Origin of the sequence: Klebsiella sp. WOUb02, assembly GCF_050058015.1 — a bacterium.
GTDB lineage: Bacteria > Pseudomonadota > Gammaproteobacteria > Enterobacterales > Enterobacteriaceae > Klebsiella.
Genome location: NZ_CP170110.1, coordinates 3,513,055 through 3,628,397 on the forward strand (window position 1 = coordinate 3,513,055; position 115,343 = coordinate 3,628,397).

Below are 115,343 nucleotides of genomic sequence, written 5' to 3' on the forward strand. Positions count from 1 at the left end.
GCAAACCACAGCGCCAGCGCGCAGGCGACGGTCAGCAGGACGTAGATAAGCCACAGCGTTTTTGCCGTTTCGGCAATTCGCGGGCGCATCTTGTTATCCTTCAGCGGCCCGGGCATCTCCGCCCGGTACAGCTGCATCCCACCGACGCCGAGTATCGGCAGTATTGCGACCGCCAGGACGATGATCCCCATACCGCCAAACCACTGCAGCATCTGACGATAGAAGAGAATGGCGTGAGGCAGCGAGTCGAGGCCGACCAAGGTGGTCGCGCCCGTGGTGGTGAGGCCAGAGAAGGATTCAAAAAACGCATCGGTGACCGTCAGGTTTGGCTGCTCGGCGAAGACAAACGGTAGCGCACCGACGCTGCCCAGCACGGTCCAGAAGAGGACAACGATCAGAAAGCCCTCGCGGGATTTCAGCTCCCCCTTTTCCCGGCGGTTCGGCCACCATAATAGAGAGCCAATAGCTAAAGCGACGAAAAAGGTCTGGGTAAACGCCCGCCCGGCACCATCACGGTATATCAGGGCCACTAATCCCGGAAGGATCATAGTCCCCGAAAATAAAATGACCAGCAGTCCAACGATTCGGGTAATCGCGCGAAAATGCATCTCTGGCGCTTCCTTTGATATGCAAAAAATCAGGTGGGGATTATTCGTCAATCTTCAGTAATTGCAACGAGCCACGGCTAAAATCAGCCAGTTTTGCTGAAAATGACGCCACTTCAGCTTGAGGAAGCGCAACACGCAGCTGGACGAACGCCTGATATTCGCTTTCGACAATGTGCCCTGCGAACTGGGTCAACAGCGCTTCAACACCGGCTAATTGCCCGTATTCACACTGCAAAGTATATGCGGTCAGCGGCGTCTTGCGCTGCGTTGTTAGTTGGGCAAGCGCCTGGTGTACGCCACCGCCGTAGGCCTTCACCAGGCCACCGGTGCCCAGCAGAATACCGCCGTAGTAGCGCACTACGACGGCGGTTATCTCACCGATGCCGCTGCCCATAAGCTGCGCCAGCATCGGTTTACCCGCCGTTCCCGCCGGTTCGCCATCGTCGGAGAAACCCAGCAGCTGTGAATCATTCGGCGGCCCGGCCACCCACGCCACGCAGTGGTGGCGAGCGTCCGGGTGATCCGCTCTCACTGATTCAACAAACGCCTTTGCCGCCATTACGCCATCGGTATGCGCCAGTAGCGTAATAAAACGGCTCTTCTTAATCTCTTCAACAAAGCTCACCGGCGCGGCCGGGATCAACCAGCTGTCCATCAGGCCAGTTTCAGGTCACGCGTCATATTTTCGACACTGTTCTCATGGATAACGACGTTATCTTCGATACGAATGCCGCCAAACGGCTTCAGCGCTTCAATTTTCTGCCAGTTGAAGTGCTTGCTGAACTGCCCTTCACGCCACGGAGCCAGCAGAGATTCAATAAAGTAGATACCCGGCTCGATGGTCAGCACCATACGCGGCTGGATCACGCGCGTGCAGCGCAGGTACGGATATTTAGCTGGCGCCGGCAGATGGGTACCGGAATCATCCTGCATAAAGCCGGCAACATCATGCACCTGCAGGCCCAGCGGGTGGCCGATGCCGTGAGGCATAAACGGCCCGGTAAGGTCGTTTTCGACCATCTCCTCTTCGCTCATGTTGGTGACGATCTGATGTTTGCGCAGCAGCTTAGCAATGCGCTCATGGAACTGGACGTGATAGTCCACGTAGCTGGTTCCGACTTGTAGCGTGCTTATCAGCGCCAGCTGCTCGTCATTAACATCCTTAATCAACTGGGCAAAGTCGTTATCGCCGTGCGCGGCCCAGGTACGCGTGAGATCCGCCGCATAGCCGTTATATTCCGCCCCGGCATCGAGCAGGAAGCTGCGCGCTTCTGCCGGCGCGCGGTGATCCAGTTTGGTGTAGTGCAGCACCGAGGCGTGCTCATTGATGGCAACGATGTTGCTGTACGGTACATCGGTATCGCGGTGGCCGGTCGCGGTTAGATAGGCTTGGTTGATATCGAACTCGCTCATCCCGGAAAGGAAGGACTCATACGCCGCCCGATGGCCGTTGACCGCTGATTTCTGCGCTTCGCGCATGCAGGCCAGCTCGTAATCCGTTTTATAGGAGCGGTAGAAGTGCAGATAGTCGATAACCCCTTGCGGGTTGATTTTATCCGCGGCGATCTCTAACCCCAGCGCACGCTCGGGGACCGGTCCGATATAGCCAATGTTGCCGCGTGCCGCCGGGAGCTGGCTGCCGATACCGTCCGCCTTCGGCAGAGCGATCACCTCCACCTCTTCGGTCCAGAAGGAAGTCGGCAGCGGCTCAACGTTATGCCAGTAATCAACCGGCAGGTAGAACCACAGCTTTGGCTTATTGACGCCATCCACCAGCAGCCAGCAGTTAGGAACCTGCGTGACGGGCACCCACGCTTTAAACTGCGGATTGACCTTGAACGGGTACGGATGATCGTCAAGGAAGACGTTAACCAGCTCGCCGGAGTGGATCAGTAAGGCATCGAGCTTAAAACGAGATAAAACATCACGGGTACGTTCTTGTAGGGTAGCAATATGGTTTTTATAGAGCGCAGCTAGTGATTCCATCTTTTTATCCTTTGATTTTATTAGATCGTGACTCTCCGCATCTTAGCACATCGGCTTCCGGCAGGGCGATTTCCAGCGGATGTGATCCGACCAGCATTTATTTAAAGACTTGTTTGCAATTCTTTAACATAAATCCCACACTCCGTCTCATCTGGTACGACCAGATCATATTGCTGGATTCAGGAGACTGACATGCTCTACAAAGGCGACAACCTGTACCTCGACTGGCTGGAAGATGGCATTGCCGAACTGGTGTTCGATGCCCCCGGCTCGGTTAACAAGCTCGATACCGCAACCGTAGCCAGCCTCGGCGATGCGCTGGACGTGCTCGAAAAGCAAAAAGATCTTAAAGGGCTGCTGCTGCGCTCTGACAAAGCGGCCTTTATCGTCGGTGCCGACATAACCGAATTTCTCTCCCTGTTCCTGGTCCCGCAGGAGCAGCTAAGTCAATGGCTGCATTTCGCTAATAGCGTTTTCAACCGCCTCGAAGATCTACCGGTCCCCACCGTTGCAGCCATCAACGGCTACGCGCTGGGCGGCGGCTGCGAGTGCGTACTGGCAACGGATTATCGTCTGGCCACGCCGGACCTGCGCATCGGTCTGCCGGAAACTAAGCTGGGCATTATGCCGGGCTTCGGCGGTTCAGTCCGTATGCCGCGCCTGCTCGGCGCCGATAGCGCGCTGGAAATTATCGCCGCCGGCAAAGACGTCGGCGCGGATCAGGCGCTGAAAATCGGCCTCGTCGACGGCATCGTCAAGCCGGAGAAGCTGCGCAACGGCGCCCTCAGCATCTTACGCCAGGCCATTAGCGGCGATCTCGACTGGCAGGCGAAGCGTCAGCCGAAGCTGGAGCCGCTGAAGCTCAGCAAAATCGAAGCGGCCATGAGCTTCACCATTGCGAAAGGCATGGTCGCTCAGACCGCCGGGAAACACTATCCAGCGCCGATGACCGCCGTCAAAACCATTGAAGCCGCCGCGCGACTCGGCCGCGATGAGGCCCTGAAGCTGGAAAACCAAAGCTTCGTCCCGCTGGCGCACACCAAAGAAGCCCGCGCGCTGGTCGGCATCTTCCTCAACGATCAGTACGTCAAAGGCAAAGCGAAGAAGCTGACCAAAAACGTTGAAACGCCGAAACAGGCCGCCGTGCTGGGCGCCGGAATTATGGGCGGCGGCATCGCCTATCAGTCTGCCTGGAAAGGCGTGCCGGTCATTATGAAGGATATTAACGACAAATCGCTGACGCTCGGCATGAACGAAGCCGCCAAGCTGCTAAACAAGCAGCTGGAGCGCGGCAAAATTGACGGCCTGAAGCTGGCAGGCGTCATCGGCACCATTCACCCGACGCTGGACTACTCCGGCTTTGAGCGCGTGGACGTGGTCGTTGAAGCCGTTGTCGAAAACCCGAAAGTGAAGAAAGCGGTGTTGGCGGAGACCGAAGGTAAAGTGCGCCCGGACACGGTGCTGGCCTCCAATACCTCGACGATCCCGATCGGTGAACTGGCAAGCGTGCTGCAGCGTCCGGAAAACTTCTGCGGCATGCACTTCTTTAACCCGGTACACCGCATGCCGCTGGTGGAAGTGATTCGCGGCGAAAAAACCTCGGACGAGACGATTGCCAAAGTGGTGGCCTGGGCCAGCAAGATGGGCAAAACGCCGATCGTGGTTAACGACTGCCCCGGCTTCTTCGTTAACCGCGTGCTGTTCCCCTACTTCGCCGGCTTCAGCCAGCTGCTGCGCGACGGCGCGGACTTCCGCAAGGTCGATAAGGTCATGGAGAAGCTGTTCGGCTGGCCGATGGGCCCGGCGTACCTGCTCGACGTGGTCGGCATCGATACCGCCCACCACGCCCAGGCGGTGATGGCCGCCGGTTTCCCGCAGCGCATGCAGAAAGATTATCGCGATGCGATTGACGCCCTGTTCGACGCCAGCCGCTTCGGCCAGAAAAACGGCCTTGGCTTCTGGCGCTATACCCAGGACAGCAAAGGCAAACCGAAGAAAGAAGAGGACGCGGCCGTTGACGGCCTGCTGGCAGACGTAAGCCAGCCGAAGCGCGACTTCAGCGCTGAAGAAATTATCGCCCGCATGATGATCCCGATGGTCAACGAGGTGGTGCGTTGCCTGGAAGAAGACATTATCGCCAGCCCGGCGGAAGCGGATATGGCGCTGGTTTATGGCCTCGGCTTCCCTCCGTTCCACGGCGGCGCCTTCCGCTGGTTGGACACCCTGGGTAGCGCAAAATATCTCGATATGGCGCAGCAGTATCAGCACCTCGGCCCGCTGTATGAGGTGCCGGAAGGTCTGCGCAACAAAGCGCGCCATAACGAACCCTATTACCCCCCGGTTGAACCTGCCCGCCCGGTAGGCAAGCTGAAAACGGCTTAAGGAGTCACAATGGAACAGGTTGTCATTGTCGATGCAATTCGTACCCCGATGGGCCGTTCAAAAGGCGGCGCGTTTCGCCACGTGCGCGCGGAAGACCTCTCCGCGCACCTGATGCGTAGCCTGCTATCGCGTAATCCGGCGCTCGACGCGACCACGATCGACGATATCTACTGGGGCTGCGTACAGCAAACGCTGGAGCAGGGTTTTAACATCGCCCGTAACGCCGCGCTGCTGGCGGAGATCCCGCACTCGGTGCCCGCGACGACGGTTAACCGCCTGTGCGGTTCATCGATGCAGGCGCTGCACGATGCGGCACGCATGATCATGACCGGCGACGCCAGCGTCTGCCTGATTGGCGGCGTGGAGCATATGGGCCACGTCCCGATGAGCCACGGCATCGATTTCCACCCGGGTCTTAGCCGTAACGTCGCTAAAGCCGCCGGCATGATGGGCCTGACGGCAGAAATGCTGGCGCGTCTTCACGGCATCAGCCGCGAAATGCAGGACCAGTTTGCCGCACGCTCCCACGCTCGGGCATGGGCAGCCACGCAATCCGGCGCCTTTAAAAATGAGATTGTCGCCACGGGCGGTCACGATGCCGACGGGGTACTGAAATCATTTAACTATGATGAAGTTATTCGCCCGGAAACCACCGTGGAAGCGCTGGCCGCGCTGCGGCCCGCCTTTGACCCGGTCACCGGCACCGTCACGGCGGGGACCTCTTCCGCCCTCTCCGACGGCGCTGCCGCCATGCTGCTAATGAGCGAGAGCCGCGCCCGAGAGCTGGGGCTGAAACCCCGCGCCCGCGTACGCTCAATGGCCGTTGTCGGCTGCGATCCGTCCATCATGGGCTACGGCCCGGTTCCGGCATCAAAGCTGGCGCTGAAAAAGGCCGGACTAAGCGCCAGCGATATCGATGTTTTTGAAATGAACGAAGCGTTTGCCGCGCAGATCCTGCCGTGCATAAAAGATCTGGGCCTGATGGAGCAGATCGACGAAAAGATCAACCTTAACGGCGGGGCGATCGCCCTGGGCCACCCGCTGGGCTGCTCCGGCGCGCGTATCAGCACCACGTTAATTAATCAGATGGAACGCAAAGACGCGCAGTTTGGGCTGGCCACCATGTGCATCGGTTTAGGTCAGGGGATCGCGACGGTATTTGAGCGGATTTAATTGAAGGGGGTTCTCAACGCCACTGGCCACAGAACAGCCGAAGGCTGCCTTCGGTGAGGGACACGGATGTCCCTTATTCATCCCGATGAGCTGACGCAAGTGAGTAATGCGGGTGAATGAGCGCCGCCAACGCAGTGATGGAGACAATGGCGAAGAGAGAAGGTTTAGTTGCCGTTCTTCCCGCCTGTCAGGGGCGGGTTTTTTATTTCTGCAATCTACCATCAGCCGCCCCTTCCCGAAAGAACGGGGCGCCGATAATCAGATAAACGCGAAGGCATCGCCAAACAGGCGATCTTCACGCGCATGACGCTCGTTGCAGAACAGGTCGCGGGCAATTTTGGCCATCTCGAAGCGACCGGCGATGTAGATATCATGCTCCGCCAGGGTGCCGTAATCCTGCAGCACCGCGGTCAGCACGGTCCCGGAACGTCCGCGCCAGTCTTCTTCCGGCTGTTCAACAACCGGCTCGATGCGCAGGCCAGGATGCTCAATGCTCAGCGCTTCCAGCTCAGACAGATCGTAGAGGTGCTTCGCCTCGCGGCCGCCCCAGTAGATGGCGATATCGCGATTCGGATTGCGGGCCAGGGCCGTTAACAGAATGGAACGCACGTAGGAAAAACCGGTTCCCCCGGCAATGAGGATGAGGGGACGATCCTCATCTTCACGCAGCCAGGCTTCGCCATGCGGGATATCAACCTCAATCTCACGCTCTTTCAGGATGCGATCCATTACCGCCATCGCATACAGATTTAGTTCAGAAGCGCCGATATGCAGTTCAATAAACTCCTGCTCTGCGGGGGTAGAGGCCATAGAAAACGGACGCTTGTCGCGCTCGTCCATTACCACCATCAGATACTGGCCGGCGCGGAAAGAGAAAGCCGCTTCAGGCACTAATCGAACGCGATACACGGTATCGGTAATCGCCTCCACCGAGGTCACTTTACAGCTTAAGGTTGTCATGCGTCCCCTCTGTCGGGTCAATAGAGCAAAACAGCGGCGTTAGCCCCGCTTACTGTTATTTAAAGATAGCCAGCTCGTCCCAGATGGCGTCGACGCGCGCCGTCACCTCAGGATCTTTTTTAATTGGGCGGCCCCATTCTCGCTGGGTTTCGCCTGGCCATTTGTTGGTGGCATCCAGCCCCATTTTTGAGCCCAGGCCGGAAACCGGCGAGGCAAAATCCAGATAATCAATTGGCGTATTTTCTACCAGTACCGTATCACGAGCCGGGTCCATCCGGGTAGTAATCGCCCAGATCACATCGTTCCAGTCGCGCGCGTTAACGTCATCATCGCAGACAATAACGAACTTGGTGTACATAAACTGGCGCAGGAACGACCATACGCCCATCATCACGCGCTTAGCATGTCCGGCGTACTGTTTCTTCATGGTGACCACCGCCAGGCGGTAAGAGCACCCTTCCGGCGGCAGATAGAAATCGACAATTTCCGGGAACTGCTTTTGCAGAATCGGCACGAAGACTTCGTTTAGCGCTACGCCTAACACGGCAGGCTCATCGGGCGGCCTTCCGGTGTAGGTCGAATGGTAAATGGCATCTTCGCGCCGGGTGATATGGGTCACCGTAAATACCGGGAAGCTATCCACTTCGTTGTAATAGCCGGTGTGGTCGCCGTACGGTCCTTCCGGCGCCATTTCCCCCGGCTCAATATACCCTTCCAGCACGATTTCAGCGCTGGCGGGCACTTCCAGATCGTTAGAAATACACTTCACGACTTCCGTTTTCGTTCCGCGCAGCAGGCCGGCAAAAGCGTACTCTGAAAGGGTATCGGGAACCGGCGTCACTGCCGCAAGAATTGTCGCCGGGTCGGCGCCGAGCGCCACGGAGACCGGGAAACGCTCTCCCGGATGCGCCGCGCACCACTCCTGGAAATCCAGCGCGCCGCCGCGATGGGATAGCCAGCGCATAATCAGCTTATTTTTGCCAATCAGCTGCTGGCGATAGATGCCCAGGTTCTGCCGCTCCTTATGCGGGCCGCGGGTTACCGTCAGCCCCCAGGTAATCAGCGGCGCGGCATCATCCGGCCAGCAGGTCATGATCGGGATCTGCGTCAGGTCAACGCTCTCGCCTTCGATAATTTTCTGCTGACAAGGAGCGCCGCGCAGGCGCTTAGTCGGCATATTCAGTACCTGCTTAAACTGCGGCAGCTTATCGAAGAGATCGCGGAAGCCTTTTGGCGGCTCGGGCTCTTTGAGGAAAGCTAACAGCTTGCCCACTTCCCGCAGCGCGCTAACGTCTTCCTGCCCCATGCCCATCGCCACGCGCTTAGGCGTGCCAAACAGATTACACAGCACCGGCATGGTGTAACCTTTAGGATTCTCAAATAACAGAGCCGGGCCGCCGGCACGTAAAGTGCGATCGGCAATTTCGGTGATTTCCAGATGAGGATCGACCGGCAGGGATATCCTTTTCAGCTCCCCCTGCTGCTCCAGTAATGTCAGAAAGTCGCGTAGATCGTGGTATTTCATGGAGTTGTTATTGACCTCTATACAGGCGGCTGATTATACGGTGTTCGCCGGCGCCATGCTGTACTTTTGTTAAATTAGCGTGAAAGAATATAGAATTTTAGTTTTCACTTATAATGGCTTTCGCGATCGCTCCAGGCTTTTGTTATGCTTGCTACTAATCGAGTGGAAAGAGTTATTATGCAAGCCTGGTATTTACTGTATTGCAAGCGTGGGCAGCTTCAGCGCGCCCAGGAACATCTCGAACGGCAGGCGGTCAATTGCCTGATGCCGACGATCGCACTGGAAAAAATTGTCCGCGGTAAACGCACTACGGTCAGCGAACCCCTGTTCCCTAACTATCTGTTTATCGAATTCGATCCGGAAGTTATCCATACCACGACCATTAGCGCTACGCGCGGCGTGAACAGCTTCGTGCGTTTCGGCGCCCAGCCGGCTACCGTACCGTCGGCGGTTATTCATCAGCTCTCGATCTATAAACCGGAAGGCATTACGGACCCGGAAACGCCGCACGGGGGCGATAGCGTGCTGATCACCGACGGCGCGTTCGAAGGCCTGCAGGCGATCTTCAGCGAGCCGGATGGCGAAACCCGCTCGATACTGCTGCTGAACCTGCTTAACAAGCAGGTGCTGCAAAGCGTCAAAAATACCGACTTCCATAAAATCTGACGGCACGGTTAAAAGCGAACGCCAAACAGCGTTCTGGCGTTCGCGTCCGTAACCTCTTCCAGCCACTGAGCCTCCTCGCCGCGCCAGCCGGCAACGCGCGTCAGAATATGCGGCAGATGCATGGGCTCATTGCGCCGGGAATGGGGTTTAGGGCTCAGGTCCCGCGGCAGTAAATAGGGCGCATCGGTCTCAATCAGCAGGCGATCGGCCGGGATCTCCGTCAGCAGATTGCGCAGCTCAAGGCCGCGACGCTCATCGCATACCCAGCCGGTGATCCCGATATACAAATCTCTCTTCAGACACTCGCGCACCTCATCACGACTGCCGGTGAAGCAGTGCAGCACCGCGCCGGGCAGCTTATCCAGCCACGGCGCGAGCAGCGTCAGAAAGCGCTCGTGGGCGTCGCGGCAGTGCAAAAAGACCGGCAGCGAAAGCTCGGCCGCCAGCGCCAGCTGCGCGCTAAACGCCGCTTCCTGCTCCGCCGGCGTCGAAAAGTTGCGGTTGAAATCGAGGCCGCATTCGCCAATTGCTACCACTTCCGGCCTGCGCGCCAGCTCGCCGATCGCCGCCGCGACCGACTCCGTCCAGCTGCTGCCATCATGCGGGTGTACCCCAGCGGTTGACCAGCAGCGGGAATAGCGCCGCGCCATCTGCTGCGCCTGTTCGCTTTCATGGAGATTGGTGCCGGTCAGCAGCATACCGGTCACTCCGGCGGCCTGAGCGCGGGTAACGACCTCATCGCGATCGCGAGAAAACTGCGAGCTGGTCAGATTTACGCCAATATCAAACATCGCCACTCCCATATGACAACCGCCCTGACGGGCGGTTAGTTACTCTTCTTTGCTGCCCGCCTCTTCGGCGGCGGCATCTTCATCACGCGTCAGGCGTTTTCCGGTGTAGAAGCGGGCGAAGAAGACGCCAACTTCAAACAGGCAGTACATCGGAATCGCCAGCAGCGTTTGCGAGAATACGTCCGGCGGCGTCAGCAGCATACCCACAACGAAGGCGCCGACCAGCACATAGGGCCGCTTCTTACGTAGATCGTCCGGCGTGGTAACGCCCATCCAGCACAGCAGCACGATGGCCACCGGCACTTCAAACGAGACGCCGAAGGCGATAAATAACGCCATAACGAAGTCGAGATAGCTGCGGATATCGGTGGAGACCTGCACGCCTTCCGGCGCCGCGTGCGTCAGGAAGCCAAACGCCAGCGGGAATACCACAAAGTAGGCGAAGGCCATACCGGTATAGAACAGCAGCGTGCTGGAGACCAGCAGCGGCATCACCAGCCGGCGTTCATGCTTATACAGCGCCGGCGCCACAAACGCCCAGACCTGATAAAGAATGACCGGCACCGACAATATGATCGAGACCATAAACGTCAGCTTGATCGGCGTAAAGAAAGGTGAGGCTACGTCCGTGGCGATCATCGTCGCGCCAACCGGCATCTGCCGGATAAGCGGGGCCGAGACCAGCTGATAGATGTCGTTGGCAAAGTAAACCAACGCCAGAAAAATCACCAGAATCGCGAGAATGCTGTTGATCAGACGCTTACGCAGGCTCAATCAGATGCGAAATTAGCGGTTGAGTATCGTCTACGCCCATTTTTACGGTTTATCACTCGATGCGGGGGAGGAATCGGTCGCTTTTACGGCGGCGTTTTCTTTGGCTTCAGGAAGCTCGGTCGACAGCGGAAGCGGCTCATCGACAGCGCCGGCTGGTGCATGAACCGGCGCGCTGGCCTGGTGCTCGGCCGTCGCCGGCGTGATGTCCTGGCGCTGTTCTTCGCTGCCTTTCACCACCGGGTTATGGATAGTGTTCGCTTCGTCACTGGCTTTCTCAGGATCGTGAGCGGAATAGGATCGCTTCATGGATTCGGCCGCTTCACGCAGCTCGTCCATAGAGGCCTTCAGCTCAGGCGTCAGGTTGTCCAGGCTCGCCTTTTCGACCTTCTTCAGGCTTTCCTGAAACTCCTGCAGTTTTAGTTCCTGAGTAATTTCATTTTGTACGGTGGCCGCCAGCGAGCGCAGCGTACGGATCCAGCTCGCCACCGTTTTTACCGCTACGGGCAGCCGCTGCGGCCCTAGCACGATGAGGCCAATCACAAACACCAACAGTAGTTCACTAAAACCGATATCGAACACGAATTATACCTGCTCTTTGTCGTGGCGTTTTGTCTCGTCTTTTTTCGCATCATCCTGCTTATCAGCGATGGATTTCGCCGCAAAATCCGCGTCCGGAGCCCCGTTGTCAGGCTTTTCATCATCATTCATGGCCTTTTTAAAGCCCTTGATTGATGCGCCTAAATCCGACCCCAGCGAGCTCAGCTTTTTTGTCCCAAAAAGCAGAACGACGATGACGACAACAATTAATAACTGCCAGATACTGATACCACCCATACACAATCCCCTATGACAGATGATGAATTAATGGGACGCATTATACACGTCATCCCGCGGGCCGCCTCTTCGTCAGGCCGCTCGCATGACTTCGCGTAAAAACGAATGCGCCGTGATGAAGGCGATACCGCCTAGCGCGTTTTGCGCCAGCCAATCAGCCAGGTCACAACGCCACCGGCCATTAGCCAGCCGGGCATCAGGCCCCACTCCGGCCGGTGGATGAGTAACAGAGTACCGCTCAGTAACAAAACGGCGCCTATACCAAACAGATAACGGGACTGCCCCTGACGCGCGTGCCGCACCTGGATGTCGCGGACAATCGTATCAACGCTGTTCTGCAGCTGCTTGCTCTGCTGCAGGCTTTGGTACACCAGCTCCGGTATCTCCGGCATTCTTTCGATCCAGAACGGCGCTTTTTCCTTGAACGCGCGTACCAGCGCCGGAATGCCGACCTGATCTTTAATCCATGACTCAAGGAAAGGCTTCGCCGTTTTCCACAAGTCTAACTGAGGATAGAGCTGGCGGCCTACCCCTTCTACGTAAAGTAATGTCTTCTGTAACAATACCAGCTGCGGCTGAACTTCCATATTGAAGCGCCGGGCGGTGTTGAACAGGTTCAACAGCACATGGCCAAAGGAGATTTCAGCCAGCGGTTTTTCGAAAATGGGTTCGCAGACGGTGCGGATGGCAAATTCGAACTCTTCAACGTTTGTATCCGCAGGCACCCAGCCGGAGTCAACGTGCAGCTCGGCAACTTTACGATAATCGCGGTTGAAGAAGGCAATAAAGTTTTCCGCCAGATAGCGCTTATCCTCTTTATTCAGCGAGCCCACGATACCGCAATCAATGCCGATATATTTTGGATTCTCCGGATGTTCGTAGCTGACAAAAATATTCCCCGGGTGCATGTCGGCGTGGAAGAAGCTGTCGCGGAATACCTGGGTGAAAAAGACCTGCACGCCCCGCTCAGCGAGCAGCTTCATATTGGTGCCCTGAGCTTCCAGCGCCTCGACATCGGAAACCGGGATGCCGTAAATCCGCTCCATCACCATCATGCCTTCGCTGCAGTAGTCGGAGTACACCTCCGGCACGTAGAGCATCGGGCTATCTTCAAAATTCCGCCGCAGCTGGATAGCGTTTGCCGATTCGCGCAGCAGGTTGAGCTCGTCGAGCAGCGTTTTTTCATATTCGCACACCACTTCCTGCGGACGCAGGCGGCGGCCGTCGGGCAGCAGGCGGGGCACCCAGCGCGCCAGGCGATAGATAAGCTTCATATCCGCTTTGATAACCGGCACGATGTCCGGGCGGATAACCTTAATAACGATCTCTTTGCCGTTTTCTTTCAGGCGCGCGGTATGTACCTGGGCAATCGAGGCGGAAGCCAGCGGCTCAATCGAGAAATCATCAAACCAGGCCTCAACCGGAAGGCCGCCCATCGCCTGCTCGATCTGTTTTTTAGCCAGCTGGCCATCAAACGGCGCCACGCGATCCTGCAGGAGCGCGAGCTGATCGGCAATTTGCGGAGGGAAGAGATCGCGACGGGTTGACAGCATCTGACCAAATTTGATCCAGACGGGTCCCAGCTCCTGCAGCGCAAGGCGTAAGCGTGCGCCGAGAGGTTGGTCTTTATGACGATTTGGCATCCAGAACAGCGTGCGCCGCCAGATACGCAGCGGCAGCGTGATACGCATTTTGGGGATCAGCTCATCAAGCCCGTAGCTCAAAAAGGTGCGGATAATAAGATACAGGCGCCGTAATTCTCCTGGCGTCATTTGCCCTCCAGCATGTCCAGCCGTTTTTCAAGCGCAGCCAGGGCGCGTTCCGCGGCGGCGGTCTCTTCCCCAAACCAGGCCATTTCCAGCGGGCCCGGCGCCAGACGCCACTCTTCGGTGAGCGTCTCAGCGATATACCGCTGCTGGCGCTGCGCGCCGTGCAGCAGGAAGCGGGCGCCGGTGCGGAATACTTTGCTGACGCCCTCGGCGACGATATCGCCGGTATACGGCGCCAGCAGCTCTGCGGGATCGAACTCCGCCAGATCGCACAGCGTCACCATATTCTGCACCACCTGCAGATCGCCCTGCACCTGCAGGTCGCCGCTGCGGATAAGCGCGGTAAGCTGCTGACGATTGCGCAGCTGCGGCAGGACGCTCAGGCGGGTGATGACGGTACAATCCGCGGCGCCTTCCCACGCGCCGAGTACATCGACCTGACGGTCGCTAAAGGCCAGAACCACCGGCGTCGCCAACTCCTGCAGCTCCACGCGCAGCACTTTCCCTGACAAACGCTGACGCGCCGGTTTTAAGGCTTTATCACGCCAGAGAAAGGTATTCAGGACCGTCTCAATACCCGCGGTGACCAGTGGTTTGAAAGGCATAGCGTCCCCCTGTCAGAACTTATAACCGCGGTGTAACGCCACGATACCTGCCGTCAGGTTGTAGTAGTCGACGCTTTCAAAGCCCGCATCCTGCATCATGCCCTTCAGGGTGTCCTGATCGGGGTGCATGCGAATAGATTCCGCCAGGTAGCGATAGCTTTCGCCGTCGTTGGCCACCAGTTCACCCACGCGCGGCAGGATATGGAAGGAGTAGGCGTCGTACGCTTTGCTAAGCGGCTCAATAATCGGTTTTGAAAATTCCAGCACCAGCAGGCGTCCGCCCGGCTTCAGCACTCGGTACATAGAGCGCAGCGCTTTTTCTTTATCGGTGACGTTACGCAGGCCGAATGAAATGGTGATGCAGTCAAAGGTGTTATCGGCAAACGGCAGCGCTTCCGCATTGGCCTGAACGTATTCAACGTTACCGATAATGCCGATGTTGCGCAGCTTTTCGCGGCCTATTTTCAGCATGGAATCGTTAATATCTGCCAGCATGACGCGGCCAGTCTCGCCGACCAGGCGGGAGAATTTTGCCGTCAGGTCGCCGGTGCCGCCGGCCAGATCCAGCACGGTTTGCCCACGACGCACGCCGCTGCAATCGATGGTGAAACGCTTCCACAAACGATGAATACCGAACGACATCAAATCATTCATCACATCATATTTTGCGGCCACAGAATGGAATACATGCGCCACCATGTCCGCCTTCTGCTCTTTGGCAACCGTCTGAAAGCCAAAGTGCGTCGTTTCTTGTGAATCCTCAACCATCTCAATGCCTGCTTGCTTATCAAGAAAATGTTCGTCGAGTGTAACAGATTTAGCGCATTTCCCATACGGTTCAACGCGGCTGAGAACCCTCACCCGACAGCGATGCAGCGAAAGACTCTGACGAAAAATCGTTATTTTCCGTTGAGTTATCATCCTCATCCAGCCGGTATTCATCGTCCCGGGCTGTTGCCTGTTCGACTAAGTCAGGATTAATCCCGCGCTTAACCTCCACCCCGAGGCCGCGAAAGGCTTCAGCCTGCACCAGCAGGTTACCGCGGCCGGAGGCCAGCTTTTTCATCGCCTGGCGGTAATTATCCTGCGCTTTATCGAGGCTCTGGCCTATTGCGGACATATCATCGACGAACAGCCGCATTTTGTCGTACAGGCGGCCCGCGCGTTCGGCAATCTTCTGCGCATTGCGGCTTTGGTGCTCATAGCGCCAGAGATTGGCGATAGTGCGTAACGCCACCAGCAGCGTGGTGGGGCTGACCAGCATAATATTGTGCTGCAGCGCTTCGCTGATAAGCTCGGGCTGGCGATCTATCGCCAGCAGAAATGCGGGTTCGACGGGGATAAACATCAGGACGTAGTCGAGCGATCGCAGCCCCGGCAGCTGTTGATAATCTTTCCTGCCAAGCAGGCGGATATGGCTGCGCACCGACGCAATATGCTCCTGCAGCGCCGCCTCGCGGGCGTAATCATCTTCGGCGTTAAAGTAGCGCTCATAGGCCACCAGCGTCATTTTGGCATCAATGACCACGTCTTTTCCCTGCGGCAAACGGACGATCACGTCCGGCTGCATTCGCGAGCGGTTTTCCGTTTCAATGCTGACCTGGGTCTGGTATTCGTGGCCTTCCCGCAGCCCGGAAGCCTCCAGCACGCGGGTTAGAACCACTTCCCCCCAGTTACCCTGGGTTTTGTTATCGCCCTTAAGGGCGCGGGTCAGGTTCAGGGCCTCCTGGGCCATCCGGGTATTGAGCTGCTGCAGGTTGCGAATTTCATGGGCGAGGGTGTGACGCTCTCGCGCCTCCTGGCCGAAGCTCTCCTGTACCTGGCGACGAAAGCCGTCCAGCTGTTCACGCAGCGGCGTCAGCAGGCCGTGCAGGCTTTGTCGGTTCTGCTCGTCAACCCGCCGGTTGCTGTGTTCGAAGATACGGTTAGCCAGATTTTCAAACTGCTCGCTGAGGCGCTGCTCGCTGTTCACCATCTGGCGAATTTTCTCTTCCGCATGTAGCCGGGTGGAGTCAAGGCGGGTGGTGACTTCACGGAGATCGGCCTCCAGCGAACTATTGATATCGCGCAGGCTGCGCAGCTCATTATTCAGCAGTTCGCACTCGTCGCGCCAGTGGGCCGCCTGCACCAGCTGCTGGCGGGCCGAGCTCAGCTCTATATCCAGCTCGCGCCGCTCTTCGATAAGGTCGGCACGCGTCCGATCGGCAGCGGCCTTCGTCGCCAGCCAGCCGACGATCAGCCCTGCGACCAGCGCCACGATGGCACTTATAATCATTGAGATATCCACAACGCCCCCTGCTACTGCAGCCGCTTACGGCACAAAAATAGAATTGTGCTGTACAAACGTCCAGTTTAAAAGGAATTTCCTGCGAGGCGCAGCGCAAAAAAGAGAGGCCGGGCGAGCCGGCCTTTGCAACAAGGGGAGGAACTACAGCAGGCGGCGGGCCGCTTCAACGACAATTTTCACCGCATGGCTTTCGGTTTGCTTCATGGTTTCAGCGTTAGGTATTTCCTGCTGGGTGCGGTTCACGATCACCCCGGCAACCATCCCGGCGCGCAGGCCCTGGCTGGAGCACATGGTCAGCAGCGTGGCGGATTCCATCTCGTAGTTCATGACGCCCATCGCCTGCCACTCTGCCATCGAGCCTTTAAAACGGCTCACCACGCGACCGGAAACGGTGTCATAGCGCTCCTGGCCCGGATAGAAGGTATCGGAAGAGGCGGTTACGCCGATATGGGTCGTCGCGCCGATTGATTTAGCCGCTTCCACCAGCGCGGTGGTGCAGGCGAAATCAGCGACGGCCGGATACTCCATTGGCGCAAAGTGCAGGCTCGCGCCGTCGAGGCGTACGGATGCGGTAGTCACCAGAACGTCGCCAACGTTGATATTCGGCTGGATGGCGCCGGTGGTGCCAATACGCAGGAAGGTATTGATTCCCAGCTGAGCCAGCTCTTCTACGGCAATCGACGTCGACGGGCCGCCGATACCGGTAGAGCATACGATCACCGGCTTGCCGTCAAGTTCGGCGCGCCAGGAGGTAAATTCGCGGTGCGATGCCAGCTTGACCGGCTTATCCATCAGCGCGGCGATCTTTTCCACACGCTCCGGATCGCCAGGGACGATAGCCAGCGTAGCCCCTTGTAAATCGTTTTTGGTGAGGCCGAGATGAAAAACATCAGACTTAGACATAAAAAACTCCTCTGTGGGTCGAATTATCAGCAGAAGCAAAACGGTACTTTACAGAAGCCACCCGCTTAATTTTGTGACACCAATCACCATGAATGAAAATCATTGCAACGATATTCCACTAAATAGTGAGTTACGTCACATTAACAAGTTATATTCACTGCGCCTGAACAAAAGATAGCCTGTTTCAGGCACTGTGATTTGTTAACGACTGGTCTTAAGAGTCTATAGTTATCGATGCGCTAATAAATTAAGGGTACGGAGAATACCATGACTACAACCAAGCAACCCGGCTTTGCACCTGCAGCCACCCCGCACGCATCTACCGCCGTTCATACGTCGGAAGAGAGCATTACCGCCGGAGAAACCTCGATCCCTTCCCAGGGAGAGAATATGCCGGCGTACCATGCCCGGCCGAAAAATAGCGATGGGCCGCTGCCGGTGGTTATCGTGGTACAGGAAATTTTCGGCGTCCATGAGCATATTCGCGACGTTTGCCGTCGTCTGGCGCTGGAAGGCTATCTGGCTATCGCCCCGGAGCTGTACTTTCGCCAGGGCGATCCGAACGAGTACACCGATATCCCGACGCTATTTCAGGAGCTGGTCAGCAAAGTCCCGGACTCGCAGGTGCTGGCAGACCTTGACCACGTAGCCAGGCTGGGCGGCGCGTCATGGGGGCGATGCCCATCGTCTGCTGGTCACCGGCTTCTGCTGGGGTGGCCGTATTACCTGGCTCTACGCCGCGCATAACCCGCAGCTGAAGGCCGCCGTCGCCTGGTACGGCAAGCTGGTCGGGCAGAAAACGCTGAACTCCGCGAAGCATCCGGTGGACGTCGCCGTCGATCTTAACGCGCCGGTGCTGGGACTTTACGGCGCGAAGGATGACAGCATCCCGCAGGATACGGTAGAAACCATGCGCCAGGCGCTGCGCGCCGCCAACGCGACGGCGGAGATCGTGGTCTATCCGCAGGCCGGCCACGCGTTTAATGCCGACTATCGCGCCAGCTACCATGAGGAGTCGGCGCAGGACGGCTGGCAGCGCATGCTGGCGTGGTTTGCCCAGTACGGCGGGAGCAAGAAGGCTTAAGCTTACGCTTTCGGTGCATAAAAAAGAGGAGGCCTTAGCCTCCTCTTTTATTGCCTTATTAGCGCAGCGGCGCTTTATGCGGATTCGCGCAGGTTCTGCGCAGCTTTCACCATGTTAGCCAGCGCGGCGCGGGTTTCCGGCCAGCCGCGAGTTTTCAGGCCGCAGTCCGGGTTAACCCACAGACGCTCCGCCGGGATACGCTGAGCGGCTTTCTCCAGCAGGGCTTCAATCCACTCCACGCTCGGGACGTTAGGCGAGTGGATGTCATATACGCCCGGCCCGATTTCGTTCGGGTATTCGAACTCCTCGAACGACTCCAGCAGACTCCATGTCGGAACGCGAGGTCTCGATGGTAATCACGTCCGCGTCCAGCGCCGCGATAGAATCCATGATGTCGTTGAACTCGCAGTAGCACATATGGGTATGGATCTGGGTATTATCCTGCGCCACGGCGGCGTTGATGCGGAAAGCTTCCACGCCCCACTGGAGGTATGCATCCCAGTCGCTACGCTTGAGGGGCAGACCTTCGCGCAGCGCCGGTTCATCAATCTGAATGATGCCGATACCGGCCGCTTCCAGATCCGCCACTTCGTCACGCAGCGCCAGCGCAATCTGCTTAGCGACGGTTTCGCGGCTGACGTCTTCCCGCGGGAAGGACCAGCACAGAATCGTCACCGGGCCGGTCAGCATGCCTTTCACCGGTTTGTCGGTGAGAGACTGCGCGTACTTCGCCCACTCAACGGTGATGGCCTCCGGGCGGCTGACGTCGCCGATAACCACCGGCGGCTTCACGCAGCGTGAACCGTAGCTCTGCACCCAGCCGTTTTGCGTAAAGATAAAGCCGTCGAGATGCTCGCCGAAATACTCCACCATGTCGTTACGCTCGGCTTCACCGTGTACCAGCACGTCGAGGCCTAAACGCTCCTGCTCAACGATCGCCTGCTTAATATGTTCCGCAATGCCGGTACGGTAGCTGCTGGCATCGAGATTGCCCTTCTTGAAGTCCAGGCGCAGGCCGCGAATCTCGGTGGTTTGCGGGAAAGAACCGATAGTCGTGGTCGGCCACGCCGGCAGATTAAAGCGGGCGCGCTGTGCCCGGGCACGCTCCGCGTACGGACTGTGGCGCTGGCTGTCCCGGGCGGTAATGGCCGCCAGACGTTTTTCCACCGCGGCGTTGTGTACGCGGGTCGAGTGGCGACGGGCCTGAATCGGCGCGCTCCACTCCTCAATGGCGGTGGTATCGCCGCTGTTCAGCGCATCGCGCAGCAGAGCCAGCTCGGCGCATTTTTGCAGGGCGAAGGCAAACCAGCTTTTCACTTCCGCATCCAGGCGGGTTTCCACGCTCAGATCGATCGGGCTGTGCAGCAGGGAGCAGGAGGAGGCCACCCACAGCGGACGTTTGCCGACGATCGCTTTAATTTGCGCATATTTCTCGGTGAGATCCGCACGCCAGACGTTACGCCCGTTGACCAGACCCGCGGAGAGCAGCCAGTCTGACGGCAGGCGCGCGTGCACCCCGGCAACATCGTCTTTACCGTGAACCAGGTCAACGTGCAGACCCTGCACCGGCAGCGCGGTGATGGTATCGAGGTTGGCGCTAACCCCTTCAAAATAGGTGGTCAGCAGCAGCTTAACCTCGCCCTGTAGCGCGTCGTATGCTGGCTTGAAGGCGTCCAGCCACGCCTGCGGCAGCTCCAGCACCAGCGCCGGTTCATCAATTTGCACCCACTCAACGCCGCGTTTTGCCAGCTCCGCCAGCACCTGTCGATAGACCGGCAGAATGTCGTTCAGCAGCTCCAGGCGATCGAACTGCTCGCCCTTCACTTTACCCAACCACAGATAAGTGACCGGGCCAAGCAGCACGGGCTTCACCTTATGGCCCAGCGCCAGGGCTTCGTCCACTTCGTCCAGCAGCTGGGTCCAGGTCAGCTTGAACGCCTGACCTTTGACAAACTCCGGCACCATGTAGTGATAGTTGGTGTTAAACCATTTGGTCATTTCCGCCGCTGCCGCCGGTTCGCCGGTCGGCGCGCGGCCGCGGCCAATGCGGAACAGCGTATCGATATCGACGGAGCCGTCTTTGTTCTGATGACGAGCCGGCACGTTACCCAGAAGCAGGCTGGTGGTCAGAACATGGTCGTACCAGGCAAAATCGCCCACCGGCAGCAGATCGATACCCGCCTGCTTTTGCTGCTCCCAATGGCGGGCGCGCAGCTCGCGCCCCACCGCCAGCAGCTCTTCACGGGTGGTATTACCCGCCCAATAGCTCTCTTGCGCTTTTTTCAGCTCGCGGCGTAGGCCAACGCGGGGAAAACCGAGGGTGTGATTAATAATTGTCATTTTTTGAGCCTCATGATGTGCAAATCCTAAGGATTTTAAATTCAGAGAAGGCGGCAAACTTGCTCATCCCCGGGAGCTTACTGAAGTAAGTGACTGGGGTGAGGAAGTGCGGCCAACGCACCATAAATTCGAAAGATAAAGGATTTAGACGTCCAGATGTTTACACATCCATAATTGGCGGTTACTGTATATTCCTCAAGCGCAAATTATTCATGCCGAAGTGAAGGACTTTCATGATCGAAATTAAACACCTGAAAACGCTGCTGGCGTTGCGGAATAGCGGTTCGCTGGCGGGCGCGGCAGCGGCCCTGCACCAGACCCAATCCGCCCTGTCCCACCAGTTCAGCGATCTGGAACAGCGCCTTGGCTTCCGTCTGTTTGTGCGTAAAAGTCAGCCCTTGCGCTTCACCGCCCAAGGGGAGATTTTGCTGCAGTTAGCAAACCAGGTGCTGCCGCAAATCACCCGCGCCCTGCAGGACTGTAACGAGCCGCAGCAAACCCGGCTGCGTATCGCCATTGAGTGCCATAGCTGCATCCAGTGGCTGACGCCGGCGCTGGAGAGCTTCCGCGCCAGCTGGCCGCACGTTGAGGTTGATTTCCAGTCCGGGGTAACCTTTGACCCGCAGCCCGCGCTGCAGCAGGGCGAGCTGGACCTGGTGATGACTTCCGATATTCTGCCGCGCAGCGGGCTGCACTATTCACCGATGTTTGATTTTGAAGTGCGTCTGGTGCTGGCGCCGGATCATCCGCTGGCCTTGAAAACGCGGATTGCGCCGGAGGATCTGGCCGCGGAGCTGCTGCTGATTTACCCGGTGCAACGCAGCCGCCTGGATATCTGGCGCCACTTCCTGCAGCCGGCGGGCATCAGCCCGCAGTCTGAAGAGCGTCGATAATACGCTGCTGTTAATTCAGATGGTTGCCGCGCGCATGGGCATCGCGGCGCTGCCGCACTGGGTAGTGGAGAATTTTGAACGCCAGGGTCTGGTGGTGACCAAAACCCTGGGAGAGGGCCTGTGGAGCCGGCTGTACGCCGCCGTGCGCGACGGCGAGCAGCGTCAGCCGATTACCGAAGCGTTTATTCGCTCAGCGCGGAACCACGCCTGCGATCATCTGCCGTTCGTCCGGAGTGCGGAGCGACCCAGCGGCGATGGACCCACAGCGAGGCCAGGATCACCAGAGCCCCGATAATAAAGCTCGGCCAGTGGGGCTGCTCCTGCCAGATGGCAAGATTAACCAGCAGCCCGGCTGGAACATGGACGTTATTCATGATGCCCAGCGTTCCGGCATCCACCTGCGTCGCCCCGTAGTTCCACATAAAGTAGCCCAACCCTGACGCCGCCACGCCGAGCCATACCAGGATGCCCCACTGGAGGGTGGTCGTCGGCAGCCGCTGCGGGTTGCCCAGCATCAGCCAGGCCGCAGCCGCCACCAGCAGCGCTCCCATATAGAACCACGCGAAAGCGTTGTGCTGGGGCATCGGCCGCAGCTCCATCAGGCGTTTGTAGCCCACCATGCCGATGGCAAAGCAGATATTCGCCAGCTGCACCAGCAGCAGCCCGGTCCAGAAGTGATCGCTCACCTTGTCGTAGCGGATAATGGCCGCCCCCAGCACCGCCAGTCCGGCGCTAAGCAGATAGCCCCAGCGCAGCTTGCGCCCGCTGATCAGGTCATAAATCAGGGTGATATAGAGCGGCGTAAATACCGTGAACAGCAGAAATTCGGAGACCGTCAGGTAGAGGTAGGCGCGGAACGACAGCAGATACATAATGCCAAGCTGCATGGCTCCTACCAGCATATACAGCACGATAGTCCGCGGCGACTGCCCGCGGGTGCGCAAAAACGGCAGGAACACCAGCGCCGCCAGCCCAACGCGCATCAGAGCCGAAAAGTAGCTGTCAACGCTGCCCGCCAGGTATTCGCCGATCAGGCTAAAGGAGAAGGCCCACAGGATGGTGGTAATAATTAGTAGCGCCACAATGAATGTCTCTCAGGAGGAAGAGCACTCATTGTAGCGAAGAGTCAGGTTGACAACTGGATAATAAATCGCCAGTCGTCAATCTTTATCAGGAGAGATAGAGCCTGCGCAGATAGTGCGGCACCGCGTCGTCGGCGTTGCTGCCAATCACCTCCAGCTCGGGGTGAAGATCTTTCAGGCGCTGGTGCGCGTTCAGCATAATGCAGCCTTTGCCCGCCATCGACAGCATCTCCGCATCGTTCATGCCGTCACCAAAGGCGATACAATCCTTCAGGCTATAGCCCAGCATTTTGGCCACCGCTTCGAGGGCATGACCTTTCGATACGCCGCCCGCCATCACTTCCAGACAGGTTAGCGTTGAGAAGCTGACGTTCACGCGATCGCCCCAGCGGGCGTTGATCGCCTGCTCCAGCGGCAGCAGATGCTGGTGATCGTCACAGGTGAAAAACACCTTGCTGATCCCCTGAGAATCAAGCTCGCCGGCCTCGTAGAGCTTGTAGTTAAACACCGCCTCTTTGAAGAAGCGCATCTCTTCCGGGCGGTGGCGGTTCATGTACCATTCGTCGTCGCGATAGACGTTGGTGACGACCCGCGGATCGCTGCGCATCATCTCAAACAGATCGGCGGCAATATCGCGATCGAGGTTATGGGCAAATATCTGATTCCCCTCGCTATCGTGCACGCGAGCGCCGTTGGAGGTGATCATGTAGGACTTAATGCCGAGATTATCGCGAATCTGCCCGACGTCGATGTAATGACGGCCGGTAGCAAACACAAAATTGATGCCGCGCGCGGTCAGCAGCTGCAGCGTCTCTTTCGCGTAGGGGGTTAAGTAGTGATCGGGGGAAAGCAACGTGCCATCTAAGTCAGACGCAACAACCTGGTACATAAAAATGTTAACCTCTAAGCAGGACGACGAGCGTTTTCGTCGGATTAAGAGCCTATCCCATCAGGCTCTAATTGTGTCGAGTGAAAAAATCGACAATGGCATTGAGCGCGACTGAGCGCATGGCGTCCTTTTCAAAAAGGATCTCATGGTATGCCCCTTCTATGACAAGCGGCTTATTACCTTCGCAGGGGTGGCCCGCCGCAGCGCGCAGCTCGCAGTAGCGCTCGTGCATACGGTTGTCGACCACGCGTTCTTCTTCAGCCTGCAGCAGCAGCGTGGGGGTAATATCTTTTTCTACGCCAGCCAGCGCCTCTTCGCCCGCAAGGATCCCCTCGCGCACCCAGTGATACGTTGGCCCGCCGACCCTCAGCTGGGGTTCGTCCGCATAAAAACGCAGGTTGCGCCGGTAGCGCTGACGGCTATGCGTCAGGACGTTAACCGAGAAGGGCAGCGCCCGCCAGCGGCCGGTGCCAATGGCGTACTCTTCACGAATGCGCTGATAGCCCTCAGCCCAGTCGAGAATATGGCGCACCATCCAGTCCGGAAGACGCATAACGATCCCGAACATCGGCGCGCACAGCGCGATGGCGTCACAGTGCTGGCGGTGGCGTTGCAAAAATAACGTCGCGATTGCGCCGCCCATTGAGTGAGCCAGTATAAAGCGTTTGCGCCAGTGGCCTGGGGCAACTTCCTGCTGCCAAAGCGCGGCGAGATCGTCAACATAATCGCTGAAGTTGACGACGTGCCCACGGTGGCTGTCGGTTAATATGCGCCCCGATCGCCCCTGTCCGCGGTGATCGATAATCATCACGTCAAAGCCGCTGTGGAACAGATCGTAGGCCAGCTCGGCATACTTCACGTAGCTTTCGATACGCCCCGGGCAGATGACCACCACCCGGTCGTGTTTTTTGGCGCAGAAGCGCACGAAGCGGACCGGGATGCTGTCCACGCCGGTAAATTCCGCTTCTTCCCGCTGTTGCCAGAAATCGGTCAGCGGCCCCATAGTAAAAGCCGCAAACTCGTTTTCTCGTGTGTCCCAGTCCTTTTGCTGCCCAAACATCGGGTTTACACCCCTGTTAACCGCCAGAAATCGTTTTTTTATCGTGTATCACACAAGGCTTACACAATAGCGTATTGTGGCATAAAAACAGACAATCAGGGAGTTTCTCATGACGTTCGAGTGGTGGTTCGCCTATCTGCTGACATCGATTATTCTCAGCCTGTCGCCGGGCTCAGGGGCGATTAATACCATGACCACCTCAATCAACCACGGCTACCGCGGAGCGACGGCCTCGATTGCCGGTCTGCAGACTGGCCTGGCGATTCACATCGTGCTGGTGGGGATTGGCCTGGGAACGCTGTTTTCCCGTTCGGTGCTGGCCTTTGAAGTGCTGAAATGGGCGGGCGCGGCCTATCTTATCTGGCTGGGCATTCAGCAGTGGCGGGCCGCGGGGGCCATCAACCTGACGACCCTGGCCAGGGCGCAGACCCAGGGGAAATTATACCAGCGGGCGGTTTTCGTTAATCTGACCAACCCGAAGAGCATCGTGTTCCTGGCCGCCCTGTTCCCGCAGTTTATCGTGCCGCATCAGCCCCAGGTAATGCAGTATCTGGTACTGGGCGTCACCACCATTGTGGTCGATATCATCGTGATGATTGGCTACGCCACGCTGGCGCAGCGCATTGCGGTATGGATTAAGGGGCCGAAGCAGATGACGGCGTTGAATAAGGTCTTTGGATCGCTGTTTATGCTGGTTGGCGCCCTGCTGGCTTCAGCGCGCCACGCCTGAGGTGAATAACCCGGCCAGGCGTCGCCTGCCGGGTCGTTCGGGTTTAACGTGAAATAATCAGGTGAATGCCGAATCCGGTGAACAGCGCGCCGGCGACGCCGTCAATCCACTTCGCCATGCGCTGGTAGCCGCGGCGCATGGCCGGCAGGGCAAACAGGCTGGCAACCACCGCAAACCACGCCAGCGTTTCGAGAACGATCAGCAGGAAAATACCCCAGCGCTCGCCTGCGCCGACGTTATCGCCAACGAACAGCGAGAAAACCGAGCCGAAGTAGATAATCGCCTTCGGGTTAGCCAGGTTGGTGAGCAGCCCTTTGAGGAAGCTGCGGCCGCTGCGGGCCAGCTCAACCTGCGGCTCCGCGGCGGGCGCCTCGCTTTTCTTCAGCGCGCCGCGCAGCATCTGATAGCCCATCCAGCAGAGATAGAGCCCGCCGCCGACCATAATGATGGTGTGCAGCCAGGCCATTTTTTCAATGATCAGGTGCAGGCCGAGCAGCGCCACCCCCGCCCAGACCATCACCCCGCAGGTAATCCCGAGTACGCCCATCATCGCCTCTTTGCGCGAGCGGCTGACGGCGGTTTGCGAAACGAAGAAAAAGTCCGGGCCCGGACTCATCAGCGCGATGATATGTACCAGCGCGACGGTAAGGAAAAGCATCAGCATAGTTAACCCACTGGAATTAAGTGATCAAGATCCGCCAGGGTGACAAATGAGGACATTCCCGGGCGCGGAAAACAGCCGGCGACGAGGGTAAGTGAGCGCAGTCAACGCACAGCAGCTTGAAGGATGAAGAGGGTATCCTGACACCTTTTCGCCCGCCTGACTACTCCTCTTCGCCATCAATATGCGCGCGGATCAGCGCCATAAACTCTTTGCCGAAGCGCTCCAGTTTTCGCGTACCGACGCCGTTGACGCTGAGCATCTCGCCGGCGGTGAGCGGCGATTGCTCGGCCATCTCGATCAGCGTCGCATCGTTAAAGACCACGTAGGGCGGGATATTCTCTTCGTCGGCAATGGCTTTACGTAGCTTGCGCAGCTTGGCAAACAGCTTGCGATCGTAATTGCCGCCGAATGATTTTTGCATCGCTTTCGGCTTCAGCGCCACGATGCGCGGCACGGCCAGCTGCAGCGGGACCTCGCCGCGCAGTACCGGGCGAGCGGCTTCGGTGAGCTGCAGCGCCGAATGCTGGGCGATATTCTGCGTCACCAGACCGAGGTGAATCAGTTGGCGAATCACGCTCACCCAGTGCTCGTGGCTCTGATCGCGACCAATACCGTAAACCGGCAGCTTATCGTGGGCCATATCGCGAATACGCTGGTTATTGGCGCCGCGCAGAACCTCCACCACGTAGCCCATCCCGAACCGCTGGTTGACGCGATAAATCGTCGACAGCGCCTTACGCGCATCCATTAAGGCGTCGTACTGCTTCGGCGGGTCGAGGCAGATATCGCAGTTGCCGCACGGCTCCTGGCGCCCTTCGCCAAAATAGTTCAGCAGCACCAGGCGGCGGCAGGTCTGCGCCTCGGCAAAAGCGCCCATGGCGTTCAGCTTATGGCGCTCAATGTCCTGCAGCGGCCCGGCGGGCTTCTCCTCAAGGCAGCGGCGCAGCCACGCCATATCGGCCGGATCGTAAAACAGCATCGCCTCCGCGGGCAGGCCATCGCGCCCGGCGCGGCCGGTTTCCTGATAGTAGGACTCAATGTTGCGGGGAATATCAAAGTGCACCACAAAGCGGACGTTCGGCTTATTGATGCCCATCCCGAAGGCCACCGTCGCCACCACGATTTGTAAATCGTCGCGCTGGAACTTCTCCTGCACCTCGGCGCGAACCTCATGCTCCAGCCCGGCGTGGTAAGCCGCCGCACTGACGCCGCGGCTTTGCAGACGAGCGGCGGTATCTTCGACTTTCGATCGGCTGTTACAGTAAATAATGCCTGACTTGCCCCGCTGGTCCTGCACATAGCGCATCAGCTGATCCAGAGGCTTAAACTTTTCCATCAGCATATAGCGGATGTTGGGGCGATCGAAGCTGCTGACCTGAATCAGCGGGTCGTTCAGACCCAGCAGGCGCACGATATCGCGACGGGTGGTGTCATCGGCGGTGGCGGTCAGCGCCATAAACGGGATTTGCGGCATCCGCTGACGCAGCCTGCCCCAGCGCGGCGTATTCCGGACGGAAATCATGCCCCCACTGGGAAATACAGTGCGCCTCGTCCACCGCCAGCATCGATAAATTCCAGTGGCTGAGATGCTCAAGGAAATTATCCAGCATCAGGCGTTCAGGGGCGATATAGAGCAGGCGAATCTGTCCGCTGCGGCAGCCGGCCATTACCTCCTGCTGCTGCTCGCGGCTCTGGGTTGAGTTCAGGCAGGCCGCCGATACGCCGTTCGCCAACAGCTGATCGACCTGATCTTTCATCAGCGAGATCAGCGGTGACACCACCACCGTCAGGCCATTCAGCACCAGCGCCGGTACCTGATAGCACAGCGATTTGCCGCCGCCGGTTGGCATCACCACCAGGCAATCGCGCCTTTCCAGCGCGGTGTCGATAATGGTTTCCTGACCCGGGCGGAACTGCTGGTAGCCGAAGGTTTCCTGTAAAACCTGCTTTGCCAGCAATGTGTGATTCAATACTTCCGCCTGTGCCACGTTGACCCCGTCTGCCTGAAAAGAAAAACAGGCGCTATTTTCAGCGCCCGTGAGCCAGAGTGCAACGATTAAAACAGATCGTTGAGCGTCACGCCGACGCCGACGCGCGTCTGGTTAAAGTTATAGTCGATAAGCGACTCGCCGTAGCCGCTGTAGACCTGGGTATAAAAACGCACGTGGCGGGTAATCGGATAGCTGACGCCAACCTCTGCGCCGCCGTAGCCGGTATTCCAGTTATATTGCCCCTGCGCGCTGAGTATCGCATCGCCTAGCTGATAGCCAACTTTCAGCCGGTAGTAGCCCATATATTTGGTGATGTCCGGATTATCATTGGTGCTGCCGATCACGTACCAGGGCTTCACCTCCACCAGCCAGCTGCCGTTCTGCGCCATCAGGCGGGTATAGAGGCGATTCCAGCTGCGGGAGGTGGGATCGGAACGGCCGTTGGAGTCGTGGTTATAGCCTACCTCAATATCGCGCAGCGTCCAGCCGGCAAGCCGATAATCCGTCGCAAAACCGAGGAACAGCTGCGGTTCATAGTTCGTTTCGCGAAACGGCGCCGACTCCTTGCTGTTTGACAGCTGCCACCAGGATTTCTGCGTATAGGAGGCGCCGAGCAGCGAATTATCGCCGAGGATCCCTCGCCACAGCGGGAAGGCCAGGCTGAGCTGGAATTTCACCTCATCCTTGCGGGCATTTTCGGCCCAGTCGTAGCTGGAGATCGCTTCCTTGTTGATATCGCTGCTCCACGTATAGAGCAGGTAGTTGCTCTCATAGGGATAGAGCAGGAAAGGGTTATCATGATCCTGCAGCAGGTTAGCGATAATGCTGCCGCGCACCGCCGGCGTATCGTGAACCTGATGTGCAACCGGCGCGTCCTGCGCCCAAACGCCGGCCGGAAGCGCAGCCAGCGCCAGCAGCCAGGCCAAAGAGATACGCATTACTGTTCTCCTGAAAGAGTGATTTTTAATTCTATTTTACCCGGACCTCATTTTACCTGTTTATAAAATCCCTGCGCGGTTATCCGTTCCGAAAGTGGAAATCAATATCTTAGAAGCATAAAATCAACATCTCATTAACGAACGGATACGCCTGCTATGTCTGAACTCACTTCCGAAGCCGCCCTAAAGCTGGTGGGAGAAATTTTTGTCAACCATATGCCGTTTAACCGCGCCTTAGGCCTGAAGCTCGAGTGTTACGAAAAAGAGTTCGCCCAGTTGAGCTTTAAAAACCAGCCGATGATGGTCGGCAACTGGGCGCAAAGCATTCTGCACGGCGGGGTGATCGCCTCGGCGCTGGACGTTGCCGCCGGCCTGGTGTGCGTGGGTAGTACGCTGACCCGCCACGGCACCATCAACGAGGAAGAGCTGCGCCAGCGCCTGTCGCGGATGGGCACCATCGATCTGCGCGTCGACTATCTGCGGCCGGGCCGCGGGGAGCACTTCACCGCCACCAGCAGCCTGCTGCGCGCCGGCAATAAAGTGGCGGTCGCCCGCGTAGAATTACATAACGAAGATCAGGTTTATATTGCCAGCGCCACGGCGACCTATATGGTGGGTTGAGCGGCATAAATCGAGTAACATCGCTGTTTTGGCGTAACGGATTTTACCGATGGATGCAAAACAAACGCGGGCTGGCGTTATTCTGGCGCTTGCCGCCTATTTTATCTGGGGTATTGCCCCCGCATATTTCAAGCTTATCTACTACGTTCCCGCTGATGAAATTTTGACCCACCGCGTGATCTGGTCCTTCTTCTTTATGCTGGCGCTCATCAGCTTTAGCCGCCAGTGGCCGCAGGTTAAAAAGCTGCTGCAGACGCCGAAAAAGGTGTTCCTGCTGGCGCTATCGGCGGTGCTGATTGGCGGCAACTGGCTGCTCTTCATCTGGTCGGTGAATAACCACCATATGCTGGAGGCCAGCCTGGGCTACTTTATTAACCCGCTGGTCAATATTGTGCTGGGGATGATTTTCCTCGGCGAGCGCTTTCGCCGCCTGCAGTGGCTGGCGGTGCTGCTGGCCCTCTGCGGAGTGCTGGTGCAGCTATGGACCTTTGGCTCGCTGCCGATCATTGGCCTCGGGCTGGCGTTTAGCTTTGCCTTCTACGGGCTGGTGCGCAAGAAGATTGCCGTCGATGCCCAAACCGGGATGCTGTTTGAAACCCTGTGGCTCTTGCCGGTCGCCGCCCTTTACCTGTTCGGGATTGCCGACAGCCCCACCAGCCATATGGGACAAAACCCGTGGTCGCTGAACCTGCTGCTGATTGCTGCCGGCGTCGTTACCACCATCCCGCTGCTGTGCTTTACCGGGGCGGCCACCCGCCTGCGCCTCTCGACGCTGGGCTTTTTCCAGTATATTGGCCCGACGCTGATGTTCCTGCTGGCGGTGCTGTTTTACGGGGAAGTGCCGGGGACGGATAAGATGGTGACCTTCGCCTTTATCTGGGTGGCGCTGGCGGTGTTTATCGCCGACGCCCTGCACACCCAGCGTCGACTCCGTCGCGCATAGCGTTCACGTCTGCCTCCCATCCGCGGAAGCAGGCGCGTTATCGTTTACTGCTCGGTGAGCTCCAGCTCGGCAATCAGAGGAAGATGTTCGCTGGCGGATGACCAGGCAAAGGCCGGTGAGTTATGCGGCACCTCGATTTTCTTCACATTCCATTTTTGCCCTTTGAAGGTAAAAATATGGTCAATATCTATTGCCGGGTTAACCGCAGGCCAGGTGCGGTAATCCGTCCCCTGCTTCGCCACGGGGTTAAAGAAATACCCCACCTCTTTTAACGGCTGCTCATCGTGCGTGGAGTTAAAATCACCCGCGAGGATTTTGATCGATGAGGCAATATCTTTAAAGTCCGACGGGGCATCGCCGATGCTCACATCCAGCAGATGGCGAACCTGCGCCACGCGCATCGTCGGATCCTTCTGCCAGTCGAGATGGGTCACCATCACCAGCACCGGGCTGTCAAAGCCGGGAACGGCGATTTGCGCCAGCAGCGCAATTCGCTGCTCGGCATCCCCCGACGGCAGCTTAATCACCTGCGTGTGCTCAATTTTATATCTGGACAGAATACCGAGACCATACTCACCGCCGTCGAAATCCAGCGCTTTGCCGAAGGCATAGTGATAGTGGTTGGCGTCCGCAATGGTTTTTAGCTGATCGATTTTCTGGCTTCTGGCGGTTTTATTATCGACTTCCGGAACCGCAATAATATCGGCGCCAATGTTCTTAATCGCTAAATTGAGCGCAGTAAAATCCGCCACGTTATCGGAAGCTTCATTCTTGCCGATGTTATAGGTCGCAATCTTCAGGCTGAGGATAATTCTCGGCATAGACTTTATCCGCAACGCCGCCTTTTTGGACCGCAAGAATCTCATTACCAGCAAGTTTTTCAACAGCTTGTGCATTTACAGAGAGGCAGGCAAGGGCCAGGAAGGTTAGTGTAAAGATACTTTTCATTATGAAATTTCACCTTTTTTTAGCGGGAATATTGCGATGGTAACAATTACCCCTCAGCTGTTATGTGATATATGGCCCACACTTTTGATGCGAAGAGAATTAAGTCAGCCACGATAGGCAACATCTATTTCCGCTAGCCAGCGCGGCTGGCCGGCAATAAGGCGAAAAAAAACCGGCCACCTGATAGGACGGCCGGTTTTGATATAATTATTTGTTTTAAAGCCAGTTTTTACGCTTAAAGTAGAGATATGGCGCCAGGCCGGCGAGCATCATAAAGACGATCGCTCCCGGATAGCCAAAGCTCCAGTGCAGCTCAGGCATAAACTCAAAGTTCATCCCGTAGCTGGAAGCCACCAGGGTCGGCGGCAGGAAGACCACCGAGACCACCGAGAAGATCTTGATGATGCGGTTCTGCTCGATGTTGATAAAGCCCATCGCCGCCTGCATCAGGAAGTTCACCTTCTGGAAGAGGGATTCGTTATGCGGCAGCAGGGATTCGATATCCCGCAGGATCTCCCGCGCCTGCTCCAGCTGGCCCGCCGGCAGGCGCGCCTTACGCACGAGGAAGTTCAGCGCCCGCTGGGTATCCATCAGGCACAGGCGCACCTTCCAGCCGATATCCTCCTGTTCCGCCAGGGTAGAGAGCGCGTCATCGTACTCGTCGCCCTGGCGGCCTTCCATAATCACCCGGCTCAGCTTTTCCAGGTCGCTGTAGATATTTTCAATTTCGTCCGCCAGCTGTTCGATTTTAGTTTCAAACAGATCGAGCAGCAGCTCATAGGCATTACCATCAACCATTGCCTGACTGCGCGCGCGCATGCGGTAGAGGCGAAACGCAGGCAGCTCACGCTCACGCAGGGTAAACAGGCGCCCCTCGCGGATGGTAAACGCCACCGTGGAGTTGCCGGCGTGATCCTCTGCATCTTCAAAGAAGAAAAATGAGTGAATGTGTAAACCGTCTTCATCTTCGAAGAAACGCGCCGACGCTTCGATATCTTCCAGCTCTGGACGGGTTGCCAGGTTCTGGCCCAGTTCCGTCTGCACGCGGCTACGTTCTTCATCGTCAGGCTCGACCAGATCGACCCACACCGAGCTGGCAAGGTGCTTGATCTCGTCGGCTTCGAGGCGCGTCAGACGATTATTTTCCAGTTGAAATGCGCTCAGCATGACCGGGACTCCCAATGCAAAAAAATTATCGGACAGTTCGGTGGGCACACAGAAACAAAAGGGGTTTCAGACCATTAAGCCTGACTCAGAGCGACGGGTACGACGGGTCGCTGACAACCGCTAAGGCTATCAGCATAAGAGGATAGCCTTAGGAGTTGTTCCTGACGGACAGGAAGTTGAGCCAGCATCTACTGGGTGTGTCCAAGGCGAATGTCCTCTTAGCGTAATCGTGCGCGCATGTTACGCCAGCGCAAAAACGGCGTCAACACGCAACGGAACGCTAAAGAGCAAATCCTGCCCTTTAGCATATAAGGCTAGCAGATTATTACAAAAAAACGATACTTTTCTTACTGTTACACGGTTTCCAGCCGCGCATAGGCCGCCACCAGCCATTTGATGCCCTGCCCCTGGAAAGCCACCTGCAGGCGGCTATGCTCGCCGCTGCCTTCCAGATTGACGATGGTGCCTTCGCCGAACTTCGGATGGCGCACGCGCTGGCCCAATTTGTAGCCGGTATCGTTTTCCGCCATCGGCGTACCCATCCGCTGATGGCTAACCGGACGGCTCACCGTTGCGCGCAGACGCACCTCTTCCACGCACGCCTCAGGCAGCTCGCCGATAAAGCGCGACGGGCGATGATAAACCTCTTTGCCGTACAGTCGACGGGTTTCGGCGTAGGTCATCGTGAGCTTCTGCATCGCACGGGTCACGCCAACGTAGGCGAGGCGGCGCTCCTCCTCCAGGCGTCCGCCCTCGTCGAGCGCCATCTGGCTCGGGAACATCCCCTCCTCCACGCCGACGATAAACACCTGTGGGAATTCCAGGCCTTTCGCCGAGTGTAGGGTCATCAGCTGGACCGCATCCTGCCAGGTATCCGCCTGCCCTTCGCCCGCCTCCAGCGCGGCATGAGAAAGGAACGCCTGTAGCGGCATTAAGTCCTCATCTTCATCGTTGTAGCTGAACTGGCGCGTTGCCGTAACCAGCTCTTCTAAGTTCTCGATACGCGTCTGGCCTTTTTCGCCCTTCTCCTGCTCGTACATAATGCGCAGGCCGGAATCTTTAATCACCCGATCGGTCTGGACATGCAGCGGCATATCCGCCGTCTCCTGCGCCAGAGCGTCAATCAGCTCCATAAAGCGCTGCAGGGCGCTGGCGGCGCGGCCGGCGAGGACTTTATCTTTCAGCAGCTCACGGCACGCCTGCCATAGCGTCAGCTGGCGATCGCGCGACGTTTGACGCACCACGTCCAGGGTACGATCGCCGATGCCGCGGGTCGGCGTATTGACCACGCGCTCAAACGCCGCGTCATCGTTGCGATTGGCAATCAGGCGCAGGTAAGAGAGCGCGTCTTTAATTTCCTGACGTTCGAAGAAGCGCATGCCGCCGTAAATACGGTACGGCATGCTGGCCTGCAGCAGCGCCTCTTCCATCACGCGCGACTGGGCGTTGCTGCGGTAGAGGATGGCGCACTGCTCCAGCGCCCCGCCGTTTTCCTGCCAGGTTTTGATTCGGTTAACCACGAAACGCGCTTCGTCGAGATCGTTAAAAGCGCAGTACAGAGAGATCGGCTCGCCGTCGGCGCCGTCGGTCCACAGCTTCTTACCCAGACGCCCGCTGTTATTTTCAATCAGGGCGTTGGCGGCGCTTAGGATATTGTTGGTTGAGCGGTAGTTCTGCTCCAGGCGAATGGTCTGCGCCCCGGGGAAATCGCTCAGGAAACGCTGGATATTCTCAACCTGCGCGCCGCGCCAGCCGTAGATCGACTGGTCATCATCGCCGACGATCATCACCTTGCCGCTATCGCCCGCCAGCAGGCGGACCCAGGCATATTGAATATTGTTGGTATCCTGGAATTCATCGACGAGGATATTGGTAAAGCGTTCGCGGTAGTGCTGAAGAATATGCGGTTTGTTGAGCCACAGCTCGTGCGCGCGCAGCAGCAGTTCGGCAAAATCCACCAGCCCAGCGCGATCGCAGGCTTCCTGGTAGGCCTGATAGACCTTCTGCCAGGTCTGCTCCACCGGATTACCGTAGCTCTGGATATGATGCGGGCGCAGCCCCTCATCTTTTTGGCTGTTGATGTACCACATCGCCTGACGCGGCGGCCACTGCTTCTCGTCGAGGTTCATCGCTTTGATCAGACGTTTCAGCAGGCGCAGCTGATCTTCGCTATCGAGGATCTGGAAATCCTGCGGCAGCCCGGCATCAAGATGGTGGGCGCGCAGCAAACGATGCGCCAGGCCGTGGAAGGTGCCTACCCACATGCCGCCCTGGGTGGTGCCCATCAGCTGGCCGATACGATGGCGCATTTCCGCCGCCGCTTTATTGGTAAAGGTCACCGCCATAATGGAGAACGGCGAACAGTTCTCTACGCTTATCAGCCAGGCAATGCGATGCACCAGTACGCGGGTCTTACCGCTGCCCGCTCCAGCCAGAACCAGCATATTGGTGCGCGAGGCCGCGACGGCTTCACGCTGTTTATCATTAAGGCTGTCGAGCAGGTAAGAAACGTCCATTGGCACCGCCGGAAATAAGCCGCCCGGCAGCGCTTCGCCGACCGGGCATACTGTTAATATATACAGAAGTAATGGTGATTATATCAGCGAGGTCAGAGATGCCAACCGCGAAATTTCAATGTGCGGCAGCAGGCGGCTGTCGGCGGCGCGCATCAGATCGGCGCCCTGCGGCTTGATCCAGCAGGCCTGCATGCCGCAGCGGATCGCGCCCGCCACATCGGTGGTCAGGTCGTCGCCGACGTGCAGTATCTGACCCAGCGGCAGCTCAAGCCGTTTCGCCGCCAGATGATACATATCGGCAAAAGGTTTCGATCGCCCGTCCGGCCCGGCGCGCAGGACAAAACGGAAATAGCCGCTCAGGCCGAACAGCTCCGGCTGCGCATTGCCGTTGGTCACCGCCACCAGCGGCCACTTTTTCGCCAGCGCCGCCAGGGTATCGTGGGTTTCCTGCGGCACATCGATCGCGCTGCGCCAGCGGGCGAAGTTTTCCATCGCCGCATCGGCGCCGAAGGCGGCCTGCTCGGCGGTCAGCCCGGCGTTCATCATCCCCAGCGCCAGGGCGCGGCGGCGCCACTCGGTCACGTCGTGGTAAATTTCAGGCTCGGTCTCCAGCAGCGTCTGGCGCAGCTGCTGCAGCTCGCTGGCGTCGAACTGGCTTAATGACGGATGGTAGCTGCGCACGAAGGCCAGCGACTCGTGCAGCGTCCGGTCAATCACCGGGCGGTTGTCGTAAAGGGTATCGTCCAGGTCAAACGTCAGGGCTGCAATCTGGCCCAGAGGTCGGTAAAAGCGCATTATTTCCCCCGTTTGGCGCGCGGATGCGCCGCATCATACACCGAGGCAAGGTGTTGAAAATCAAGATGGGTATAGATTTGAGTGGTAGAGAGATTGGCATGGCCCAGCAGCTCCTGCACGCCGCGCAGATCGCCGCTCGATTCCAGCATATGCGTGGCGAAGGAGTGGCGCAGCTTGTGCGGATGAACGTGGCTGTTCAGCCCCTGCTTAATTCCCCATTCGGCAAAACGCTTTTGCACATTACGCGCGGAGATGCGTTTGCCGAGCTTCGATAAAAACAGCGCGTCGTCATCGGTGCCGAACAGGCCGCGTAAATCGAGCCAGTGCTCAATCCACGCCACCGCGCTGCGGCCAATCGGCAGGCGGCGCTCTTTGCTGCCTTTCCCCATCACCCACACCTCTCCCGACTCCAGGTCGAGGTGCTTAATATCGAGATTCACCAGCTCAGACAGACGCAGACCCGCGCCGTACATCACTTCCAGCATCGCCCGGTCGCGTACCGCCAGCGGATCGTTGAGATCGATATCCAGCAGCCGGTTGACGTCATCAACGTCGATATTTTTCGGTAAATGGCGCGGTATTTTAGGCGCCGAAATCCCCTTTGCCGGGTTCGCGGTCAGCTCGCCCTGCACCACCAGCCAGTCAAAAAAGCTGCGCAACGCGGAGAGGCGCAGCGCCAGGCTTGCCGGCCCCAATCCCTGTTTGCGGCTCCGCACCGCCAGGCCGCGCACCTGGGCCGCATCGCACTGCTGCCAGCTTTTTAAGCCGGCGCTTTCAGCCAGCGCAACCAGCGCATCGAGGCTGACGGCGGTAGTTCAGCAGCGTAATCGGGCTAAGCTGCCGCTCCACGCCAAGGTAGCGCAGGAAACGGGCAACGGCGGCAAACAGGGGAGAGTCGGTCATGCGCGTTCAACCCAGCGCTCCAGCAGGCCCGGCAGCATCAGGGCGATCTCTTGCAGCAGACTGCGTGCCCTGCCCCTGCTGATAGTGCTGCGCATCGCGGCTGCTGAACAGCATCACGCCGGGCGCATCATCGCCGCCCAGCAGCGACATCGCCACCGAGCCGATGGCTTTCGCTTCCGGCAGCACCACCAGCAGCTCCGGCCCGTTCAGCGGACCGAGGTAGTGACGCTCTTGCCTGAGACGCTGAATGCGCACGGGCTCAAAGGCCTGTCGGGTCAGCGCCAGGTGGGTGAACTTTGAGGGCGCGCCGAGCCGCCAGCTATCGGGGAACAGGCGCACCGTCGCCCCGGCCAGGCCCAGCTCGCGGGCCCAGCGATGAAAGCGATTGAGCATCTCATCGAGGCTGTCTGCCGCCGCCAGCCGCGTCTGCAGATGAAAGAGCCGCTGGAACAGGCTTTCGTTGGCCGTCGCCTGCTCCATCAGCAGCGTCATGTTCTCTTCCAGCACGTTGATATGATTACGCGCGCGGGCCATGTGCCACTCGACCAGCGAAACGGTACCGCGAACCGGGTGAGGAACCTGCATGTGCTCCACGAGAGCGGCATTACGAATAAAGAATTCAGGATGTTGCAACAGATAGTCCACCACCGCGCGGTCATCCAGCGCGCCGATCGTATCCTGCTGTTCTTCCCCGAGTTGTTTCATAGATGAATAAATCCGTCGTAGACGTGTGCCGCCGGGCCAGTCATAAACAACGGTTGACCCGGGCCTTTCCAGGCGATATCGAGCCGCCCGCCTGGTAATTCCACGCGCACTTCCTCGGCCAGCAGCCCCTGTTGGATACCGACCGCGACCGCCGCGCAGGCGCCGCTGCCGCAGGCCTGAGTCTCGCCCGCGCCGCGTTCATAGACGCGCAGACGAATGCGATGACGCTCGACTATCTGCATAAAACCGATGTTCGCGCGTTCCGGGAAGCGTTCGTGGCTCTCCATCACCGGGCCAAGCGTTTCCACCGCCGCGGTTTCCACATCATCGACCTGGATGACGCAGTGCGGGTTCCCCATTGAGACCACGCCGCACAATACTGTCTGTTCCGCGGCGCGCATAATATAGGTCTTTTCCGCTTTGTTCGCGCGGAACGGGACCTGGGAGGGCTCGAAGTTCGGCTCGCCCATATTCACGCGCACCAGATCGTCTTCCGTTACGCTTAATACCATACGCCCGTTCGCCGTGCTGACGCGGATATCACGTTTATTGGTCAGGCCTTTCAGACGAACGAACCGCGCAAAGCAGCGCGCGCCGTTGCCGCACTGCGACACTTCGCTGCCGTCGGCGTTAAAGATGCGGTAATGAAAATCCAGATCCGGATCGTAGGGCGGCTCGACAACCAGCAGCTGATCGAAGCCCACGCCAAGATGCCTGTCCGCCAGCCGGCGAATCAGCTCCGGAGAGAAAAAAACATTCTGTGTTACCGCGTCAACGACCATAAAGTCGTTACCCAGGCCATGCATTTTAGAAAACTGCATCATCTGTACTCTAACTAATTTGCGTTTCAGGAAGACGGCAGGCCGTGCGTCCCGGGGAGTATCGTCAGTAGTCTACCTGGGTCGGGCCACCGCTATCGCCGCGATCGTTACGATCCGGCGTCGCGCTCTGGATACCGCTATCGACCGGTTTGGTCGGCGGCGGCGCCGTTTTATCCGCCGGTGGGAAATAGAGCGGCCCCTTCAGACCACAGCCGGTGAGGCTGAAGATCGCCAGCAGAACGGCAAGCGTAGGAAAAGCGTTTTTCATTGATAGTTGCCCGTGAGTCATTCTTTCTGCTTTCTATCATCGCAGGAGAAGACGTAAAAGCAAGCGTTTAGCATCCGACTGCGCGCGCTTTTGTTTCGCGCTATACTGCCGCCATCTTCAAAAAAGCAGGGTAGAACCATGAATGACAGTGAATTCCATCGCCTGGCCGACAGCCTGTGGATGACTATCGAAGAGCGCCTGGACGAGTGGGACGGCGAGAGCGATATCGATTGTGAAATTAACGGCGGCGTGCTGACCATTAGCTTTGAAAACGGCAGCAAAATCATCATTAACCGTCAGGAACCGCTGCATCAGGTCTGGCTGGCGACCAAACAGGGCGGCTACCATTTTGACCTCAGAGGCGACGAGTGGATTTGCGATCGCAGCGGCGAAACCTTCTGGGATCTGCTGGAACAGGCGGCAACGCAGCAGGCGGGCGAAGCGGTGAGCTTCCGTTAATAACGGGCTAGCTAACCGCGCTCATCGACAGCCCCGGTACGCCTCGCGCAGCCGGGGAATACTCCGCAATATCAGAACGCGATATCAGGAGTAGTGCTGCTGGAGCATTGGCGGCACCGCGGTATCCTGGTTCATCGGGGCCGTCACGGCGCCGATAGCCTGGCTACGGAAGGGAATGACCTGATACCGGCCGTCAACGGCAACGATCTGGTAGAACTGCGGCAGGTTGAAGTTGATGAAGCTGGAACCGTAGGTGAACCGATCGTGCGATGACGAGTAGAAGCGGCTAACGTCGCGCACCAGCTCCTCTTTACTGCCCTCACAGTGATGGTAAACCTCGGCGCGGTTGCTCTCATCGAGAATATAGATATTAAACCCGCTGTCGTTATCCGCATCTTCAAAGAAGAACTGAATAATCCCTTCGCTGGCAAAACCATCCACCACCTGCGGCAGCTTAACGTGGTTAGTTTCCACCTGGACCGACAGGCCGTGCAGCTTGTTGTGCGAGATAGCGCCATAGAATTCGATGGCGTTTTCCAGCTTCTGCACCGAAACGTTAAGGCGCTCGAAGAACAGGCCCCACGTCTGTCCGGCGACGCGCAGCGCCTTGAAGCGGCCGGTATCCTGACGGGTGCTGGACAGGCGCAGCTCAATGCATTCGGAGACCATCTGCTGCACACGGGTGCGGATGAGCCCGCGCAGATGCTGGCTATAGCAGAACACTTCAACGCTATCCGGCGGCGCGGCGTCCTGGTGCATTTTACCTAAAATGGTTTTCAGCGCTTCGATCGTCGCCTGCTCGCCGTTGAAGTGCAGGGTTCGCACTTCATTCCACGAGTTGCGATACAGCAGATCCACGCTGCCTATCAGGCACTTCTGCTCTTCGCCAAAGCTAAATACATCCAGCTTGCGGAAGTCAAAATGCACCACCTGATTGCGGAACGCTGCGGTCGGATCGTATTCAAGGTTTACGATAATCGCCAGATGGCGGATTTCGCAGGGGCTATATAGCGCTTTCGGCGTAGGCGAAGGCAGACGCAAAGGGAAGTGGTGGGCAACATCGGCCACCATCTCCTGCAGCTTCGCCAGGTCGACAACGCCGTTACCCTTAATAAACAGCCGGGTGCGCGACGTCAGCAGGCCGTTAAACCACGCCCACGCCACCAGCTTGTTGAGATAGCGGTTATATTCCAGCGGCTGATGGCTAACGATCGATTCCATATCCGGCGCGCGGTTATAGACGTACCAGCCGGTGCGGTTAGCGCGGCCCGGCGGGACGTGGATAAAGGTCAGATTCGGTTCGGAGAGATCCGGCGATATCTGCGGGTTAACCAGGGTCACTTTCCCCGGCAGCGCTTCGAACGCCGCGTACAGTTTGCGGGTCAGGACGCCAATATCCTGCGGGCTGGCGGAAACGCTCAGGTTGTTGCGACGCGCGAAGCGAATCAGATTGCGGTAGCTCTGCATCATCGCATCAAGCAGTTCGTTGTGCGCTTTGCGTACTTCGTCGATCTTCCAGTTGGCCCGGTTGTCCAGCATCGCCAGACGCTTTTCATCCCAGCCCCACTCTTTCACCAGATGGCTTACCACCTCGCGACGCCAGCCCACGCAGGCGCGCTCGCGGCTCAGCTTCTCGCAAACCTTCAGGTAGAAACAGCGGCGTACCAGGTCGAGGCGCGTCTCGTCCTCGATGGCCTGCAGGTAGATCGTGACGCGTTCCAGCATCATGCAGTAGGGATCGAGACCGAAGGAGACGATCTCGCCGTCGTGCAGGCGCTGTTTAATATCTTTCGCCAGCAGGCGGTTATTTGGGTATTCCCAGGAATAGGCTTCCAGCAGCAGCGTTTTCAGCACCGCTTTGTAGGGCGAATCAATGCTTTTATACAGCTGCCACAGGCTGGCGCCGAAGTACTCTTCCGCCGACAGCGAGCTCAGGCCGCCGAGATCCAGCCATTCGTTCGGCGTCAGCACGCCCTGGGCGTAGAGGCTCATGACGTAGTCGTCATAGTGCTCTTCTTCGTCGCACGGCACCATATTCCACAGAATACGCTTGCCGGCAAGGCGCACGGCGGTGCGATAGAATTCATCCAGCAGCAGGATATGCTGCGTTGAGCCGCAGTCTTCACCGCCGAGGCTGCCGCTTTCGTTATGGCGGAAGCGGTTTTCATCGATCAGGAAGAAGCTGACCTCCACGCCCAGCGACGCCGCCCAGCTCTCCAGCAGGCTGCATTTACGCTGCAGCAGCTGACGCTCATCGGTATCGAGCCAGGCCTGGTGGCAAACCCATATATCAAGGTCGGAAGAACAGCTTTGGCCGACGGATGAGGTGCTGCCCATCGAGTAGACGCCGGTAATCGGCAGCTCGCCTTTCGGCGGCTCCTGCGTCAGCATGCCGCGGTGCAGCTCAAGCTCGTCAAGGTAGTGGCGTTGGGTTTCATCAGGCGTGTAAAGGCAAATGCCTCGGGGAACGTTACCGTCAAGGTAACCCGGCATCAACGGGTGATGATAATGTAGTAATGTCGGCAGTAGACTGTAAACCTGCTGGAAAGCGGGTCCCATAGCAGCAAGCGCGCGATCTACGCGCAGTTGGTTGATGGCATCCAGTCTCTGTTTCAGTGTCTCAATATAGAGGTACAAGACATATCGCCTGATGTTCAAAAACCCGACGTACCATAGCCAGTACCGGGTTTCAGTATTTCAACAAAAACCGTCACCATTCGTCGTCGGTGTGGTTGTGATGAACTGCTGACGGACAAATGGTTTAAAACGTGATCAATCTAACACCTTGCTGATTGACCGTAAAGAAAGATGCGCTACATACAAGTGTAGCACCGTTTACCGCGTGTAAATTCCTCTCTACGGTTCGGCAACCGATATGCGCATAAAAGGCCAATAAAGAGATGGCCGAGGTCCTGCCCCACAAAACTGACATCCATAAGACAACAATGTTAGGATGGTTTGTGGTCGACAATGACGGTAACAAGCATGTTAGACAAAGTTTTGAAAATTGCCACACGGCAAAGCCCACTTGCGCTATGGCAGGCGCATTATGTGAAAGAGCGCCTTGAGTCCTGCCATCCGCAGCTCAAGGTCGAACTGGTGCCGATGGTTACACGCGGCGACGTGCTCCTTGATACGCCCCTCGCGAAAGTGGGCGGCAAGGGCCTGTTTGTCAAAGAGTTAGAGCTTGCCATTATGGAAGGGCGCGCTGATATCGCCGTCCATTCTATGAAGGATGTTCCCGTCGAATTTCCCGAGGGATTGGGACTGGTAACAATTTGTGAACGAGAAGATCCGCGCGACGCTTTTGTCTCAAATCACTATGCCTCTATTGACGCGCTGCCTCATGGCAGCATTGTTGGCACGTCAAGTTTACGCCGCCAGTGTCAGCTGGCCGCCCGGCGCCCAGACCTGCAGATTCGCTCCCTGCGCGGTAACGTCGGTACCCGCCTGGGCAAACTTGATAGCGGTGAGTATGACGCGATTATTCTCGCCGCCGCGGGGCTGATACGCCTCGGACTGGAAGCGCGAATTCGCCAACCGTTAAGCCCTGAACAATCACTCCCCGCCGTCGGCCAGGGCGCAGTCGGCATTGAGTGCCGCCTTGACGACCAGTGGACGCAGGCGCTGCTGGCTCCGCTGAACCATACGCCAACGGCGATACGGGTCTGCGCCGAGCGGGCGATGAACACCCGCCTTGAGGGCGGCTGTCAGGTTCCTATCGGCAGCTACGCCGAGCTTATTGGCGACGAGCTGTGGCTACGCGCGCTGGTCGGTGCGCCGGACGGTTCGCTGGTGGTTCAGGGCGAACGCCGCGGACGACCGGAAGACGCCGAGCGTCTTGGCATCGCTCTGGCGGAAGAGCTGCTGGATAACGGCGCCCGGGAGATCCTGACCGCCGTTTATGCCGGAGAAGTGCCACGATGAGTATCCTGGTCACCCGTCCGCTGCCGCAAGGCGAAGAGCTGGTCAGCCGCCTGCGCGGGCTGAGACGCGTGGCCTGGAGCTTTCCACTGATTGAATTTACGCCCGGCCGCGAGCTGCACGCCCTCGGCGACCGGCTGGCCGCCCTCTCCGCGGGCGATTTATTGTTCGCACTCTCGCAGCACGCCGTGGAGTTTGCCCATGCTCGCCTGCAGCAGCAGGGCCTGCGCTGGCCGCCGGTTCCCGGCTATTTTGCCATCGGCCGCACCACCGCGCTGGCGCTGCATAAGGTCAGCGGCCAGGACATTCGCTACCCATTAGATCGGGAAATCAGCGAAGTCTTGCTACAATTACCTGAATTACAAAACATTGCTGGTAAGAAGGCCCTCCTGCTTCGCGGCAACGGCGGCCGGGAACTACTCGGCGAAACGCTCCGCGAGCGCGGCGCGGATGTCACTTTTTGCGAGTGCTATCAACGCTGTGCAAAGCATTATGATGGTGCAGAAGAAGCAATGCGCTGGCAGTCTCGCGGCGTCTCCACGCTGGTGATCACCAGCGGTGAGATGTTGCAACAGCTTTGGACGCTGATCCCGCAATGGTATCGAGAACGGTGGCTCCTCCGCTGTCGCATTTTAGTTGTCAGCGAGCGCCTGGCCCAGCAGGCACGGGAATTGGGCTGGCAGGATATCCAGGTTGCCGAAAGCGCCGACAACGATACGCTGCTACGCGCATTACAATAACTCTCAACATTGGAAGCCATAATGACGGAACAACAAAATCAATCCGCCGTGGTTGAAGAGACCAGGGAGGCCGTGGAAAAGACGCCACAGCCAGAGAAAACCGGGAAGGAAAACGGCGGGAATAAAACCAGTCTCGTTTTGAGCGCAGTCGCTATCGCGATTGCCCTCGCCGCCGGCGTGGGCCTGTACAGCGTGCACAAGCAGCAGCTATCCCGGCAGAACGCGGCCAGCTCAGCGTTAGCCGAGCAGATTGCGGCTCTGCAAAAATCGCAGGAAGGCCAAAAAACCGAACTCGAAGGCATCATCAGGCAGCAGGCTGGGCAGCTGACCGCGGCCAAAAGTCAGCAGGAGGCGCTGGCGAAGCAGCTGGAAGAAGTGCAGCAGAAAGTAGCCGTTATCTCCGGCAGCGACGCCAAAACCTGGCTGCTGGCGCAGGCGGATTTTCTGGTGAAAGTTGCCGGACGCAAGCTGTGGAGCGATCAGGACGTCACGACCGCCGCCGCGCTGCTAAAAAGCGCCGACGCCAGCCTCGCCGACATGAATGACCCCAGCCTGATTGGCGCCCGCCGCGCCATCACCGACGATATCGCCTCGCTCTCGGCGGTAAGCCAGGTCGACTACGACGGCATCATTCTCAAAGTGAATCAGCTCGCTAATCAGATAGACAACCTGCGTCTGGCGGATAATAACGACGACGACTCGCCGATGGATTCCGACAGCGAAGAGCTATCCAGCTCCATCGGCGAGTGGCGTATTAACCTGCAAAAAAGCTGGCAGAGCTTTATGGACAGCTTTATCACCATCCGCCGCCGCGACGAAACGGCGGTGCCGCTGCTGGCGCCGAACCAGGACGTCTACCTGCGCGAGAATATTCGCTCCCGTCTGCTGGTCGCCGCGCAGGCGGTGCCGCGCCACCAGGAAGAGACCTACAAGCAGGCGCTGGATAACGTGTCGACCTGGGTTCGCGCCTATTACGACACCGACGATGCCTCGACCAGGGCATTCCTTGAGGATGTCGATAAGCTGAGCCAGCAGAGCATTACCATGAACGTGCCGGATAATCTGCAGAGCCAGGCGATCCTCGAGAAGCTGATGCAGACGCGAGTACGCAACCTGATGGCCCAGCCCGCCGTCGCGCAGAGTGCGACCCCGGCACCAGCCCCAACGCCAGCCGTGCCGGCACCTGCGCCACAAGGAGAGTAACGCATGTTGAAAATTCTTTTACTCTTCGCGCTGCTGATCGCCGGGATCGTTATCGGTCCCATCATTTCCGGGCATCAGGGCTACGTGCTGATCCAAACCGATAACTACAACATTGAAACCAGCGTCACCGGCCTGGCGATCGTACTGATCCTCACGATGGTGGTGCTGTTTGCCATTGAATGGCTGCTGCGGCGTATTTTTCGCACCAGCGCGCATACCCGCGGCTGGTTCGTAGGGCGTAAACGCCGCCGCGCGCGCAAGCAAACCGAGCAGGCGCTGCTAAAACTGGCGGAGGGCGACTACCAGCAGGTTGAAAAGCTGATGGCCAAAAATGCCGATCACGCCGAGCAGCCGGTGGTTAACTATCTGCTGGCGGCGGAAGCGGCCCAGCAGCGCGGCGATGAAGCCCGCGCCAATCAGCATCTTGAGCGCGCGACGGAGCTGGCCGGAGACGATCTGATCCCGGTAGAGATTGCCCGCGTGCGCCTGCAGCTGGCGCGGAACGAAAATCATGCGGCTCGCCACGGTATTGATAAACTCCTGGAAATCACCCCTCGCCATCCTGAAGTTCTGCGCCTGGCGGAACAGGCCTACACCCGCACCGGCGCCTGGCACTCGCTGCTGGACATCATCCCGTCCATGGCAAAAGCCAACGTCGGCGATGAAGAGCATCGCGCCGCGCTGGAGCAGCAGGCGTGGATCGGCTTAATGGATAAGACGCTGGCCGATCGGGGCAGCGAAGGCCTGCGCGAATGGTGGAAAAACCAAAGCCGTAAAACGCGTGGCCAGGTCGCGCTGCAGGTGGCGATGGCGAATCTGCTCATCGAGAGCGATGACCACGATACCGCGCAGCAAATCATTATCGACGGCCTGAAAAAGCAGTATGACGACCGTCTGGTGATGCTTATCCCGCGCCTGAAGACCAATAATCCGGAACAGCTGGAAAAAGCGCTGCGCCAGCAGATCAAAGCCGTCGGCGATCGTCCGCTGCTGTGGAGTACGCTGGGGCAATCGCTGATGCGCCACGGCGAATGGCAGGAAGCCAGCATCGCGTTCCGCGCCGCGCTGAAGCAGCGCCCGGATGCGTTTGACTACGCCTGGCTGGCCGATACGCTCGACCGCCTGCACCAGCCGGAAGAGGCCGCCGCTCTGCGTCGCGATGGCCTGCTGCTAACCCTGCAGAACAATACGCCGCAGTAGCCGTCCCTGCCGCTGTCGCCTCATTGGGGGCGGCAGCGCGCTTCTCCTCGCGTCGCCTTCTTCGTTTATCCCCTGCGCTTTTCTTACCAGCCCCTGAAAGAAAAAAACGCCCGCACTGATAATCAGGGCGGGCGTTAAAACAGGTCTGTTTGACAACAAATTGGGTGCTTCACTCAACGTCGTGTCCATGGTGTTTGATGAGACCAAATATAGAATGGCGACATCTGTCAGTGGACGATAAGCACCGTAAACGGCTCTGCATCATTCCTGAGTTTATGAGGCGCTAAGGCGAACATAAGAGATGGAATGAGCATCTACCCGCTTATTATCGCACAGGTTCGGTGGAGATGACATCACCCCCGGCGGCGAATTGGGAGTTTTCTGGACGAAAATTTCGCCAGAGAGAGGGATGTTTTATTTTTTATAATCAGGGAGATACAAGAGTTTTTCGCGATAGCAGAAAACAAAAAACCCCGCCGAAGCGGGGTTCAAAATTGGTCGGCGAGAGAGGATTCGAACCTCCGACCCACTGGTCCCAAACCAGTTGCGCTACCAAGCTGCGCTACTCGCCGATATACTGCTTTTTGAATTTTTAGTTCAATTCTTTAAAGTCGTGGTGCGAGGGGGGGACTCGAACCCCCACATCCTAAGGACACTAACACCTGAAGCTAGCGCGTCTACCAATTCCGCCACCTTCGCAATTCACAACTCTATCAAATAATGGGGTGGCTAATGGGATTCGAACCCACGACAACTGGAATCACAATCCAGGGCTCTACCAACTGAGCTATAGCCACCACTACAAACCTTTTCACGCGGCACTGTCTAAAACAGTCCACCGCAGCTCAAGCACCGGGTTAAATGGTGCGCCCGACAGGATTCGAACCTGAGACCTCTGCCTCCGGAGGGCAGCGCTCTATCCAGGCTGAGCTACGGGCGCTTAGCGCCGTTGCGGGGTCGGATATTACGGACTTCCCCCCCCGCTGTCTAGTGCCTTTTTAAATAAAATTTCCGTTTGCTCACACTTTATGCGCTTTGCTGCTTATTCAGCCGCTTTATCGACATTTCCATGCCGCCCAAGGCCAAAAGCCTTATAAATAAAGGTCACCAGGGCCAGAAAAACAATGCCGACAAACAGCGACATCCGGGTATCGTCGTTAAAACCCATGCCGATCAGCACGCAAACCAGAAATGCCATCGTAAAATAGTTCGCCCACGGGAAGAACAGCGAGCGGAACGGGTGGCTGGCCAGGGCCTGCCGATGGGTGCGACGAAAACGCAGCTGGCTAATGAGGATCACAAACCACGGCACCATCCCCGGCAGCACGCTGGCGCTGTAGACGTAGACGAATACCCGCTGCGGGTTCGGAATAATATAGTTCAGGCAGGAGCCGACCAGCAGGATCAGGATCGACAGCGCGACGCCAGCCGCCGGTACGCCGTTGCGGGAGACCTTGCCGACTGCCGCCGGCAGCTGACGGTTTTTGGCCAGCGCGTAGAGCATGCGGCCGCAGCTGTACATTCCGCTATTGCAGCCGGAAAGCGCCGCCGTCAGCACCACAAAGTTGATAATACCCGCCGCCGCCGTGATGCCGATCTTAGCAAAGGTCAGCACGAACGGGCTGCCGCCGGAGCCAATCTGATTCCACGGGAAAATAGTCACAATCACGAAAATGGCGCCCACGTAGAAAATCAGGATGCGCCACAGAACTTTGCCGACCGCGCTGCGCAGGGTGACCTGCGGGTTCTTCGCCTCTCCGGCGGTAATACCGATAAGCTCAACGCCCTGGTAGGAGGCAACGACAATACAGAGCGCGGTCAGGAAGCCCTTCCAGCCGCCGGCAAAGAAGCCGCCGTGTTCGGTCAGGTTGCCAAAGCCGATGGAGTGGCCGTCGTTACCAAAGCCAAAGAAAATAACCCCCAGTCCGACCACGATCATCACGATGATGGTCGTAACCTTAATCATCGCAAACCAGAACTCGATCTCACCGTACAGGCGCACCGCCGCCAGGTTCGCCAGCGCCACCAGCCCAACGGCAATCAGAGCCGGTATCCACTGCGCCATATCGGGGAACCAGAACTGAACGTAAACCCCGATGGCCGTAATCTCCGATATCCCGACCGCCATCCACATAAACCAGTAGGACCAGGCGGTCAGATAGCCGAAGAACGGGCTCATATAGCGGTGGGCGTAAACGGCGAACGAGCCGGTTACCGGTTCGAGGAACAGCATCTCCCCCATCGAACGCATGATGAAGAAGACAAATAAGCCCGCAATAATATATGCCAGCAGAACGGACGGGCCGGCCCACTTCAGCGTACTCGCCGATCCCATAAATAAACCGACGCCAATCGTACCGCCAAGAGCGATTAGCTCGATGTGCCTGGCCTCCAGCCCGCGCTGAAGTTCCGTTTTTTTCTCAGTCATATAGCCTCTTGTGTTTGCCCTGCTCCGGATTTTACTGGTTCCCGTCGAACGGCCTCGCTATTGACGGCACGCACCCGTCCCTCCGTCATGATTATCGATGTCGGAAAGTTAGCTGATGAGCCGTCCTGATACCCTTCTGAAGGTCCCGCGCATATACCGGTTATTTTTATAAATATGTGAAAGGAAATAGCCCTGCCTGCGCGCCGGCAAAGCGTGCCGGCGCGCATTAAGCATGCGAATGGTTAATGAATTTTGCCGAAATGGCAAATAAAGTATCAGCCAAGTGAATGTATTACACAGAATATGGGTGAAAACTCGCCAGTTTGCAGTGGAATATTAGAGCTGGCCGGTATAATACCAACGTAAATATCGTAGCAGTCTGATCTGTCTTTTAATTCGGCTGGGCTGTGATATCAAACGATAGAACCACTCCAGCCCCATGTCCTGCCAGAATCTGGGCGCCCGATGAACGTGGCCGGTAAATACGTCGTAGGTGCCGCCCACGCCCATGTAGAGCGTCTGGGGATAGACCTGCCGGCAGTCGCGCATCAGGATCTCCTGGCGCGGTGAGCCCATCGCCACGGTGACAATCCTGGCCCCGCTGTCGCGAACGCGCGCAAACAGCGCCTGACGCTGGTCGGCGGAGAAATAGCCGTCCTGGCTACCGACAATGTTAACGTTCCAGCGCTGGCGCAGCTGCGCGCAGGTCTGGGTCAGCACCTCCGGCTTGCCGCCGATCAGAAAGACCGGCGTGCCCTCGGCTCCGGCGCGCTCCATCAGGGCTTCCCATAGATCGGCCCCCGCCACGCGCGATACCTGCGCCTGAGGATATTTTTTACGTAATGAACGCACCACGCTAATGCCGTCGGCATATTTAAATTCAGCCGCTTCAATCAGCGCCCGAACCTCGGGATCGTCCTCGACTGCCAACATCTTTTCGGCGTTGATTGCCACCAGCGTACCCTGACGAATTGCGCCGTCAGCGTAGAGAAAATCCAGCGCATGCTGCATATCGCGCCACCCGATGAGCTGTAAACCTCTCAGCGGATACAACGGCGCGGAAGTACTCTCAGACATGTTAATCCTTATCAGACCTGAGGTTGCGAAAGCGGTTTGGTCCGCTTATGAATCAGTCCTACGCTATCCAGGAACCAGTACAGCAGCTTCGCCGCCAGCAGGCAGAGACCAAAGATCGCGAGGAAAAACACCACGCGGGAGCCAAAAGAATCCAGCCCTTCGCGCGCCAGCACGATCATATTGAAGATCGCGCCAAAACAAAAACTATGCAGAATCGCCGCCTTGTAGCGGTTACTCTCCCGGTTGCCCAGCTCATACAGCCAGTCAAACCACTTGATGATCAGCCCAACCGCGACCGCCCCCAGCGGAATAAACCACACCCCGCCCATCACCACCAGCGAACCAATCAGCGTCGGCGAGATGGCCAGCCCGGAGTGGTTATTCAGCACTTCCCAGGTGAAGTAGTTGGCGGTATTCAGGACCATCGAAGGCCGGCCGTGCCACATCCAGCTGGGGATAAAGACGTAGAAATCCCTGATCATCGGCGCCAGGCCCTGGAACGCTATCTTATCGTAGTTCTGCAGCAGCAGCGCCAGGTTCTCCCACGGCGAGAAGGTATCGCGGGTCAGGTACAAGAAAGTATAAAACGCCTCATCGCCGCTGACGTTCATCCCGTAGCGTTTCAGCGCCAGCCAGAACATCCCGACAATACCCAGCACGCCGGCCGCGGCCAGCATCCACAGGCTTATCCAGCCGCGAATAATGCCGATAAACAGGAAGATGGCGAAGGCAATAATGATATTCGCCCGCGTGCCGCCGACGATGGCGTAGGTCAGCAGACCGAAGGCGGTGGTGCTGATAAGGAAGAAAATCCATGCCTTATAGTCCTGGCGCAGGAAGTAGACCACCAGCATCGCCGGGATAAAGAAATAGAAAAAGCGCTTCAGCGCCACGCCGGAGACTTCGCTGGAGAAAATCTGGCTATAGGAGTTGAGCCTGAACAGCAGGAAACCGTTGTGGGCAAAGAAAATGCCGACGCACAGCAGCGCAACGCCCAGCAGAATAATCCATGCCAGATGGGTCTCGACGCGGTTCATGGTGAACAGCGGGCGGCGCTGGCGATCGTGCGCGGACGAACGCAGCCGCGTTTTGTAGGTGACGTAATACACCGCGTAAAAGCACACCGAAACCAGCAGGGTTTCCAGCAGCACTTCCGGCGGCGCCACGCTGACATCAAAGCGGAAGACCAGAATGCTGGTCAGCGGGAAGCCGAAGAAGAAGGTCAGCAGAAACAGCAGCGAAAAGAAAACGTTGAAGTTAAAACGCACCCGGCGAAACTCGAAATACGTGGCGGTGGCAATAAACAGCGACGACAGCAGCCAGACCACCAGCAGCCCGCAAAATTGCATTAATGTCATACGCTCTCCCCCGCAGCAACCCGCAATGCCCGCCGCCAGCCCGTCAGGTAATTAGGCCGGAAGAAGGCGATCTGGTTTTTATCCACACTGGCCAGCTGACGCTGGGCTTCACGCACGATGGCAACATCCAGCGTATCGCCGGTAAAGAGTACCGGAATATTCTGCTCCGACATATCCTGCCAGAACGGATTATCCCGATTCAGGACGCAGGGAATACCCGCCTGAATCAGCAGGCACAGCGTGCCGATCCCCTGCTGGCGGGCAAAAAGGAAATAGCCCAGATCGCAGCGGCGCAGCAGCGCCAGATAATCGTTAAATTCCAGCCTGTCGCTGAGCACCTGTAAACGCCCGGGGCTAAACAGCGCCGCGCCCGCCGCGCGCACCTCGTTAATATATTCGGCATTGTTGGCCGGATAGCCCATCGGGACAATCACATTTACCGTATCGCCAAACGTCTGATGAATAGCGCGCAGCGCCGCAATATGCTCATTGCTGCGATCGCCTGAGTTGCCCACCAGAATAGTCAGCGTTTCGGCACGCGGAGCGCTATCCGCCAGCGCGTTCAGCGCCGGATCCATCCGGGTCGGGAAGTAGAGCAGTTCGCCCGCCACCTTAGGGTGACGACGGGCAAACCAGCTCAGATCGCCGCGGGTGGCAAAAACGCGCCCCACGCGCCCCTGCGCCAGCCGGCGCAGCGGATAGAAAAGCCGGAACTTCAGGCTGGACGAATTCTCATACAGATCGGCGCCCCAGATATGCCAGTTGAACTGGGAAGGGCGAATTCCTCCGCCGAGCAGCGCCAGCCACAGGCCGGTATTGAACTGCCCGTGGAAGAAAAAGCGCTGGCGCCGATCCGCTTTCGCCGCGGAAATAACCGCCTGCGCCAGCGGTTTCTTCCCGGGATAACAGGTGATGGATAGCGCCGGATACGCCTCGCGGACGCCCGCTGCATCGCCGACGACCATAAACGTGCGCGCCCGCTCGTCGTCGGCCAGCTGGTCATTAAAGAACCGCAGAACGGTCTGGTTATGGTGCGGAATATCCGATCCCAGTACGTGTATCAGTGCTGTCATGCCCGTTTACGCCAAAGTAAAAACACGCCGCTACAAAGGGCGAAATAAACAATATACGTAGCCATATACGCCTGCGCCGCGCCAACTGCGCCGTGCGCCGGAATAAGCCAGTGTGAAAAGGCGGTCAACAGCGTGAACTGGCTGATTTCCGTCAGAATATAAAAACGCAGTGACGCTTTGGCGATCACCAGGTAGCCGTAAACATAGGCTCCGACCTTCAGGACATCGCCCACCAGCTGCCAGGCAAACAGATCGCGCATCGCCGTAAAGCGTTCGGAAAACAGCAGCCAGATGGCAAAGTCGCGCAGCAGCCAGACGGTCAGGCTTGCCGCCGCCACCGCCGGCAGGACAAATTTTAACGATTTGCCGATCTCGCGGGTAATATCCGCTTTGGCGGTTAGCCGGGAGAGCGTAGGCAGCAAATAGACGCTGAACGACGCGGTGATGAACTGCAGATAGGCGTCGGAAATACTGCTCACCCCCTGCCAGATCCCGACCGCCTCCCAGCCGTAATGCTCCGCCAGCAGGTTACGCATCATCACGTAGGCGACCGGCAGCGTTACCGAGGTAATCAGCGCCATCAGGGTAAATTTTGACAGCTGCCCCGCCAGGCCGTTATCCCAGCGCGGACGCAGCGCGCTAAGCGGGATGGTCCCCCGCCGCCACAAAACGATAGCCGCCGGAACCACCATCAGCGCCGGCACCAGCGCCAGCCCAAGCAGCGCGCCCTGATAGCCGCCGAAATAGTAACAGGCATAGTACGCCGCCACGCCGATCAGGCTACCGGCAATTAGCGATACCGCGTTCCCCGCCGCATCGCGGAAGCCTTTTATCAGCGCCAGCAGGAAGTTAGCCCAGGCAATGCCCATCTGCACCAGCGCAACCAGCCGCACCAGCCCCTGGTACTGCGGATGACCAAACAGCCCCTGGCTGACGGGCGCCGCGGCGAGTAAAAATATCAGCGCCAGCAGCGTCGAAAAGCCCAGCACCAGCGAAGAGGAGGTGCCGACCACCCGGGTAAGCTGCCGGCGATCGTCATGATGCTGCGCCACCAGCTTGGTTACGCCATTGAAAATACCGGCGCCGGCGAGGACGCCAAGCACGGTCACCAGCTGGCGAAAGTTACCGGCCTGGCCTACGCCCGCCGGCCCGAAGGAGACGGCAAGCAGCTTAACTACCAGCAGCCCGGCGCCGATTTTGACCAGAGTGGACGCCGCGGTCCACAGCGAAGCTTTTGCCAACGACATATCAGGAGAAGTAGCTCAGCAGCGAGTTAATCACCGTCCGCTGGTTAACCGACGACAAATTGTAGAACAGCGGCAGGCGCAGCAGGCGCTCGCTCTCCTGCGTGGTAAAACGGTCTTCGCCGCGGAACTCGCCGAAGTTCTCCCCTGCCGGACAGGCTGTGCAGCGGGATATAGTGGAAGACGGCGAGAATCTCGGCCTCTTTCAGCCACGCGATCAGCCTGCTGCGATCGTCGATATCCCGCAGCTTGATATAGAACATATGCGCGTTATGCCCGCAGTCGGCAGGAACAATCGGCAGCTCGATGCGCCCGGCGCGCGCCAGCGGCAGCAGCGCGTCGTAATAGCTCTGCCACAGCGTCAGGCGTTGCTGATTAATTTTCTCCGCCGCTTCCAGCTGCGCCCACAGATAGGCGGCCTGCAGGTCGGACATCAGATAGCTGGAGCCGATATCGCGCCAGGTGTACTTATCCACCAGTCCGCGGAAGAACTGGCTGCGGTTGGTGCCTTTTTCGCGAATGATCTCCGCGCGCTCGACCAGTTGGCGATCGTTGATCAGCGTCGCCCCGCCTTCGCCGCCGGCGGTATAGTTTTTGGTTTCATGGAAGCTAAAACAGCCGATGTGCCCGATGGTGCCCAGCGCGCGCCCTTTGTAGGTCGACATGACGCCCTGGGCGGCATCCTCCACCACGAACAGGTTATGCCTGCCGGCAATGGCCATAATGGCGTCCATCTCGCAGGCAACGCCGGCATAGTGAACCGGCACAATCGCCCGGGTCTTCTCAGTAATGGCGGCTTCGATCAGCGTTTCATCGATATTCATGGTATCGCGACGAATATCGACAAAGACAATTTTGGCTCCCCGCAGCACAAAGGCGTTGGCGGTAGAGACGAAGGTATAGCTCGGCATAATGACTTCGTCGCCCGGCTGGATATCCAGCAGCAGCGCCGCCATCTCCAGCGAAGCGGTACAGGACGGGGTCAGCAGCGCTTTCGCCGTGCCGAAGCGCTGCTCCATCCACTGCTGGCAGCGGCGGGTAAACCCGCCATCGCCGCACAGCTTGCCGCTGCTCATCGCAGACTGCATATAATCAAGCTCGGTTCCCACCACCGGCGGCGCGTTAAATGGAATCATCATGTCACCTGTATAACCAGTACGCGGTGTTTTCCACATTCGCACCGCTGAGAATATAACGTTTAAGCGCGGCGGTATTCCCCATCTGGGTCGCCACCCGCAATGTAGAGAGCCCGCGCGATCCGGCCCAGCTTCGCGCCGCCTGCATCAGCTCAGCGCCGGCGCCGCGGCCAGCCAGCAGGCCGATCCGCGCGTCCGTGGCGTTGAGCTGGCGCAGGGAGACAAAAGCGCGGATATCGCCGTCGGAGGTGCGAAAAATCAGGCACTGGTTATCAAAGGTCCCCAGTACCGCATTTTCAATCCACTGGGCGTAGAAACGGCCGCTGGCATCAGCGGCATACCACGGCGCGCGAAAGCGGCTGAGGGCAAACGCCTGCGCCGCCAGCTCCCGCAGGCGCGGAATGTCCGAGGCGGTGGCGACTTCGCCCCCGAGATCGTCGACCGTCCCGACCGACAGCGCCAGATCGACTTCCCCTTCCACCAGCTGGAAACCCAGCTGCTGTAAGGCATCCAGCCGTTCGGTATCATCCGCCGCAATCTTCGCCTGCAGACGCGACCAGCCGGCCAGCGCCTGGCTCGTCAGCGGCGGGGCGTCGGCGCGAAAGCGTACGATCGCGCTGTTCACGCCAAAGAAGCGATTTTCCCACTCCAGGGGTTCAATACTGGCGCGGACGGACACGTACGAGATCCAGTAAATATTGGCCATAGCCGGTTTTTTCTAAGCGCTTCGCCGCGCGTTTTACGCCTTCGTCATCCAGCCACCCGTTGCGCCAGGCGATCTCTTCCAGACAGGCAATCTTGAAACCCTGCCGCTTTTCCACCGTCTGCACAAACATACTGGCTTCGATCAGGCTATCATGCGTACCGGTGTCCAGCCAGGCAAAGCCGCGGCCAAGCAGCTCAACCGTTAATGCGCCATCTTCAAGGTACATCTGGTTGATAGAGGTGATCTCAAGCTCTCCGCGCTCAGAAGGTTTAACGCGCCTGGCATACTCCGCCACTTTGCCGTCATAGAAATAAAGCCCGGTCACCGCCCAATTTGATTTGGGCCGTTGCGGCTTCTCTTCGAGCGAGATGGCACCGAAATCGTCATCAAATTCCACAACCCCGAAACGTTCAGGATCCATTACCTGATAGCCGAATACTGTCGCCCCGTTGGTTCGAGCCGCCACGCTGCGTAGCTTTGGGCTAAAGCCCTGGCCAAAGAAGATATTATCTCCCAGTACCAGACAGGAAGGTTCGCCATTGAGAAAGGCTTCTCCGAGAATAAAGGCCTGCGCCAGCCCATCCGGACTAGGCTGTACGGCGTAGCTCAGCTGTATGCCAAATTCAGAGCCATCGCCAAGCAAGCGCTTGAAATCACTCTGGTCTTCAGGTGTCGTAATGATCAATACCTCACGAATCCCAGCCAGCATCAGGACTGAAAGTGGGTAGTAGATCATCGGTTTGTCGTAAATGGGTAACAGTTGCTTGGATACACCGCGCGTGATCGGGTGCAGACGAGTACCCGATCCGCCAGCCAGAATAATACCTTTCATCGTTTCCCCCTCAAGCGCTCAGGCTTGCAGCCCCAGGCGTTCACCTTGATAACTGCCGTCCAGCACCTGCTGCCACCAGGATTCATTGGCCAGGTACCACTGAACGGTTTTGCGCATTCCGCTGGTAAACGTTTCTTGCGGTATCCAGCCCAGCACGCTCTCAATCTTCGTGGCATCAATAGCGTAACGGAGATCGTGTCCCGGGCGGTCGGCAACGTAGGTGATGAGATCGCGATAGCACGCTACGCCGTCAGGTTTGTGCGGCACCAGCTCTTCCAGCAGTTCGCAAATCGTTTCCACCACCTCAATATTCTTACGTTCGTTATGCCCGCCGATGTTGTAGGTTTCACCCGCTTTACTTTGCGTTGCCACCTGGTACAGCGCTCTGGCGTGATCGTCGACATATAACCAGTCACGGATCTGCTGGCCGCTGCCATACACCGGCAGCGGTTTACCCGCCAGCGCGTTCAGGATAGTCAGCGGAATCAGCTTCTCCGGAAAATGATACGGGCCATAGTTATTGGAACAATTGGTTATCAGCGTCGGCAGGCCGTAGGTTCGCTGCCAGGCTCGGACCAAATGATCGCTGCTCGCTTTTGACGCGGAATAGGGGCTGCTGGGCGCATAAGGCGTGGTTTCGGTAAAAAACTCACCGCTATCGTGCAGATCGCCGTATACCTCATCCGTCGAGATATGGTGAAAGCGAAATGCTGCCTGCTTCTCCGCAGATAGCGCGCTCCACCAGCTACGTGCGGCCTCCAGCAACGTATAGGTGCCAACAATATTGGTTTCGATAAACTCGGCAGGACCATCAATAGAACGGTCAACGTGGCTTTCAGCGGCCAGGTGCATCACGATATCAGGGCGGTGATAGTCAAATACGCGATCCAGCTCCGCACGATTACAAATATCTACCTGCTCAAAGACAAAGCGAGGGTCATGGGCAACTGGCGCTAAGGACATCAAATTTCCGGCGTAGGTGAGCTTATCAACTACCACTACCTTGTCAGCGGTGGCAGTAATAATCTCCCGTACTAGCGCAGAGCCAATAAACCCGGCGCCGCCGGTGACCAGAATCGTTCTCACCGCCATACCCCTTTGGTATCGACGATAAATGCCTGGGTCACGCTGTCGCCGCCGATCGCTTTGAACTCATGATGATCGACCAGCATCACCAGCACATCGGCGTTCGCCAGGGCATCATTCAGCGATGTCAGGGCGCACAGACCGTCGAGCTTCTTCGGCAGCTGGTGGATATTGGGCTCGACAACCAGCGTTTCGCCGCTATGCCAGGCCGCAATTTGCATGGCGATAGCCATCGCCGGGCTTTCGCGCAGATCGTCGATATTCGGCTTAAAGGCCAGGCCAAAACAGGCGATTTTCAGCTCGCTGGCGCGTCGGTCGCTGGCGGCAAGGCACTCCGCCACCCGCGCCTTCACCTGCTCGATAACCCATTCGGGCTTATGGTCGTTAACCTCACGCGCGGTGCGGATCAGCCGCGCCTGCTGCGGATTTTGCGCCACGATAAACCACGGGTCGACCGCGATACAGTGGCCACCAACGCCCGGCCCGGGCTGCAGGATATTGACGCGCGGATGGCGATTCGCCAGGCGAATCAGCTCCCAGACGTTAATCTCCTGCTCGGCGCAGATCAGCGACAGTTCGTTAGCAAAGGCGATATTGACGTCGCGGAAGCTGTTTTCGGTCAGCTTGCACATCTCTGCGGTGCGGGAGTTGGTCACCACGCACTCGCCTTCGAGGAAAATTTTATACAACTCGCTGGCGCGGGCGGAACAGACCGGCGACATCCCGCCAATCACCCGGTCGTTTTTAATCAGCTCGACCATCACCTGGCCCGGCAGCACGCGCTCCGGGCAGTAGGCGATATTGACGTCCGCCGCTTCGCCTGCCTGCTGCGGGAAGCTCAGATCGGGACGCAGCTCGGCCAGCCAGCCCGCCATCAGCTCCGTCGCACCGACGGGGGAGGTGGACTCAAGGATAACCAAAGCCCCTTTCTTCAGCACCGGCGCTATCGATTTTGCCGCCGACTCGACGAAGACCATATCCGGCTCGTGCAGATCCTTAAAGGGCGTCGGCACGGCAATCAGATAGGCGTCCGCTTCAACCGGGACGCTCGTGGCGCTTAAATAGCCCTGCTCGACCGCCGTCTTAACGACGCTGGCCAAATCCGGCTCCACGATATGAATCTCGCCGCGGTTAATAGTCTCCACGGCGTGCTGGTTAACATCAACGCCGACCACGCGCTTTTGCCGAGAGGCGAACGCGGCAGCGGTTGGCAAACCGATATACCCGAGGCCAATCACTGAAATGGTAGAAAAACTCATAGCGTTACCCATTATTTTTAAGTGCGGTCAAAATGCGGCTACATGCCTGTCCATCGCCGTAAGGGTTATGCGCCCGGCTCATCGCCTGGTATGCGGCATCATTGTGCAGCAGGTGCGTGACTTCCGCGACGATGCGCTGGCTATCGGTACCAACCAGCGTGACGGTACCTGCGGCCACCGCCTCCGGCCGCTCCGTCATCTCACGCATCACCAGAACCGGTTTGCCCAGAGAAGGGGCTTCTTCCTGAATACCGCCGGAGTCGGTGAGGATCAGCCATGCGCGATCCATCAGCCAGACAAACGGCAGGTAATCCTGCGGTTCAATCAAAATCACGTTATCAACATGACCAAGAATGCGGTTGACCGGCTCGCTGACGTTTGGGTTCAGGTGCACCGGGTAGACAATTTGTACATCGGGATGGCTGGCCGCAATTTCCGCCAGCGCCTGGCAGATTTGCTCAAACCCGCGGCCGAAGCTTTCGCGACGATGGCCGGTGACCAGGATCATCTTCTTTCCGTTAGCAAGGAACGGGTAGCGCTGAGCCAGCTCGATGCGCAGCGCCTCATCGCCCAGCACGCGATCGCGAACCCAGAACAGCGCATCGATAACCGTATTACCGGTGACCGTGATGCGGCTATCGGCAATATTCTCCCGCAGCAGGTTCTGCCGCGAGGTCTCCGTCGGCGCAAAGTGCCAGGTTGCCAGCCGCCCGGTTAACGTCCGGTTACCCTCTTCCGGCCACGGCGAGCTGAGATCGCCGGTCCGCAGCCCCGCCTCAACGTGCCCCACCGGGATACGCTGATAGAAAGCGGCCAGGCTCGCCGCCATCGTCGTGGTGGTATCGCCATGCACCAGCACAACGTCAGGCTTAAACGACTCCAGAACCGGCTTCAGCCCTTCGAGGATGCGGCAGGTAATCTCCGTCAGGCCCTGACCCGGCTGCATGATATTCAGGTCGTAATCCGGAACAATAGCAAACAGCTTCAGCACCTGATCGAGCATCTCCCGATGCTGCGCGGTTACGCACACTTTCGCCTCAAAATGAGGGTCTCTGGCCAGCGCGTGAACCAGCGGTGCCATTTTGATGGCTTCGGGTCTTGTGCCAAATACAGTTAGTACTTTCACATCGATTCTCTTCGATTAGGTGATGAAGTCCGCATGACCTTCATCACAGGCCGCATTCACTGGATACGACGTCGCGATAGCGCCACGCCTGCGCCGATGAGCGCGCCCACAATCCCCCACATCACCATCAGAAATACGCGCCGCGGGCTATCGCGTTTTACAGGTTCTTCCGGCGTACGCAAATACCGGTAAGTCTGAAAACGCGGATCTAAAGTCGGCCCGACGTTCAGGGTATTCAGCATCGCGCGGCTCTGGTCATAGTCAAGGTCGTATTCCGGACCTACCGCCTGCAAATTCTCTAACCGCGCCTGCAGCATCGGCCTGCCGAGTAAAAACAGCTCGGAATCCGGCAGCTGATCGGCAGGAACATCGGTCTCACTGCGGGAAATATTATGCTGCTGAGCGATTTTCAGCGCCTCTTCCACGCTGTGCGTACGGCGGTTGAAGATCTCCCGGGCAACCTCTTCCTGACGTTTAACCTGCGCTTTCATCTGCACGGTACGCGCCGCCCAGGCGCCCTTGAGCTCGTCATTCAGGTGACCCGCCGCGCGCTGGCTGGCAAACGCTACGTACTGGCGCAGCAGATTATTGGCATCCGGCGCGGTCTCGGCCGTCAGCTTCACGCTATCGTTGAGATTCTTGACCGCATCGCCCGGCATAAACTGAATATTGTTAATCAGGTCGTCCAGCAGCGCGGCATCGGCGCGAGAATTACCCGACTGGCGCTGTTTGTAATAGTCGGTTTGCAGCCAGAAATCACGGCGGGTATCCCAGGACCCCTGCTGCATGATGAACTCTTTATAAGCGTCGTCCATTGCCGAAGGCTGATCGACCGGCGCAAGATTGGCTTTGATATCCAGATTGCGTAAAAACTGCTGCTGCGAGTAGTAGCTGCCCAACATATTGACGGTTGGCCGGTCGGTAATTGCCGTCGCGCTCCACTCCTGGCGAGCAAAAAAGGCATACACCAGTACGATCAGCGCAAACAGCACGGCCATCCCTGCTATCCAAATTTTCCCTGCCCATAAGGCGCGAAACAGCCCGCGAATATCCAGCTCATTCTCAACGTTCACTGCTTGTGCTCCCGGTAATGGTTGAGTCATCACGTCCCCAGTTCTACTTGGTTAATTTTGGATTATTGCTGCTGTGTCGTCGTATTCTGCGTCTGATGCGCTTAACCAGGCGCGCCACTTTCCAGGCGCGTTTAATGCAGTAGCCGTAAAGGAAGAAGGCTAACAAAAAGAGTATTAACATCACCCATTCAGGAACGATACGGGTATATTCCGCCACCACCCCGACCAGCGCCAATAGGGCGGCGGCCAGCGTGATCAGGACGAATGCCTGCCGGGAAGTAAACCCAGCGCGCATGATCAAATGATGAATGTGCTGGCGGTCCGGAGAGAACGGACTCATGCCTTTGCGCAGGCGACGATACATAATCGCCACCATATCCATCAACGGAATTGCAATAAGCCACAGCGCGGTCACCGGGCTAATGGGATGCGTTTTACCCTGCGTGGTTTCCAGCAGGATCCAGATAATGGTGAAGCCAATCATGGTGCTGCCGGCATCGCCCATAAAAACCTTATAGCGACGGCCAAGCGTACCGAGGTTAAGTAAAATATAGGGCAAAATGGCGGCGATCATCGCGAAACACCACATCGCCAGGCTGTACTGACCGTCAAACCACAGGATAATGCCCGTCGCCGCGAAAGAAACCGAGGAGAGACCGCCAAGCAGGCCATCAATACCATCAACCATATTAAAAGCGTTAATTGCCGCCCAAACGGCAAAAAGAGTGAGGAAAAAGCCGAAGGGGCCGAGCACCAGCTCCCATGAGCCAAAAATAAAACCCAGGCTGCTAAGATGCAGGTTTCCTGCCATCATCATGACGACGGCAATGGCGGCCTGCATAACCGCGCGAATTTTTACGCTGATATCAAATCGGTCATCCAGCGCGCCGACCAGTACCAGAATACCGGCGCACGCCAGGTACAGCGAGGAATGGGGGATGTAATAATCTGCGATCGCAAATGTAAAACAAATACCTGCGTAAACTGAGATGCCACCCACTAACGGAACCAAACCCTGATGCCGCTTTCGATAGTTAGGCTTATCGACTAACCCAACCTTTTTTGCCGCCTTGCGAGCCACAAATATAAAAAGGGTAGTGAATAAGAAAATACTGATTAATTCAGTAATAGCAGTGAGTAAATTCACAACGCATGTGCTCTCAGCATGGTTAATCCGGGAAGTATAACGACGATGTCTCAACTCCTGAAGGGGTAATGCAGATCATTACAAATTTATTGTATAGATTTTAGTCTGTTAAAGTTATCTCCGCCAGGAGAGGTGCGCCCATCATACGATAATACCCGCTCCGATTTCCCTTTCTGGATCATACAAATCCCAAAAACAAAACGCCACGCGGTTGCGTGGCGTTTTTTAGCTTTTTTAAACTTACGAACGCTTCATCATGTCGAAGAAATCATCGTTAGTTTTGGTCATCGCCAGCTTGTTGATGAGGAACTCCATCGCGTCGATTTCACCCATCGGATGGATGATTTTGCGCAGGATCCACATTTTCTGCAGCTCTTCCTGAGTGGTGAGCAGCTCTTCTTTACGCGTACCGGAACGGTTGTAATCGATAGCCGGGAAGACGCGTTTTTCTGCGATCTTACGGGAGAGGTGCAGTCTCCATGTTGCCGGTGCCTTTAAACTCTTCGTAGATAACTTCGTCCATCTTGGAGCCGGTATCAATCAGCGCCGTAGCGATGATAGTCAGGCTGCCGCCCTCTTCGACGTTACGCGCGGCACCGAAGAAACGCTTCGGACGGTGCAGGGCGTTGGCGTCCACACCACCGGTCAGAACTTTACCGGAAGCCGGTACGACGGTGTTGTAGGCGCGAGCCAGACGGGTGATGGAGTCGAGCAGAATGATAACGTCTTTCTTGTGCTCAACCAGGCGTTTGGCCTTCTCGATAACCATCTCGGCAACCTGAACGTGGCGGGATGCCGGTTCGTCAAAGGTCGAAGCAACAACTTCACCTTTAACCAGACGCTGCATCTCGGTCACTTCTTCCGGACGTTCGTCGATCAGCAGGACCATCAGCACGCAGTCAGGATGGTTGTAAGCGATGCTCTGCGCAATATTCTGCAGCAGCATCGTTTTACCGGCTTTCGGCGGAGCAACAATCAGACCACGCTGGCCGCGACCGATCGGCGAAGCCAGATCCAGCACGCGAGCGGTTAAGTCTTCAGTCGAGCCGTTACCACGCTCCATACGCAGACGTGAATTTGCGTGCAGCGGCGTTAAGTTCTCGAACAGGATCTTATTGCGCGCGTTTTCCGGCTTGTCGTAGTTAACTTCGTTGACTTTCAACAGCGCAAAGTAACGCTCACCCTCTTTAGGAGGACGAATCTTACCGGAAATGGTGTCGCCAGTGCGAAGGTTGAAACGGCGGATTTGGCTAGGGGATACGTAGATGTCGTCGGGGCCTGCGAGGTAGGAGCTGTCTGCGGAGCGGAGGAAACCAAATCCATCCTGCAGTATCTCCAGTACGCCATCGCCAAAGATATCTTCGCCACTCTTCGAATGCTGCTTGAGGATGGCAAAAATAATATCCTGCTTACGCATACGGGCCAGGTTTTCCAGCCCCATATTTTCGCCGAGAGTAATCAGCTCAGAAACCGGCGTATTCTTTAATTCGGTAAGATTCATAATGGTGTGGGTTCTTAAACTCGGGGTAGAACTCGAACTTCATGTTGTGAATGGTATGGCAGGAACATCCATGCCTGTTAGCGGCCTACATCTCGTGTCTGTACGTTGCCTGGTCACAGGAAAGAACGCAGAGTCTGAAACGACAAAACGGAATGAGTGATAAGCCCGGAATTTTTAGCTTCACGCGCATTTCTGCGGGATGCTTCGGGTAAAGCAAGATTCAAACAATAAAGGTATGTTTAAAACGAAGTCTGGAGTTAACTTAGCACGACTCAAGCCGGGCGTCCAGAGTTCCGCAAAAAATAGGAATCCGGACGCCGGAATGGCAAACTGCTTACGCCAGATTGGCGTCGAGGAAGTCTTTCAGCTGGCCTTTAGACAGTGCGCCAACTTTGGTCGCCGCCACTTCGCCGTTCTTAAACAGCAGCAGAGTCGGGATGCCACGGATGCCGTATTTCGGCGCGGTTCCCGGGTTCTGATCGATGTTCAGTTTCGCTACGGTCAGCTTGCCCTGATACTCGCCGGCGATCTCATCCAAAATCGGGGCGATCATTTTGCACGGACCGCACCACTCTGCCCAGAAATCGACGAGGATTAGCCCGTCAGCCTTGAGTACGTCCGTGTCAAAACTGTCGTCAGTCAGGTGAATAATTTTATCGCTCATATTTAACTCCACAGGAATAAGCCTGGTGTGCTGGTGTCGCAGACATCAACGACGCGCTGATGCTACGTTATACACGTCATTCTTCAGGATGCCCCTTTAACTGACAGCCTGTGCGACCCGGTCCATCATGGACCTCGCCGCGCAGGAGTCAAAGCAAACCGTGTTCAAATCCGTTACCGCCAGATTATTCACCTTCGGTCCGCTTAGTAGTCTAAGCTTTCGAAGATTCATTCGGTTGCCGCAGAGCACCTTCAGTCATTTCGCGTATAGCCAACGAAAGGTTGACGTTATTTCAACGGATACGCTTTCTTAATGCAATAGTTAGCTGATATTCTACCACACTATGAGCAAAACACATTTAACAGAACAGAAGTTTTCCGACTTCGCCCTGCACCCGGCAGTTATCGAAGCCCTTGAAAAGAAAGGGTTTCATAATTGTACGCCCATTCAGGCACTCGCTCTTCCGCTAACGCTGGAAGGTCGTGACGTCGCCGGGCAGGCGCAAACCGGTACCGGTAAAACGATGGCGTTTCTGACGTCAACGTTTCATTATCTTCTCTCTCACCCGGCTATCGCTGACCGCCAGGTCAACCAACCGCGCGCGCTGATCATGGCGCCAACGCGTGAGCTGGCGGTACAGATCCATGCCGACGCGGAACCGCTGGCGCAGGCCGCCGGCCTGAAGCTCGGTCTGGCGTACGGCGGCGACGGCTACGACAAACAGCTGAAAGTGCTGGAGAGCGGCGTCGACATTCTGATCGGCACCACCGGTCGCCTTATCGACTACGCCAAACAAAATCATATCAACCTTGGCGCTATTCAGGTTGTCGTCCTCGACGAAGCCGATCGCATGTACGATCTCGGCTTTATTAAAGATATCCGCTGGCTGTTCCGCCGCATGCCGCCGGCTAACCAGCGTCTGAACATGCTGTTCTCCGCCACCCTCTCCTATCGGGTCCGCGAGCTGGCGTTTGAGCAGATGAACAACGCCGAGTACGTTGAAGTAGAACCAGAGCAGAAAACGGGTCACCGTATTAAAGAAGAGCTGTTCTACCCTTCCAACGAAGAGAAAATGCGCCTGCTGCAGACGCTAATCGAGGAAGAGTGGCCGGATCGCGCCATTATCTTCGCCAACACCAAGCATCGCTGTGAAGATATCTGGGGCCACCTCGCCGCGGACGGTCATCGCGTAGGCCTGTTGACCGGCGACGTGGCGCAGAAAAAACGCCTGCGTATTCTCGAAGAATTTACCCGCGGCGATATCGATATTCTGGTGGCAACGGACGTGGCGGCGCGCGGTCTGCATATCCCGGCCGTCACCCACGTATTTAACTTCGACCTGCCGGATGACTGCGAAGACTACGTGCACCGCATTGGCCGTACCGGTCGTGCCGGCGCCAGCGGTCACTCCATCAGCCTGGCCTGTGAAGAGTACGCGCTGAACCTGCCGGCGATTGAAACCTATATCGGGCACTCAATTCCGGTAAGCAAGTACAACCCTGATGTGCTGATGACCGATCTGCCTCGGCCGCTGCGCCTGGCGCGTCCACGCACGGGCAACGGCCCGCGCCGCAACGGACCGCCTCGCAACCGCCGTCGTTCAGGTTAATAATGTATGTCATACACCAAATCATTCGGGATGCATCAAGGCGCCAGGTTAGCAAATCCCGAATGACTTACTTGAGTAAGTGGTTCGGGTGATAAATCTGCGTCTGACGGATTTGAACGCTGCCTGCAGCGGCCCCATCGGGGTGAGCTCCTGGGATGGGCCGAATAAGCACGCTACTTTCGCAGAGGCAATTTGAAGGATGAAGTGTATGAGTTCCACCTCGCTTTATGCAGCTATAGATCTTGGCTCTAATAGCTTTCATATGTTGGTTGTTCGCGAGGTGGCCGGGAGCATACAGACTCTCAGCCGTATCAAGCGCAAAGTGCGGCTTGCCGCGGGCCTGAATAGCGACAACGCGCTCTCCGCGGAAGCGATGGAGCGCGGCTGGCAGTGCTTACGGCTGTTTGCCGAGCGCCTGCAGGATATCCCCCCGGCACAAATCCGCGTGGTCGCGACCGCGACTCTGCGTCTGGCGGTCAATGCCGATGAGTTTCTGGCCAGGGCCAGAGATATTCTCGGCTGCCCGGTGCAGGTCATTAGCGGCGAGGAAGAAGCGCGTCTGATTTACCAGGGCGTTGCGCATACCACCGGCGGTGAAGACCAGCGACTGGTGGTCGATATCGGCGGAGCCAGTACCGAACTGGTCACCGGAACCGGCGCGCAAACCACCTCTCTTTTCAGCCTGGCGATGGGCTGCGTTACCTGGCTGGAACGCTACTTCGCCGATCGTAACCTCACGAAAGACAACTTCGATCTTGCCGAAAGTGCGGCGCGCGAAGTCCTGCGCCCTATCACCGATACGCTGAACTATCATGGCTGGAAAGTGTGCGTCGGCGCCTCGGGCACCGTTCAGGCCCTGCAGGAAATAATGATGGCGCAGGGGATGGATGAGCGCATTACGCTGGCCAAACTCCAGCAGCTCAAACAGCGGGCGATTCAGTGCGGGCGTCTGGAAGAGCTTGAAATAGAAGGCCTGACCCTTGAGCGGGCGTTAGTTTTCCCTAGCGGTTTAGCCATTCTCATCGCCATATTTAGCGAGCTGAATATCCGCTGCATGACCCTGGCCGGCGGCGCGCTGCGCGAAGGTCTGGTTTACGGCATGCTGCACCTGGCGGTCGATCAGGATATCCGTAGCCGGACGCTGCGTAACATTCAGCGCCGCTTTATGATCGATACCGAGCAGGCCCAGCGCGTCGCCCGTCTGGCGGCAGATCTGGTGAACCAGCTGGATAGCTGCTGGGAGCTGGAGCCGCTTAGCCGCGACCTGTTGCTCAGCGCCTGCGCCCTGCATGAAATTGGCCTGAGCGTTGATTTTAAGTGCGCCCCGCAGCACGCGGCCTACCTGGTGCGTAATCTCGATCTTCCCGGCTTCACGCCGGCGCAGAAAAAGCTGCTCGCCACGCTGTTGCTCAACCAAACTAACGCTATCGATCTCTCTTCACTCCACCAGCAGAACGCGGTCAAACCGCGGGTTGCGGAGCATTTATGCCGCCTGCTGCGCCTGGCTATTCTGTTTGCCAGCCGCCGTCGGGACGATCTGCTGCCGTCCGTCGCCCTGGCCGCCGAGGATGAAAAGCTGATGCTGAGGCTGCCGGAAGGCTGGCTGGAAAACCATCCGCTGGGCAGCGAGATGGTTGAGCAGGAGTGCCAGTGGCAAAGCTATGTCCACTGGGCCTTAGAAGTCGTCTGATACCGGAGCGAGCGCTACTTCTCCTTCGCCTTTGCCTTTGCCAGCATCGCCCGGATGTTGGCGACGTTAGCCTGCCCTTTGTGCATACGTTCTTCCGCCGAGATAACCTTGCGCGCCTGCTCCCAGATAAGATCGTCCTGCGGTAGCTCCAGCAGAAAACGGCTTGGCTCCGGACGCACCAGTTCGCCGTACTGGCGGCGCTCTTTACATAGCGTAAACGTCAGCTCTTTTTGCGCCCGGGTGATGCCCACGTACGCCAGCCGGCGCTCCTCATCGACGTTATCTTCCTCAATACTGCTCTGATGCGGCAGCAGCCCCTCTTCCATGCCAACCAGATAGACGTACGGAAACTCCAGCCCTTTAGAAGCGTGCAGGGTCATCAGCTGAACCTGGTCCAGCTCCTCATCTGATTCGCCGCGCTCCATCATATCGCGCAGGGTAAAACGGGTGACCACCTGGGTGAGCGTCATGGGTTCATCGATATCGCTGCCTTCCAGCATCTCGGTCATCCAGCTGAACAGACTGGTTGACGTTTTTCATCCGCATTTCCGCGGCCTTCGGGCCGGGCGAGGTTTCATACAGCCAGGATTCATAGTCAATGCCGCGGATCAAATCGCGCACCGCCACAACCGGCTCACTTTCCGCCAGCCGCTGAATTTCAGCCAGCCACTGCGTGAAGCCGGTCAGCGAATCATAGCCACGCCCGGTCAGCGTCTGGGTGAGACCCATATCAAAGCTGGCGGTAAACAGGCTTTTATTGCGGGTCATCGCCCACTCGCCGAGCTTTTGCAGCGTTGCCGGGCCAATCTCGCGCCTCGGCGTATTGACGATACGCAGAAACGCGCTGTCATCGTCCGGGTTGGTCAGCACCCGCAGATAGGCCAGCAGGTCTTTGATCTCCGGACGAGAGAAGAAAGAGGTGCCGCCTGAAATTTTGTACGGGATGCGGTTTTGCATCAGCATTTTTTCAAAAACCCGCGACTGATGGTTGCCGCGGTAGAGGATCGCATAATCCTTATACTGGGTTTTATTGATAAAGTGGTGGGCAATCAGCTCCCCGGTCACCCGCTCCGCTTCATGCTCTTCACTATTGGCGAAGAGAACTTTCAGCTCGGCGCCGTAGCCCAGCTCGGAAAAGAGGCGCTTCTCAAATACGTGCGGGTTATTGGCGATCAGAATATTTGCCGCTTTCAGTATCCGTCCGGAAGAGCGGTAGTTCTGTTCCAGTTTGATAACCTGCAGCGCCGGGAAATCCTGGCTCAGCAGAACCAGGTTCTGCGGCCGCGCCCCGCGCCATGAATAGATCGACTGATCGTCATCGCCCACCACCGTAAAGCGCGCCCGCTGCCCTACCAGCAGTTTCACCAGCTCATACTGGCTGGTGTTGGTATCCTGATACTCATCCACCAGCAGGTAGCGGATCTTGTTCTGCCAGCGTTCGCGGACCTCTTCATTACGCTGCAGCAGCAGCGTCGGTAGCAGGATCAGATCGTCGAAGTCCAGCACGTTGCAGGCTTTCATATGCGCGTCATACAGCCCGTAGCAGTGGGCGAAGATCCGATCCCGCTCGCCCTGCGCGCTTGCCGCCGCCTGCGCCGGCGTGCGCAGATCGTTTTTCCAGTTGGAGATCGTCGAGATCAGCTGCTGGAGCACCACCTTGTCGTCTTCGATCAGCCCTTCGGTCAGATCCTTGAGCAAACCGACCTGGTCGGTATCGTCGAACAGGGAAAAGTTGGATTTCATCCCCAGCGCGGCGTATTCGCGCTTAATAATGTCCAGTCCCAGCGTGTGAAAGGTAGAGATCATCAGGCCACGCGCCTCTTTACGTCCCAGCGTTTGCCCGACGCGCTCTTTCATTTCGCGCGCCGCTTTGTTGGTAAAGGTCACCGCCGCGATATGACGCGCCTGATAGCCGCAGACGCGTATCAGATGCGCGATTTTATTGGTGATCACGCGGGTCTTACCGGAACCGGCGCCCGCCAGCACCAGGCACGGTCCGGTAACGAATTCGACGGCTTGTTGTTGGCCAGGGTTTAAACGCATGGGAGTCTTGCTCAATCTTCGAACGGGGTGAGGATTGTAGCAGAAAGCCGGGAGGAGATTTACCGGCTAATGGTAAAGTGTTGGCTACCCCCGTCATCCTGAGAGCGAAAAAATGGCAAAGTCCGCAGCGGCCCTGCATATCCTGGTCAAAGAAGAGAAGCTGGCGCAGGAGATCCTCGCCAAACTGGAACGCGGCGTCAGCTTCGATCACCTGGCGAAGCGCTATTCCCGCTGCCCCTCCGGGCGCAACGGCGGCGATCTAGGCGAGTTCCAGCAAGGCGCAATGGTTGGGCCGTTTGATAGCGCGGTTTTCACCTGCCCGCTGCTGAAACCCTACGGCCCGGTCAAAACCCGCTTTGGCTACCACATCATTAAGGTGCTGTATCGCCGCTAACGCATGCTAAGATTGCGCCCTGATTCATCGCAACCTATCAAGGCACAATCATGGCTAAAACAGCGGCAGCAATGCACATCCTGGTGAAAGAAGAGAAGCTGGCACTCGACCTGCTGGAACAAATTAAAAACGGCGCCGATTTCGAAAAGCTGGCGAAAAAACACTCTACCTGTCCGTCAGGCAAGAAAGGCGGTCATCTGGGCGAATTCCGCCAGGGTCAGATGGTTCCGGCGTTTGATAAAGTGGTCTTCTCCTGCCCGGTGCTGGAGCCGACCGGCCCGCTGCACACCCAGTTCGGTTACCACATCATTAAGGTGCTGTACCGTAACTAATGCATTAAAAAAGCCTCTCTGGCACAGAGAGGCTTTTTCTTATTTCGCCTGCAGCGTTTTTTGCGCTTCATGCTTCATGACATGCATGCTGATAGCTGCCTGGAACACCTTAAACATCAGTCCGTTAATCAGCGTCGCGAAGGTGATGGTGATAAACGCCGTCATCACCCAGTCAATCAGCGCAAAGCCGCTGTGCAACAGCGCCGGGCGATACACCGCCATCCCGCCAAAAACCACCCAGTGGCTTAAGCAGTAGAAACACTGAAACAGATGCCCCATCAGCGCGCTCTTTTTTGCCGTCCACTCGCGGAACGCGGCAAACAGCTCCGTCTGCGTCACCGTTATCGAAATACTGCTGGCCGCCAGGGCAATCATCAGGCAGGTCGTTAAGGTAGCAATCATGGGTTATGGCCTTTGTCGTTGAAGTAATTAATAAATTCGCTGCCAATATCCTGTAGCGTCAGGCTTTTAAAGCGATCGAGGATCAGCGTTTGCGCATCGGCAAGCGTTGCCGACATCACCCGGTTAACGCCCTGTTCCACCAGGCATTGCGGGTTTTCGCTGCGGTTGCCCAACGCAAACAGCGCCGGTTCGCCTAACGCCATGTAGATGTCGTAAAGCGTAATCTCGCTTACCTGCCGACATAGCCGCCAGCCGCCGTGATGCCCCTTGGTGGCGCAGACAATGTTTTTTTCCCTGAGGCCGGCAAGCAGTTTGCGGATAAACGCCGGATTACCATCAATAAAGGCGGCCATCTGCTCCGACGTCAGGGGTTTATCCATCTGCTCCAGGTGCAGCAGGATGTGCAGCGTTGCTGAGAATGAGTTATTTGTTTTCATGTAACTTACGATATTACATAACGACTATGCTGCGCAATTCCCACAAGGTAAATAAAGCCCAAAAACCACTCAATCACATGATATATAAAATAATTTATATTTTTTCCTCACGCTGTTGACCAAAATAAATCTTATGTTACTTTGAATATTACATGATTTTCCCCGTTAACGATGAGGTAGGTATCGGTGCACAATCAGGAACAGACGCCGGAACAGTTTTGGGAATCGCATTATGACGCGATGTCTCCTCTCTCCAACGGCATTCCAGGTAAAATTCTGGTGCGCTTTACCGAAGGATTAGCCCCAGGCAAAGCGCTGGAGCTGGGCTGCGGGCGCGGGGACGATAGCGTGTGGCTGGCGAAAAAAGGCTGGCAGGTCACTGCCGTGGATCTATCCCTGAGGGCGCTGGAATACGCCGCCGGCAACGCCGAAAGAGCCGCGGTCAGCGATCGTATTACCTTCGTCCGATACGATCTGACCGCAGGTTTTCCTGCAGGCGAGTTCGATCTGATTGTGGCCTCTTTTCTGGAATCGCCGCTCACCTTCGATCGGCAGAATATCTTCCGCGCCGCATTTGCCCACGTTGCGCCGGGAGGCACGCTGTTGATTACCTCCCACGCCAGGCCGCCGTCATGGTCAAAGCATGCCGATCGTCCGTTCCAGTCGGCAAAAGAAGCCATCGCATCGCTTGGTCCGCTGCCTGAAGGGTGGGAGATTATTTTCTGCGACGATGTGTCGCGAGTGATGCGCGGGCCGGAGGGCGAGGAGGGAGAGGTATCGGATTCGGTTATTGCATTAAGGCGTAAATAAACAGGCCCGGTAGCGCTTATGCTTACCGGGCCTGAAGGATTGGCTGGTCACTGCGGCCCCTAGGCCGCAAGACGGCGGGAATTAGCCGGCGACAGCGATACGTTTCATATCGGTCATGTAGCCGCGCAGCTTGTGGCCGACGCTTTCGATCGCGTGGCTGCGAATCGCTTCGTTCACATCGCGCAGCTGGGCGTTATCTACGGCGCCTTCAGCAATCGCCTTGCCAAGGTCGCCGGTCTGCAGCGTGGTCATGAACTCTTTCAGCAGCGGTACGCAGGCGTAAGAGAACAGGTAGTTACCGTACTCGGCGGTATCGGAGATAACCACGTTCATTTCGTACAGACGCTTACGCGCGATGGTGTTGGCAATCAGCGGCAGCTCGTGCAGCGACTCATAGTACGCGGACTCTTCGATAATACCGGATGCAACCATGGTTTCAAACGCCAGCTCAACGCCCGCTTTCACCATCGCAATCATCAGAACGCCTTTGTCGAAGTACTCCTGCTCGCCAATTTTACCTTCAAACTGCGGAGCGGTTTCGAACGCGGTTGCGCCGGTCTCTTCACGCCAGGTCAGCAGTTTCTTATCGTCATTGGCCCAGTCAGCCATCATGCCGGAGGAGAATTCGCCGGAGATGATGTCATCCATATGCTTCTGGAACAGCGGCGCCATGATCTCTTTCAGCTGCTCTGACAGCGCGTAAGCGCGCAGTTTCGCCGGGTTGGACAGACGGTCCATCATCAGGGTGATGCCGCCCTGCTTCAGCGCTTCGGTGATGGTTTCCCAGCCGAACTGAATCAGTTTTTCCGCGTATGCCGGGTCGGTACCTTCCGCCACCAGCTTATCGAAGCACAGCAGAGAACCCGCCTGCAGCATACCGCAGAGGATGGTCTGCTCGCCCATCAGGTCAGATTTTACTTCCGCAACGAAGGAGGATTCCAGCACGCCCGCACGGTGGCCGCCGGTGGCCGCTGCCCACGCTTTCGCAATGGCCATGCCTTCGCCTTTCGGATCGTTTTCCGGGTGAACGGCGATCAGGGTTGGTACGCCAAAGCCGCGTTTGTACTCTTCACGAACTTCGGTACCCGGGCACTTCGGCGCCACCATCACGACGGTGATGTCTTTACGAACCTGCTCGCCAACTTCAACGATGTTAAAACCGTGGGAGTAGCCCAGCGCCGCGCCGTCTTTCATCAGCGGCTGTACGGAACGAACAACGTCAGAGTGCTGTTTGTCCGGCGTCAGGTTAACCACCAGGTCGGCCTGCGGGATCAGATCTTCATAGGTGCCGACCGTAAAGCCGTTTTCGGTCGCTTTACGCCAGGAAGCGCGCTTCTCTGCAATCGCTTCTTTACGCAGAGCGTAGGAGATATCCAGACCGGAGTCGCGCATGTTCAGGCCCTGGTTCAGACCCTGGGCGCCGCAGCCGACGATGACCACTTTTTTACCCTGAAGGTAGCTCGCGCCATCGGCGAATTCATCGCGCGCCATAAAGCGGCATTTGCCCAGCTGTGCCAGCTGCTGGCGCAGGTTCAGTGTATTAAAGTAGTTAGCCATGGTGATGTACTCCGTGATGTTGCGTGTCTTATTGTTCGGTTCGCTTTTGCGAGAATGAACTTACTATATGACAGGAAATACATTGCGGAAATTGATATATTCACAACGTAATGTTGCAACATCTGCAATATAAAATCGTGGAGTGCGGCCCGTGGATTTACGCGATCTGAAAACCTTCCTGCACCTGGCCGAAAGCCGTCATTTCGGCCGCAGCGCGCGGGCCATGCACGTTAGCCCCTCAACTCTTTCACGGCAGATCCAGCGCCTCGAAGAGGACCTCGGCCAGCCGCTGTTCGTGCGCGATAACCGTACCGTAACGCTAACCGAAGCGGGAGAAGAGCTGCGCCTTTTCGCCCAGCAGACCCTGCTGCAGTATCAGCAGCTGCGCCACGCTATCGACCAGCAGGGGCCAGCGCTCTCCGGCGAGCTGCATATCTTCTGCTCCGTGACCGCAGCCTATAGCCATCTGCCGCCGATTCTCGATCGCTTTCGCGCCGCCCATCCTTCGGTGGAGATCAAGCTTTCGACCGGCGATGCCGCCGACGCGATGGAGAAGGTCGTCACCGGCGAGGCGGACCTGGCCATTGCCGGGAAACCGGAAACGCTGCCCGGCTCGGTGGCCTTCTCGATGCTGGAAAATCTGGCGGTAGTGCTGATCGCCCCAGCCTTAGCCTGCCCGGTGCGTAACCAGGTCACTCAGGAGCAGCCCGACTGGTCGACCGTGCCGTTTATCATGGCCGATCAGGGACCGGTACGTCGGCGCATTGAGCTGTGGTTCCGGCGACATAAAATCAGCAATCCATCGATTTATGCCACCGTCGGCGGCCACGAAGCGATGGTTTCCATGGTCGCTCTCGGCTGCGGCGTCGCGCTCCTGCCTGAGGTGGTGCTGGAGAACAGCCCGGAACCGGTGCGCAACCGGGTGATGATTTTAGAGCGCAGCGATGAGAAAACGCCTTTTGAGCTCGGCGTGTGCGCACAAAAAAAGCGGCTGTATGAGCCGCTTATCGATGCATTCTGGTCTATTTTGCCCAACCCGGGCCACTAGCCGGCGAGGAAAAAGCGGAACGCCGGATTATGCGTTTCGTCGTGGCAGTCGTAGCCCAGCTCATGCAGTCGGGTTTCAAAATCCGGCTCATGATCGCCCAGCTCAAAGCCCGCCAGCACCCGGCCATAGTCGGTACCGTGACTACGGTAGTGGAACAGAGAGATGTTCCAGTGGGTGCCCAGCGTATGCAGGAACTTGAGCAGCGCACCCGGTGATTCCGGGAACTCGAAGCTGAACAGACGTTCCTGCAGCGGCTTCGACGGACGGCCGCCGACCATGTAGCGCACATGGAGTTTGGCCATCTCATCATCGGAGAGATCGACGACGCTATATCCGCCCTCGTGCAGCAGGTCCAAAATCTCTTCACGCTCTTCCAGCCCGCGGCTCAGGCGAACGCCGACAAAAATGCAGGCATCTTTGGCGTCCGCAAAGCGGTAGTTGAACTCGGTTACCGAACGGCCGCCCAGCAGCTGGCAGAACTTCAGGAAGCTGCCCTTCTCTTCCGGAATGGTCACCGCCAGCAGCGCCTCGCGCTGCTCTCCCAGCTCGCAGCGTTCGGAAACGTAGCGCAGGCCGTGGAAATTCACGTTAGCTCCGGACAAGATGTGCGCCAGCCGTTCGCCGCGAATATTGTGCTGCGCGATATATTTTTTCATCCCCGCCAGCGCCAGCGCGCCGGAAGGTTCAGCCACCGCGCGCACGTCCTCAAACAGGTCTTTCATCGCCGCGCAGATGGCGTCGCTATCGACGGTGACAATATCGTCGAGATACTCCCGACAGACGCGGAAAGTCTCATCGCCGATGCGCTTCACCGCGACGCCTTCAGCAAACAGCCCGACGCGCGGCAGATCCACCGGGTGGCCGGCGTCCAGCGCCGCCTTCAGGCAGGCTGAATCCTCGGCCTCCACCGCTATCACCTTGATCTGCGGCATCAGCTGCTTAATCAGTACCGCCACGCCCGCCGCCAGACCGCCGCCGCCCACCGGCACAAACACGCGGTCAAGATGGGCATCCTGCTGCAGTAATTCGAGCGCCAGCGTGCCCTGGCCGGCAATGACCATCGGATGATCGAACGGCGGGACCCAGGTGAAATTCTGCTGCTGCGCCAGCTCGATGGCTTTCGCTTTCGCTTCATCAAAATTAGCGCCGTGCAGCAGCACTTCGCCACCAAAGCCGCGTACGGCATCAACCTTGATGTCGGCCGTGGCGGTAGGCATAACAATCAGCGCCTTAACGCCAAGGCGAGAGGCGGAGAACGCCACGCCCTGGGCATGGTTGCCCGCGGAAGCGGTGATCACGCCGCGCGCTTTTTGCGTTTCATTCAGCCCCGCCATCATCGCGTAAGCCCCGCGGAGCTTGAAGCTATGAACCGGCTGGCGGTCTTCCCGCTTCACGAGGATGACGTTATCCAGCCGCGAGGAGATTTTTTCCATTTTTTGCAGCGGCGTAATCTGCGCCGCTTCATAGACCGGCGCGCGCAGCACCGCTCTGAGATATTCCGCCCCCTCAGGGGCGGCGGAAAGGGGTTGTGACTCGGCCATGGTTAGCCCCCAAGTTTCGATTTATCGCGTACCGCGCCTTTATCAGCGCTCGTTGCCAGGCTGGCGTACGCCCGAAGAGCGAAGGAGACCTGACGCTCACGCGCTTTCGGCGTCCAGGCTTTATCGCCCCGGGCTTCCTGCGCTTCACGGCGTGCGGCAATGTCGGCATCGCTCAGTCTGCAGCTGAATACCGCGGTTCGGGATATCAATGGCAATCATATCGCCGTCTTCGATGATGGCGATATTGCCGCCGCTCGCCGCTTCTGGTGAAACGTGACCAATCGACAGACCGGAAGTGCCGCCGGAGAAGCGGCCGTCGGTGATCAGCGCGCAGGCTTTACCGAGGCCCATTGATTTCAGGAAGGTCGTCGGATAGAGCATTTCCTGCATGCCGGGACCGCCCTTCGGCCCTTCGTAGCGAATCACCACGACATCGCCCGCGACGACCTTACCGCCGAGGATAGCTTCTACCGCGTCATCCTGGCTTTCATACACTTTTGCCGGGCCGGTAAACTTGAGGATGCTGTCATCAACGCCTGCGGTTTTTACGATACAGCCGTTTTCAGCAAAATTGCCGTACAGCACGGCAAGGCCGCCGTCTTTGCTGTAGGCATGTTCCAGCGAACGAATGCAGCCTTCAGCGCGATCGTCGTCCAGCGCATCCCAGCGGCAATCCTGCGAGAACGCCTGAGTGGTGCGGATACCCGCCGGGCCGGCGCGGAACATCTCTTTCACCGCGTCGTCTTTAGTCTGCATCACATCGTAGCGATCGAGCGTTTGCGGCAGGGTCAGGCCGAGAATGTTTTTCACCTCGCGGTTCAGCAGACCGGCGCGATCCAGCTCGCCGAGGATCCCCAGCACGCCGCCGGCGCGGTGAACGTCTTCCATATGATATTTCTGCGTACTCGGCGCCACTTTACACAGTCTGCGGCACTTTGCGGGACAGCTTGTCGATATCGCTCATGGTGAAGTCAATTTCGGCTTCCTGGGCGGCGGCCAACAGGTGCAGGACGGTATTCGTGGAGCCGCCCATGGCGATATCCAGGGTCATGGCGTTTTCAAACGCCGCTTTGCTGGCGATGTTGCGCGGCAGCGCGGAGGCATCGTCCTGCTCGTAATAGCGTTTGGTCAGCTCCACAATGCGTTTCCCGGCGTTGAGGAACAGCTGTTTACGATCGGCATGGGTGGCCAGCAGGGAACCGTTGCCCGGCTGCGACAGGCCCAGCGCTTCGGTCAGGCAGTTCATCGAGTTGGCGGTAAACATCCCGGAACAGGAGCCGCAGGTCGGACAGGCGGAACGCTCAACCTGCTCGCTCTGTGAGTCGGAAACTTTCGGGTCCGCGCCCTGAATCATCGCATCGACCAGATCGAGCTTAATGATCTTGTCAGAAAGCTTGGTTTTCCCCGCTTCCATCGGGCCGCCGGAGACAAAGATCACCGGAATATTCAGGCGCAGAGAGGCCATCAGCATCCCTGGGGTGATTTTGTCGCAGTTGGAGATGCAGACCATGGCATCGGCACAGTGAGCGTTGACCATATACTCTACCGAGTCGGCGATCAGTTCGCGGGATGGCAGTGAATAAAGCATACCCCCGTGACCCATGGCGATCCCGTCATCCACCGCGATGGTATTGAACTCTTTCGCCACGCCGCCAGAGGCTTCAATCTGCTCGGCGACCAGCTTGCCCAGATCGCGCAGGTGCACGTGGCCCGGTACGAATTGGGTAAAGGAGTTCACAACGGCGATAATCGGTTTACCGAAATCAGCATCGGTCATCCCGGTTGCGCGCCACAGCGCGCGGGCACCCGCCATATTACGGCCATGAGTGGTGGTGGCGGAACGGTACTTAGGCATGCTTTTACTCCCAGTTTCTGTTAAACGGGGCGCTGCGTGTCGCCCTGTCTTTTATGCTTATTTACCCTAAATAGCTCAAGCTGCAGGAAAGCGGCAGGAGCGAAAATCTCCGGCCGGCTGCGGTAAGTGAGCGCAGCCAAAGCACATGCAGCTTAAAATATGACGGATATTTATTGATTAACCTGATCCAACCAGCCCCATTTATCCTCGGTTTCACCGGTGAAGAGGCCAAAGAATGCTTGCTGAATACGCTTAGTCACCGGGCCACAGCGGCCTTCGCCGACCTGAATGCCATCAACGCTGCGCACCGGCGTAATTTCTGCTGCGGTACCGGACATAAAGACTTCATCCGCCAGGTACAGGGATTCGCGCGACAGCACCTGCTCGCGAACTTCGATATCCAGATCTTTTGCCAGCTTAATGATGGCGTCGCGCGTGATGCCCGGCAGCGCGGAAGAGGTGAACGGCGGGGTAAACAGCACACCATCTTTCACTTCAAACAGGTTCTCACCCGCCCCTTCGGAAAGGTAGCCGTTCACGTCCAGCGCGATGCCTTCCTGGTAGCCGTGTCGACGCGCTTCGCTGCCGACCAGCAGGGAGGAGAGGTAGTTACCGCCGGCTTTCGCTGCGGTCGGGATGGTATTCGGCGCCGCGCGGTTCCAGGAAGAAACCATCGCATCGATCCCCTGATCCAGAGCTTCGGCGCCAAGATAGGCTCCCCACGGGAACGCCGCGATAATCACGTCAGTGGTATATCCTTCTGGCGGATTTACGCCCATGCCCACGTCACCCACGAATACCAGCGGACGAATATAGGCGCTGGTCAGGCCATTTTTACGGATCACTTCGCGACAGGCTTCCATCAGCTCATCAACGCTCTGCGAAACCGGGAAGCGGTAGATTTTGGCTGAATCACGCAGACGCTGCATATGTTCACGATGACGGAACACCACCGGTCCTTTGTGCGAGTCATAGCAGCGGATGCCTTCAAAAACGGAAGTACCGTAATGCAGCGCATGCGACATAACGTGGACCTTAGCTTCTCCCCAAGGAACCATCTCGCCGTTGAACCAAATGTAATCAGCTTTTTTCGTCGTCATTTTTCTTCCCTTGCGCCTATGCGCGGATTTGTTGTGATGTGGGTTGCTGGATTTCGACGCAGGCAACGTCCACCAGTTTGCTTAATTGACTAAACAGTAATTCGACGGGCCGCTGGCTGGCAACGGTCAATTCGATATTTATATTGCGGGTATCCGCGGCGGTCTCCATATTCATGGCGCAAATCTGAAAGCCACGATGGCGTACCACGCGCAGCACGCGCTCTAAGGTTTCCGGGTTGGAGCGGGCCTGCAGGGCGACCTGATGTTGCATCATGATAATTTCTCCAGCATTTCTGAGTTACTGGCGCCGGGCGGCACCAACGGCCAGACATTCTCAAGCTCATCGATTGAGACATGAAGCAGGTATGGCCCCTGGCTCGAAAGCATGGTGTCGAGAGCCGCTTCAACCTGGTCTTTACGGGTGATATGTTGGCCAGGAATGCCGAAGGCGCTGGCCAAAGTGACAAAATCGGGGTTATCGGTGAGGATCGTTTCGCTATAACGCTCCTGGAAAAACAGACTGCTGCCACTGGCGAACCATGCCTAAACGCTGATTATCCAGCAGCAGGATCTTCAGCGGCAGCTGCTTGCGTTTTACGGTGCCCAGCTCCTGAACGTTCATCATGAAGGAGCCGTCACCGGAGATACAGATTACCGTATCGTTCGGGCGCGCGACCTGAGCGCCGACCGCCGCCGGCAGGCCGAAGCCCATCGTCCCTAAGCCGCTGGAGGTGATGAAATTCTCCGGACGGGTGTAGATCATATGCTGTGCAGACCACATCTGATGCTGGCCTACGTCGGTGGTCACCACGCTTTCAGGCGGTTTGCGATCGGAAAGCTGCTTGAGCAGCAGCGGGGCGTAGATACCTTCGCCCGGATAGTCATAGCGCCATGCGTGCTCGGCGCGCAGCTCCGCGTTGTGCTGACGCCAGGCGTCAATAGCCAGCGGCTGCTGCAGGGCCGGCAGCAGCGTATTGAGATCGCCGGTCAGGGCAATGTGCGCCTGACGCAGCTTGTTCAGCTCCGCCGGATCGATATCCATATGGATAACTTTGGCATGCGGAGCAAAAGTATTCAGCTTGCCGGTCACGCGGTCGTCAAAACGCGCCCCTACCGCAATCAGCAGGTCGCACTCCTGCACCGCCAGGTTAGCCGCCTTCGTCCCATGCATGCCCAGCATACCCAGGTAATAGGCATATTCTGCATCAACCGCACCCAGCCCCTTCAGCGTACAGGTCGCCGGCATTTGCGTAACCGCAATAAACTCACGCAGGGCGGGAACTGCCTGCGCCATACCGACGCCGCCGCCGACGTACAGCATCGGCTTTTGCGCCTGAGTCAGCATCTGCAGCGCTTGCTCAATCTCGGCGTAGGGGAAGGTAACGTCATCAGCGACCGTGGAAAAATAGGGCTCGAATTCGCTGGTCGCCAGCTGAATATCTTTCGGAATATCGACCAACACCGGACCGGGGCGGCCTGAGTTCGCAACGCGGAAAGCTTCAGCAATGATCCGCGGCAGCTCTTCCGGAGACTGTACCAGGAAGCTATGTTTGGTACAGGCCAGCGACAGGCCCAGCACGTCGATTTCCTGAAAAGCATCGGTACCGATAAGCGGTGCCGCCACCTGGCCGGTAATCGCAACAACGGGAATAGAATCCAGCAGGGCATCCGCCAGGCCGGTGATCAGGTTCGTCGCGCCAGGGCCGGAGGTCGCGATGCAAACGCCCGTTTTACCGGTTGCCCGCGCATAGCCGATGGCCGCCATGGCTGCTCCCTGCTCGTGACGGCACAACAGGTGTTCCACGCCGCCGTCATACAAAGCATCGTAAACCGGCATAATCGCGCCACCCGGATAGCCGAAAACCGTATCGACTCCCTGTGTCCGCAAAGCATGTACTACCCACTGCGCGCCATTCATAGTTACTTCCCCGTTATAGATCGGAAGAAACAGAATTTTATGCTGATATTCATTTTCTGCTCTCCGCCTGTCATTTTTAAGTTATAAAAAAACCCCCGGACCTTTCGGTGCGGGGGTCTTAGTTCGTTAAGGCTTGATTTCTATGCCTTTCCTCGTCCAAGTGCTGCCCCGCACGGTGGGATAATAATCACCACCACGCTAATCACGACCAGGCTAATCACTCGTAGAAGGGCTGTCATTTTATGTACTTTCTGGCTTCTTGTTCGAAGGAATACCTAAAGAGGTACCACAGACGTCACGTTAAACACAAGATTTTTTTATGGCTCGCTTTCTTATCATGCTAACGATTTCCCGTAAAACAATTGTTTTTAATGGGAAAAATATAAAGTGAAGATATTTCAATTTATCACCTTGCCGTATAGCTTTTTATCACGCGCCATCCTGCCCTGGCGACAGTCTGCGAGCCGGGTTCAATAACGAAAAGTATGTAACGATCTGCGGCGAATTATCTGGAACGTGGCGCGTAAAGCGCAGTTCCTGCGGATGACTAATGACGACGTTGCCGACATGATGCCCACACTCAGGAGGCACTATGTCACTCGCGATCGTCTACACACGGGCCGCTCTCGGTATCAGCGCCCCGCTTATCACCATTGAGGTTCATATCAGCAGCGGCCTTCCCGGACTAACTATGGTTGGGCTACCGGAAACAACCGTGAGGGAGGCTCGTGACCGGGTACGCAGCGCAATCATCAACAGCGGCTATACCTTTCCGGCGAAAAAAATCACCATCAACCTCGCGCCTGCCGATTTGCCAAAAGAGGGAGGGCGGTACGATCTCCCCATCGCTCTTGCGCTTCTGGTCGCTTCCGAGCAGCTGAAGGCTCCCGGATTGAATCAATATGAGTTTATCGGCGAGCTCGCGCTTACAGGGGCCCTACGCGGCGTTCCTGGCGCTATCTCCAGCGCAATGGAGGCCATCAGGGCCAAACGGCAAATTATTGTTGCCGAAGATAATGCGGCCGAAGTGGGGCTGATTGGCGGCAGCGGCTGCCTTATCGCCGGACATCTGCAGGAGGTCTGCGCCTTTGTGGCAGGGCAGCATCCGCTCCCCTCGCCCGTGGCGGCGGCAGAAGATCCGCAGGAAACACGCCACGATTTACGCGACGTCATTGGCCAGCAGCAGGGCAAGCGCGCGCTGGAAATCGTTGCGGCCGGCGGGCATAACCTGCTGTTAATCGGCCCTCCGGGTACAGGGAAAACGATGCTTGCCAGCCGGTTGCCTGGATTACTGCCCCCGTTAAGCAATCAGGAAGCGCTTGAAAGCGCGGCTATTCTCAGTCTGGTAAGCACCAACTACGCGACCACGCGGTGGCGTCACAGGCCATTTCGCGCCCCGCACCACAGCGCTTCGGTCGCAGCAATGGTCGGCGGTGGCGCCATACCCGCGCCCGGCGAGATCTCGCTGGCCCATAATGGGGTGCTGTTTCTTGACGAGCTGCCGGAGTTTGAACGCAGAGTGCTGGACGCCCTGCGTGAGCCAATTGAATCGGGAAAGATACATATTTCTCGTACCCGAGCAAAAATTGACTATCCGGCGCATTTCCAACTGATTGCGGCCATGAATCCCAGCCCAACCGGACATTATCAGGGCCATCACAATCGCGCCTCCCCCGAGCAGACGCTGCGCTATCTGGGGCGGCTGTCCGGCCCCTTCCTTGACCGCTTCGATCTATCTTTAGAAATACCGCTACCGCCGCCCGGAGTGCTCAGCCAGCAAGGTGGTGGTGGGGAGGACAGCGCGACGGTACGCCGGCGGGTTCTTGCCGCGCGTGAGCAGCAACTGGCCCGACAGAACAAGCTCAACGCTGATTTAGACAATAGCGAGATGAAAACCTGGTGCCCGTTGAATAAGAACGATGCTATCTGGCTTGAGCAGACTCTGACGCAGCTGGGACTCTCTATACGGGCCTGGCAACGGTTGCTTAAGGTGGCAAGGACTATTGCCGATATAAAGCACGATCCGCGTATCGAACGCCATCATCTGCAGGAGGCGCTGGGCTATCGGGCGATAGACCGGATGCTGAACCATCTGCAAAAGCTTATGCCATAAAAAAAGGGCTTTCGCCCTTTTTCTTACTCATCGCTTTCAGTGTAATCTTCAGCGCCTTCTACCTGCGGTTTACCGCCGGAGAGCGTATGGAAACGCTTAGGCCGCTTAATACGCGCCATGTACTTAATCCACACGCGCTCTACTTCTGTTACCGGCTCACGTTCACCGCGGCATACCGAAACAAACTGTTTTTCATCTTCAGTGACAGGTTCGCGTTTACCCAGTTCCAGTTCGTTAAAGGCATAACCATGCTGTTCCAGCAGTTGCGCCTCTTTGATGGTGAAATCACCATGACGGGAGAACCCGCGCGGATAATTTTTATTATCGAAAAAACGATTAGTCGTCATAAAGCTTTCCGCCATCCTACACACTCCTGATTCTTCGGCCGAGCTATTTATGGCGCGGAGTATTAGTTACGCTTGACAGAGTGTAAAACAAAAGATTTAAATCATTACGACAAATAATTTTGTGGAGAAGAGTGTGGATACGGAATTGCTCAAAACTTTCCTCGAGGTGAGCAGAACTCGCCACTTTGGGCGAGCGGCGGAGGCGCTTTACCTGACGCAGTCAGCGGTTAGCTTTCGTATTCGTCAGCTGGAAAATCAGCTTAGCGTTAACCTGTTTACCCGCCATCGCAACAATATCCGTTTGACTCCGGCCGGAGAGAAGCTGCTTCCCTATGCTGAGACGCTAATGAATACCTGGCAGGCCGCGCGTAAAGAGGTTGCTAACTCCTCCCGACACAATGAGTTTTCAATTGGCGGCAGCGCATCACTTTGGGAGTGCATGCTTAACGGATGGCTCGGGAAGCTGTACAGGGAGCCCTATAACCTACAGTTTGAAGCCCGTATTGCCCAGCGTCAGTCGCTGGTCAAACAGCTGCATGAACGGCAGCTTGATCTGCTGATCACGACAGAATCGCCGAAGATGGATGAGTTAAGTAGCCAGTTGCTCGGTAATTTTACGCTGACCCTTTATTGCGCGACGCCGGTTAAAAACAAAAGCGAATTGAATTACCTGCGCCTGGAATGGGGACCGGACTTTCAACAAAATGAAGTCGGATTGATTGGTAGCGACGACGTACCTTTGCTTACCACTAGTTCCGCTGAGCTGGCGTACCAGCAGCTCGCTCCCCTCAATGGCTGTACGTGGCTACCAACGCACTGGGCAAAGGGTAAGAACGCTCTTCATCCGGTAACGGATGGCACCACGCTTTCGCGCCCGCTGTACGCCATCTGGCTGCAAAACAGTGATAAACAGGCGCAGATCCGTGAGATTCTGAAAACCAGCATCCTGGAATAAGCGCACCGCTCCAGGGACGGGGAGCGTTGAGCGTTGAGCGTTGAGCGTTGAGCGTTGAGCGTTGAGCGTTGAGCGTTGAGCGTTGAGCGATCGTAATATCAGGGAATTTCAGGCAAAAAAAATCCTTTGCCGAAGCAAAGGATTATTATATGGCAGGGGCGGAGAGACTCGAACTCGCGACACCCGGTTTTGGAGACCGGTGCTCTACCAACTGAGCTACGCCCCTAAATACTGCTTATTATTAAGCCTGCTGGTTAAGCAGGCTTAATTTTCTAATAAGTGGCGGAACGGACGGGACTCGAACCCGCGACCCCCTGCGTGACAGGCAGGTATTCTAACCGACTGAACTACCGCTCCACCGAATTTCTTTACCACAACCGGTTTATTGCCCCGGTTTACTGCTAATTTGATGCCTGGCAGTTCCCTACTCTCACATGGGGAGACCCCACACTACCATCGGCGCTACGGCGTTTCACTTCTGAGTTCGGCATGGGGTCAGGTGGGACCACCGCGCTAGTGCCGCCAGGCAAATTCTGTTTGACCAACACGCCACAAGGCCTGTCAGCTAATCTGTATCAAGCTGATTATCGTCTCACGCCAAAACAGCTTCGGCGTTGTAAGGTTAAGCCTCACGGTTCATTAGTATCGGTTAGCTCAACGTATCGCTACGCTTACACACCCGACCTATCAACGTCGTCGTCTTCAACGTTCCTTCAGGACTCTCAGGGAGTCAGGGAGAACTCATCTCGGGGCAAGTTTCGTGCTTAGATGCTTTCAGCACTTATCTTTTCCGCATTTAGCTACCGGGCAATGCCATTGGCATGACAACCCGAACACCAGTGATGCGTCCACTCCGGTCCTCTCGTACTAGGAGCAGCCCCCCTCAATTCTCCAGCGCCCACGGCAGATAGGGACCGAACTGTCTCACGACGTTCTAAACCCAGCTCGCGTACCACTTTAAACGGCGAACAGCCGTACCCTTGGGACCTACTTCAGCCCCAGGATGTGATGAGCCGACATCGAGGTGCCAAACACCGCCGTCGATATGAACTCTTGGGCGGTATCAGCCTGTTATCCCCGGAGTACCTTTTATCCGTTGAGCGATGGCCCTTCCATTCAGAACCACCGGATCACTATGACCTGCTTTCGCACCTGCTCGCGCCGTCACGCTCGCAGTCAAGCTAGCTTATGCCATTGCACTAACCTCCTGATGTCCGACCAGGATTAGCTAACCTTCGTGCTCCTCCGTTACTCTTTGGGAGGAGACCGCCCCAGTCAAACTACCCACCAGACACTGTCCGCAACCCGGATCACGGGCCCACGTTAGAACACCAGCCATTAAAGGGTGGTATTTCAAGGATGGCTCCACGCAGACTGGCGTCCACGCTTCAAAGCCTCCCACCTATCCTACACATCAAGGACCAGTGTTCAGTGTCAAGCTATAGTAAAGGTTCACGGGGTCTTTCCGTCTTGCCGCGGGTACACTGCATCTTCACAGCGAGTTCAATTTCACTGAGTCTCGGGTGGAGACAGCCTGGCCATCATTACGCCATTCGTGCAGGTCGGAACTTACCCGACAAGGAATTTCGCTACCTTAGGACCGTTATAGTTACGGCCGCCGTTTACCGGGGCTTCGATCAAGAGCTTCTCCCTAAGGATAACCCCATCAATTAACCTTCCGGCACCGGGCAGGCGTCACACCGTATACGTCCACTTTCGTGTTTGCACAGTGCTGTGTTTTTAATAAACAGTTGCAGCCAGCTGGTATCTTCGACTGACTTCAGCTCCACGAGCACGTCGCTTCACTTACCATCAGCGTGCCTTCTCCCGAAGTTACGGCACCATTTTGCCTAGTTCCTTCACCCGAGTTCTCTCAAGCGCCTTGGTATTCTCTACCTGACCACCTGTGTCGGTTTGGGGTACGATTCGTTGTTACCTGATGCTTAGAGGCTTTTCCTGGAAGCAGGGCATTTGTTACTTCAGCACCGTAGTGCCTCGTCATCACACCTCAGCGTTAAAAGGTTCCGGATTTACCTGGAGCCTCCGCCTACATGCTTAAACCGGGACAACCGTCGCCCGGCTAACATAGCCTTCTCCGTCCCCCCTTCGCAGTAACACCGAGTACAGGAATATTAACCTGTTTCCCATCGACTACGCCTTTCGGCCTCGCCTTAGGGGTCGACTCACCCTGCCCCGATTAACGTTGGACAGGAACCCTTGGTCTTCCGGCGAGCGGGCTTTTCACCCGCTTTATCGTTACTTATGTCAGCATTCGCACTTCTGATACCTCCAGCAACCCTCACAGGCCACCTTCAACGGCTTACAGAACGCTCCCCTACCCAACAACGCATAAGCGTCGCTGCCGCAGCTTCGGTGCATGGTTTAGCCCCGTTACATCTTCCGCGCAGGCCGACTCGACCAGTGAGCTATTACGCTTTCTTTAAATGATGGCTGCTTCTAAGCCAACATCCTGGCTGTCTGGGCCTTCCCACATCGTTTCCCACTTAACCATGACTTTGGGACCTTAGCTGGCGGTCTGGGTTGTTTCCCTCTTCACGACGGACGTTAGCACCCGCCGTGTGTCTCCCGTGATAACATTCTTCGGTATTCGTAGTTTGCATCGGGTTGGTAAGTCGGGATGACCCCCTAGCCGAAACAGTGCTCTACCCCCGAAGATGAGTTCACGAGGCGCTACCTAAATAGCTTTCGGGGAGAACCAGCTATCTCCCGGTTTGATTGGCCTTTCACCCCCAGCCACAAGTCATCCGCTAATTTTTCAACATTAGTCGGTTCGGTCCTCCAGTTAGTGTTACCCAACCTTCAACCTGCCCATGGCTAGATCACCGGGTTTCGGGTCTATACCCTGCAACTTAACGCCCAGTTAAGACTCGGTTTCCCTGCGGCTCCCCTATACGGTTAACCTTGCTACAGAATATAAGTCGCTGACCCATTATACAAAAGGTACGCAGTCACACCCCGAAGGGTGCTCCCACTGCTTGTACGTACACGGTTTCAGGTTCTTTTTCACTCCCCTCGCCGGGGTTCTTTTCGCCTTTCCCTCACGGTACTGGTTCACTATCGGTCAGTCAGGAGTATTTAGCCTTGGAGGATGGTCCCCCCATATTCAGACAGGATACCACGTGTCCCGCCCTACTCTTCGAACTCACAGAATGTGCATTTTAGTGTACGGGAGTATCACCCTGTACCCTGCGACTTTCCAGACGCTTCCACTAACACACAAACTGATTCAGGTTCTGGGCTGCTCCCCGTTCGCTCGCCGCTACTGGGGGAATCTCGGTTGATTTCTTTTCCTCGGGGTACTTAGATGTTTCAGTTCCCCCGGTTCGCTTCGTTAAGCTATGTATTCACTTAACGATAGTGCAACGAATTGCACTGGGTTTCCCCATTCGGAAATCGCCGGTTATAACGGTTCATATCACCTTACCGACGCTTATCGCAGATTAGCACGTCCTTCATCGCCTCTGACTGCCAGGGCATCCACCGTGTACGCTTAGTCGCTTAACCTCACAACCCGAAGCTGTTTCGTAAAACAGTCCGCGTTGCGAAAATTTGAGAGACTCGAACACACCATTTTTCCTTTCTTATTACGGAGAAAGGAAACAGTGTGTCGTTTCAATTTTCAGCTTGATCCAGATTTTTAAAGAGCAAATATCTCAAACATAACTCACTGAGTTAGTTTTGAGATACTGAGGTCGGTGACTTTCACTCACGAACCAGCAAGTGGCGTCCCCTAGGGGATTCGAACCCCTGTTACCGCCGTGAAAGGGCGGTGTCCTGGGCCTCTAGACGAAGGGGACACTGAAGTCTCAATCGCAAGACGCCTTGCTATTTACTTTTCATCAGACAATCTGTGTGAGCACTACAAAGGCAGGTTCTTTCAGGTAAGGAGGTGATCCAACCGCAGGTTCCCCTACGGTTACCTTGTTACGACTTCACCCCAGTCATGAATCACAAAGTGGTAAGCGCCCTCCCGAAGGTTAAGCTACCTACTTCTTTTGCAACCCACTCCCATGGTGTGACGGGCGGTGTGTACAAGGCCCGGGAACGTATTCACCGTGGCATTCTGATCCACGATTACTAGCGATTCCGACTTCACGGAGTCGAGTTGCAGACTCCGATCCGGACTACGACATACTTTATGAGGTCCGCTTGCTCTCGCGAGGTCGCTTCTCTTTGTATATGCCATTGTAGCACGTGTGTAGCCCTGGTCGTAAGGGCCATGATGACTTGACGTCATCCCCACCTTCCTCCAGTTTATCACTGGCAGTCTCCTTTGAGTTCCCGACCGAATCGCTGGCAACAAAGGATAAGGGTTGCGCTCGTTGCGGGACTTAACCCAACATTTCACAACACGAGCTGACGACAGCCATGCAGCACCTGTCTCACGGTTCCCGAAGGCACTAAAGCATCTCTGCTGAATTCCGTGGATGTCAAGACCAGGTAAGGTTCTTCGCGTTGCATCGAATTAAACCACATGCTCCACCGCTTGTGCGGGCCCCCGTCAATTCATTTGAGTTTTAACCTTGCGGCCGTACTCCCCAGGCGGTCGACTTAACGCGTTAGCTCCGGAAGCCACTCCTCAAGGGAACAACCTCCAAGTCGACATCGTTTACAGCGTGGACTACCAGGGTATCTAATCCTGTTTGCTCCCCACGCTTTCGCACCTGAGCGTCAGTCTTTGTCCAGGGGGCCGCCTTCGCCACCGGTATTCCTCCAGATCTCTACGCATTTCACCGCTACACCTGGAATTCTACCCCCCTCTACAAGACTCAAGCCTGCCAGTTTCAAATGCAGTTCCCAGGTTGAGCCCGGGGATTTCACATCTGACTTAACAGACCGCCTGCGTGCGCTTTACGCCCAGTAATTCCGATTAACGCTTGCACCCTCCGTATTACCGCGGCTGCTGGCACGGAGTTAGCCGGTGCTTCTTCTGCGAGTAACGTCAATCACTAAGGTTATTAACCTTAATGCCTTCCTCCTCGCTGAAAGTACTTTACAACCCGAAGGCCTTCTTCATACACGCGGCATGGCTGCATCAGGCTTGCGCCCATTGTGCAATATTCCCCACTGCTGCCTCCCGTAGGAGTCTGGACCGTGTCTCAGTTCCAGTGTGGCTGGTCATCCTCTCAGACCAGCTAGGGATCGTCGCCTAGGTGAGCCATTACCTCACCTACAAGCTAATCCCATCTGGGCACATCTGATGGCATGAGGCCCGAAGGTCCCCCACTTTGGTCTTGCGACGTTATGCGGTATTAGCTACCGTTTCCAGTAGTTATCCCCCTCCATCAGGCAGTTTCCCAGACATTACTCACCCGTCCGCCACTCGTCACCCGAGAGCAAGCTCTCTGTGCTACCGTTCGACTTGCATGTGTTAGGCCTGCCGCCAGCGTTCAATCTGAGCCATGATCAAACTCTTCAATTTAAGTTTGATGCTCGTGAATTAAACTTCGTAATGAATTACGTATGTTCACTCAGAGACTTGGTATTCATTTTTCGTCCGAAGACGTTAAGAATCCATGTCACTTTGAGTGCCCACACAGATTGTCTGATAAATTGTTAAAGAGCAGGTGCGACGCGCTTTAGCGCTCTGTCGCGAGGTCCCGTATATTACGTTTTCCTCATTCAGAGTCAAGCGTTTATTTTGCTTTTCTCCGTCGGCTTTCGCGGCTGATATTCAGCGCTGAAGCCTGCTGACCCGGCGGCATGCTAGCCGTTGTTCCGTATCAGTGGAGGCGCATTATAGGGAGTTCTCCGACGTTGACAAGCCCTGTTTGCAAAAAACTTTTCAACCGCCTCTTTTTTCACCAAAACGGGCCTAAACTGGCAGTTTTTCCAGCGTTTCAAAGCCGTAGCGCTGTAAAACGGGTAAAAGCTGTTCAGTTTCCGCCGTCAGCGCCATGCAGTATGCCAGGTTTGGATCGCTGGATTTCGCATCCGGCGCCTCATGCTCCAGTAGCCAGACGGTACGACGGGCGATGGCGGCACCGGAATCAATCATTCGCGTCCCTTCCGGCATCACCTGCTGCAGCTCTTCCTGTAATAGAGGGAAATGGGTGCAGCCCAGCACCACCGTATCAGGCGGTTCGGCCATTCGCAGCCACGGGCGCAGGATGCGCCGCAGTTCATCCAACGGCACCGGCTCGCCGTGCAGCTTCGCTTCCGCCAGCTCGACCAGCTCCTGCGGAACCCAGCATCTCTATTTTGCATTCATTAGCAAAACGGCTGATCAGCTCACGCGTATAGGGGCGTTTGACCGTACCGCGCGTCGCCAGCAGGCCGACGACGCCGTTAGCCGTCAAGCGGGCCGCAGGCTTAATCGCCGGAACCACGCCCACAACGGGAAAAGCAAAGCGGTCACGAAGAGCGGGAAGAGAAACGGTACTTGCGGTGTTGCAGGCAATAACGGCCAGCGCCAGCGGATAACGCTGCTGAACAGCGGTGACAATTTCAAGCACGCGCTCAACGATGAACTCTTCGTTCTTCTCCCCGTAAGGAAAAGCCACGTTATCGAAAGCGTAGATGTAATGCAGATTCGGCAGCAGCTGCCGAATCTCATTATAAACCGACAACCCACCGACGCCGGAGTCAAACACCAGCACGGTGGGACGTGGATCAGAAGGTGTAGCTGCCAGACAAGGTGTATTCTCGTCCTGCAGTTTGGTAGCCATAAACTGTCTCGTAATCTTTATCGAACAGGTTGGCTATTTTACCACGAACTGTGAGATGTGAGGTGACTGGATATGATAAACCGACATCCCAGAGGCTAACGCCGCCTAATTTAACGTCATGGGACGTATATGTGGCTGAATCATAGGCGCTGTCATAGCGTTGACCAATATATTGATAGGCAACGTTCCAGCCAAGATCGTATACCTTTCCTGTCAATTCATACTTCACCTGCTGTTTCGCACGGCGATAAAGAACCTTATCAGTTTCATCATCACGTGGGTCGACATATTGCAAAGTCAGGTGATGGTCTACCGGACCGGTGGTAAGATTCCCCGTCCATTCCAGCCCTTTAATTGTCGCAGACTTCACGTTGTAGTACGCGCTATTGTCGTAGTCGATGAGGTTCTGAATCTCATAGCGATACGCAGACAGGCGCCAGTCAACAGGTCCGGTGAGTCCCTCAAGCCCAGCTTCCCACTGTTTCGACTCTTCCGGTTTCAGATTAGGATTCGAAGCAATCCCAAAACGCTCTGCACCAAATTGTTGACCCAATGATGGCGCCAGGAAGCCGGTACCATAAGATAGCGTGGCCCGATAGCCATCAACAAACTCCCATCCCGCGGCGGTTTGCCAGGTTCCATGCCAGCCAAACTGCTCGTCATGATCTTCACGACCAGATGCTTCCAGGGTTACGCTGTCAATTTGTTGCTGCCCGGTAATATAGAGTCCGGTGGTATCACGTTTGTAAACATCCGTACTGGTTGTGCCGCTGGACTGCAGCTTCTCCTGTTTCCAGTCAACGCCACCGCTTATCGCCCCGTGCCCCACTTCAACATTATTACCCCACTGGATATAACGCTGTTCCATATCATCCAGGCTGGATCCAGGCCCATAGCGCCCAACCAGGCCATTGTAGTTGTAATTCTTACTATGCTGATAGTTAGCGATCAGCTGAGACGAGTAGATTCCAGAGTTATAGTGCAGACCCGTATCCCAGGACTGGGTGTAACTCTGGTTTTCATCACCGCCACCAGCATAACCCCCGGACCCCTGGTCGTAGTCCGCATTTGAGGAGTAGCCGTAGCCGCGGAAGAAACCAGAGAAATTATTATTGAATTTATGCTGTACCCCGCCCCAGAACAACTTATTGCGATAGCCATCGCGATCGCTGTCATCACTGTAGGTTGAGTCGGGTTGAACGTTAAACCCCTTGGTTGTCTGGTAAGCGCCCGCGGCCGTCACAACGGTATCGCCGAAGCGATGATTGAAGGTACCGTCGTACTGCTGATAGCCGTTCGTCCCCATCTCTGCGTTAATCTGCGAACGCTCTGAATCGGTCATCGTAATGATATTCACCACGCCACCAATCGCCCCAGAGCCATAAACCGCAGAACGCGGGCCGCGGATGAATTCAATTCGCTGGACCAGCGACACCGGAATCTGTCCAATATCAATCGTGTTGGCAATACCTGCCCGTGACATTGGAATACCATCGATCAATACCAGAACATGCCGCGCTTCGGTACCGCGAACAAATAAAGAGGAGCTCTGCCCTATCCCGCCATACTGTGCAATGTCAACGCCCGGCAGACGACGCATCACGTCGTTTAAATCCTTTGATTGCCAGCGATCGATATCTTCCCGGGTAACCACATCGGTCGGCGCAAGGACCGTATTAACCGGCTGTTGAAAACGATTTGCTGTCACCACTAACGTGTCTGAATTGCTGTCTTGCGCCCAGCCAGAAAATGCCGTGACGGAGAGAGCCGTCATCAGCGAAGCTTTTTTAATCATTGTAAAAGCATCCGTAACATATAAAGGATGCCGCGGGTTTCATCAGTAGCACGCGATGATAGAAACCAAATGCGACGTATACCGGCAGGTCTTCGGGCTCGGGGCGTTTTATGGATGAGGACTTCCCACCGAATATCGGCAGTGTCTGCAGATTGCGTTCATCCCACCTTCCTTACCGCTGCGCGTCAGCCCCAGATTCACACTGGGTTCCCTTTTAACTCACAGGACCGGTTACACAATGCTATAATCAGAAACATATAGAAGTCCAGACTTCTATAATTATATTTGATCCCTCATCCGGGCTGGACTTCCCCGATGCTTTCCCTACAATCCCCGCGTACTTATTTTATTCAGGATGCATCATGACCCCCGAACACCTTCCAACCGAACAATATGAAGCGCAGCTGGCAGAGAAAGTCATTCGTTTGCAAAAAATGATGGCGCCTTTTGCCGCCCCGGTTCCGGAGGTATTTCGTTCGCCGGTCAGCCACTACCGCATGCGCGCAGAGTTCCGCCTGTGGCACGATGGCGACGATCTCTACCACATCATGTTTGACCAGCAGACCAAATCGCGGATTCGCGTCGATAGCTTCCCGGCGGCCAGCGAGCTTATCAATCAGCTGATGGTCGCCATCCTCGACGGCGTGCGCGATAACCCGGTTCTGCGCCATAAGCTATTCCAGGTCGACTACCTGACGACCATGAGCAACCAGGCCGTGGTATCGCTGCTGTATCACAAAAAGCTTGGCGACGAGTGGCGCCAGCAGGCGGAAGCATTACGCGACGCGCTGCGCGCGCAAAATCTCAACGTGCAGCTGATTGGCCGGGCAACCAAAACGAAAATCGAGCTCGATCGGGACTACATCGACGAACGTCTGCCGGTAGCCGGTCGGGAAATGATCTACCGCCAGGTTGAGAACAGCTTCACCCAACCCAATGCGGCGATGAATATCCAGATGCTGGAGTGGGCGCTGGAGAGTACGCAAGGAGCAACCGGCGATTTACTGGAGCTGTACTGCGGTAACGGCAACTTTTCCCTGGCGCTGGCGCGTAATTTCGATCGCGTGCTGGCCACGGAAATCGCCAAACCTTCCGTCGCCGCGGCGCAGTACAACATTGCGGCCAACCATATCGATAACGTGCAGATTATCCGTATGGCGGCAGAGGAGTTTACTCAGGCAATGAACGGCGTGCGGGAGTTTAACCGCCTGCAGGGTATCGACCTGCAAAGCTACCGGTGTGAGACGATTTTTGTCGATCCGCCGCGCAGCGGGCTGGATAGTGAAACGGAAAAAATGGTGCAGGCGTATCCGCGAATTCTGTACATCTCCTGCAACCCGGAGACGCTGTGCCAGAATCTGGAAACGCTCAGTCAGACCCATGACATTACGCGTCTGGCGCTATTCGATCAGTTCCCGTATACCCATCATATGGAGTGCGGCGTCTTATTAACCCGCAGGTAGGCGATGTTTACAGAACCCGGCACCGCGACGCCTGCCGGGTTCTGATATAAAGCGGTTACTCTGCCGCCGCATCCTTCCGGTTACGCATCCGGTAGCCGATCCAGAATACCGTAATGACCGACAGCACGGCCGGGAAGAAGTTAGAGCCGATGTCCGGATATTCCGCCCGCACCACGGTGCTGTACAGCAGAACCCCGAGAATGAAGCAGGCAGCAGCCAGACCCGGCAGCCCCACGGGCATACTCCGGTTCTGATAGCGCTGATGCAGACAGTAGACCGTCAGAAGCAGGGACAGAATCGGGAAGATGGAAAAGGGAACAATCGAGCTGAACAGCGCGGCGAAGGTTCCGTTAATCGATAGGCCAGCGATCAGCGCCAGCAGCAGCGTACCTTTATCTTGAACTGAGTGTTTCATTGCTCGTCCTTCACGTTATTCGGAATGATTTGATATTTTTTCTTGTTCACGGCGATACCAGTAATACGCACCTTTCGAGATCATTCTTAGCTGCAGCACCAGCCGTTCTTCCAGCTGTCGACGCTGCTCAAGCCCGACGTCCAGCGCCTCAGCGCCGGCGCTAAATACAATGGTGACCATCGCTTCGGCCTGCGCTTCAGTAAAGGCGCGCGGCATGTGGTTTTCGATTTCTAAATAGTCGGCAAGTTCCGCGATGAAATGCTGAATTTCGCGCGCCACGGCGGCACGAAACGCCGCGGAAGTCCCTGAGCGTTCGCGCAACAACAGGCGAAAAGCGTTCGGGTTATTGCCGATAAACTCCATAAAGGTAGAGACCGAGGTGCGAATCACGCTGCCGCCTTTGGCAATACGCTGGCGCGCCTGGCGCATCAGCTGGCGCAGCATCAGTCCGCTCTCATCGACCATCGTCAGACCGAGCTCATCGACATCGCGAAAATGACGATAAAAGGAGGTCGGCGCGATCCCCGCCTCACGCGCAACTTCACGCAGGCTTAAGCTGGCGAAACTCCGTTCGGCGCTAAGTTGGCTAAATGCCGCTTCTACCAGCGAACGCCGGGTTTTCTCTTTTTGTAGCGCTCTTACGCCCATCACGTTGTATGAATCCTTCCAGTAACCCTGCTGGCACTATACCAGAGATAAAACTAATCGGTTTACACTGGTTTGTGAAAGATTGTTTACGAGCCGTTCATGCTTTTATGCCGCAAAAAAGCGCAACGATAATTGGGTTAAACTGCGGCGAATGTTATCATCGTGTTTATTTTATGTATAAAACAGGTGAGTAATGCCATGTCGCACTCTTGGGATTATGATGCAATAGTAATTGGTTCCGGCCCCGGCGGCGAAGGCGCTGCGATGGGACTGGTTAAACAGGGAGCCCGCGTTGCCGTTATTGAACGCTACCATAATGTCGGCGGCGGCTGTACCCACTGGGGAACCATCCCGTCGAAAGCGCTCCGCCACGCCGTCAGCCGTATTATCGAGTTTAACCAAAACCCTCTCTACAGCGACCATTCCCGCCTTCTTCGCTCCTCCTTCGCCGACATTCTTAACCATGCCGACAGCGTCATTAACCAGCAGACCCATATGCGTCAGGGGTTCTATGAGCGCAACCACTGCGAAATCCTGCAGGGCAACGCGCACTTCGTTGATGAACACACGATCGCCCTGGAATGTCACGACGGCACCGTCGAGACGGTCACCGCCGAGAAATTCGTTATCGCCTGCGGCTCGCGCCCGTACCACCCGGCAGATGTCGATTTTTCCCATCCGCGCGTGTACGACAGCGACTCCATTCTCAGCCTTCAGCACGAACCGCGCCATGTGATCATCTACGGCGCGGGGGTCATTGGCTGCGAATACGCGTCAATCTTCCGCGGGATGGAAGTGAAGGTGGATCTGATCAACACCCGCGATCGGCTGCTGGCGTTCCTCGATCAGGAGATGTCCGACTCCCTCTCCTATCACTTCTGGAATAGCGGCGTGGTGATTCGTCACAACGAAGAGTACGAGAAAATTGAAGCCGTAGATGATGGCGTGATCATGCATCTGAAATCGGGCAAAAAGCTGAAGGCGGACTGTCTGCTGTATGCCAACGGTCGTACCGGTAATACCGACTCCCTGGCGCTGGAAAATATCGGTCTGCAAACCGATAGCCGCGGCCAGTTGAAGGTGAACAGCATGTATCAGACCGCGCTGCCGCATATCTATGCCGTTGGCGACGTTATCGGCTATCCGAGCCTGGCTTCGGCCGCTTACGATCAGGGACGCATCGCCGCGCAGGCGCTTATTAAAGGCGAGGCTTCGGCTCACCTGATCGAAGATATTCCAACCGGGATCTACACCATTCCGGAAATCAGCTCGGTGGGTAAAACCGAGCAGCAGCTGACCGCCATGAAGGTCCCGTACGAAGTGGGTCGCGCGCAGTTCAAACACCTGGCGCGCGCGCAGATCGTCGGCATGAGCGTGGGAACCCTGAAAATCCTGTTCCACAGGGAAACGAAAGAGATCCTTGGCATTCATTGCTTTGGCGAGCGCGCGGCCGAGATTATTCATATCGGCCAGGCGATTATGGAGCAGAAAGGTGGCGGTAACACCATCGAGTACTTCGTCAACACCACCTTTAACTACCCGACGATGGCGGAAGCCTATCGGGTAGCCGCGCTAAACGGCTTAAACCGCCTGTTTTAACGCTTCGTCGAAATGGCCATCCATAGTGCTACGGATGGCCTCCGCCAGATGTTCATAGCGGCTGCGCAGCGGCGAACCGGGGCGATAAACCAGCCCAATGGTGCGTCGCGGCTCGGGCTTAATGCACGGAATGTACACCACGCCATCGCGCTTTCTCTCCTGCGGCACCGCCAGCGCAGGCAGCAGGGTAATCCCGCTGCCGGCAGCAACCATGTTACGCAGCGTTTCAAGACTGGTGGCGCGGAAATGCGTATCTTCATCGGCACCGGCCTCGAAACAGAAGCCCATCGCCTGATCGCGCAGACAGTGGCCATCTTCCAGCATCAGCAGCTTCTCTCCGGCTAAATCGGACATCGGCACGCGGTCGCGGTTGGCCCACGGGTGATCTGCGTAGATAGCCAGCATCATCGGCTCGTCAAACAGCGGCACCTCAATAAAGGCTTCGCTCTCTTTAACCAGCGCCAGGATAGCGCAGTCGAGCTTGCCGCTATCCAGCTGGGCCAGCAGCTGATGGGTTTGGGCCTCATGCAGATACATTTCCAGCTTGGGAAAAGTCTGGTGCAGCATCGGGATAATATGCGGCAGCAGATACGGGCCAATCGTTGGAATCAGGCCGATATGCAGCGGCCCGGACATCGTCTCGCCCTGTTGGCTTGCCATTTCCTTGAGCACTTTTACTTCGCGCAACACCGTACGCGCCTGATCCACCAGCAGCAGGCCCGCCTGGGTAAACAGAACCTTACGGCTGGTACGCTCCAGCAGCATGACTCCAAGCTCATCCTCCAGCTTGCGGATCTGCCCGCTAAGCGTCGGTTGGCTGACGTGGCAAGAGTCCGCCGCGCGCCGAAAGTGGCGGTGCTCGGCTAGCGCAACCAGGTATTCAAGATCGCGAATATTCATTATTCATCCTCCGTCGCCATGATAGTTCATGGCGATAGATAGAATAGCAACGAACGATTATCCCTATCAAGTTTTCTGTTCAATAATAAACCCAGAAACGAGGCCGGTATCAGAAAATCACCGAATTGCCTCAACGTTTTCCCTAACCGAACAACTAAAGCCAACGTGAACTTTTGCGGACCTCGTGTCCGCTTTTTTTTGCATAAAAAAGCCCGAGCATCGCTCGAGCTTGTCGTTTTCATTCTCCAGCGCCGGTCAGGCTCCAGCAGGCGACCGGCTTAAACCAGGCGCTGCTGCGCATCGGCGATCGCCTGCGCAACCTGCTTCGGTGAAACGCCGCCTTTGGCCGCGCGCTTGTCCAGACAGGATTGCAGCGACAGAATGGGATAGACATCATCGGCAATCACGCTGCTAAATTTCTGCAGGTCGGCCAGCGCCAGCGCTTCCAGCGGCTTACCTTGCGCGATCGCCTCGACAACCGCTTCGCCGACAATATGGTGCGCTTCACGGAACGGTACGCCTTTCGCCACCAGATAATCCGCCAGCTCGGTCGCATTGGCGTAACCCTGCTGCGCCGCTTCTTCGCAACGCGGGCGCTTCACCTGAATGCCGTCCAGCACCAGCGCGGCCATATGCAAGCAATCAAGCCAGGTGTCGAGGGCGTCAAACAGCCCTTCTTTATCTTCCTGCATATCTTTGTTGTAGGCCAGCGGCAGGCCCTTCAGCGTCATCATCATCCCGGTCAGCGCGCCCTGAACGCGGCCGCACTTACCGCGGATTAGCTCCAGCGCGTCCGGGTTTTTCTTCTGCGGCATCAGGGATGAGCCGGAGGTCACGCGATCGGAGAGCTCAATAAAGCCCGCCTCGCCGGTATTAAAGAAAATCAGGTCTTCAGCAAAACGCGACAGGTGCACCATCCCAATCGCGGCGCCGGAGAGCAGCTCCAGCACGTGGTCACGGTCGGAAACGCTATCCAGGCTATTGCGGGTCGCGGAAGCGAAGCCCAGCCAGCCGGCCAGCTGCTCGCGATCGATTTCATAGGCGGTACCCGCCAGCGCGCCGCTGCCCAGCGGGCTGACGTCGAGGCGCTTCAAAGAGTCCTGCAGACGGCTTTCATCACGCGCCAGCATTTCAACATAGGCCAGGCACCAGTGGGCGAACGTCACCGGCTGCGCGCGCTGCAGATGGGTGTAGCCCGGCATCACGGCGTCCTGATTATTCTGCGCCGTTTCAACCAACGCGCCCTGCAGCTGACGATTCGCGGAAAGCAGCTCGGCGATAGTATCCTTGCACCACAGCTTCAGGTCAGTCGCCACCTGGTCGTTGCGGCTACGGCCGGTATGCAGTTTTTTACCCAGCTGGCCGACTTTGTCGATCAGCTTGCCTTCCACCCAGCTATGAATATCTTCAGCATCGCTTTCAAGGATTTGCTGCGGGTTAGCCCGCACCTCTTCCAGCAGGACGCCCAGCGCCTCTTCCAGCTCCAGCTGTTCGCCAGCGCTCAGCACGCCAACCGTCACCAGCGCTTTGGACCAGGCAACAGAGCCAATGATATCCTGCTCCGCCAGGCGATAGTCGAAGCGCAAAGAGTCGTTGAACTGTTTGAACCGCTGATCTGCTGCCTGAGTAAAACGCCCGCCCCAAAGTGCCATAATGTGCTTCCTTCAAATTTGTTTATTTCTGCCGGGAAGCCCCGCGCTTCCCGTCTGCAAATGTTTTCAATCAGGCCAGAATACGCGTGCCGATCGGCGTGCCGTTAAACAGCGCCGGCAGCTGCTCCGCGTGACGCCAGGAGGCAATATCCACCGGGCGACCCAGCGCGCGCGCCGCATCCAGCGCAGCGTTCACTTTGACGATCATGCCGTCGGTAATAATACCCTGTTCAATCAGCTGCTCCGCCTTCTCCGCGGTCATCTCCGCGATACGCTGACCTTTGCCATCAAGGATACCGCTGACGTCGGAAAGCAGGATCAGATCGGCGCCGAGCGTGGCCGCCAGCGCGGTTGCGGCCTGATCGGCGTTGACGTTCATCAGCTGCCCTTCATCGGTCACGCCGATAGAGCTCACCACCGGCAGGTAGCCGCCCGCCAGCAGGGTATTGATCAGCGCCGGCGATCCCGGCTGGGCCAGGCCAACGTGCCCCAGCTCTTCGGCAAGCTGAGTCACCTTAACGCTATCGCCATCGCCGAGGAACAGACCAACGCTGGCAATGCCGTGCTTTTTCGCCCACGCCAGCAGCGTTTTATTGGCGGTGCCCGCCAGCGCGCCGGTAATAATGTCGATTTGATCCGCCGGCGTTACCCGCAGCCCATTTTTCTTGCTTACCGGCAGGTTAAGCTGCTTCATCAGCTCATCGACCACACAGCCGCCGCCGTGCACGATAATCAGCGGACGCTGATGCGTTTCACGGTAGTTCACCAGCGCGGTAAACAGACGCGCCAGCGCTTCTTCGCTATCCAGCAACACGCCGCCGAGTTTGATAATTAATGGGTTCATCATCACACCTTAAATAAGAGACTGCGTCTCAGCGAAGCCGAAACGAATATTCGCGCACTGTACTGCCTGCGCCGCTGCGCCTTTAAGCAGGTTATCTTCCGCCGCCACCACGATGATATGCTCATCCTGGACCGCAAACCCGATATCACAGAATGGCAGACCCACGACGTTTTTCAATGCCGGCAGCGCGTTATCGTATAAACGTACCAGCGGTTTATCGGCGTACGCCTGCTGGAAAACGGCGGCCACCTGCTCTTTGCTGACGCCCGGTTTCAGACGACAGGTGATGGTTTCCAGAATACCGCGCTTAAAGTTACCCAGATGCGGAGTAAAAATAACCTCCGCGCCAAGGTGAGTAGAGATTTCCGGGTGGTGACGATGGTTGAAGACGCCGTACGGCTGCAGGCTCACTTCACAGAAGCTGTTGCCGATCGCCGCCTTACGGCCCGCTCCGCTCACTCCGCTGGTAGCGTTGATCACCGGCCACTGGTTAAGATCCAGCAGCCCGGCGTCGATCAGCGGTTTTAACGACAGCTGGGCCGCGGTTGGGTAGCAGCCAGGAACGGCGACTAAATTGGCCGCTTTCAGCCGCTCGACGCTCCACTCGGCCAGGCCATATACCGCCTGCTCAAGCAGCGCCGGATGCTGATGGGTAAAGCCGTAATATTTCTCGTAGAAGGCGCCGTCGTTCACGCGGAACGCGCCGGAGAGATCGAACACCACGCAGCCGGCGGCAAGGAACTGAGGCGCCAGGTCGTGACTCACTTCATGGGCGGTAGCAAGGAAGACAACATCCACCCCGGTGCTAAATTCGCTAATATCTGACATTGGCTGCAGCGGCAGATCGACAATGCCTTTCAGTCTGCGGATGTAAATCGGAAATCAATTTTCCTGCATCATTACTTTGCGAGGATACCGTCAAAGCGGTTATGGTCATGTGAGGATGGCGATTTACATAGGTCACTAGCTCTGCGCCGGCATAACCGCTGGCACCCACTATCAGCGTATTCAACATTGGGGCTCTTCACCTTCTTACATCTGTTTGCCTGGGAAGACCTTTATCTTCCTCACCCTGTTAAGCCGTAAGAGCATTTCCTTACATTCGATGGGTTTTCTTACGCTCAACGATAATGTATTTTTATTCATAAATATTGCATGAATATTGATACTATCATGACCCGAGGTGTGTCAACAATGAAAAACAATTTACCGCCGTTCATCGAGATTTACCGCGCATTGATCGCCACACCCTCCATCAGCGCAACCGAAGAGTCGCTGGATCAAAGCAATGAGACTTTAATCAATTTGCTGGCAGGCTGGTTTCGCGAAATTGGCTTCAATGTCGAAGTTCAGCCGGTGCCGGATACGCGCAATAAATTTAACATGCTGGCCAGTACCGGCCAGGGCGCCGGCGGCCTGCTGCTCGCCGGGCATACCGATACCGTGCCGTTCGATGATGGCCGCTGGACCCGCGATCCGTTCGCCCTCACCGAGCATGACAACAAGCTTTACGGTCTCGGCACCGCCGACATGAAGGGCTTTTTCGCCTTTATTCTTGACGCCCTGCGCGATGTTGATGTCAGTAAGCTCAAAAAACCGCTCTATATTCTGGCCACCGCCGATGAAGAGACCAGCATGGCCGGCGCCCGCTACTTTGCCGAAACCACCCGCCTGCGCCCGGACTGCGCGATTATCGGCGAACCAACCTCCCTGCAGCCGGTACGCGCGCACAAGGGGCATATTTCCACCGCCGTGCGCGTCCAGGGCCAGTCCGGCCACTCCAGCGATCCGGCGCGCGGGGTTAACGCCATTGAACTGATGCATGACGCGATTGGCCGCATCATGCAGCTGCGCGATGTGCTGAAAGAGCGCTATCACTTTGCCGCCTTTACCGTACCGTACCCGACGCTCAATCTCGGCTCGATTCACGGCGGCGACGCATCTAACCGCATCTGCGCCTGCTGCGAGCTGCATATGGATATTCGTCCGCTGCCGGGCATGACGCTCAACGATCTCAACGGGCTGCTGGATGAAGCGCTGGCGCCGGTCAGCGAACGCTGGCCGGGTCGTTTAACCGTTAGCGAGCTCCATCCGCCGATCCCCGGCTACGAGTGTCCGCCGGATCACCAGCTCGTGCAGGTGGTGGAAAAACTGCTCGGCGCACAAACCGAGGTCGTCAACTACTGTACCGAAGCGCCGTTTATCCAGACCATCTGCCCGACGCTGGTCCTCGGTCCTGGCTCAATCAACCAGGCCCACCAGCCGGATGAGTATCTGGAAACCCGGTTTATTAAGCCAACCCGCGAGCTTATCATCCAGGTGGTCCATCATTTCTGCTGGCACTAAAATCGCGCTTTTCCCGCCCTTTAGCCAGGGGCGGGACAGTGACAATTGTCACATTCCCATAAGCAATGCTTATCAAGCGACCTCTGAGTTAAATTTCGCAAATTGCCGCCATTTATTCGTTTGCTGAAGCGATTTCGCAACAATTGACGTAGGGGTTTTTACGTGGCTTTATAAAAGACGGCTGCTTATCCGCGGTTCATCGTTGCCGAGCCGCGGATATAACAAAATAAAATGAGATGGGGTGTCTGGGGTAACATGAACGAACAATATTCCGCTTTGCGTAGTAATGTCAGTATGCTCGGTAAAGTGCTGGGCGATACCATCAAGGATGCACTGGGAGAGAACATTCTTGATCGTGTCGAAACTATCCGTAAATTGTCCAAATCTTCGCGCGCGGGCAATGAAGCCAATCGCCAGGAACTTCTCACCACGCTGCAAAACTTGTCCAACGACGAGCTGCTGCCGGTAGCGCGCGCCTTCAGCCAGTTTCTGAACCTGGCCAATACCGCTGAGCAGTACCACAGCATTTCGCCAAACGGCGAAGCGGCCAGCAATCCGGAAGTGATTGCCCGTACCCTGAGAAAGCTCAAAGGCCAATCCCATCTCAACGAAGACACCATTAAAAAAGCGGTGGAGTCCCTGTCGCTGGAGCTGGTATTAACCGCCCATCCCACCGAAATCACCCGCCGCACGCTGATCCACAAAATGGTGGAAGTGAATAACTGCCTGAAGCAGCTCGATAACAAAGAGATCGCAGACTACGAGCACCACCAGCTGATGCGCCGCCTGCGCCAGCTGATCGCACAGTCATGGCATACCGATGAAATCCGTAAATATCGCCCGACGCCGGTTGACGAGGCGAAATGGGGCTTTGCGGTCGTCGAAAACAGCCTGTGGGAAGGCGTGCCGAACTACCTGCGCGAGCTGAACGAACAGCTGGAAGAAAACCTCGGCTATCAGCTGCCGGTTGACTTCGTACCGGTGCGCTTCACCTCCTGGATGGGCGGTGACCGCGACGGTAACCCAAACGTGACCTCCGATATCACCCGCCACGTGCTGCTGCTCAGCCGCTGGAAAGCCACCGATCTGTTCCTCAAAGATGTCCAGCTGCTGATCTCCGAGCTGTCGATGGTCGAGTGTACCGACGAACTGCGCGAGATAGTCGGCGCCGAAGGGGCGCAGGAGCCGTACCGCTATCTGATGAAAAAGCTGCGTAGCCAATTGATGGATACGCAGTCATGGCTGGAAGCGCGCCTGAAAGGGCAGAAGCTGCCGAAACCCGCCGGCCTGATTACCCAGAACGAACAGCTGTGGGAGCCGCTTTACGCCTGCTATAAATCCCTGCAGGCCTGCGGCATGGGCATTATCGCCAACGGTGAGCTGCTCGATACCCTGCGTCGCGTGAAGTCGTTCGGCGTGCCGCTGGTACGCATCGATATCCGTCAGGAAAGTACCCGCCATACCGAAGCGCTGGGCGAAATGACCCGCTATCTCGGCATCGGCGATTATGAAAGCTGGTCAGAAGCCGACAAGCAGGCCTTCCTGATCCGCGAGTTGAACTCCAAGCGCCCGCTGCTGCCGCGCCAGTGGGAGCCAAGCAATGAAACCCGCGAAGTTCTCGACACCTGCAAAGTGATCGCCGAAGCGCCGCACGGATCCATCGCCGCCTACGTGATCTCCATGGCGAAGACGCCGTCTGACGTGCTGGCCGTACACCTGCTGCTCAAAGAAGCCGGCATTGGCTTCGCGCTGCCGGTTGCTCCGCTATTTGAAACTCTCGACGACCTGAACAACGCCAACGACGTGATGACCCAGTTGCTGAATATCGACTGGTATCGCGGCTTTATTCAGGGCAAGCAGATGGTCATGATCGGCTATTCTGACTCGGCGAAAGATGCGGGCGTCATGGCCGCTTCCTGGGCGCAGTACCAGGCTCAGGACGCGCTGATCAAAACCTGCGAAAAAGCCGGTATTGAGCTGACGCTGTTCCACGGTCGCGGCGGTTCTATCGGCCGCGGCGGCGCCCCGGCGCACGCGGCGCTTCTTTCTCAGCCACCAGGCAGCCTGAAAGGCGGTCTGCGCGTCACCGAGCAGGGTGAAATGATCCGCTTCAAGTTCGGCCTGCCGGAAGTCACCATCAGCAGCCTGTCGCTGTATACCAGCGCCATTCTCGAAGCAAACCTGCTGCCGCCGCCGGAACCCAAGCCGGAGTGGCGCAATATCATGGCCGAGCTGTCCGACATTTCTTGTGAAATGTACCGCGGCTACGTGCGTGAAAATAAAGACTTCGTACCTTATTTCCGCTCCGCCACTCCGGAGCAGGAGCTGGGCAAACTGCCGCTCGGCTCACGCCCGGCGAAACGCCGTGCTACCGGCGGGGTAGAATCTCTGCGCGCAATCCCGTGGATCTTCGCCTGGACGCAGAACCGCCTGATGCTGCCGGCCTGGCTGGGCGCCGGCGCCGCGCTGCAGAAGGTGGTGGATGATGGCAAACAGAGCGAGCTGGAAACCATGTGTCGCGACTGGCCATTCTTCTCAACTCGTCTTGGGATGCTGGAAATGGTGTTCTCGAAGGCCGACCTGTGGCTGGCGGAATATTACGATCAGCGCCTGGTGAAACCCGAGCTGTGGGGCCTCGGCAGCGAGCTGCGCGAGCTGTTGTCTTCCGGTATCAGCGTGGTGCTCGATATCGCCAACGATTCCCACCTGATGGCCGATCTGCCGTGGATCGCCGAGTCTATTCAGCTGCGTAATATCTATACCGACCCGCTGAACGTCCTGCAGGCCGAACTGCTGCACCGTTCGCGTCTGGCGGAAGAGCAGGGCCAGGATCCGGACCCGCGCGTTGAGCAGGCGCTGATGGTCACCATCGCGGGCGTGGCTGCCGGTATGCGTAACACCGGCTAACCTCCGCCCTTCGCCAGCATAAATCCCCGGATAGCACGTGTACGCCGCTATCCGGGGATTTTTATTAATGGTGCAGCATCTCGTCAACAATCTGCTCTTTATGCAGCGCATAAGGATAGTACGTCGGCCAGTTATCCATCTCTTTCAGCAGGGACTCGTGCGAGTCATTCCCCATAAAGATATGAAAATGCTGTGATTTTCTCGGGCCAATCGTATGATCGCTAAACTGGACGAATTTCGGCGCTTTCGAGTCTGCCTGCTGGCATTCAAATAGATAGCGCACGCCTTTCTTGCCGGAAGCATAGTGCAGGATCTTATAGCCGGAATAGGCGTACCGACAGGCGCTAACCTCTTTCCCGACGTGGAACTCCATCACGTTGTCTTCAATCCCAATTTGATCGACATCGGTGGCGTAACCCTTCTTATAATATTCCCGATACTCGGCAACGCTTTTCGCCCCCGCCTTTTTGGCCTTCTGCTCCAGCACCGGATCCAGGTCCCCATTAAGCAGATACGGATTCACCGATTGCCAGATTCCATCCCAGTCGCTTAACGGGCGATCCTTGACGTCTTTATCGGCGAAAATGCCCTCGCTCGCCTTAACTTCCGCCTCCGTCAATGCGGGGCCATGGCTGTGGTGGCCGTGGGCAAAAGCCTGGCTACCGGCCAGCAGCATGCCAACGCCGAGCGCAAATGCGGGTATCTTTCTGGTCATCACTCTCTCCTGAGTTAACTTTTGCAATCAATGGTTACGATATAACATAACATTTATATTATGCAACATCTGATGCGCGCAGATTCCCGCGGCTTTTTGCCCTTCCCGCGATGTCGGGTATGATAAAAACGTGGGGCTTTTTAAGGAGCAAGAATGGACGGCCATCTCAGTCAGCACATTGACGCTTTAATTAAAGGCCCGACGGCAATCAGGCAGGTTCGCTTTACCACCGAACATCGACCGGCCTCGGGGCTGGCGCTGCAGGTCGATTTTCCGCGCCTCGAGGTTATCCTCGAAGGCCAGCGCGGCGATCCCGGCATCAAGGCCGAGCCGGCGCTGCTTGCCCGCTATGATGTGCTGTATATCCCCGCAGGCGGCTGGAATCTTCCGCAGTGGCAGGCGCCCTGTACCGCGTTGAGCATTCAATTTGGTAAGCAGCAGCTGGAGTTCACCCTCCAGCGCTGGGACGGTGAAACGCTGCATATTGCAGAGAGAGTGCAGACGCCGCGCCGCGGCCCTCGCGTGGGCTCCTTTTTGCTACAGGCGCTCAATGAAATGCAGATGCAGCCGCAGGAGCAGCAAACGGCGCGCTGCATCGTGATAAGCCTGCTAAGCCACTGCGCCGATCTCCTCGGTAGCCAGGTGCAAACCTCTTCCCGCAGCCAGGCGCTGTTTGAAGCCATCCGAAAATATATCGATGCCCGCTTCGCCGACCCTTTAACCCGTGAGTCGGTCGCCGAGGAGTTTTACCTCTCCCCCAACTATCTCTCCCATCTGTTCCAGAAATGCGGCCCCATGGGCTTTAACGAATATCTGAACCACGTTCGTCTCGAACAGGCCCGAATGCTGCTAAAAGGCCACGATATGAAGGTGAAGGATATCGCTCACGCCTGCGGCTTTGCCGATAGTAACTACTTCTGCCGCCTGTTTCGCAAAAATACCGAACGTTCACCGTCAGAATATCGCCGCCAGTATCATAGCCAGCTGACGGAAAAGCATCCGTCGGCGGAAAACTAGACTTTTGTAAGTTTTCCCTGGCGGCTATCCCCACGAATCTCTCCAGCAACGCCAGCTAAAGGCGGATAAATGTGATCTAAATCACTCTTAGCCGCAATGCGTACATTTATCCAGTTTTTGGCAAATTTGTCATCTGGCGACCCGCCGGACAGAGGCCGTATTCTTATCTCAACGTCACTGAATTGAGAATTGAGGAAAGGCTATGGAACTCTATCTGGACACCGCAAACGTAGCAGAAGTTGAACGCCTGGCACACATCTACCCGCTGGCCGGAGTAACCACCAATCCCAGCATCATCGCCGCGGGAAAAACCTCGGTTTGGGACGTGCTGCCCCGCCTGCAAAAAGCCGTTGGCCCGGATGGGGTCCTGTTTGCCCAGACCATGAGCCGCAATGCGCAGGGCATGGTTGCAGAGGCCAAACGCCTGAGTAACGCCATACCCGGCATTGTGGTAAAAATCCCGGTCACCGCCGAAGGCCTCGCCGCGATAAAGCTGCTGAAAAAAGAGGGCATAGCCACGCTCGGCACCGCGGTCTACAGCGCCTCTCAGGGTCTGCTGGCGGCGCTGGCCGGGGCGAAATACGTCGCGCCTTACGTCAACCGCGTTGATGCCCAGGGCGGCGACGGCATCCGTATGGTGCAGGAGCTGCAGAGCCTGCTGGAGCTGCACGCGCCGGGCAGCAAAGTGCTGGCGGCCAGCTTTAAAACCCCGCGCCAGGCGCTGGACTGCCTGCTGGCCGGATGTGAAGCGATCACCCTTCCTTTAGACGTAGCACAACAAATGCTCGGCACGCCCGCGGTAGAGTCAGCAATAGAGAAGTTTGAGCAAGACTGGAGTAGCGCCTTTGGAAATCTGAACCTGTAACCCGATCGGCGAACCGCCCGCGGGCGGTATCGCGGTCATCCAGGAGGAATAGAAATGGATCGCATCATTCAATCGCCAGGCAAATACATTCAGGGTGCAAATGCTATCACCCGCCTCGGCGGCTATCTCAAACCGCTGGCCGAGCGCTGGCTTATCGTTGGCGACAAGTTTGTGCTGGGCTTTGCCGCAGAAAAGCTGCGCCAAAGCCTGACCGAAGCCGGCCTTGTCGCCGAAATCGTCCCGTTCGGTGGCGAATGCTCGCATAATGAAATCAATCGCTTGCGCGATATTGCAGGCTCAGCCCGCTGCAATGCCGTGCTGGGTATCGGCGGCGGAAAAACGCTGGATACCGCAAAAGCATTAGCACATTTTATGAATCTACCGGTGGTGATTGCCCCCACCATCGCCTCCACCGACGCCCCCTGCAGCGCGCTCTCGGTTATCTATACCGACGAGGGCGAGTTCGACAGCTATCTGATGCTGCCGCGCAACCCAAACATGGTTATTGTTGATACCCGGATTGTTGCCGGCGCTCCGCCGCGCCTGCTGGCGGCCGGTATCGGCGATGCGTTGGCCACCTGGTTTGAAGCCCGCGCCTGTTCGCGCAGCGGCGCCACCACCATGGCCGGCGGCAAGTGCACCCAGGCGGCGCTGGCGCTGGCTGAACTGTGCTACCACACGCTGATTGAAGAGGGTGAAAAAGCGATGCTGGCGGCGGAACAGCATGTCGTCACGCCGGCGCTGGAAAAAGTTATCGAGGCCAACACCTATCTCAGCGGCGTCGGCTTTGAAAGCGGCGGGCTGGCAGCCGCGCACGCGATTCACAACGGCATGACCGCCCTGCCGGACGCCCATCATTACTATCACGGCGAAAAGGTCGCCTTCGGCACGCTGACGCAGCTGGTGCTGGAAAACGCGCCGCTAGAAGAGATTGAAACCGCCGCCGCGCTGTGTCACAGCGTGGGCCTGCCGCTCACCCTGGCTCAGCTGGATATCAAAGAGGATATTCCGCGTAAAATGCGGATCGTCGCCGAAGCCGCCTGCGCGGAGGGGGAAACTATCCATAACATGCCTGGCGGAGCCACGGCGGATCAGGTTTACGCCGCGCTGCTGGTCGCCGACCAGTACGGGCAGCGTTTCCTGGAGGAGTGGGAATAAATAAAAATGGCCCTCGAAGAGGGCCATTTTTTTACACCGTCGGGCGCACGCCCAGGGTATGGCAAATCGCGTAGCTCATCTCCGCGCGGTTTAAGGTGTAAAAGTGGAAATCCTTCACCCCTTCGCGGCTTAAAATTTTGACCATATCCATGGCGATGTTCGCCCCCACCAGCTGGCGAGTTTCCGCATCATTATCCAGACCTTCGAACATTTTCGACATCCACGTTGGAATACGCACGTTGGTCATGTCGGCAAATTTCTTCGCCTGCTTGAAGTTGGATACCGGCAGAATGCCGGGGATAATTTCAACATCAATCCCCGCGGAGACGCAGCGATCGCGAAAGCGCAGGTAGCTTTCAACATCAAAGAAGAACTGGGTAATCGCCCGGTTCGCGCCGGCATCGACCTTACGCTTCAGGTTCAGTAGATCCGCCTGGGCGCTTTTCGCTTCCGGATGGACTTCCGGGTAGGCCGCAACGGAGATATCAAAATCGCCCACTTCTTTCAGCAGCGTAACCAGGTCCGCAGCGTACATATCCGGCTTACCGCTGCCCGGCGGCAGGTCGCCGCGCAGGGCGACGATATGGCGGATCCCGTTGTTCCAGTAATCCTGAGCAATTGTGCGCAGCTCGTCGCGGCTGGCGTCGATACAGGTCAGGTGCGGCGCCGCCTCAAGGCCGGTGCGCTCTTTGATACCTTTGATGATGCTGTGGGTACGGTCGCGTTCGCCGGAGTTGGCCCCGTAGGTCACCGAAACAAATTTCGGCTTCAGGCTGCTTAAGCGATCGATGGATTTCCACAGGGTTTGCTCCATTTCACTGGTCCGCGGCGGAAAGAATTCAAAAGACACATTAATCTGGCCCTGCACTTCTGCCAGGCTCTGATTCAGGGCTTCCCGCTGATTGGCGTGAAAAAAGCTCATACCTTACCTCATCAATCGCATTTTATTGTTTGTCGTGTTGCGAACTTCTATACGTTTAGACGTCCAGATGTAAAAATGACGGAAAAGAGCCCGGGCGTCAATAGAAAAATCAGCGTAAAGAGTGAGGAATATTCAGAGAAGATGAAATGGGTTCACGTCGTTGACGCTAAATGCCACAGGGTTCGACGCTAAGCTAATGATTCTTCAAGCACAGGGATCAGCCACGCGCGCAAGGCGTCATTTTGCGGCAGCGTGACCACGCCCAGCGCCAGCGGAAAATGCAGACTGGCCTCATCCAACGGATAAAAGACCACCCCCTGACGCTGGATAGCGGTAAAGGACGCCGGCAGCAAAATCATCCCCTCCCCGCGCGCAATGCGGGCCAACAGAACGTCATGTTCTACGGGCTCTTCCACGTAGGCAGGCGCATACCCCGTCCGTTCAAACATCCGTCGGGTGTAGTCAAAAAATGCCGGATTACGCTCGCGTTTAAACCAAAACAGCGGCCGCTGGTTAAAAGCGCTCAGGGCCAGCCCGGCGACGCTGGATTCCGGCCATGACGCCGGCAGCGCGGCGATCAGCTGCTCCTGATAGGGCAAGGGGGACAAAACCAGCCCGCTGGCATCAAGGGGAAGCGCCACCAGCGCCGCGTCCAGCCGGCCCTTGCGCACCTGCTGCGCCAGGGTTGGCGAGCCGTGACGGCTAATCTGCAAAGTGCGGGCATTATCCCTCAGCGCAGCTTCGGCGGCGGTAAAGATCCCCTGTTCAAAGGCGGTTGTCAGCCCGAGCCGCAGCGGCGGCTGCCCGCTATCAGACAGGCTGGCCCAGGGCGGTTAAGGTTTGTTCCTGTAACGCCAGCAGAGGGCGAATCATATCCAGCACCCGCCGCCCCTCCTCGGTCAGGATCAGGCCCCGGGTATGGCGCACGAATAGCGCGGTCCCCAGCTGTTCTTCCAGGTGACGGATATGACGGCTGAGCGGCGGCTGTGAGATAAATAAGCGCTGCGCCGCCCGGCTAATATTGTTCTCCTCCGCCACCACGGCAAAATAGCGCAGCAGACGAAGATCCAGAGAATAGAGGCGTGAATTTGTCATACCGAAAAGGTATCACGAAAAGGGTATTACTCAAGCCCGGCAAACTTTCTTACCCTCCTCATCACCCCCCACATTATGAGGAAAGATCGTGACTTCAGAACGTTTTACTACCGGTATGGAGATGCTGCAGCGCGTTGACGGTAAGGGCGGCGAAGCCGTCGTTAACAGCCTGAGCGACATCGCCCCTGATTTTGCCCGCTTTCTGGTTGAGTTTCCTTTTGGCGATATTTACGCCAGACCCGGGCTCGATTTGCGCAGTCGTGAAATCGCCACCATTGCCGCGCTGACCGCTTTAGGCAATGCGGCCCCGCAGCTAAAGGTGCACATCGCCGCCGGGCTGCACGTCGGCCTGACGCAGGAAGAGATCGTTGAAGCGATCATGCAGATGGCGGTGTATGCCGGATTCCCGGCCGCCCTCAACGGGCTGTTTGCCGCCAAAGAGGTGTTCGCCAGGCCTGGCGGGAAAAGAGACCGGACGGGCGTCCGGTCTCTCTGACAGGGAGATTACAGCAGCTGCGCCAGGCGATTAATATCCGATTGAATCGCGCCAGCGGTAACATCGCGCCCGGCGCCCGGGCCGCGGATCACCAGCGGGTTATCACGATACCAGCGGCTGTCGATAGCAAACACGTTATCGCACGGCAGCAGCGCCGCCAGCGGATGCTCCTGGCGCACGGCCTCAACGCCAACGCGCGCCTTGCCGTTGGCGTCGAAACGCGCGACATAGCGCAGAACCAGCCCCATTTCACGGGCGGCCTCAAGGCGCTGCAGCATCTGCTCGTTCAGCTCTTCGCCATTTTCAAAGAAGTGATCGACGGAGCCTTCTTCGCAGTGCGCCGGCACCAGCGATTCCACGCGCACCTGGTCAGGCTCGATATCATAGCCCGCCTCACGGGCGAGGATCACCAGCTTGCGCATCACGTCTTTGCCGGAAAGGTCAACGCGAGGATCCGGTTCAGTCAGCCCCTGCTGCCATGCCTGATCGACCAGATCGGTAAACGGCACAGTCCCGTCAAACTGCAGGAACAGCCAGGAGAGCGTACCGGAGAAAATACCGCTCAGCGCCAGAATGGTATCGCCGCTGTCGATCAGGTCGCGCACCGTGTGGTTTACCGGCAGCCCGGCGCCGACGGTCGCGTTGTACAGCCAATGACGCCCCGTTTTCTCAAACGCGTCGTGGATCTGACGGTATTTATCGCTGCTGCTGGCCCCGGCCAGCTTATTGGCGCTGATCACGTGGAAGCCGTGGCTGGCAAAATCAAGGTACTGATCCGCCAGCTGCTCGCTGGCGGTCACGTCCAGAACCACTAAATCGTCGTACGGGTGGGCACGCATCCACAGGAACAGCGATTCTTCATCCTGCTCAACGGCTTCATCGTGGAAGAAGGCCAGCGCGCGGCTGGCGTCGAGTCCTTCGTAATTCAGCAGGCTGCGGCGGCTGTCCACCACCCCGGCGAGGACAAACTCAAAGCCGGTGCGGGCGGAAAGCGTGGTTTGCTCGCGGGCAAACAGCTCCAGCCAGCGGGAACCGATATTGCCTTTACCAAACAGCACCAGGCCAATACGCTTTTCCGCGCGGAACAGCGACTGGTGCAGCCCCTGAATCAGGCTCTCGGTCGGGCCCGCGCGCAGCACGGCCACCAGGCTAATCCCCTCTTCAGACTGCCAGGTAAACTCGACCGGCTGCCCCTTCAGCTGCTGCCAGAAGCGGTGACAATGCAGCGGGTTGCGGGTAACGCCCGCGCCAACCATCGCCACCAGCGCCAGCTTCTGGCGTAAGCGCAGCTCGCCAGGCAAACCGGCTTCGTCAAGCAGCCTCAGCGCGCTATCCGCTACTTCGGCGGTGTAGCAGAACTGCAGCAGCCTGCGGTCGGCATGGACGCCAACGGCCAGCGGGCGCAGCTGAGCGCGTTTAAAGATAAGATCCAACTCCTTGTGCGCCAGCTTGAAATCCTGGCCCGCGGGCACCTGGAACTCAATCAGGCACACGTCGTCATGGCTGGTGACAATTCGCGCCCCGGTCCCGGAAGCCAGCACGCGTTCAATACGCGTAGAGCCTTGCTCAGGCGTGTAGCTGCAGCGCAGCTGCAGATCGATATCGCTGCCGGAGACCGGCTGGAGCGTACGCGCGTGCAGCACCGGCGCCGCCAGGCGGGCCAGCTCGCTGGCTTCATCCAGGCGCAGCAGCGGCAGCAGGCAGGCATCCTTCACCTTACGCGGGTCAGCGCTGTAAACCCCGGCAACGTCGCTCCAGATAGTGACGCGGGACGCGCCGGCCAGGGCGCCAATTTGGGTGGCGGAATAGTCGGAACCGTTACGCCCCAGCAGCACGGTTTCTCCGGCGTTATTACGCGAGATAAAGCCGGTCACCACCAGGCGTTTGTTCGGATGCTGCGCCATGAGCTGCTGCAGCAGCGGGTAGGATAAACCTTCATCCACCTGCGGCTGCGCCGAACGCTCGGCGCGCAGGAAGCTACGCGCATCAAGCCACGCGGCCTCCAGCCCCAGCTGATTGAGGACCGCGGCCATCAGGCGCGCGGACCAGACTTCGCCGTGGCCAACCACCTCAGCGTATACCGCATCGGTGACGCCGCTATCCAGTAAACCCGCCAGTCGTTCAAGATCGTGAATAAAAGCCGCGATAAGCGTGTCGGCGGCGTCTGCCGACAGCAGGCCGGCGATCAGCTCCATGTGATAACGGCGCAGCGACTGCTGGACCTGATGCGCAGAGAGGCGATCGGTCTGGCTGAGCTTCAGCCAGCTAATCAGCTGGTTGGTGGTGCTGCCAGCGGCGGAGACAACCATCATGTCGCCTGCCTGCGAGTATTCCGTCATGATCCCCGCGACGCGCAGGTAACATTTCGCATCCGCTAAACTACTCCCACCAAATTTGTGCAGCTGACGACCCTTCGCCCCTGCCTGCGCAATCACACTCATGTTTATCCCTCGTTTGCTGCCCGGAAGCCATTTTCCAGGTCGGCAATTAAATCTTCACCATCTTCAATACCGGTCGAAATACGCAGAAGCGTTTCTGAGATCCCCGCAGCCGCGCGCGCTTCAGGCGCCATTCCTGCGTGGGTCATCGTCGCAGCGTGAGAAATCAGACTTTCTACGCCTCCCAGCGACTCCGCCAGCGTAAATAGCGACAATCCGCTCAGGAAACGGCGCAGCGTCTGCTCATCGCCATCCAGCTCGAAGCTTAGCATCGCACCAAAACCTTTTTGCTGACGCGCAGCAATCTCGTGCCCCTGATTTTCCGGCAGAGACGGATGATACAGTTTTTTCACCAGCGGCTGAGTTTTCAGATAGTCGACGATCGCCTGCGCGTTGCGCTGGGCAACCTCCATACGCGGGGAGAGCGTACGCAGGCCGCGCAGCAGCAGGTAGCTATCGAAGGCCCCGCCGGTGACGCCAATATTATTCGCCCACCATGCCAGTTCGGTGACAGCCTGCGGATCTTTGGCAATCACCACCCCGGCGACGACATCTGAATGGCCGTTCAGGTATTTGGTGCATGAATGCAACACCAGATCGGCCCCCAGCGCCAGCGGATTTTGCAGAGCCGGGCTCAGGAAGGTGTTATCCACCACGCTCACCGCCCCCGCTTCACGCGCCAGCGTGCAGATTTTCGCAATATCCACCACTCTCAGCAACGGATTACTTGGGCTTTCAACCAATACCAGCTTCGGTTTTTCCGCCAGCGCCGCGCTCAGCGCCTGCTCGTCGTTTTGATCGACAAACAGCACGCGGTAGCAGCCGCGTTTCGCCAGGCTATCAAACAGACGATAGCTGCCGCCGTAGCAGTCGTGCGGCGCCACCAGCAGGTCGCCCGGCTTCAGGTAGACGGTGGTCACCAGCAGAATAGCCGACATCCCAGTATTGGTCAGAACCGCGCCGGCGCCGCCCTCCAGCTCCGCCAGCGCGCGCTGTACCACGTCGCGAGTTGGGTTGCCGCGGCGGGAATAGTCATGGGCACGAGGTTCGTTAAAGCCGGTAAAGTTATAGGTGCTGGAGAGGTGGATCGGCGGGACAACGCAGCCGTACTGTTCGTCGTCATTTAAACCGCTACGCACTGCGATGGTGGCCTGTTTACGCGTCATGTTGGGCAGTTCCTGGGCTGAATCGGTGAAATGTCAGGCTCCAGAGTAATCATTGTCACAATAGACGTCAATACATCTGGACATCTAAACTTCTTTGCGTATAGATTGAGCAAACAGGAAATAGCCGTTAAAATTATATGCATTAGCGCACATCCGTATCGGCTTATCTCATGTCAGAAAGACGACTCATGCGGTAAACTACGCG

The 115,343-nt window shown here is 57.2% G+C and carries 83 protein-coding genes, 7 tRNA genes, 3 rRNA genes, 16 pseudogenes and 1 riboswitch (1 of these 110 running past the window's edge); of the genes and pseudogenes, 29 read left to right on the top strand and 80 right to left on the bottom strand.

Translation table 11 applies throughout. From position 1 onward, the window contains the following. The 3 genes in view from trkH to pepQ are tightly spaced (at most 40 nt apart) and all read right to left on the bottom strand, a layout consistent with a single transcriptional unit that may run on beyond the window. Window positions 1-608 carry the start of a Trk system potassium transporter TrkH gene (trkH, locus tag ABOC21_RS23990; protein WP_426813524.1) on the bottom strand. 844 nt of this gene lie to the left of the window's left edge, so only the first 608 of its 1,452 coding nucleotides appear in the window; the start codon lies at window positions 606-608; its stop codon lies off the left edge, out of view. Window positions 609-648: 40 nt separating this feature from the next. Further along, window positions 649-1,263, bottom strand: a complete 615-nt coding sequence (locus ABOC21_RS23995; RefSeq protein WP_426813525.1) for an IMPACT family protein — start codon at window positions 1,261-1,263, stop codon at window positions 649-651. After that, the gene (gene pepQ, locus ABOC21_RS24000) at window positions 1,263-2,594 is read right to left on the bottom strand and encodes a Xaa-Pro dipeptidase (protein ID WP_426813526.1); all 1,332 of its coding nucleotides are present in this window, start codon (window positions 2,592-2,594) and stop codon (window positions 1,263-1,265) included. The genes ABOC21_RS23995 and pepQ overlap by 1 nt, the downstream gene beginning before the upstream one ends. 192 nt (window positions 2,595-2,786) lie before the next feature. Between pepQ and fadB the strand changes: the two genes are divergently transcribed. Both fadB and fadA read left to right on the top strand, forming a co-directional pair. Continuing rightward, window positions 2,787-4,976 (top strand): fatty acid oxidation complex subunit alpha FadB, encoded by a 2,190-nt coding sequence (gene fadB, locus ABOC21_RS24005; protein WP_426813527.1) that lies wholly within the window; start codon window positions 2,787-2,789, stop codon window positions 4,974-4,976. 9 nt (window positions 4,977-4,985) lie between these two features. Next, window positions 4,986-6,149 (top strand): acetyl-CoA C-acyltransferase FadA, encoded by a 1,164-nt coding sequence (gene fadA, locus ABOC21_RS24010; protein ID WP_426813528.1) that lies wholly within the window; start codon window positions 4,986-4,988, stop codon window positions 6,147-6,149. A 258-nt stretch (window positions 6,150-6,407) separates the two neighbouring features. Here fadA and fre read toward each other — a convergent pair whose 3' ends face one another. Both fre and ubiD read right to left on the bottom strand, forming a co-directional pair. Next, on the bottom strand, window positions 6,408-7,109 hold the full coding sequence (gene fre / locus ABOC21_RS24015; RefSeq protein WP_095105211.1) for an NAD(P)H-flavin reductase: 702 nt from the start codon (window positions 7,107-7,109) through the stop codon (window positions 6,408-6,410). Between the two features lie 55 nt (window positions 7,110-7,164). Further along, window positions 7,165-8,634 (bottom strand): 4-hydroxy-3-polyprenylbenzoate decarboxylase, encoded by a 1,470-nt coding sequence (gene ubiD / locus ABOC21_RS24020; RefSeq protein ID WP_426813529.1) that lies wholly within the window; start codon window positions 8,632-8,634, stop codon window positions 7,165-7,167. Window positions 8,635-8,811: 177 nt separating this feature from the next. On the opposite strand from ubiD, the gene rfaH reads away from it, so the two are divergent. Next, entirely contained in the window at window positions 8,812-9,300 is a 489-nt protein-coding gene (gene rfaH / locus ABOC21_RS24025) for a transcription/translation regulatory transformer protein RfaH (RefSeq protein ID WP_426813530.1), read from the top strand. Window positions 9,301-9,308: 8 nt separating this feature from the next. On the opposite strand, the gene tatD is transcribed toward rfaH, so the two are convergent. From tatD to udp, 9 genes and pseudogenes are all read right to left on the bottom strand, one after another. Beyond that, window positions 9,309-10,103 carry a 3'-5' ssDNA/RNA exonuclease TatD gene (gene tatD, locus ABOC21_RS24030; protein ID WP_426813531.1) on the bottom strand — a complete coding sequence of 265 codons (795 nt, stop codon included), beginning with the start codon at window positions 10,101-10,103 and terminating at the stop codon, window positions 9,309-9,311. Window positions 10,104-10,130: 27 nt separating this feature from the next. Continuing rightward, window positions 10,131-10,905, bottom strand: a pseudogene (gene tatC, locus ABOC21_RS24035) (Sec-independent protein translocase subunit TatC). Between the two features lie 2 nt (window positions 10,906-10,907). Then, window positions 10,908-11,444 carry a Sec-independent protein translocase protein TatB gene (tatB, locus tag ABOC21_RS24040; protein WP_426813532.1) on the bottom strand — a complete coding sequence of 179 codons (537 nt, stop codon included), beginning with the start codon at window positions 11,442-11,444 and terminating at the stop codon, window positions 10,908-10,910. Window positions 11,445-11,447: 3 nt separating this feature from the next. Continuing rightward, window positions 11,448-11,699, bottom strand: coding sequence for a Sec-independent protein translocase subunit TatA (tatA, locus tag ABOC21_RS24045; protein ID WP_426813533.1), 252 nt, complete (start codon window positions 11,697-11,699; stop codon window positions 11,448-11,450). A gap of 131 nt (window positions 11,700-11,830) precedes the next feature. Beyond that, a complete protein-coding gene (gene ubiB / locus ABOC21_RS24050; protein WP_426813534.1) occupies window positions 11,831-13,471 on the bottom strand; it encodes a ubiquinone biosynthesis regulatory protein kinase UbiB in 1,641 nt (546 codons plus the stop codon). Next, on the bottom strand, window positions 13,468-14,073 hold the full coding sequence (ubiJ, locus tag ABOC21_RS24055) for a ubiquinone biosynthesis protein UbiJ (protein WP_426813535.1): 606 nt from the start codon (window positions 14,071-14,073) through the stop codon (window positions 13,468-13,470). The genes ubiB and ubiJ overlap by 4 nt, the downstream gene beginning before the upstream one ends. Before the next feature lie 12 nt (window positions 14,074-14,085). Continuing rightward, window positions 14,086-14,841: a bifunctional demethylmenaquinone methyltransferase/2-methoxy-6-polyprenyl-1,4-benzoquinol methylase UbiE gene (gene ubiE / locus ABOC21_RS24060; protein ID WP_426813536.1), complete on the bottom strand. Its 756-nt coding sequence runs from the start codon at window positions 14,839-14,841 to the stop codon at window positions 14,086-14,088. Window positions 14,842-14,911: 70 nt separating this feature from the next. Then, window positions 14,912-16,360, bottom strand: coding sequence for a DNA recombination protein RmuC (gene rmuC, locus ABOC21_RS24065; RefSeq protein ID WP_426813537.1), 1,449 nt, complete (start codon window positions 16,358-16,360; stop codon window positions 14,912-14,914). 141 nt (window positions 16,361-16,501) lie between these two features. Then, entirely contained in the window at window positions 16,502-17,263 is a 762-nt protein-coding gene (gene udp, locus ABOC21_RS24070; RefSeq protein WP_041143515.1) for a uridine phosphorylase, read from the bottom strand. 267 nt (window positions 17,264-17,530) lie between these two features. Between udp and ABOC21_RS24075 the strand changes: the two are divergent. Further along, window positions 17,531-18,347 (top strand): annotated as a pseudogene (locus tag ABOC21_RS24075) (dienelactone hydrolase family protein). Between the two features lie 74 nt (window positions 18,348-18,421). On the opposite strand, the pseudogene metE reads toward ABOC21_RS24075, so the two are convergent. Next, window positions 18,422-20,687: pseudogene (gene metE, locus ABOC21_RS24080) on the bottom strand (5-methyltetrahydropteroyltriglutamate--homocysteine S-methyltransferase). A 233-nt stretch (window positions 20,688-20,920) separates the two neighbouring features. Between metE and metR the strand changes: the two are divergent. Then, window positions 20,921-21,875, top strand: a pseudogene (gene metR, locus ABOC21_RS24085) (HTH-type transcriptional regulator MetR). Here metR and ABOC21_RS24090 read toward each other — a convergent pair. The 3 genes from ABOC21_RS24090 to pldB form a co-directional block, all read right to left on the bottom strand. Then, complete coding sequence (locus ABOC21_RS24090; protein ID WP_426813538.1) at window positions 21,763-22,662, bottom strand: carboxylate/amino acid/amine transporter; 900 nt, start codon at window positions 22,660-22,662, stop codon at window positions 21,763-21,765. The pseudogene metR and the gene ABOC21_RS24090 overlap by 113 nt on opposite strands. An 88-nt stretch (window positions 22,663-22,750) precedes the next feature. Next, window positions 22,751-23,551: a sugar/pyridoxal phosphate phosphatase YigL gene (yigL, locus tag ABOC21_RS24095; protein WP_426813539.1), complete on the bottom strand. Its 801-nt coding sequence runs from the start codon at window positions 23,549-23,551 to the stop codon at window positions 22,751-22,753. 67 nt (window positions 23,552-23,618) lie between these two features. Further along, window positions 23,619-24,611 carry a lysophospholipase L2 gene (pldB, locus tag ABOC21_RS24100; protein ID WP_426813540.1) on the bottom strand — a complete coding sequence of 331 codons (993 nt, stop codon included), beginning with the start codon at window positions 24,609-24,611 and terminating at the stop codon, window positions 23,619-23,621. 109 nt (window positions 24,612-24,720) lie between these two features. Here pldB and rhtB point away from each other — a divergent pair, with 109 nt between their 5' ends. Continuing rightward, complete coding sequence (gene rhtB / locus ABOC21_RS24105) at window positions 24,721-25,341, top strand: homoserine/homoserine lactone efflux protein (protein WP_426813541.1); 621 nt, start codon at window positions 24,721-24,723, stop codon at window positions 25,339-25,341. Between the two features lie 43 nt (window positions 25,342-25,384). On the opposite strand, the gene rhtC is transcribed toward rhtB, so the two are convergent. The 3 genes and pseudogenes from rhtC to pldA form a co-directional block, all read right to left on the bottom strand. Further along, entirely contained in the window at window positions 25,385-26,005 is a 621-nt protein-coding gene (gene rhtC / locus ABOC21_RS24110; RefSeq protein ID WP_045853598.1) for a threonine export protein RhtC, read from the bottom strand. Between the two features lie 160 nt (window positions 26,006-26,165). Beyond that, window positions 26,166-27,993: pseudogene (gene recQ / locus ABOC21_RS24115) on the bottom strand (ATP-dependent DNA helicase RecQ). A gap of 68 nt (window positions 27,994-28,061) precedes the next feature. Continuing rightward, a complete protein-coding gene (gene pldA / locus ABOC21_RS24120) occupies window positions 28,062-28,934 on the bottom strand; it encodes a phospholipase A (RefSeq protein ID WP_426813542.1) in 873 nt (290 codons plus the stop codon). Window positions 28,935-29,090: 156 nt separating this feature from the next. Here pldA and yigI point away from each other — a divergent pair, with 156 nt between their 5' ends. Beyond that, on the top strand, window positions 29,091-29,555 hold the full coding sequence (yigI, locus tag ABOC21_RS24125) for an acyl-CoA thioesterase YigI (RefSeq protein WP_426813543.1): 465 nt from the start codon (window positions 29,091-29,093) through the stop codon (window positions 29,553-29,555). 49 nt (window positions 29,556-29,604) lie between these two features. Beyond that, window positions 29,605-30,498 (top strand): EamA family transporter RarD, encoded by an 894-nt coding sequence (gene rarD / locus ABOC21_RS24130; protein WP_426813544.1) that lies wholly within the window; start codon window positions 29,605-29,607, stop codon window positions 30,496-30,498. Between the two features lie 44 nt (window positions 30,499-30,542). Here rarD and ABOC21_RS24135 read toward each other — a convergent pair. The 9 genes and pseudogenes from ABOC21_RS24135 to lptM form a co-directional block, all read right to left on the bottom strand. Beyond that, window positions 30,543-31,446, bottom strand: a pseudogene (locus ABOC21_RS24135) (endonuclease/exonuclease/phosphatase family protein). Window positions 31,447-31,662: 216 nt separating this feature from the next. Continuing rightward, complete coding sequence (gene corA, locus ABOC21_RS24140) at window positions 31,663-32,613, bottom strand: magnesium/cobalt transporter CorA (protein ID WP_045853711.1); 951 nt, start codon at window positions 32,611-32,613, stop codon at window positions 31,663-31,665. A gap of 148 nt (window positions 32,614-32,761) precedes the next feature. Then, the gene (ysgD, locus tag ABOC21_RS24145) at window positions 32,762-32,818 is read right to left on the bottom strand and encodes a YsgD/CorL family protein (RefSeq protein WP_350028775.1); all 57 of its coding nucleotides are present in this window, start codon (window positions 32,816-32,818) and stop codon (window positions 32,762-32,764) included. A 148-nt stretch (window positions 32,819-32,966) separates the two neighbouring features. Then, entirely contained in the window at window positions 32,967-35,129 is a 2,163-nt protein-coding gene (gene uvrD / locus ABOC21_RS24150) for a DNA helicase II (RefSeq protein ID WP_426813545.1), read from the bottom strand. A 78-nt stretch (window positions 35,130-35,207) separates the two neighbouring features. Continuing rightward, on the bottom strand, window positions 35,208-35,924 hold the full coding sequence (yigB, locus tag ABOC21_RS24155) for a 5-amino-6-(5-phospho-D-ribitylamino)uracil phosphatase YigB (RefSeq protein WP_426813546.1): 717 nt from the start codon (window positions 35,922-35,924) through the stop codon (window positions 35,208-35,210). Next, a pseudogene (xerC, locus tag ABOC21_RS24160) lies at window positions 35,924-36,827 on the bottom strand (tyrosine recombinase XerC). The gene yigB and the pseudogene xerC overlap by 1 nt, the downstream one beginning before the upstream one ends. After that, a pseudogene (locus ABOC21_RS24165) lies at window positions 36,824-37,532 on the bottom strand (DUF484 domain-containing protein). Before ABOC21_RS24165 ends, xerC begins: the two co-directional pseudogenes overlap by 4 nt. Then, on the bottom strand, window positions 37,529-38,353 hold the full coding sequence (gene dapF / locus ABOC21_RS24170) for a diaminopimelate epimerase (protein ID WP_045853712.1): 825 nt from the start codon (window positions 38,351-38,353) through the stop codon (window positions 37,529-37,531). Before dapF ends, ABOC21_RS24165 begins: the two are co-directional and overlap by 4 nt. 64 nt (window positions 38,354-38,417) lie before the next feature. Continuing rightward, a complete protein-coding gene (lptM, locus tag ABOC21_RS24175; protein ID WP_045853606.1) occupies window positions 38,418-38,621 on the bottom strand; it encodes an LPS translocon maturation chaperone LptM in 204 nt (67 codons plus the stop codon). A gap of 138 nt (window positions 38,622-38,759) precedes the next feature. On the opposite strand from lptM, the gene cyaY reads away from it, so the two are divergent. Then, window positions 38,760-39,080: an iron donor protein CyaY gene (cyaY, locus tag ABOC21_RS24180; protein ID WP_426813547.1), complete on the top strand. Its 321-nt coding sequence runs from the start codon at window positions 38,760-38,762 to the stop codon at window positions 39,078-39,080. 84 nt (window positions 39,081-39,164) lie between these two features. On the opposite strand, the gene cyaA is transcribed toward cyaY, so the two are convergent. Beyond that, window positions 39,165-41,717 carry a class I adenylate cyclase gene (gene cyaA / locus ABOC21_RS24185; RefSeq protein WP_426813548.1) on the bottom strand — a complete coding sequence of 851 codons (2,553 nt, stop codon included), beginning with the start codon at window positions 41,715-41,717 and terminating at the stop codon, window positions 39,165-39,167. Between the two features lie 348 nt (window positions 41,718-42,065). Between cyaA and hemC the strand changes: the two genes are divergently transcribed. From hemC to hemY, 4 genes are read left to right on the top strand one after another with little or no spacing between them, the layout of a single operon-like run. Next, on the top strand, window positions 42,066-43,007 hold the full coding sequence (gene hemC, locus ABOC21_RS24190; RefSeq protein ID WP_426813549.1) for a hydroxymethylbilane synthase: 942 nt from the start codon (window positions 42,066-42,068) through the stop codon (window positions 43,005-43,007). Further along, a complete protein-coding gene (gene hemD / locus ABOC21_RS24195) occupies window positions 43,004-43,744 on the top strand; it encodes a uroporphyrinogen-III synthase (protein WP_426813550.1) in 741 nt (246 codons plus the stop codon). The genes hemC and hemD overlap by 4 nt, the downstream gene beginning before the upstream one ends. A gap of 21 nt (window positions 43,745-43,765) precedes the next feature. Beyond that, the gene (gene hemX / locus ABOC21_RS24200) at window positions 43,766-44,947 is read left to right on the top strand and encodes a uroporphyrinogen-III C-methyltransferase (RefSeq protein ID WP_426813551.1); all 1,182 of its coding nucleotides are present in this window, start codon (window positions 43,766-43,768) and stop codon (window positions 44,945-44,947) included. Between the two features lie 3 nt (window positions 44,948-44,950). Further along, window positions 44,951-46,147, top strand: coding sequence for a protoheme IX biogenesis protein HemY (hemY, locus tag ABOC21_RS24205; RefSeq protein WP_426813552.1), 1,197 nt, complete (start codon window positions 44,951-44,953; stop codon window positions 46,145-46,147). A 495-nt stretch (window positions 46,148-46,642) separates the two neighbouring features. Here the strand turns inward: hemY and ABOC21_RS24210 are convergent. The 19 genes and pseudogenes from ABOC21_RS24210 to trxA all read right to left on the bottom strand — a co-directional run bounded on the left by ABOC21_RS24210 (window position 46,643) and on the right by trxA (window position 63,857). Then, window positions 46,643-46,719, bottom strand: a tRNA-Pro gene (locus tag ABOC21_RS24210). Window positions 46,720-46,761: 42 nt separating this feature from the next. Then, window positions 46,762-46,846, bottom strand: a tRNA-Leu gene (locus tag ABOC21_RS24215). 22 nt (window positions 46,847-46,868) lie between these two features. Continuing rightward, window positions 46,869-46,944, bottom strand: a tRNA-His gene (locus ABOC21_RS24220). A gap of 65 nt (window positions 46,945-47,009) precedes the next feature. Further along, window positions 47,010-47,087: transfer RNA gene (locus tag ABOC21_RS24225), tRNA-Arg, on the bottom strand. A 102-nt stretch (window positions 47,088-47,189) separates the two neighbouring features. Continuing rightward, the gene (thrP, locus tag ABOC21_RS24230; RefSeq protein WP_426813553.1) at window positions 47,190-48,575 is read right to left on the bottom strand and encodes a bifunctional threonine/serine APC transporter ThrP; all 1,386 of its coding nucleotides are present in this window, start codon (window positions 48,573-48,575) and stop codon (window positions 47,190-47,192) included. 336 nt (window positions 48,576-48,911) lie between these two features. Then, entirely contained in the window at window positions 48,912-49,652 is a 741-nt protein-coding gene (wecG, locus tag ABOC21_RS24235; RefSeq protein WP_426813554.1) for a lipopolysaccharide N-acetylmannosaminouronosyltransferase, read from the bottom strand. 11 nt (window positions 49,653-49,663) lie between these two features. Beyond that, window positions 49,664-51,010 (bottom strand): ECA oligosaccharide polymerase, encoded by a 1,347-nt coding sequence (gene wzyE / locus ABOC21_RS24240; RefSeq protein ID WP_426813555.1) that lies wholly within the window; start codon window positions 51,008-51,010, stop codon window positions 49,664-49,666. Next, window positions 51,007-52,083, bottom strand: coding sequence for a TDP-N-acetylfucosamine:lipid II N-acetylfucosaminyltransferase (locus ABOC21_RS24245; RefSeq protein WP_426813556.1), 1,077 nt, complete (start codon window positions 52,081-52,083; stop codon window positions 51,007-51,009). Before ABOC21_RS24245 ends, wzyE begins: the two co-directional genes overlap by 4 nt. Further along, the gene (gene wzxE, locus ABOC21_RS24250) at window positions 52,080-53,330 is read right to left on the bottom strand and encodes a lipid III flippase WzxE (protein WP_426813557.1); all 1,251 of its coding nucleotides are present in this window, start codon (window positions 53,328-53,330) and stop codon (window positions 52,080-52,082) included. The genes ABOC21_RS24245 and wzxE overlap by 4 nt, the downstream gene beginning before the upstream one ends. A gap of 1 nt (window position 53,331) precedes the next feature. Continuing rightward, window positions 53,332-54,463: pseudogene (gene rffA / locus ABOC21_RS24255) on the bottom strand (dTDP-4-amino-4,6-dideoxygalactose transaminase). Between the two features lie 4 nt (window positions 54,464-54,467). Beyond that, on the bottom strand, window positions 54,468-55,142 hold the full coding sequence (rffC, locus tag ABOC21_RS24260; RefSeq protein ID WP_426813558.1) for a dTDP-4-amino-4,6-dideoxy-D-galactose acyltransferase: 675 nt from the start codon (window positions 55,140-55,142) through the stop codon (window positions 54,468-54,470). Beyond that, complete coding sequence (gene rfbA / locus ABOC21_RS24265) at window positions 55,120-56,001, bottom strand: glucose-1-phosphate thymidylyltransferase RfbA (protein WP_426813559.1); 882 nt, start codon at window positions 55,999-56,001, stop codon at window positions 55,120-55,122. Before rfbA ends, rffC begins: the two co-directional genes overlap by 23 nt. Window positions 56,002-56,019: 18 nt before the next feature. Then, entirely contained in the window at window positions 56,020-57,087 is a 1,068-nt protein-coding gene (gene rffG / locus ABOC21_RS24270) for a dTDP-glucose 4,6-dehydratase (protein WP_426813560.1), read from the bottom strand. Beyond that, window positions 57,084-58,346 carry a UDP-N-acetyl-D-mannosamine dehydrogenase gene (gene wecC, locus ABOC21_RS24275; RefSeq protein ID WP_426813561.1) on the bottom strand — a complete coding sequence of 421 codons (1,263 nt, stop codon included), beginning with the start codon at window positions 58,344-58,346 and terminating at the stop codon, window positions 57,084-57,086. The genes rffG and wecC overlap by 4 nt, the downstream gene beginning before the upstream one ends. A gap of 4 nt (window positions 58,347-58,350) precedes the next feature. Further along, window positions 58,351-59,472 (bottom strand): non-hydrolyzing UDP-N-acetylglucosamine 2-epimerase, encoded by a 1,122-nt coding sequence (gene wecB / locus ABOC21_RS24280; protein WP_426813562.1) that lies wholly within the window; start codon window positions 59,470-59,472, stop codon window positions 58,351-58,353. Window positions 59,473-59,528: 56 nt separating this feature from the next. After that, window positions 59,529-60,575 carry an ECA polysaccharide chain length modulation protein gene (gene wzzE, locus ABOC21_RS24285; RefSeq protein WP_426813563.1) on the bottom strand — a complete coding sequence of 349 codons (1,047 nt, stop codon included), beginning with the start codon at window positions 60,573-60,575 and terminating at the stop codon, window positions 59,529-59,531. A 13-nt stretch (window positions 60,576-60,588) separates the two neighbouring features. After that, the gene (gene wecA, locus ABOC21_RS24290) at window positions 60,589-61,692 is read right to left on the bottom strand and encodes a UDP-N-acetylglucosamine--undecaprenyl-phosphate N-acetylglucosaminephosphotransferase (RefSeq protein ID WP_426813564.1); all 1,104 of its coding nucleotides are present in this window, start codon (window positions 61,690-61,692) and stop codon (window positions 60,589-60,591) included. Window positions 61,693-61,932: 240 nt separating this feature from the next. Beyond that, a pseudogene (gene rho, locus ABOC21_RS24295) lies at window positions 61,933-63,193 on the bottom strand (transcription termination factor Rho). A 334-nt stretch (window positions 63,194-63,527) separates the two neighbouring features. Then, window positions 63,528-63,857 carry a thioredoxin TrxA gene (gene trxA, locus ABOC21_RS24300; protein ID WP_041143475.1) on the bottom strand — a complete coding sequence of 110 codons (330 nt, stop codon included), beginning with the start codon at window positions 63,855-63,857 and terminating at the stop codon, window positions 63,528-63,530. A gap of 343 nt (window positions 63,858-64,200) precedes the next feature. Between trxA and rhlB the strand changes: the two genes are divergently transcribed. Both rhlB and gppA read left to right on the top strand, forming a co-directional pair. Beyond that, window positions 64,201-65,466 (top strand): ATP-dependent RNA helicase RhlB, encoded by a 1,266-nt coding sequence (gene rhlB / locus ABOC21_RS24305; protein ID WP_426813565.1) that lies wholly within the window; start codon window positions 64,201-64,203, stop codon window positions 65,464-65,466. Window positions 65,467-65,665: 199 nt separating this feature from the next. Beyond that, complete coding sequence (gene gppA / locus ABOC21_RS24310; RefSeq protein WP_426813566.1) at window positions 65,666-67,156, top strand: guanosine-5'-triphosphate,3'-diphosphate diphosphatase; 1,491 nt, start codon at window positions 65,666-65,668, stop codon at window positions 67,154-67,156. A gap of 14 nt (window positions 67,157-67,170) precedes the next feature. Here gppA and rep read toward each other — a convergent pair. Continuing rightward, window positions 67,171-69,199, bottom strand: a pseudogene (gene rep, locus ABOC21_RS24315) (DNA helicase Rep). A 112-nt stretch (window positions 69,200-69,311) separates the two neighbouring features. Between rep and ppiC (ABOC21_RS24320) the strand changes: the two are divergent. Both ppiC (ABOC21_RS24320) and ppiC (ABOC21_RS24325) read left to right on the top strand, forming a co-directional pair. Beyond that, window positions 69,312-69,593 carry a peptidylprolyl isomerase PpiC gene (gene ppiC / locus ABOC21_RS24320; protein WP_426813567.1) on the top strand — a complete coding sequence of 94 codons (282 nt, stop codon included), beginning with the start codon at window positions 69,312-69,314 and terminating at the stop codon, window positions 69,591-69,593. 50 nt (window positions 69,594-69,643) lie between these two features. Further along, window positions 69,644-69,925, top strand: coding sequence for a peptidylprolyl isomerase PpiC (gene ppiC / locus ABOC21_RS24325; protein ID WP_132731849.1), 282 nt, complete (start codon window positions 69,644-69,646; stop codon window positions 69,923-69,925). Window positions 69,926-69,964: 39 nt separating this feature from the next. Here ppiC (ABOC21_RS24325) and ABOC21_RS24330 read toward each other — a convergent pair whose 3' ends face one another. Then, window positions 69,965-70,327 (bottom strand): DUF1360 domain-containing protein, encoded by a 363-nt coding sequence (locus ABOC21_RS24330; protein WP_426813568.1) that lies wholly within the window; start codon window positions 70,325-70,327, stop codon window positions 69,965-69,967. Next, on the bottom strand, window positions 70,324-70,764 hold the full coding sequence (locus ABOC21_RS24335; protein WP_426813569.1) for an Rrf2 family transcriptional regulator: 441 nt from the start codon (window positions 70,762-70,764) through the stop codon (window positions 70,324-70,326). The genes ABOC21_RS24330 and ABOC21_RS24335 overlap by 4 nt, the downstream gene beginning before the upstream one ends. A 186-nt stretch (window positions 70,765-70,950) precedes the next feature. Between ABOC21_RS24335 and ABOC21_RS24340 the strand changes: the two genes are divergently transcribed. Further along, window positions 70,951-71,574 (top strand): class I SAM-dependent methyltransferase, encoded by a 624-nt coding sequence (locus ABOC21_RS24340; RefSeq protein ID WP_426813570.1) that lies wholly within the window; start codon window positions 70,951-70,953, stop codon window positions 71,572-71,574. Window positions 71,575-71,655: 81 nt separating this feature from the next. Here ABOC21_RS24340 and ilvC read toward each other — a convergent pair whose 3' ends face one another. Beyond that, window positions 71,656-73,131 (bottom strand): ketol-acid reductoisomerase, encoded by a 1,476-nt coding sequence (gene ilvC, locus ABOC21_RS24345; protein WP_426813571.1) that lies wholly within the window; start codon window positions 73,129-73,131, stop codon window positions 71,656-71,658. A 151-nt stretch (window positions 73,132-73,282) separates the two neighbouring features. Between ilvC and ilvY the strand changes: the two genes are divergently transcribed. Then, entirely contained in the window at window positions 73,283-74,179 is an 897-nt protein-coding gene (gene ilvY / locus ABOC21_RS24350) for an HTH-type transcriptional activator IlvY (protein ID WP_426813572.1), read from the top strand. Here the strand turns inward: ilvY and ilvA are convergent. The 6 genes and pseudogenes from ilvA to ilvL all read right to left on the bottom strand — a co-directional run bounded on the left by ilvA (window position 74,176) and on the right by ilvL (window position 80,832). Next, complete coding sequence (gene ilvA / locus ABOC21_RS24355) at window positions 74,176-75,720, bottom strand: threonine ammonia-lyase, biosynthetic (protein WP_426813573.1); 1,545 nt, start codon at window positions 75,718-75,720, stop codon at window positions 74,176-74,178. The genes ilvY and ilvA overlap by 4 nt on opposite strands. A gap of 2 nt (window positions 75,721-75,722) precedes the next feature. Next, a pseudogene (ilvD, locus tag ABOC21_RS24360) lies at window positions 75,723-77,575 on the bottom strand (dihydroxy-acid dehydratase). Between the two features lie 170 nt (window positions 77,576-77,745). Continuing rightward, window positions 77,746-78,675 carry a branched-chain amino acid transaminase gene (locus ABOC21_RS24365; RefSeq protein WP_426813574.1) on the bottom strand — a complete coding sequence of 310 codons (930 nt, stop codon included), beginning with the start codon at window positions 78,673-78,675 and terminating at the stop codon, window positions 77,746-77,748. Window positions 78,676-78,691: 16 nt separating this feature from the next. Beyond that, window positions 78,692-78,949, bottom strand: coding sequence for an acetolactate synthase 2 small subunit (gene ilvM / locus ABOC21_RS24370; RefSeq protein WP_041143465.1), 258 nt, complete (start codon window positions 78,947-78,949; stop codon window positions 78,692-78,694). Then, window positions 78,946-80,593 (bottom strand): annotated as a pseudogene (gene ilvG, locus ABOC21_RS24375) (acetolactate synthase 2 catalytic subunit). The gene ilvM and the pseudogene ilvG overlap by 4 nt, the downstream one beginning before the upstream one ends. Window positions 80,594-80,733: 140 nt before the next feature. Further along, window positions 80,734-80,832, bottom strand: coding sequence for an ilv operon leader peptide (gene ilvL, locus ABOC21_RS24380; RefSeq protein ID WP_001311244.1), 99 nt, complete (start codon window positions 80,830-80,832; stop codon window positions 80,734-80,736). A 353-nt stretch (window positions 80,833-81,185) separates the two neighbouring features. Here ilvL and ABOC21_RS24385 point away from each other — a divergent pair, with 353 nt between their 5' ends. Next, window positions 81,186-82,706, top strand: a complete 1,521-nt coding sequence (locus tag ABOC21_RS24385; protein WP_426813575.1) for a YifB family Mg chelatase-like AAA ATPase — start codon at window positions 81,186-81,188, stop codon at window positions 82,704-82,706. Between the two features lie 23 nt (window positions 82,707-82,729). Here ABOC21_RS24385 and ABOC21_RS24390 read toward each other — a convergent pair whose 3' ends face one another. Further along, entirely contained in the window at window positions 82,730-83,068 is a 339-nt protein-coding gene (locus ABOC21_RS24390; RefSeq protein WP_426813576.1) for a DUF413 domain-containing protein, read from the bottom strand. 118 nt (window positions 83,069-83,186) lie between these two features. On the opposite strand from ABOC21_RS24390, the gene hdfR reads away from it, so the two are divergent. Next, window positions 83,187-84,008 carry an HTH-type transcriptional regulator HdfR gene (hdfR, locus tag ABOC21_RS24395; RefSeq protein ID WP_426813577.1) on the top strand — a complete coding sequence of 274 codons (822 nt, stop codon included), beginning with the start codon at window positions 83,187-83,189 and terminating at the stop codon, window positions 84,006-84,008. A gap of 150 nt (window positions 84,009-84,158) precedes the next feature. Here the strand turns inward: hdfR and ABOC21_RS24400 are convergent. The 8 genes and pseudogenes from ABOC21_RS24400 to btuB form a co-directional block, all read right to left on the bottom strand. Beyond that, a tRNA-Trp gene (locus tag ABOC21_RS24400) sits at window positions 84,159-84,234 on the bottom strand. Between the two features lie 54 nt (window positions 84,235-84,288). After that, window positions 84,289-84,365: transfer RNA gene (locus ABOC21_RS24405), tRNA-Asp, on the bottom strand. A 54-nt stretch (window positions 84,366-84,419) separates the two neighbouring features. After that, window positions 84,420-84,535: ribosomal RNA gene (gene rrf, locus ABOC21_RS24410) — 5S ribosomal RNA — on the bottom strand. 91 nt (window positions 84,536-84,626) lie between these two features. After that, window positions 84,627-87,533: ribosomal RNA gene (locus ABOC21_RS24415) — 23S ribosomal RNA — on the bottom strand. Between the two features lie 217 nt (window positions 87,534-87,750). Continuing rightward, a tRNA-Glu gene (locus ABOC21_RS24420) sits at window positions 87,751-87,826 on the bottom strand. A gap of 85 nt (window positions 87,827-87,911) precedes the next feature. Then, window positions 87,912-89,451: ribosomal RNA gene (locus ABOC21_RS24425) — 16S ribosomal RNA — on the bottom strand. Together the 16S, 23S and 5S rRNA genes with 3 tRNA genes alongside form the textbook arrangement of a ribosomal RNA operon. A 393-nt stretch (window positions 89,452-89,844) precedes the next feature. Beyond that, window positions 89,845-90,697: pseudogene (gene murI, locus ABOC21_RS24430) on the bottom strand (glutamate racemase). Continuing rightward, the gene (gene btuB / locus ABOC21_RS24435) at window positions 90,642-92,492 is read right to left on the bottom strand and encodes a TonB-dependent vitamin B12 receptor BtuB (RefSeq protein WP_426813578.1); all 1,851 of its coding nucleotides are present in this window, start codon (window positions 92,490-92,492) and stop codon (window positions 90,642-90,644) included. Before btuB ends, murI begins: the two are co-directional and overlap by 56 nt. Window positions 92,493-92,559: 67 nt before the next feature. Then, a riboswitch (cobalamin riboswitch) is annotated at window positions 92,560-92,739 on the bottom strand. 115 nt (window positions 92,740-92,854) lie between these two features. Between btuB and trmA the strand changes: the two genes are divergently transcribed. Further along, window positions 92,855-93,955 (top strand): tRNA (uridine(54)-C5)-methyltransferase TrmA, encoded by a 1,101-nt coding sequence (trmA, locus tag ABOC21_RS24440; RefSeq protein WP_426813579.1) that lies wholly within the window; start codon window positions 92,855-92,857, stop codon window positions 93,953-93,955. 55 nt (window positions 93,956-94,010) lie between these two features. Here trmA and ABOC21_RS24445 read toward each other — a convergent pair whose 3' ends face one another. Further along, entirely contained in the window at window positions 94,011-94,370 is a 360-nt protein-coding gene (locus ABOC21_RS24445; RefSeq protein ID WP_128879367.1) for a YijD family membrane protein, read from the bottom strand. A gap of 15 nt (window positions 94,371-94,385) precedes the next feature. Then, on the bottom strand, window positions 94,386-95,021 hold the full coding sequence (fabR, locus tag ABOC21_RS24450; RefSeq protein ID WP_045853644.1) for an HTH-type transcriptional repressor FabR: 636 nt from the start codon (window positions 95,019-95,021) through the stop codon (window positions 94,386-94,388). 195 nt (window positions 95,022-95,216) lie between these two features. On the opposite strand from fabR, the gene sthA reads away from it, so the two are divergent. Further along, on the top strand, window positions 95,217-96,617 hold the full coding sequence (gene sthA, locus ABOC21_RS24455) for a Si-specific NAD(P)(+) transhydrogenase (protein WP_426813580.1): 1,401 nt from the start codon (window positions 95,217-95,219) through the stop codon (window positions 96,615-96,617). On the opposite strand, the gene oxyR is transcribed toward sthA, so the two are convergent. From oxyR to argC, 4 genes and pseudogenes are all read right to left on the bottom strand, one after another. Next, complete coding sequence (gene oxyR, locus ABOC21_RS24460) at window positions 96,600-97,517, bottom strand: DNA-binding transcriptional regulator OxyR (protein ID WP_426813581.1); 918 nt, start codon at window positions 97,515-97,517, stop codon at window positions 96,600-96,602. The genes sthA and oxyR overlap by 18 nt on opposite strands. Window positions 97,518-97,795: 278 nt before the next feature. Continuing rightward, on the bottom strand, window positions 97,796-99,169 hold the full coding sequence (gene argH, locus ABOC21_RS24465; protein ID WP_426813582.1) for an argininosuccinate lyase: 1,374 nt from the start codon (window positions 99,167-99,169) through the stop codon (window positions 97,796-97,798). Window positions 99,170-99,239: 70 nt separating this feature from the next. Continuing rightward, window positions 99,240-100,016 carry an acetylglutamate kinase gene (gene argB / locus ABOC21_RS24470; RefSeq protein WP_426813583.1) on the bottom strand — a complete coding sequence of 259 codons (777 nt, stop codon included), beginning with the start codon at window positions 100,014-100,016 and terminating at the stop codon, window positions 99,240-99,242. A gap of 6 nt (window positions 100,017-100,022) precedes the next feature. Beyond that, window positions 100,023-101,028 (bottom strand): annotated as a pseudogene (gene argC / locus ABOC21_RS24475) (N-acetyl-gamma-glutamyl-phosphate reductase). Window positions 101,029-101,207: 179 nt separating this feature from the next. Here argC and argE point away from each other — a divergent pair. After that, on the top strand, window positions 101,208-102,359 hold the full coding sequence (gene argE, locus ABOC21_RS24480; protein WP_426813584.1) for an acetylornithine deacetylase: 1,152 nt from the start codon (window positions 101,208-101,210) through the stop codon (window positions 102,357-102,359). A 255-nt stretch (window positions 102,360-102,614) separates the two neighbouring features. Further along, window positions 102,615-105,266, top strand: coding sequence for a phosphoenolpyruvate carboxylase (gene ppc / locus ABOC21_RS24485; RefSeq protein WP_426813585.1), 2,652 nt, complete (start codon window positions 102,615-102,617; stop codon window positions 105,264-105,266). A gap of 64 nt (window positions 105,267-105,330) precedes the next feature. Here ppc and zinT read toward each other — a convergent pair whose 3' ends face one another. Further along, window positions 105,331-105,981 carry a metal-binding protein ZinT gene (zinT, locus tag ABOC21_RS24490; protein ID WP_426813586.1) on the bottom strand — a complete coding sequence of 217 codons (651 nt, stop codon included), beginning with the start codon at window positions 105,979-105,981 and terminating at the stop codon, window positions 105,331-105,333. Window positions 105,982-106,134: 153 nt separating this feature from the next. Here zinT and ABOC21_RS24495 point away from each other — a divergent pair, with 153 nt between their 5' ends. The 3 genes from ABOC21_RS24495 to gldA all read left to right on the top strand — a co-directional run bounded on the left by ABOC21_RS24495 (window position 106,135) and on the right by gldA (window position 109,021). Beyond that, window positions 106,135-106,998 (top strand): helix-turn-helix transcriptional regulator, encoded by an 864-nt coding sequence (locus ABOC21_RS24495; protein ID WP_426813587.1) that lies wholly within the window; start codon window positions 106,135-106,137, stop codon window positions 106,996-106,998. Between the two features lie 202 nt (window positions 106,999-107,200). Then, window positions 107,201-107,863 (top strand): fructose-6-phosphate aldolase, encoded by a 663-nt coding sequence (gene fsa, locus ABOC21_RS24500; RefSeq protein WP_426813588.1) that lies wholly within the window; start codon window positions 107,201-107,203, stop codon window positions 107,861-107,863. Window positions 107,864-107,917: 54 nt separating this feature from the next. Then, window positions 107,918-109,021 carry a bifunctional L-1,2-propanediol dehydrogenase/glycerol dehydrogenase gene (gldA, locus tag ABOC21_RS24505; RefSeq protein ID WP_426813589.1) on the top strand — a complete coding sequence of 368 codons (1,104 nt, stop codon included), beginning with the start codon at window positions 107,918-107,920 and terminating at the stop codon, window positions 109,019-109,021. 31 nt (window positions 109,022-109,052) lie between these two features. Here the strand turns inward: gldA and metF are convergent, their stop codons facing one another. Together metF and ABOC21_RS24515 are read right to left on the bottom strand one after the other, a co-directional pair. Further along, complete coding sequence (gene metF, locus ABOC21_RS24510) at window positions 109,053-109,943, bottom strand: methylenetetrahydrofolate reductase (protein WP_426813590.1); 891 nt, start codon at window positions 109,941-109,943, stop codon at window positions 109,053-109,055. 188 nt (window positions 109,944-110,131) lie between these two features. Further along, window positions 110,132-111,038 (bottom strand): annotated as a pseudogene (locus ABOC21_RS24515) (LysR family transcriptional regulator). A gap of 88 nt (window positions 111,039-111,126) precedes the next feature. On the opposite strand from ABOC21_RS24515, the gene ABOC21_RS24520 reads away from it, so the two are divergent. Beyond that, on the top strand, window positions 111,127-111,534 hold the full coding sequence (locus ABOC21_RS24520) for a carboxymuconolactone decarboxylase family protein (protein WP_426813591.1): 408 nt from the start codon (window positions 111,127-111,129) through the stop codon (window positions 111,532-111,534). An 8-nt stretch (window positions 111,535-111,542) separates the two neighbouring features. On the opposite strand, the gene ABOC21_RS24525 is transcribed toward ABOC21_RS24520, so the two are convergent. After that, window positions 111,543-113,975, bottom strand: a complete 2,433-nt coding sequence (locus tag ABOC21_RS24525) for a bifunctional aspartate kinase/homoserine dehydrogenase II (RefSeq protein ID WP_426813592.1) — start codon at window positions 113,973-113,975, stop codon at window positions 111,543-111,545. Between the two features lie 2 nt (window positions 113,976-113,977). Continuing rightward, on the bottom strand, window positions 113,978-115,138 hold the full coding sequence (gene metB / locus ABOC21_RS24530; protein WP_426813593.1) for a cystathionine gamma-synthase: 1,161 nt from the start codon (window positions 115,136-115,138) through the stop codon (window positions 113,978-113,980). Between the last annotated feature and the right edge of the window lie 205 nt (window positions 115,139-115,343).

Bases quoted from the DNA above. Each gene is read 5' to 3' on its own strand.
- ubiB (WP_426813534.1), bottom strand. From the start codon at position 13,471: ATGACGCCAGGAGAATTACGGCGCCTGTATCTTATTATCCGCACCTTT.
- wzyE (WP_426813555.1), bottom strand. From the start codon at position 51,010: ATGACATTAATGCAATTTTGCGGGCTGCTGGTGGTCTGGCTGCTGTCG.
- ABOC21_RS24390 (WP_426813576.1), bottom strand. From the start codon at position 83,068: ATGGCGGAAAGCTTTATGACGACTAATCGTTTTTTCGATAATAAAAAT.
- yigI (WP_426813543.1), top strand. From the start codon at position 29,091: ATGTCTGAACTCACTTCCGAAGCCGCCCTAAAGCTGGTGGGAGAAATT.
- ABOC21_RS24330 (WP_426813568.1), bottom strand. From the start codon at position 70,327: ATGATTGCTACCTTAACGACCTGCCTGATGATTGCCCTGGCGGCCAGC.
- ilvM (WP_041143465.1), bottom strand. From the start codon at position 78,949: ATGATGCAACATCAGGTCGCCCTGCAGGCCCGCTCCAACCCGGAAACC.
- hemC (WP_426813549.1), top strand. From the start codon at position 42,066: ATGTTAGACAAAGTTTTGAAAATTGCCACACGGCAAAGCCCACTTGCG.
- ppc (WP_426813585.1), top strand. From the start codon at position 102,615: ATGAACGAACAATATTCCGCTTTGCGTAGTAATGTCAGTATGCTCGGT.
- oxyR (WP_426813581.1), bottom strand. From the start codon at position 97,517: ATGAATATTCGCGATCTTGAATACCTGGTTGCGCTAGCCGAGCACCGC.
- rarD (WP_426813544.1), top strand. From the start codon at position 29,605: ATGGATGCAAAACAAACGCGGGCTGGCGTTATTCTGGCGCTTGCCGCC.
- trxA (WP_041143475.1), bottom strand. From the start codon at position 63,857: ATGAGCGATAAAATTATTCACCTGACTGACGACAGTTTTGACACGGAC.
- ubiD (WP_426813529.1), bottom strand. From the start codon at position 8,634: ATGAAATACCACGATCTACGCGACTTTCTGACATTACTGGAGCAGCAG.
- argB (WP_426813583.1), bottom strand. From the start codon at position 100,016: ATGATGAACCCATTAATTATCAAACTCGGCGGCGTGTTGCTGGATAGC.
- rhtC (WP_045853598.1), bottom strand. From the start codon at position 26,005: ATGCTGATGCTTTTCCTTACCGTCGCGCTGGTACATATCATCGCGCTG.
- ABOC21_RS23995 (WP_426813525.1), bottom strand. From the start codon at position 1,263: ATGGACAGCTGGTTGATCCCGGCCGCGCCGGTGAGCTTTGTTGAAGAG.
- yigB (WP_426813546.1), bottom strand. From the start codon at position 35,924: ATGCGCTTTTACCGACCTCTGGGCCAGATTGCAGCCCTGACGTTTGAC.
- wecC (WP_426813561.1), bottom strand. From the start codon at position 58,346: ATGAGTTTTTCTACCATTTCAGTGATTGGCCTCGGGTATATCGGTTTG.
- argH (WP_426813582.1), bottom strand. From the start codon at position 99,169: ATGGCACTTTGGGGCGGGCGTTTTACTCAGGCAGCAGATCAGCGGTTC.
- ppiC (WP_426813567.1), top strand. From the start codon at position 69,312: ATGGCAAAGTCCGCAGCGGCCCTGCATATCCTGGTCAAAGAAGAGAAG.
- zinT (WP_426813586.1), bottom strand. From the start codon at position 105,981: ATGACCAGAAAGATACCCGCATTTGCGCTCGGCGTTGGCATGCTGCTG.
- metB (WP_426813593.1), bottom strand. From the start codon at position 115,138: ATGACGCGTAAACAGGCCACCATCGCAGTGCGTAGCGGTTTAAATGAC.
- pldA (WP_426813542.1), bottom strand. From the start codon at position 28,934: ATGCGTATCTCTTTGGCCTGGCTGCTGGCGCTGGCTGCGCTTCCGGCC.
- yigL (WP_426813539.1), bottom strand. From the start codon at position 23,551: ATGTACCAGGTTGTTGCGTCTGACTTAGATGGCACGTTGCTTTCCCCC.
- rhlB (WP_426813565.1), top strand. From the start codon at position 64,201: ATGAGCAAAACACATTTAACAGAACAGAAGTTTTCCGACTTCGCCCTG.
- tatA (WP_426813533.1), bottom strand. From the start codon at position 11,699: ATGGGTGGTATCAGTATCTGGCAGTTATTAATTGTTGTCGTCATCGTC.
- ppiC (WP_132731849.1), top strand. From the start codon at position 69,644: ATGGCTAAAACAGCGGCAGCAATGCACATCCTGGTGAAAGAAGAGAAG.
- ABOC21_RS24335 (WP_426813569.1), bottom strand. From the start codon at position 70,764: ATGAAAACAAATAACTCATTCTCAGCAACGCTGCACATCCTGCTGCAC.
- sthA (WP_426813580.1), top strand. From the start codon at position 95,217: ATGTCGCACTCTTGGGATTATGATGCAATAGTAATTGGTTCCGGCCCC.
- metF (WP_426813590.1), bottom strand. From the start codon at position 109,943: ATGAGCTTTTTTCACGCCAATCAGCGGGAAGCCCTGAATCAGAGCCTG.
- wecG (WP_426813554.1), bottom strand. From the start codon at position 49,652: ATGTCTGAGAGTACTTCCGCGCCGTTGTATCCGCTGAGAGGTTTACAG.
- fadB (WP_426813527.1), top strand. From the start codon at position 2,787: ATGCTCTACAAAGGCGACAACCTGTACCTCGACTGGCTGGAAGATGGC.
- wzxE (WP_426813557.1), bottom strand. From the start codon at position 53,330: ATGTCGTTGGCAAAAGCTTCGCTGTGGACCGCGGCGTCCACTCTGGTC.
- tatD (WP_426813531.1), bottom strand. From the start codon at position 10,103: ATGGGAGTGGCGATGTTTGATATTGGCGTAAATCTGACCAGCTCGCAG.
- ubiJ (WP_426813535.1), bottom strand. From the start codon at position 14,073: ATGCCTTTCAAACCACTGGTCACCGCGGGTATTGAGACGGTCCTGAAT.
- gldA (WP_426813589.1), top strand. From the start codon at position 107,918: ATGGATCGCATCATTCAATCGCCAGGCAAATACATTCAGGGTGCAAAT.
- lptM (WP_045853606.1), bottom strand. From the start codon at position 38,621: ATGAAAAACGCTTTTCCTACGCTTGCCGTTCTGCTGGCGATCTTCAGC.
- udp (WP_041143515.1), bottom strand. From the start codon at position 17,263: ATGTCTAAGTCTGATGTTTTTCATCTCGGCCTCACCAAAAACGATTTA.
- cyaY (WP_426813547.1), top strand. From the start codon at position 38,760: ATGAATGACAGTGAATTCCATCGCCTGGCCGACAGCCTGTGGATGACT.
- fre (WP_095105211.1), bottom strand. From the start codon at position 7,109: ATGACAACCTTAAGCTGTAAAGTGACCTCGGTGGAGGCGATTACCGAT.
- uvrD (WP_426813545.1), bottom strand. From the start codon at position 35,129: ATGGACGTTTCTTACCTGCTCGACAGCCTTAATGATAAACAGCGTGAA.
- hemD (WP_426813550.1), top strand. From the start codon at position 43,004: ATGAGTATCCTGGTCACCCGTCCGCTGCCGCAAGGCGAAGAGCTGGTC.
- pldB (WP_426813540.1), bottom strand. From the start codon at position 24,611: ATGTTTGGGCAGCAAAAGGACTGGGACACACGAGAAAACGAGTTTGCG.
- hemY (WP_426813552.1), top strand. From the start codon at position 44,951: ATGTTGAAAATTCTTTTACTCTTCGCGCTGCTGATCGCCGGGATCGTT.
- wzzE (WP_426813563.1), bottom strand. From the start codon at position 60,575: ATGACTCAACCATTACCGGGAGCACAAGCAGTGAACGTTGAGAATGAG.
- pepQ (WP_426813526.1), bottom strand. From the start codon at position 2,594: ATGGAATCACTAGCTGCGCTCTATAAAAACCATATTGCTACCCTACAA.
- ABOC21_RS24385 (WP_426813575.1), top strand. From the start codon at position 81,186: ATGTCACTCGCGATCGTCTACACACGGGCCGCTCTCGGTATCAGCGCC.
- ABOC21_RS24365 (WP_426813574.1), bottom strand. From the start codon at position 78,675: ATGACGACGAAAAAAGCTGATTACATTTGGTTCAACGGCGAGATGGTT.
- rfaH (WP_426813530.1), top strand. From the start codon at position 8,812: ATGCAAGCCTGGTATTTACTGTATTGCAAGCGTGGGCAGCTTCAGCGC.
- thrP (WP_426813553.1), bottom strand. From the start codon at position 48,575: ATGACTGAGAAAAAAACGGAACTTCAGCGCGGGCTGGAGGCCAGGCAC.
- trmA (WP_426813579.1), top strand. From the start codon at position 92,855: ATGACCCCCGAACACCTTCCAACCGAACAATATGAAGCGCAGCTGGCA.
- corA (WP_045853711.1), bottom strand. From the start codon at position 32,613: ATGCTGAGCGCATTTCAACTGGAAAATAATCGTCTGACGCGCCTCGAA.
- ilvC (WP_426813571.1), bottom strand. From the start codon at position 73,131: ATGGCTAACTACTTTAATACACTGAACCTGCGCCAGCAGCTGGCACAG.
- ilvL (WP_001311244.1), bottom strand. From the start codon at position 80,832: ATGACAGCCCTTCTACGAGTGATTAGCCTGGTCGTGATTAGCGTGGTG.
- ABOC21_RS24245 (WP_426813556.1), bottom strand. From the start codon at position 52,083: ATGACAGCACTGATACACGTACTGGGATCGGATATTCCGCACCATAAC.
- rhtB (WP_426813541.1), top strand. From the start codon at position 24,721: ATGACGTTCGAGTGGTGGTTCGCCTATCTGCTGACATCGATTATTCTC.
- rfbA (WP_426813559.1), bottom strand. From the start codon at position 56,001: ATGAAAGGTATTATTCTGGCTGGCGGATCGGGTACTCGTCTGCACCCG.
- fadA (WP_426813528.1), top strand. From the start codon at position 4,986: ATGGAACAGGTTGTCATTGTCGATGCAATTCGTACCCCGATGGGCCGT.
- gppA (WP_426813566.1), top strand. From the start codon at position 65,666: ATGAAGTGTATGAGTTCCACCTCGCTTTATGCAGCTATAGATCTTGGC.
- dapF (WP_045853712.1), bottom strand. From the start codon at position 38,353: ATGCAGTTTTCTAAAATGCATGGCCTGGGTAACGACTTTATGGTCGTT.
- ABOC21_RS24445 (WP_128879367.1), bottom strand. From the start codon at position 94,370: ATGAAACACTCAGTTCAAGATAAAGGTACGCTGCTGCTGGCGCTGATC.
- ubiE (WP_426813536.1), bottom strand. From the start codon at position 14,841: ATGGTTGAGGATTCACAAGAAACGACGCACTTTGGCTTTCAGACGGTT.
- ABOC21_RS24495 (WP_426813587.1), top strand. From the start codon at position 106,135: ATGGACGGCCATCTCAGTCAGCACATTGACGCTTTAATTAAAGGCCCG.
- hemX (WP_426813551.1), top strand. From the start codon at position 43,766: ATGACGGAACAACAAAATCAATCCGCCGTGGTTGAAGAGACCAGGGAG.
- ABOC21_RS24525 (WP_426813592.1), bottom strand. From the start codon at position 113,975: ATGAGTGTGATTGCGCAGGCAGGGGCGAAGGGTCGTCAGCTGCACAAA.
- btuB (WP_426813578.1), bottom strand. From the start codon at position 92,492: ATGATTAAAAAAGCTTCGCTGATGACGGCTCTCTCCGTCACGGCATTT.
- argE (WP_426813584.1), top strand. From the start codon at position 101,208: ATGAAAAACAATTTACCGCCGTTCATCGAGATTTACCGCGCATTGATC.
- ilvA (WP_426813573.1), bottom strand. From the start codon at position 75,720: ATGGCCGAGTCACAACCCCTTTCCGCCGCCCCTGAGGGGGCGGAATAT.
- fsa (WP_426813588.1), top strand. From the start codon at position 107,201: ATGGAACTCTATCTGGACACCGCAAACGTAGCAGAAGTTGAACGCCTG.